A 114,001-nucleotide genomic window follows, 5' to 3' on the forward strand; every position below is an offset into this window, starting at 1 on the left:
TGTGGCGAGTCAGGCCTTCTTACGACTCGCCATCGCCGTCACCGCATAACCAATACACGCCGCCAGAATCGATCCCGTCAAAATCCCCATCCGGTCCTCACCGGCAAACTCACTGGCACCCGGCACAAATGCCAGCGAACCGACAAAAAGGCTCATGGTAAAGCCGATGCCACACAGGATCGCCACACCAAACACCTGCCCCCAGTTCGCGCCGCTGGGCAGGGCGGCAAGGCCGGTCTTGATCGCCAACCAGGTGAGGCCAAATACACCTACGGTCTTGCCGATCAGCAGGCCAGCGGCGATGCCCATGGGCACGTGGTGGGTGAAGCTTTCCAGGCTGACGCCGGTCAGGGACACGCCGGCATTGGCGAAGGCGAACAGCGGCAAGATGCCGTAGGCCACCCACGGGTGCAAGGCGTGTTCCAGCGTAAGCAGTGGCGAGGGTTCGGCGTTTTTGGTGCGCATCGGGATGCAGAAGGCCAACGTCACACCGGCCAGCGTCGCGTGGACACCACTCTTGAGTACGCACACCCACAGGATCAGCCCTATGATCAGGTACGGCCCGAGCTTGATGACGCCCAGGCGGTTCATGGCAATCAAGGCAATCAAGCAGGCACCCGCGCCCGCCAGGGCAGCACCGGACAGGTCTGCGGAATAGAACACGGCAATCACGATGATCGCCCCCAAGTCGTCAATGATTGCCAGGGTCATCAGGAACAGCTTCAGCGACACCGGCACACGCTTGCCCAGCAAGGCCAGCACGCCCAATGCGAAGGCGATGTCGGTGGCCATGGGGATCGCCCAGCCGGAGAGTGCGGCAGGGTAGTCCTTGTTGATCGCCCAGTAGATCAGCGCCGGCACGACCATGCCGCCGATAGCGGCTGCGCCTGGCAGGACCACTTGCGAGGGCTTGGACAGGTGGCCGTCGAGCAACTCGCGCTTGACCTCCAGGCCGATCAGCAGGAAGAACAGGGCCATCAGGCCGTCGTTGATCCACAGCAAGGCCGGCTTGGCGATTTTCAACGCGCCGATCTGCGCCACCACCGGTACGTCGAGAAACGCAGCGTACAGGTGCGACAAAGGTGAATTGTTGATGATCAACGCCAAGGCGGCAGCCGCGATCAACAACAGACCGCTGGCGGCTTCCAGCTGGAAGAAACGGGTAAAAGTGCTACGCAGAGGCAAGGGATGCTCTCCAATCCAGATTCAATAGGTGGGTACCCTAACCCGTACCGTTAGTTGTTAAAACAAAAGTTATATTCTTATTTGTTATAAGCAGCTGTTTGGCATGACGTTGCGCCTAAGCCTAGCAATTGTGTGTCCGATTGAGTCGGTACTGTATCTGTGTGACACGTAGGAAACCCCCTAAAATCAGGGCTTACACCTTTAGAGAAACTCTCCATGAGCGATCAACGTCCCTGGGCACGCGAAGCCATTCGTATCATTGAAGCAGACTTCCAGCGCAGCGCCGACACGCACCTGATCCCCTTGCCGCTGCCGGGGTTGCCGGGTATCGAGTTGTACTTCAAGGACGAGTCCAGCCACCCCACTGGCAGTCTCAAGCACCGACTTGCCCGCTCGCTGTTTCTCTATGCGCTGTGTAACGGTTGGCTCAAGCCGGGCGCGCCGGTGATCGAGGCCTCCAGCGGTTCGACGGCAATTTCCGAAGCCTACTTCGCGCGTTTGCTCGGTTTGCCGTTTATTGCGGTGATGCCGGCCACCACCTCCCAGGAAAAGATCGCGCAGATTGCCTTCTACGGGGGCAAGAGCCATCTGGTACAGGATCCCACGCAGATCTACGCCGAATCCGAACGCCTGGCGCGGGAAAGTGGCGGTCACTTCATGGACCAGTTCACCTACGCCGAACGCGCCACTGACTGGCGGGCGAACAACAATATCGCCGAGTCGATCTTCCAGCAGATGCGCTTCGAGCAGCATCCGGAACCGAGCTGGTTGATCTCCAGCCCCGGCACTGGCGGCACCACCGCGACCCTCGGTCGTTATGTGCGTTATCGCCAGCATTGCACCCGCGTGTTGTGTGCCGATGCCGAGCGTTCGGTGTTCTTTGATTTCTATCAGAGTGGCGACGCCAGCTTGCGCCTGGACTGCGGTTCACGCATCGAAGGCATTGGCCGGCCACGGGTCGAGGCGTCGTTTCTGCCCAAGGTGATCGATGCGATGGTCAAGGTGCCGGATGCGCTGTCGCTGGCGGCCATGCACTACCTGGCCGAGCGATTGGGGCGGCGGGTCGGTGGTTCCAGCGGGACCAACCTGATCGGCGCTTTGGTGGCAGCGCAGCAGATGAGAGCGGCGGGGGAGTCGGGCTCGATCGTGGCGATCTTGTGTGATGGCGGTGAACGCTACGCCACGACTTACTACGATCAGACGTGGTTGGCAGGGCAGGGGTATGTGTTGGACGACTTGATTGCGGCCGTTGCGGCCAGTGTCGAGCGGGGCGAACCCTTGCCGGACAGCATCCTGCGCGCGAATATCTGACACCCGGCAAAAACCAGTGTCGGAGCTGGCTTGCCTGCGATAGCGTCCTCAAGATCGCCATCGCCGGCAAGCCGGGCTCCTACAAGGGAACGTGTCAGGCCTCGATGCCCAACATGTCCCGTGCCAACGCCTCGGCAATCCGAATCCCATCCACGCCCGCCGACAGAATCCCACCGGCATAACCGGCACCTTCCCCGGCCGGGAACAGGCCTTTCACGTTCAGGCTCTGCATCGATTCGTTACGGGTGATCCGCAGCGGCGACGAGGTGCGCGTTTCAATACCGGTCAACACGGCGTCGTGCAGCGAATAACCCTTGATCTGCTTTTCGAACGCGGGCAGGGCTTCACGGATCGCTTCAACGGCAAAATCCGGCAAGGCCAGCGCCAAGTCGCCCAGGGACACGCCAGGCTTGTAAGACGGTTCCACACTGCCGATCGCCGTGGATGGCTTGCCCGCGATGAAGTCACCCACCAGTTGTGCTGGCGCCTCGTAGTTGCTGCCGCCGAGGACATAGGCGTGAGATTCCAGGCGTTCCTGTAGCTCGATACCCGCCAGCGGGCCACCTGGATAGTCCACTTCAGGCGTGATGCCGACCACGATGCCGGAGTTGGCATTGCGCTCGTTACGCGAGTACTGGCTCATGCCGTTGGTGACGACACGGCCTGGTTCGGAAGTCGCCGCGACCACGGTGCCGCCTGGGCACATGCAGAAGCTGTAGACCGAGCGGCCGTTCTTGGCGTGGTGCACCAGCTTGTAGTCGGCGGCGCCAAGTTTCGGGTGACCGGCGTATTTGCCCAGTCGCGCAGCGTCGATCAAGGATTGTGGGTGTTCGATACGGAAACCCACCGAGAACGGCTTGGCTTCCATGTACACACCACGACCGTGGAGCATGCGGAAGGTGTCGCGGGCGCTGTGGCCCAGGGCCAGGATCACGCGCTTGGACAGGATCTGCTCGCCGCCATCGACGACCACACCGTTCAACTGGCCGTCTTCGATCAGCACGTCGGTCACGCGCTGCTCGAAGCGCACTTCACCGCCGAGGGCGATGATCTGCTCGCGCATGTTCTCTACCACGCCGGTCAGGCGGAACGTACCGATGTGCGGCTTGCTGACGTAGAGGATCTCTTCCGGTGCACCGGCCTTGACGAATTCGTGGAGGACTTTGCGGCCGTGGAATTTCGGGTCCTTGATCTGGCTGTACAGCTTGCCGTCGGAAAAAGTCCCGGCGCCGCCTTCACCGAACTGCACATTGGACTCGGGGTTGAGCACGCTTTTGCGCCACAGGCCCCAGGTGTCCTTGGTGCGCTGGCGCACTTCCTTGCCGCGTTCGAGAATGATTGGCTTGAAGCCCATCTGCGCCAACAACAAGCCGGCGAAGATCCCGCACGGGCCGAAACCCACTACGATCGGCCGCTCCGTCAGGCCTTGCGGCGCCTGGCCCACGACTTTGTAGCTGACATCCGGCGCCGGGTTGACGTTGCGGTCATCGGCAAACTTGAGCAGCAGGGCGGCTTCACCCTTCACGTTCAAGTCGATGGTGTAGATGAAGCACAGCTCCGAGGATTTCTTGCGGGCGTCGTAGCTACGCTTGAACAGGGTGAAATCGAGCAAGTCATCACTGGCGATGCCCAGGCGCTGCACGATGGCGGGCCGCAGGTCTTCTTCGGGATGGTCGATGGGCAGCTTGAGTTCGGTGATTCGTAACATGACAGGATCCGGTAGGCGGCGGGCTCGGAGGCCGGCTGTTTTGCAAACCGGCGATTATAAGCCCCAATGGCGGTTTCCCGTCATGTTAAAACAGCACGACGTGACGTCAGTCGTCGCGCGAGCCGCCGAACGATGCGCAGCCGCGCTGCACCTGGCCGTTGACGCGCAGCTCGGCGGTCATGTGTTGCAGGCTGCCGCTGACCGGGTCGACGCAACGCTGCGGGGCGACCCACAATTCCACGTGCTGGTTGTTGGCTTCGGTCATCAGGTTGAAGCGGCCGTCGCCGATTTGTTCTTCCACATAGGGCACCGCCAATGGCGGCTGGCCTTCGCGTTCCAGCACCAGGCCCTTGGCGGTGACATTCATCACCCAGGTCGGCTTGTGGCCGTTGGCGCGCAGGATCATGCGCTTGAAGTCCGGGTCGTCGCAGGCCGAGGTCGAGCGCTCGACGCGGTAGAGTTGTTGCAGGTCGACGCTACCCTGAGTGCCGCTGGCAACCCCGGAAAACTTGCCGCGCAGGTCGGCAAACAACGCACCTTGCTGGCCGGCCAGGGAGGCTGCTTCCTGCAGGATGCTGGTGCCGCCGGTGTCATTGACCACGTAGTTGCGTTTGTCGCCACACGGCTGGAACAGCAGCTTGCCGCCGACCGCCGTGAGTTCGCCCTGCATGCGGGTCAGCCCGGCGATAGAAGGTTTGGCCGGATCGTTATCGAACATCTGGCAGGCGCCAAACAGGGGAAACAAGGCAAGTAGAGCAAGGGTATGGGCGGCACGCATGATCGGGTCTCCAGGCAAGTGCCGCCACGTTACGCAGGCCTGCGTCGCACCACAACCCCGCCCGCCAGCTTCAGGCGATTCTGACAGACAGCCTGATCACCCCACGATAAAAGTCTGACCGGTTTGCAGGCCTTCCACGCTTTTTGCGTAGGCCAATGCCACGTCGGCGCCCGGAGCCGGTTTGTAGCCACGGAAGTACGGCGCGTAGCTGTCCATGGCTTCAAGCAGGACCGTCGGGCTCACGGAGTTGATACGCAGTCCGCGCGGCAACTCGATCGCCGCGGCTTTGACGAAGGCATCGAGTGCGCCGTTGACCAGCGCCGCCGAGGCGCCGGTGCGGATCGGGTCGCGGTTCAGAATGCCACTGGTGAAGGTGAACGAGGCGCCATCATTGGCGTAATCGCGGCCGATCAGCAGCAGGTTGACCTGGCCCATCAGTTTGTCACGCAGGCCCAGTTCGAAATCGCTTTCAGTCATGTCGCCCAACGGTACGAAGTTCACGCTGCCCGCCGCACAGACCAGGGCATCGAACTTGCCCGTCTGTTCGAACAGCTTGCGGATCGACGCGCTGTCGCTGATATCCACCTGGAAGTCGCCGCTGTTGCGGCCGATGCTGACCACGTCGTGACGCTGAGCCAGTTCTGCCTTGACTGCCGAACCGACGGTGCCGCTGGCGCCAATCAATAGGATTTTCATGATGCTGTTCCTCCAGGGGTAAGTGAGGGTTCAGTCTAGAGTGGCTTTTTCTGTGAATAAACGCACTAATAGGCAACCTTTGGTTTTCAAATGGAAACAATCCATGAGCGAGATGGATGACCTGGCGGCCTTCGCCGTGCTGATCGAAGCCGGTAGTTTTACCGTGGCCGCTGAGCAACTGGGCTGCAGCAAAGGGCAGTTGTCCAAGCGGATCAGCCAGTTGGAAGCACAGTTTTCCGTGGTGCTGCTGCACCGCACCACGCGAAAGCTCAGCCTGACCGCGGCCGGCGCAGCGTTGCTGCCCCAAGCCCAGGCATTGGTGGTGCAGGTGGATCGGGCGCGACAGGCATTGGCCCGGCTCAAGGACGACCTGGCGGGGCCGGTGCGCATGACGGTGCCGGTGTCGTTGGGCGAGACCTTCTTCGACGGGTTGTTGCTGGAGTTTTCCAAGCAATACCCGCACGTGCAGATCGAGCTGGAGCTCAACAACAGCTACCGCGACCTGGCGCGGGATGGCTTTGACCTTGGCGTACGCTCAGGCGCGATCGAGAACGAGCGCCTGGTCGCCAAGCCATTGCTGGCCTGGCATGAGATGACCTGCGCCAGCCCGGCCTACCTTGAGCAGTATGGCGAGCCCCAAATGCCGGCTGATCTGGCCACTCACACCTGCCTGCTCAACAGCCATTACAGCGGTCGTGAAGAGTGGCTGTACCACCAGCAGCACGAATTGCTGCGGGTGCGGGTCAGCGGCACATTTGCCTCCAATCACTACAACCTGTTGAAAAAGGCCGCGCTGGTGGGTGCCGGTATCGCGCGGCTGCCGTCCTATGTGCTTCCTGCAGAATTGGCTGACGGCCGCTTGCGCTGGCTGCTGCGCGATTATCAGACGCGGAGCATGCCTATGTACCTGGTTCATCCTTATCAGGGCGGTTTACCGCGCCGCACCCAAGTGTTGGCCGACTACCTGGTGGATTGGTTCAAGCGCAGCGGCGAGGCGCTGGATCGGCTTTAAGCACAGCGACGGGCGATCAGATGATCGATGGACAGACGTCCCGGCCCTTTGGCCACAAGCAGTAATAGCAACGCGATCCAGGTGCCATGAGTCGGGTAGGCGTCCGGGTAGACGAACAGCTGGATCACCAGGGTCATACCGATCAGGGCCAAGGCCGAGAAACGTGTAGCAAAGCCCACCAGGATCAACACCGGGAAAAAGTGCTCGGCAAATGCCGCCATGTGCGCCGCGATTTCCGGTGACAGCAACGGCACGTGGTATTCGCTGCGAAACAGCGGCAATGTCGAGGCGGCTAATTTAGGCTCGCCGAGCTGGAAGGTGCCGCTGATCAAATCAATCGCGAAACCTTCGACTTTGGTTTGCCCGGATTTCCAAAACACAGCTGCAATGGAAAAACGCGCGAGAAACGCGATCAGGCTGTAAGGAACGTGTTCGAAAAGTGCGATGACCCGACTGATCAGGCACGACGGGCGAGTATTCATGGCGATACCTTTTGTTCTGGATGTAAATGAGTGATGGCGTTGTGGCTGATCAGCAGCGTCAGGCATTGGTGCAGGTCGAACTCGGCTGACGCTTCAAGCGCCTGTTCCACGGCTTTTTCCAAGGGCGTGCCATGGGCCAGGCTGTCGATAAACGCGACCGCGCCGTGGTCGATAGCAAAGACCTGAACCTCCAGGCCCTGACGCATGACCAGCGCACCCTGGGCGTGCCAGGGATTCAGCGTGGCCAGGCCACCTTCGATCTGATGCGCGGCCCAGATGGCCACCACCGCATAGGTGGAATTCAACGTGGCAAGGGAGGGATGCAGTTGCAGGCGCAACGTCCTCAGGTCAGTCTGGCCTTGCAGGGTCTGGAGAACCGCCTGCTGGTCCAAAGGCTGGGTATCCGCGGCGTGATAGGCACGCACACGCAAGCGTTCCAGCCGTGCGACATCGGCCAGGTAGGGCACGCTGGCGGCAGGCGCGAAGTCCTGGATAAACGCCGCGAACGCACTGCCATACTCGCTGATCAATGGGCTGGCGGGTGGGCAAGCCTGCACAAACAGGCCAGCCATGGCGCGAAAGAATTCGTCGCCGACCAGTTGCAGTGTCACGGGGTAGGCCGCCACCAATGCGTTGATCAACGAACTGTGCACATTGTTGCGATACACCACAAAGCGGCTGGCAGGGTCGGCGCCATTGCTGCTGAACAGGCCATCTGGGCAGGACAGGTCCGGCGCTAACAAGGCCTCGGCAAAATCGTCATGCAGGCTCATGGGGTCACCTGCGACAGATGCCAGTCGGCCTGTTGAGCCTCGGCCAGCAGTACGCCGAACGCTGGCACCTGGTTATCTCGCTCGATCAGGGTCGCCACTGAACCGACGTGCGCCAGTACTTTTTCGTACAACTGCCACACGGCGTTGTCGATAGGTGCGCCGTGATCATCGATCAGCAGGCGATCACCGAGACTGTCGGTGTCTTCGGCAAAACCGGCCAGATGCATCTCGCCCACCGCGTGCAACGGCAAGGCATCGATGTAGGCAAGTGGATCGCGCTGGTGGTTGATGCACGATACATAGACGTTGTTCACGTCCAGCAGCAAACCACAGCCGGTGCGGCGAATGATTTCGCTGATGAAGTCGGTCTCGTCCAGGGTTGAGCGCTGGAATTGCAGATAAGTCGACGGGTTTTCCAGCAGCATCGGGCGTTTGAGGGTGCTCTGCACTTGGTCAACGTGTTCGCATACCCGTTGCAGGGTCGCGCTGTCGTAAGCCAGGGGCAGCAGGTCATTGAGGAACACCGGGCCGTGGCTTGACCAGGCCAGGTGTTCGGAAAAAGAGTGGGGTTGATAGCGTTCGATCAGGGTGGCCAATCGTGCCAGATGGCCACGGTCCAGCGGGCCTTCGCCGCCGATGGACAGGCCTACGCCGTGCAAGGACAGCGGGTACTGTTCGCGGATCAACCCCAGGTAATGATGAAACGGGCCGCCGGCCACCATATAGTTCTCGGCGTGCACTTCAAAAAAACCGATGTCGGGCGAGGTCTCCAGCACTTCAAGGAAATGCTCATGCTTGAGCCCCAGCCCGGCCCGGCGTGGGAGGCCGGGCGCCTGAGCCTGGGAGACGGCTTGCAGGGATGAAAGAGTCATCATCAGTACTCAGGTTTTGCGAGGTTTCAGGACTTGGCGGTGAAGGCTGCTTCCTGGCCGAAACCGGTCGGCGAGGTGGAGCTTGGGGTCTTGAGGCAGGTGCCGGCCGGGACCAGTTTCCAGGCGTTGGCCTGATCTTTGGTTTTTGAGGTGCCGGCGCAGGAAGTACCAGCACCTGCGGCGCAATCGTTCTTGCCGGCTTCAGCGACGCCGAAGCATTTCTGCATGTCGTCGGCAGCGTGGGCGGTGGTAGCCAGGGTGGACAGGCTCAGGGCGGAACCGAGGGCCAGGACGAGGGTGGCGGCGGACAGTTTGGTAGTCATGGTGTATCTCCAGCAGTGGGTTGAGAGGGCGGGCTTGAATGCCTGCTTGTACCACTAGAGAGGGCGGGGGGGAATTTGTTACACGTCAGCCGGAAAAAATGAAAATTATCAATAACCCTGTAGGAGCCGGCTTGCCGGCGATGGCATTTTCTTGGACGCCATCGCCGGCAAGCCGGCTCCTACAATGGTTTGTTTCTTTAACCGCCCAGGTACGCCTCACGCACCTTCGGATCGGTCAGCAACTGCTCGCCAGTGCCTTGCATTACCACCCGGCCGTTTTCCAGCACATAGGCACGGTCAGCGATCTTCAAGGCCTGGTTGGCGTTCTGCTCCACCAGGAACACTGTCACACCGTCCTTGCGCAGTTGTTCGATGATGTCGAAGATCTGCTGGATGATGATCGGTGCCAGGCCCAGGGAGGGTTCGTCCAGCAGCAACAGCTTGGGTTTGCTCATCAGCGCGCGGCCGATGGCGAGCATTTGCTGCTCACCGCCGGACATGGTGCCGCCGCGCTGGCTGAAGCGCTCCTTGAGCCGGGGGAACAGGTGCAGCACCTTATCCATCTGCTCCTGGTAATCGCCCTTGTCGGTGAAGAACCCGCCCATGGCCAGGTTCTCCTCCACGGTCAGGCGTGAGAACACACGACGGCCTTCGGGCACCACCGCAATGCTCTTGCGCATGATCTGCGACGACTGCTGGCCCACCAGTTCTTCACCCATGTAGCGGATACTGCCACTGTAGGCCTGGGGCGAACCACACAGGGTCATCAACAGGGTCGATTTGCCGGCACCGTTGGCGCCGATCAGCGTGACGATCTCACCCTGGCGCACTTCGACGTTGACGCTGTGCAGGGCCTGGATCTTGCCGTAAAAAGTGGAAACGTTTTCGAATTGCAGCATTTTACGCTTCCCCCAAATAGGCTTTGATCACTTCAGGATTATCGCGGATCTGCTCCGGCGTCCCGTCGGCCAGAGGCGTGCCCTGGTTGATCACCACGATGTGGTCGGAAATGCTCATGACCAGTTTCATGTCGTGTTCGATCAACAACACGGTGGCGTTGTTTTCTTCACGCAACACGCTGATCAGCGCCTTGAGGTCTTCGGTTTCCTTGGGGTTCAGGCCGGCGGCTGGTTCGTCGAGCATGAGGATCCGCGGACGGGTCATCATGCAGCGGGCGATTTCCAGGCGACGTTGCTGACCGTAGGCCAGGGTGCCGGCCGGGCGGTTGGCGAACTCGGTCAGGTTGACCTTGTCCAGCCAGTACTCGGCGTATTCCATGGCCTCGCGTTCGCTCTTGCGGAACGCCGGGGTCTTGAACAGGCCCGCGAAGAAGTTGGTGTTCAGGTGACGGTGCTGGGCAATCAGCAGGTTTTCCACCGCCGTCATGTCCTTGAACAACCGCACGTTCTGGAAGGTCCGCACCACGCCCTTGCGGGCGATCTCGTGACCGGCCAGGCCTTGGATCGGCTGACCGTCCAGCAGGATGCTGCCACCGCTCGGCTTGTAGAAACCGGTGAGGCAGTTGAACACCGTGGTCTTGCCGGCACCGTTCGGGCCGATCAACGCTACGACTTGTTTCTCTTTCACGGTCAGGGCCACGCCGTTGACCGCCAGCAAGCCGCCGAAGCGCATGCTCAAGTTTTCGACTTTCAGGATCTCGCGGCTCATTTGCGCAGCTCCATGTGTGGACGTTGCATGGGCAGCAGGCCTTGAGGGCGCCAGATCATCATCAGCACCATCATGGCGCCGAACATCAACATGCGGTATTCGCTGAACTCACGCATCATTTCCGGCAGCAGGATCATCACGATCGCCGCCAGGATCACGCCCAGTTGCGAGCCCATGCCACCCAGTACCACGATGGCGAGGATGATCGCCGACTCGATGAAGGTGAACGACTCCGGCGTCACCAGGCCTTGGCGAGCGGCGAAGAAGCTGCCGGCGAAACCGGCGAAGGTTGCCCCGAGGGTGAAGGCCGAAAGCTTGATGACTGTCGGGTTCATGCCCAGAGCACGGCAGGCGATTTCATCTTCGCGCAGCGCTTCCCACGCACGGCCGATCGGCATGCGCAGCAGGCGGTTGATCACGAACAGGGCGGCCAATGCCAGCAACAGCGCCACCAGGTACAGGAACACCACTTTGCTCACCGGGTTGTAGTCGATCCCGAAGTATTCGTGGAACGTCTGCATGCCTTCTGCGGCGCTACGGTCGAACGTCAGGCCGAAGAACGTCGGCTTGGGGATGCTGCTGATACCGTTGGGGCCGCCGGTGATATCGGTGAGGTTACGCAGGAACAGACGGATGATTTCACCGAAGCCCAGGGTCACGATCGCCAGGTAGTCACCGCGCAAACGCAGCACCGGGAAGCCCAGCAGGAAGCCGAACGTGGCCGCCGCCATGCCCGCCAAGGGCAGGCAGATCCAGAAGCCCCAACCCAGGTAGTGCGAGAGCAGCGCGTAGGTGTACGCACCCACGGCGTAGAAACCCACGTAACCCAGGTCGAGCAAGCCGGCCAGGCCGACCACGATGTTCAGGCCAAGGCCCAGCAACACGTAGATCAGGATCAGGGTGGCGATATCGACCGCACCGCGCGAGCCGAAGAACGGCCAGATCAACGCGGCCACGATCAGGCCGATGATGATGTAGCGCTGGGTGCGCGGCAGGGTCAGGAATTGGCTGACCTTGGGCGATACCAACGGGCCACGGTTGCCCTTGAACAGGGCGCCGACCTGCTGGGTAAACAGCACGCGCAGGAACATCAGCACCGAGCACAGGGCGATGATGGTCAGGGTCACAGGACCGGTGCCATGCACTTCCAGGTTGATGCCGACAATGCTCAGCTTGAGGCCGAGCACGGGGAACGCAACCGCCCAAACCAACAGCGCGCTGAAAAACGCCGATTTAAGATATCTGCTCATACTTTCTCAACCTCCGGGCGGCCCAAAATGCCGGTCGGACGGAACAACAGCACCAGAACCAACAGGCCGAACGCCACGACGTCCTTGTACTGGTCGCCGAAGATATCGGCGCCAAAGGCTTCGGCCACACCCAGCACCAGGCCACCGAGCATCGCGCCCGGGATACTGCCGATGCCGCCCAAAACCGCCGCAGTAAAGGCCTTGAGGCCTACCAGGAAACCGGCGTTGGGGTTGATCACGCCGTACTGCATGCTCAGCAGCACCGCCGCAACGGCAGCCAGTGCGGCACCGATCACGAAGGTCAGGGCGATGATGTTGTTGGTGTTGATGCCCAGCAGGTTGGCCATCTTGATGTCTTCGGCGCAAGCCCGGCAGGCGCGCCCCAGACGGGAGCGGGAGATGAACAGGGTCAGGCCGAGCATCGCCACCAGGGTGACGACGAAGACCAGGATCTGCATGTACGAAATCAGCACTTCTTGTGCGCCGCCTGGGCCGAAGGAGATGCTCCCCGGGATCAGGTTGGGAATGGACTTGTCCTTGGAGTCCTGGGACAGCAATACAGTGTTCTGCAGGAAAATCGACATGCCGATGGCGGAAATCAGTGGGATCAAACGGTTGCTGCCACGCAAGGGACGGTAGGCAACACGCTCGATACTGTAGCCATAGGCACTGGTCACGACGATCGACGCCAGGAACGCGGCGGTCATCAACAGCGGCAGGGAGTGGATACCCATCATGGCCAACCCGGCAAGGGCGATAAAGGCCACGTAGGAGCCAATCATGTACACCTCGCCATGGGCGAAGTTGATCATTCCAATGATGCCGTAAACCATTGTGTAGCCAATGGCTATCAAGGCATAGGTGCTGCCAATGGTCAGGCCATTAACCAGCTGTTGGAAAAAATGATAGATCTCAGGCATTACAGCGCTCCTAAAAACCCGATACGCATTTCACTGGTGGAGTCATTTCCGGCCTGTGCCCTGTTCTGTGACCAGGTTGCACAAAGCGTTTGCCAGCGAACCGCTGGTGACGGTTTTAAGATTTTCAGGTGAGCCAGCGCCCGGATCGCGGGTGACAGGCCCATAAACCTCGTAAAACAAAGCCCACTGCTCTCACAGTGGGCTTGTTGGACCAGTAACGCCTGGCTTACTGAGGGGAAACTTCGGTTTTTGGTTTACCGAAGTGCCATTCGTAGACCACGAACTTGAAGTCCTTCAGGTCGCCCTTGGCGTCGAAGCTCAGGTCGCCGGTAGGGGTCTTGAAGGTGCCCGCGTGGATGGCTTCGGCCACTTTGGCGGTGTCTTCGCTTTTCGCTGCCTTGATGCCGCCGGCAATCACTTCGATGGCCGAGTAGGCTGGGAACACGAATGGACCGGTTGGGTCCTGTTTGTTCTTGGCGAACTCTTCAACGATGGCTTTGTTGGCCGGGTCAGTGTCGAAGGACTTAGGCAGGGTGACCAGCAGGCCTTCGGAAGCGCCCTGGGCGATTTGCGAGATGGAGTCGTTGCCGACGCCTTCCGGGCCCATGAACTTGGCGTTCAGGCCTTTTTCCTTGGCTTGGCGCAGGATCAGGCCCAGCTCAGGGTGGTAGCCGCCGTAGTAGACGAAGTCGACGTTGGCTTGCTTGAGCTTCTGGATGATCGAGGAGAAGTCTTTGTCGCCGGCGTTCAGGCCCTCGAAGACAGCAACCTTGGTGCCTTTCTTCTCGAGGGTCTGTTTAACGGCGGTGGCGATGCCTTCACCGTATTGCTGCTTGTCGTGCAGTACGGCAACGATCTTCGGCTTCACGTGGTCGGCGATGTAGTTGCCGGCGGCTGGGCCCTGGGCGCTGTCCAGGCCGATGGTGCGGAAGATCAGCTTGTAGCCACGGGCGGTGATTTCCGGGCTGGTGGCAGCCGGGGTAATCATGATCACGCCTTCGTCTTCATAGATGTCGGAGGCAGGTTGAGTGGAGCTGGAGCAGAGGTGACCGACCACGAACTTGACGCCGTCGTTGACCACTTTGTTGGCGACGGCAACGGCTTGTTTAGGATCGCAAGCGTCGTCGTATTCCTTGGCCTCAAGCATCTTGCCGTCTACGCCGCCCTTGGCGTTGATGTCGGCGATGGCTTGCTTGGCACCCATGAATTGCATGTCGCCGTATTGCGTCACTGGACCGGTCTTAGGCCCTGCGATACCGATCTTGATGGTGTCGGCTGCGAACGAATGGCCGGCAACCCCAGCCAGGACCATAGCGGCAAACAGTTTGGAAATCTGCTTAGTAGCCTTATTCATAGTGCTCCACTCTTACTGTTGTATTTTTTATAGTTCTAGCGGCCTTGTGAGCTGCAGAACCGGATCGGATATCTCGGATATCCCCCCGGCAGTGCCCTGGCAACTGTACCGGTACAGTGTAGAGCGCCGGTTGATCGCTTGAAAAGCTGGCTGCTGGGGGCAAAACCCGGGTATGTCGCTTAAATGAAAGAAAAAGACAGAATTGCGGCGGGGTGATGCCAGAGTTTCGGGCAATCCTTGGCTTTCCTGACACTTTCTCTCGGTGACTCATTTGCAACTGGGTTTTTCTACCCGGGCCACGACGTTATGATTGCGCCGTTTTTTTACTCAGGTGAATTCCCATGACGCAAGAACCTAGCACCCTCTATGCCAAGCTGCTCGGTGAAACCGCCGAAATATCCTGGAAAGAGCTTGAGCCGTTCTTTGCCAAGGGTGCCCTATTGTGGGTCGATGGCGGCCTGGATTTGATCGAAGCCGCCGAGGGAATGGCCGAGGACAACCGCGACAAAGTCGCTGCCTGGCTGGCCTCTGGCAGCCTGGGCGAAGTGTCTGCAACGCGGGCGCTGGACCTGGTGGAGCGTGATCCAAGCCTGTGGGCGGTGGTGGTTTCGCCGTGGATCCTGATCCAGGAAAGGGCAGCCTCTTCGAAGTAGGCACTGAAACGGTGCGTGAATTTCAGGTTTGAAAGTGTGTAGCGGGGTAACCGCTGACGCCGTGATGGCATCTTGCCGTGAAGAAAGGTCACAGCCCAGGGTGACGCGTACGTCATGGGAACAGTTTTTCCACCGTCCACAGGGTGGAAGAATTGTTTCTCAGTGTTTAAAAAGCCTGGCATTTGTCGGATCGGGACAGTAGGAAGCGCTGAAATTCCGGTAAAGTGCGCAGCCTGTCACCCGGAGCCCACCATGCCGTCAACGCTGCCCCCCTCAGCGAAGCCCTCGCACCAGCTGCTTTACCTTATCTACGGTAAACAAGATGTTTACCGGCGCGAAGCCAAATTCAGCATCCTCACTGCCTTGGCTCAGCTCAAGCCGGGTGAGTCGCTGTGCATCCGGGTCATGACCGATCGGCCCCAGGATTTCATCGGCTGGCCGGTAGAAACCACCGAGCTGGACGAGCAGACTCTGACCCAGTGGCAGGGCGACAACGGTTACCTCCACCGGCGCAAGGCCTGTGCAATCGCCCAAGGCTTGACGCTGGCGGACAAAACCCTGTTCGTCGATACGGATACGGTATTCCTCAAGTCCCCTCATCGCGTGTTCGATTTGATCGAGCCCGGCCAGTATGTGATGGACGAGTTCGAGTACGACTGGCGCTATGTCTGCCAGCGCCCGGACTACCTCAAGCTGGGCCAGCACCTGCACGCCCACGGCATTTCTGCCAGTAACAGCTTCAAGCTCTACAACAGTGGCCTGTGTGGTGTCCGTGATACGGATACGCCGCTGCTTGAAACCTCGATCCGCCTGATCGACGAGTGGACCCAGGGTTCATTCGACATCCACACCATCGAGCAAGTCGCAATTTCCTTCGCGATGCAGGGCAAGACGGTGCGCGAGGCCAGGAAGTTCGTTCATCACTATTACGCTGACAAGCGCTTCTTCCATGCCATGCAGGCGCATTTTTTCAGCCTTCATGGTGAAACCTTCGGCCCTGAGCTGGTGGCGCGTTGCCTTGACGTACCGCAGTTCAAACCTATGCCATCGGCGTGGCAGCGACTGAGCATCAAATGGAAGCTGCGTAATCAGCGCAAGCATGTAAAACGGGTCGGTCGCGACTTGCTCTACGGCAGCGCCGCGCCTGCGAATCCCTATTACGACGTGTGCCGACAAGGCTGGTGGGAATCGGCCTCGCGTGAAATTCGCGGTTGGGATGAGGCTGAGCAGAACACGTTCTTCGGAACGCAAGCCTCCAGCTGGCCGAAGCAATTGCCCCGGCCTGCCAAGTCTGCAGACGAGCAGGCCATCGTCGCCTACCTGCAGCAACGACGAGCCTCGTGAAACAGTGACGGCGCCAAACGGCGCCGTCGCTACGCGTCAGGCGGTCTTGCCCGTGTGGTTATTCAACGAAATAACTTTGGTCTTGCCGATGCGGTGACGGTAGATCTCACGCAGGTACTTGATCGACTTCTTCACGCAATCCCGTGACAGGCGAATGTCATTGATCGACACGAACTTGTCTTTGTCGTTGATCAGCTCGCGGTACTTCTTCTCATACATCGGCTTGATCGCGTACCAGTTGGTATCGAGGATCTTCGCCGGGTTTTCGAACTCGTTGAGCAGCTCGTCGATACGGTCCTCGTCGAAGTCCTCGTGGATGATGAAGTCCAGGATCGAGTTGTCCAGCGTGTCATCGAAGCGGTACGGGTTGCGCGCGAAGCAGCGCTTGATGAAGGCTACGATCAGCGTGAGGAAATCATCCGACAGGCACGGGCTTTTGGCGATCAAGGTGGTCAGCGACAAGTTGGCCGATGCGCCAATCACCAGCGCATAGCGCTTGAGCGTGGTGTTGGGGAACAGGCTGTTGAGGTGGGTCTTGAGCCGGTTCAGGTCCATGTAGGACAGCTTGTAGTCCTTGGGCAACGAGACAATCGACACCACCGACGAACAGTTCTTGAAGAAGTGCAGGTCGTGCAACGCGGCTGCGTCGTAGCCCGAATTCTTGTACTGCTCCAGCGAGGCCTTGTAGCGCTTGGATTCGATCGGCAGCAGGCTGATGCCTTCGATGGCCTGGGTGACCTTATTGAAGTGCGGCAGGTCGATGGAACGGAAGAACAGATCATCGATGTTCAAGCGTTGCGGCTCTTTGTCGAACACCTTGAACTTGTCACTCGACGGCGCTGGGGTCTCCGGCACGACGGACTCAGCGTAGGCAATCGCCACCGGGCCGGCCAGGCTCATGAAGAGGTCGTTGGCATCCAGGCGGATGGTTTCGCCGATGTCAATCCCGGCACGACGGAAGTAGTTCTGGTCGTAGTCGGTGGTCACGGCCTGGGCCGTGAGGATGTTGAAGATCTGCTGGGAAATGTACTGGTTGGCGTGTTTTTCCATGGCATTGACGTCAATGTTCTGGATATTGCCGTCATCGCTTTCTTCGGCATAACGCATGATGTCGTTGGAAATCAGCATCATTGCGTTCCACGGCCGGATACGCCCCTTCACGCTGGCTTCGCTGCTGTCTTCATTGGCAAAGTTGTACGAGAAGTCCCATTCTTCCGACAGGTATTTGCACAGCAGGCGCCCGGCGTTGATGTGCAGCGCCTCGGACATTTCGCTGCGGTGGTCGGAGATGTTCGGCAGCACGCAAATGCCGCTGGTGAAGATCGGTTCGAACACAAAGGCATGGCCGCTTTTGCTGTCGTGCTCGTCGGCGGGCTTGGTGTCGAACGTCTTGTTCATGTACGAGTGCTGCTGGGCCAGGCCGAACTCCGAGGCCATGCCCGAGCCGGTGCCGCCGCCGGCGCTGAAGATCGAGAAATACAGGCGCGACTGGTTCGCCTTGATGCCGCAAGAGTCGATCAGGTACGAATGGATCATCTTCCAGTCAGGGCTGGAAAAACGCTGGGTGTCTTTATTGAGGATGATCTTGGCCAGGTACTGGCCGAGGATCGGCGCGTTACCGGCGCCACCGGCATGGACTTCCGACAGGTCCATGATTTTCATCTTGCTATAGTCGCGCAAAAAGCCGCTTTTTTCACCCTTGCGCGAGAAACGGATGCGCCCGGCGATGTCTTTGTCCAGGTCGCCGAGCATCACCAGCGGTTCCACCAGGAACACCGGTTTGCTGGCCTTGCCGCCGCCCAGGCGCAGGTTGTTGCGGATCCACTGGGCGGGGCTATAGCCCTTGTCCTGCGATTTGTCTTCGTTGCTGAATTCGTTCAGGTAGAACTTGCGCGCGTTGTACACCAGCTCGGCCACGTCCAGCGCAATGTTGGAACCGCAGCGGCCCAGGCCGATCAGGCAGACCGAGGGAAATTCCTGCTCGTTGCGCGGGTCGTTGTCGCCTTCCAGGTGGGGCGGGCGCGGGAACACCATATCGCGCAGGCCGTCGAGGTTGTCGAGGATGCGGTCGGTATTGGTTTCGGTGAAGTACAGGTATTGCTGGGTGGCCAGCGGGCGGGCGCTGCTCAATGACTTTGAACCTGAGGGCTTGTCCGCAGGAGCTGGGAGCAACACGTCGGATACCACGGTGGCAGAGTTATTTTTAGAAGTCATTGTGCGCCATGTGCCTGGGCGGATGGCTGAAAAGTATCAAAGGGCCATCACGGAATGGGAGTTCGCGACTTTACAGTGCGTCCTTGTCCTGGGCGAGTGGGCTAAACCCTAGTGTTTTCGGGGGAAAACCTGGCCGGACTCTGATGAATCGGCCGTTCGTCGGCGTTCTTTAGGCAAATGATGGCTAAATGCCAAAGTTTCGGCGTCAGCGAATTGGCCTGACGATGGACGTGGAGCCGCCTCGGTTTGGAGAAGGCTCTTTCGGCGAGTTGCTGTCCTTGGTGACCACTCCGCTCGGTGAGTGGAGGGGGTTGCGCATGTTGATGCCTTGCATCACACCGATGATGTCACTGGCCGGCACCGCCGGGCTCAGCAGGTAACCCTGGACGAAATCACAGCCATGCTTGTGCAGCAGCTCAAACTGGGCCTGGGTTTCGACGCCTTCGGTCACCACTTGCAAATGCAGGGTGTGGGCCATGCCGATCACCGCCTGGACGATCTCGATATCCGCAGTGGACTTGGGAATATCCTGGATAAACGAGCGGTCGATCTTCAGCGTGTTGAGTGGCAAGCGCTTGAGGTAAGCAAGGGACGAGTAGCCGGTGCCGAAGTCGTCAATGGCCAGCGACACGCCCAGCGCGCGGATCTGCCGCAACAATGCCAAGGTGCTGCTGATGTTGCCCATCAGGGCGTTTTCGGTGACTTCCAGCTCTAGGCGGTTGGCGCCGATCCCGCTGAAGCGCAACGCGTCTTCGATTTCATCCGCCAGCTCATCGCGGGCCAGGTTCAGGGCCGAGCAGTTCACCGCCATGGTCAGGTCGGTATAACCCCGTTCCGACAACAGGCTCAGGTCATGACAGGCTTGGCGCAGTACCCAGTGGTCCAGTTCGGCAATCAGGCCGTTGCTTTCGGCGATGCCGATAAAGCGGTCCGGGGCCAGTAAGCCGTGCTGTGGATGTTGCCAGCGCACCAGGGCTTCCAGCCGCGTGACCTTGCCCAGTTTCATGTCGAAGATCGGTTGATAGAACAGCACCAGTTGGTTGCGGGTGCGCAGGGCGCCGCGCAGTTCCTCTTCCAGTTGCAGTTCGAGGAAGGCGCGGGTTTTCAGGTTGGAGCTGAAGAAGTTCAGGCTGTTGCGCCCGGCATCCTTGGATTGATACAGCGCCAGGTCGGCGGTTTTCAGCAGTTCTTCGCAGGTCAGGCCATCATCGGGGAACAGGCTGATGCCGATGCTGGTGGTCATCACCATGCGCCGGCCGGCCAGTTCGATGGGTTCTTTCATCTGTTGCATGATGCGCTGGGCCAGGTGCCGGGCTTCGTCACGGTGGTGGATGCTGATCAGAATGCAGAACTCATCGCCGCCAAACCGCGCGACCACATCGGCGTGGCTGCGCACCGAGCCTTTGATGTGCCCGGCCAGCACGGTGAGCAATTGGTCGCCAGCGTCATGCCCGAGGCTGTCGTTGATGCGTTTGAAGTGGTCGATATCGAGGAAAATCACCGCCATCATGCCGTGGGAGGCGGTTTTTTCGGCGAGCTTTTCCGCAAAGATCTGGTTGAAACCGCGGCGGTTGAGCAGGCTGGTCAAGGCGTCGTAGTGGGCCACCTGTTGCAGCGAGGCGCGGGCCTGGTCCAGTTCGCTGAGCAGCGCATTGACCCGGCGCAGGTCACGTTCCTTGTGCTGCAGCTTCTTGTCGGCCAGGGCGGCGCTGATGCTGCTACCGATTACCAGCAGCGTGATGACGGCGACCGACAGGCCCAGTTGAATCGGGTTGTTGTCCAGCGGCAGCGACAGGTCCGCCCCGGTCGGCACCATCAGGCGCATGGCGGCCATGCCGGTGAAATGCATACTCAGAATGCCGGCACCGAGCACCAGGCTGGCGGCATATTTGAGCAACTGGTGGAACACCCCGGCGCCGTTGCGCAGGTAACTCGACAGCAGCAATGCCGCCAAGCTGGCGCCGATGGCAATGCCGATCGAGGCTATGAACAGGCGCGTTTCGAAATACACCTGGGCCTGGGAGCGCATGGCCGACATGCCGACGTAATGCATCAAGGCGATGCCGATGCCCATCCAGACCGACGCCAGCAAATACTGGTGGAAGCGCAAGTGGGGGTGACTGAGGGTTTGCATGGCAATCAACGACGCGATCAGCGCGATCAGCAAGGACGCGAACGTCATGAACAGTTCGTAATGGATAGCGATCGGGGCCTGGAAGGCCAGCATGCTGATGAAATGGGTCGACCAGATCCCGCCTGCCAGGCAACCAGCACCGAGCCAGCGCCAATGGCGCTGCGCGGTAGGGTCTTCGACATGGCCGACGCGTTCGGCCATGTCCAGCGTGCCGAAACCCGCCGCGCACGCGACCAGATAGGCGAGCAGTACCAGGAAGGGGTTATGACTGCAATTGAGTAATAAGTGCCCGCTCTCTGGAAGCTCGGTAAAAAAATGCAGACCCAGCCATTCCATAGCATGTCCCGTCATAGAGTCACGTCACTGCCTACGGCGATGACCTATGGGGACGAGTGTAGACGTGTAGGAGAATTCGCCAAGGAGTAATGGCACTTTGCTTGTCTACGATTTTGTCATGCCACCCATAGCGTTTGATGCTAAGCGCTGATGGGCAGGTCAAGTTCGAACGGTGCTTCCAGCGGCGCCAGGCCAAACGCGGCGCGGGCTGCATCGCAATCGGCGTTGTGCACGCCCTCATACCAGGAGGACTCGAATTCGCGGCACACGCTGGAGCGCTGATCGTAGATCGTGCAGCGGGTGCCTTGGCCTACTTCTCCTTCAAGGCTGCAGCAGCGCGCCGGTTTCTGGTCGGTGCCGATCATCGCCACGCGGGTGGGGTTGATCTGTACCACCAGGTCATCGGGCACCGTGCCCCCCGACGAGGCGCACTCTCCCCAGAAGAAAGACACACGAAAGTGTGAACAGCAGGCACCGCAATTCAGACACGGACTGGCTTCGGACATGGGCGTCATCGATAAGAAAAGTAGGAGTGGGGTGTTACGGAAGGCTCGCCATTCTATCCGGGCCATGGCCGTTGGGAAGGGGGGCACGCACTTATATTTTTGTAGGCGAAGTCCCGTGCTGCCGGGCGAAATCATGCCCTATCAGCTTTACGAATCATTACAGACAACCGGGTGCCGTCTGACTATGTTGCAGGTACCGGGCAGGATGCATCGGGCATCGCAGCTCTCATAACAATAAAAGAGACGGACCCATGCAGAACTCGACCCAAGCGGCGAATGCCTGGCGCATTCTGTTCCTGCTGTTCCTGGCCAACCTGTTCAACTTCTTCGATCGCACGATTCCGGCGATCATCATTGAGCCAATCCGCATGGAATGGCACCTGAGCGACTTCCAGCTCGGCATCATCGGTACCGCGTTCACCATCGTCTACGCCATTGCCGGCTTGCCCCTCGGGCGCCTGGCCGACACCGGTTCACGCAGCAAACTGATGGGCTGGGGCCTGTTCGCCTGGAGCGGGCTGACGGCGGTCAATGGCATGGTCGGCAGTTTCTGGACATTTTTGCTGGTGCGCATGGGCATTGGCATTGGCGAAGCCAGTTATGCGCCGGCGGCCAACTCGCTGATTGGCGACCTGTTCCCGGCGCACCGTCGCGCGCGGGCCATGGGCATTTTCATGCTGGGCCTGCCGTTGGGGCTATTGCTGGCGTTCTTCACCATCGGCTGGATGGTCAAGGCGTTCGACAGTTGGCGCGCGCCGTTCTTTATCGCGGCGGTACCGGGGATGATCCTGGCGGTGTTCATGTTCTATATCAAGGAGCCCAAGCGCGGCGCCGCCGAAACCGTGCAAGTCTCCCAGGAGCGCGTCGACCGCCCGATCCGCCGCGTGCTGGCGGTGCCGACTTTCCTGTGGCTGGTGCTGGCCGGGCTGTGCTTCAACTTTGCGACTTATGCCTGCAACTCGTTCCTGGTGCCGATGCTGCAGCGTTATTTCCTGATGCCGTTGCAGGAAGCCGCCGTTGCCACGGGTGTGATCGTCGGGTTGACCGGCCTGGTAGGCCTGACGCTAGGCGGCTGGGTCGCCGACAAGATTCATCAGCGCGTTGCCAATGGTCGCCTGTTGTTCGCCGCGTTCAGCCTGATTATCTCCACCGTGACCACCGCCTGGGCGTTGCACGCCGGGCGCATCGAGATTGGCGTGTTCGTGGCGCTGTTCAGCGTGGGTTGGTTGTTTGCCTATAACTTCTACACCTGCGTGTATACGGCGATTCAGGACGTGGTCGAGCCGCGCCTGCGGGCCACGGCCATGGCGCTGTTTTTTGCCGGGCTGTATTTGCTGGGCGGTGGGATGGGGCCGATCGTGGTGGGCGGGCTTTCCGATCATTTCGCGCACTCGGCGATGTATGCGGCGGGGGCGGAACAGATGACCGAAGCTTATAAAGCGGTGGGGTTGCATGACGCCATGTACCTGATCCCGGTGGCGCTGTTCTTGACCATGTTGTTTCTGTTCCAGGCGTCGCGCAGCTTTGTGCGGGATGCCAAGAAGATGAAGGAGGGGTTGAGTGCAGTGGAGGTGCCGGCTGCGGCGGCGATAGCTTGAAACCGAGGTGACGCCATCGCCGGCAAGCCGGCTCCTACAAGAGATTGTGTATACCTGTAGGAGCCGGCTTGCCGGCGATGGGGCCTTTGATGACGGCGATTAGCCCGCGACCAACACCCGAATCGCTTCCAGTCGCAGCGCCGCCTTATCCAGCATGGCCAAGCCTTGCTCACGTTGGGTGCGCAGGGCGACCAGCTCACTGTCACGCACGGTCGGGTTGACCGCTTGCAACGCGGTCAGGCGCGCCAGTTCTTCGTCGGTGTCCGCCGCCAGGCGACGCTTGGCCTCGGCCACGCGCTCGGCATGTTGCGGGGTGATCTTCTCTTCACCGGCGTTGATCCGTGGCGTCAGCTGGTCGCGCTGGGCCTGGATGAACTTGTTGGCGCTGGCCCTCGGCACGCTTTCCAACTGGTCGTTGAGGGTCACGAATGACACGCGGCTCGACAGGTCGTTGCCATTGGCATCCAGCAAGCAGCGCAGGGCGGCCGGTGGCAGGTAGCGGCCCAGTTGCAGCGAGCGCGGGGCAACCACTTCACTCACGTACAGCAGTTCCAGCAACACGGTGCCCGGCTTGAGCGCCTTGTTCTTGATCAGCGCCACGGCGGTGTTGCCCATGGAGCCGGACAGCACCAGGTCCATGCCGCCCTGCACCATCGGGTGTTCCCAGGTGATGAACTGCATGTCTTCGCGCGACAGCGCCTGGTTGCGGTCGTAGGTGATGGTCACACCTTCGTCGTCACCCAGGGGGAAGCTGGCGTCGAGCATTTTTTCGCTGGGCTTGAGGATCAGCGCGTTTTCCGAGTGGTCTTCGCTGTCGATGCCAAAGGCGTCGAACAGGGTTTCCATGTAGATCGGCAGGGCGAACTGGTCGTCTTGCTCCAGGATGTCCTCGACCAGCGCATCGCCTTCGCCGGCGCCGCCGGAGTTGAGTTCCAGCAGGCGGTCGCGACCGGTGTGCAGCTCTTCTTCCAGACGCTCGCGCTCGGCACGGGCCTCGTCGATCAGGGCTTGCCACTCGCCGTCGTCAGCATTTTCCAGTAGCGGCAGCAGGCGTGGGCCGAACTGATGCTGCAAGGCGTTGCCGGTCGGGCAGGTGTTGAGGAAGGCGTTCAGCGCTTCGTGGTACCACTGGAACAGGCGCTCTTGCGGGCTGGTTTCCAGGTACGGCACGTGCAACTCGATCACGTGTTTCTGGCCGATCCGGTCCAGACGGCCGATGCGCTGTTCCAGCAAATCGGGGTGGGACGGCAGATCGAACAGCACCAAGTGGTGGGAGAACTGGAAGTTGCGGCCTTCACTGCCGATTTCCGAGCAGATCAGCACTTGGGCGCCGAATTCTTCATCGGCAAAGTAGGCAGCGGCGCGGTCACGTTCGAGGATGTTCATGCCCTCGTGGAACACCGTGGCCGGGATACCGGAGCGCACGCGCAGGGCGTCTTCCAGGTCCATGGCGGTTTCGGCGTGGGCGCAGATCACCAGGACCTTGGTGCGCTTGAGCATTTTCAGCTGGTCGATCAGCCACTCAACGCGCGGGTCGAAGCGCCACCAGCGGTTTTCTTCTTCAATGTCCGGCTGCGACTGGAAGCTGACTTCCGGGTACAGCTCGGCGTGCTCGCCCAGCGGCAACTCCAGGTATTCGTCCGGGTTCGGCAGCGGGTAAGCGTGCAGCTTGCGCTCGGGGAAACCTTGCACGGCGGCGCGGGTGTTGCGGAACAGCACGCGGCCAGTGCCGTGACGGTCGAGCAGCTCGCGCACCAGGCGTGCGCTGGCTTCGGTGTCGCCATCGTTGACGGCGGTCAGCAGGGCTTCACCTTCGTTGCCGAGGAAACCCTGGATGGTCTTATGTGCGGCAGGGGAGAGACGCCCCTTGTCCAGCAGCTCCTGCACGGCTTCGGCGACCGGGCGATAGTTCTCGCTTTCGGAGCGGAAGGCTTGCAGGTCGTGGAAACGGTTTGGGTCGAGCAGGCGCAGGCGTGCGAAGTGGCTGTCCTGGCCCAATTGCTCGGGGGTGGCGGTCAGCAGCAGTACGCCAGGAATCACTTCGGCCAGTTGTTCGACCAGTGCGTATTCCGGGCTGGCTTTTTCTTCGTGCCAGACCAAGTGGTGAGCTTCGTCGACCACCAAGAGGTCCCAGCCAGCGGCGAACAGCGCGTCCTGGGCCTTCTCGTCGTCCACCAGCCACTCCAGGGCCACCAGCGCAAGCTGGGTGTCTTCGAACGGGTTGGTGGCATCGCTTTCGATAAAGCGTTCTTCGTCGAACAGCGCCACCTGCAGGTTGAAGCGGCGGCGCATTTCCACCAGCCATTGGTGCTGCAGGTTTTCCGGCACCAGGATCAGCACGCGGTTGGCGCGGCCCGACAGCAGTTGGCGATGGATCACCAGACCGGCTTCGATGGTTTTACCCAGGCCCACTTCGTCGGCCAGCAAGACCCGTGGCGCGATACGGTCAGCGACTTCACGGGCAATGTGCAACTGGTGAGCAATAGGTTGCGCACGCACGCCGCCCAGGCCCCACAGCGAGGACTGCAATTGGCGGCTGGTGTGTTCCAGCGTGTGGTAGCGCAGCGAGAACCAGGCCAGCGGGTCGATCTGCCCGGCGAACAGGCGGTCGCTGGCCAGGCGGAACTGGATGAAATTGGACAGTTGGGTTTCCGGCAGGGTGACCTGCTCGTTCTGCCCATTGAGGCCGTGGTACACCAGCAGGCCATCGACGTCGTCGACTTCCTGTACGGTCATTTTCCAGCCTTCGAAGTGGGTGATGCTGTCACCCGGCGAAAACCTCACGCGAGTGAGGGGCGCATTCCGTAGCGCATACTGGCGGGTGTCGCCAGTGGCCGGATAGAGCACGGTCAACAAGCGCCCGTCCTGTGCCAGAACGGTGCCTAACCCCAGCTCTGCTTCGCTGTCACTAATCCAGCGTTGCCCCGGTTGATACTGCTGCGCCATGCTGCCTGACTCCCGCCGTGAAAAAGCCGACTATCTTAACGGAACAAGCCCCCACGCCCAAGGACTCTGACAAAAACTACTCCGTTTGCGCTGGAAGCCGGAAGCCGAATCGACGGGTGGCGGGCACTTGGGAGTGTCGACTGGGTCACAGGTTGGCAACCCTGTGCTCAAGTCGCCCTGTCACCCGCCGACAGCCTGTTGATCAGGAGAATAATCACTATGCTGCCACCCATGCTGCCCGTCAGCGTTGTGCCGGTGACGTCACAACTCGATCCGGTGCGACAGAAGCCGGATATCCCGCCCGTGGTGCCAGTTCAGCCGGGCTCCAACGAGAGCACCATCGACCTGAAAAAAGGCGACGCCGAGACGTCGGCCTTTTTGCTGCGCGAAGAACAGCGCCGCCAGCAGGAGCAACAGAAACGCCGGCGTGAAGCCGATGAAGACCCGGAGCAGCACCTGGCCATTCCGGGCGACATACTCAACGCCGACAACACCGTGCCGGTGGTGCCGCTGGTCGAAGATGCCCCGCGCCAGGGCTTGTGGGTGGACGTCGAGGTTTAGTCGCGCAACGCGCGCAGGGCGGCGATCAGCAACTCGATATCCTGTTCGGTATTGAGTGGGCTGACCGAGATCCGCGCCACGCTTTCCAGGCCCCGTGCCTGCATATCCAATGGCGTGTAGGCCACGCCGTTGGCGCCGATATTGATGCGTTTCAGGCTCAGGCGCCGCTTCAGTTCGAATGCATCCCAGCCTGCCAGGTTGAAGGCGATCAAGCCTGATTGCCGCGAGCCCAGGTCATGCAGGGTAATGCCCGCCATCCCACGCAGTTCGTCGCGGATTCGCCCGGCGGTTTGCGACACCCTTTCCCAGACGCGCTCGATGCCCAGGCGATTCATCTCCTGTAGCGCATTGCCTAGGCCTGCGAGCAAGGCGAAAGAGGCCTCGCTGGTCTCAAAGCGCCGAGCGTCATTGCGCAGGTCAAAACCCTGGGCGGTCCATGGTGCTGAAAACACGTCGCGCTGGGCCGGGTTCAAGCGCTCAAGAAAGTCCGGTCGCACATAGAGCAGCGCGGTGCCCCGTGGACCGCGTAGATGCTTGCGTCCAGCTGACTTGAGCACATCGCACTGCAACGCTTGCACGTCCACGGGCACCTGGCCGACGGCTTGGCCGGCGTCGATGAAGTAGGGGATGGCGTGCCGCCTGGCCACGTCGCCAATGGCGTGGGCAGGGTTGATCAGCCCGCCATTGGCCGGGAGCCAAGTGAGGTCGATCAGTTTGACCCGTGCATCGATCATCGACTCCAGCGCCAGCGGACAGACGGCGCCGGTTTCGTCGCAGGGGATAATTTCTACCCGTGCACCGGCGTGCACTGCCAGCTCCATGCTGGCCAGGTTGCCGCCCCATTCGTGGCGGCCCACCAGAATGCGATCGCCCGGTTGCCAAGGCGCCAAGGCCTGGAACGCCAGGCTCCAGGCCGTCGAGCCGCTGCTGGCAAAGGCAATCGAGGCAGCGGGGGCATTGAGCAGTTGCGCGGCGGCACGGCGGGCTTTTTCCACCAGCACCGCGCCATGTTCGCCGGCTTCCATCGGGCCGTCGCGAGCTTCGCGTTGCAGTTGCTCGATGATTGCGTCGAGGGTCGCCTGGCTGGGCAGGGATGCGCCGGCAGAGTTGAAGTGCACGATGCCGGATTGGCAGCCCGGCGTGTCGTCCCGCAGTTGCTGGACTTCGAGCGGGCTCACGGGCGTAACTCGAAAATGGCATCCACCTCCACGGCCACGCCGGCCGGCAGGCTGGAGACGCCCACGGCGGTGCGCACATGTCGGCCTTGTTCGCCAAGGGCGTTGACAAGCAGGTTGGAAGCGCCATTGGCGACCACGCTTTGTTGCTTGAAATCGGCGCTGCTGGCGATGAACACACCCAGGCGCACGGTGCGCACCAGGCGCGACAGGTCATCACTCAAGGCATTGCTCAATTGCCCCAGCAGGCCCAACGCCGCCAATTGCGCCGCCTGTGCGCCTTCCTCATCGCTGAGGGATTCTCCCAGGCGACCGATGTAGGCGGGGTTACCGTCGACCAGGGGAATTTGTCCCGAAACGAAGAGGTGGTTTTGGCTGATGACGTGGTTGATGTAGTTGGCAATGGGCTGGCTGGGGGTAGGCAGCGTGAGGCCAAGGGCTTGAACGCGCTGGCGGATGGAGTCGCTCATGGTGAATCCTCTGGGTTCAGGAGGTTTCAGCATGTTGTTTGCACCGAGGGGCGGCAAACGGATAGATCTCACGCGACGTATCGAAATAACTCACGCGTCGGCGCAAGCTTCCTTCAACCACTGGCTGAAGCACGTGGCGGCTTCGTTGGCGGGGCCTGGGGGCGCGATGAGCCAGTAGCCGATGTCGCTGTGATAGGGCGGCCAGTCGAACGCTTCCACCAGGCTGCCATCCTGTAATCGGCGCTCGATCAGGCGATGGCGGCCCATGGCGATGCCCTGTCCGGCCACGGCGGCTTCGACCACGATGTTGTAGTCGTGCAGCATTACGCGGGGATGGTGGGTGAGGTCGACCTGGTGGTGCGCGGACCAATCGGTCCATTCAAAGGGGCGGTGCGAAGTAGCCATCAGCAACGGGCTGTCCTGGCGTGCCTTGAACGACGGGCTGCACACCGGGGAGATGATCTCGGGCATGAGCCGCGTGGCCTGGACATCGGGCCAATCACCCTTGCCGTAGCGGATGGCCAGGTCGACCTCGGCGCCCGTGACATTCGCCAACTGGATCGCCGGCAACAACTCCACCTGGATATGCGGGTAGCGGTTTAGAAACCCAGCCAGGCGCGGTGCCAGCCACAGCGTGGCAAAGGACGCCAGTAAACCGATGCGTAATACGGTGGCGCTGGGGGCAACCCGCTGGGCGCGAGTGGCAGTGGCGATGGCATCGAGGGCGGGGCGGATTTCGTCGTAGTACTGTTGGCCGTCAACGGTCAGATCGATCGCGCGGGTGCGTCGGATAAACAGCGGTTTGCCTAGATGCTGCTCAAGTTTCTGCACCTGATGACTCAGGGCGCTTTGGGTTACTGACAACTCATTCGCCGCTTTGATAAAACTCAAATGCCGCGCCACGGCTTCGAAGGCACGCAGTGCCAGCAATGGCGGAAGGTCCTTGTGCAGTGCCACTTGAGAGCGTCTCCGGGTTCGGGAAAGGCCTCGATTTTGTGCGATGCCCTGCCTTTTGTCGCCCGCTGATTTGCCGTTGAGCGGGGGAGGCCGCATTATTGAGCCATTCCCTTCCACGACGTAAGCCAAGCCATGAGTGAAGACGACAAGCTGATCGACCTGAATGCCGAACGCGCCAAGCGTGTGCATGACCTCAATGACAAGCGCCTGAATGAAGTGCGCCAGGCATTTGAACACGCGATGCCACTCGGCAAAGTGAAGAAAAAGCCGAAGAACAAGCCGAAAAAGCGTTGAAACAACCTGCATCCCTTGATGCAGGTCAGTTATTGCCCTTCTTTACGCCCCGTCGCGGGCGACATTGATCCCCGTCAATTTTCCAATCCGCCTTCTCCATTAACTTAGCCCTATCGCAACAGGGCAAGCACAGGAGGCCGGTCATGTTTATCGATAATGTGGTGTTTGCCGGAGTGCTGACTGTAAGCCTCATGGTGCTGTTTTTTGTAGGGTTTGGAATTTTTATCTGGAAAGACGCGAACAAGCGTAAAAAACCATAGGTTTTTCCAGGTTACATGAGCACGCAAGGCATTTTGGGCGACTTCGGTCGCCCTTTTTTTTGCGTTTGAATTAATCCGATGACCTGTAGGAGCCGGCTTGCCGGCGATGGTCGTTAACGATTATTCGATATGTCTGGAAAAGTATGGCGCCTTGACGTTCTTCGCCGGCAAGCCAGCTAATACAGAAATACGGAGACAAAAAAAAGGTGCGACCCTCGCGGATCGCACCTTTTTCATTGCGGCAGGGTTATCAACTACCCAGCGCCTTCGACGCCAACCAGAACAACCCGGCCGACAAGCCTACCGTCGCCGGCAGGGTCAGCACCCAGGCCATCAGGATGGTTTTCACAGTGCCGCCTTGAAGGCCGCTTTTGTTCGCGACCATGGTGCCGGCCACGCCGGAAGACAGCACGTGGGTGGTCGACACTGGCAGCGCGAAGATGTTGGCAAAGCCAATCATGGTCGCGGTGGTGATCTGTGCCGACATGCCTTGGGCATAGGTCATGCCCTGCTTGCCGATCTTCTCGCCAATGGTCAATACCACACGCTTCCAGCCCACCATGGTGCCCAGGCCCAAGGCCAGTGCAACGGCGAGGATCACCCAGAACGGGGCGTACTCGGTGGTGGCGGTCAGGTCTTTGCGCAGCTTGTCGAGGTCGGACTTCTCACGCGCATCCAGGCCTGGCAACTTGCCGACCTTTTTCGCGGTGTCATCCAGGCAGAGCAAATAGCGACGCACTTCAATACGCTGGTCAGAAGTCAGCGAATGATAGTCGGACACGCCTTTCAAGGTGTCGACCAGCGCGTTGATGGTCGGCTCGGTCTGTTGCGGGTTGCACTGGAACTTGCCTGGCAGATCGTTCTTCACGCTCTTGCCCAGGGCCAGGAACTCGCCGAGCGTGGCGTTGTTACGCTGGTAGAACTGGCTCAAATGCACGGTTGCATCGCGGGTACGTTCGATCTGGTAAGTGGTGCTGCCCAGGTCGAGCACGAACTGCGCCGGCACGATACCGATCAGCACGAGCATGATCAGGCCGATGCCTTTCTGGCCGTCGTTGGAGCCGTGTACGAAACTCACGGCCATGGCGGAAATCACCAGCACCAGGCGGTTCCAGAACGGCGGGTGTTTCTTGTCGTCGAGTTTGCGGCGCTGGTCCGGGGTCTTGTGCATCTTCGACAGCGGGCGCCACCACTTCAGGCCGATCAGCACCAGGGCTGCGACCAGGAAGCCGGCCATCGGCGAGAACACCAGGGAGGCGCCGATATCGATCGCCTTCTGCCAGTTCACACCGTCAGCCAGGGGGATGTCGTTGATCAAGGCATTGGCCAGGCCGACACCGAGGATCGAGCCGATCAGGGTGTGGGAGCTGGAAGCCGGGATACCGAAGTACCAGGTGCCCAGGTTCCAGGTGATCGCCGCTGCCAATAAAGAGAAGACCATCGCCAAGCCATGGCCGGTGTTCACATTGATCAGCAACTCCACCGGCAGCAAGTGCACGATGGCGTAGGCGACACCGACACCACCGAGCAACACGCCGAGGAAGTTGAACACCCCGGAGAAGAACACGGCCAGGTGCGGCGGCATGGCTTTGGTATAGATGACTGTGGCCACCGCGTTAGCGGTGTCATGAAAGCCATTGATGAACTCGAAGGCGAGGACAAAGGCCAGGGCGAGCAACAGGCTCACGAGAACCCAAGCATCCAGTCCGCTGAATAAATCGATCATGAAGGTTTTCTGACCCGGTCGTAAGGGGGCGCGATTATGCCAGAAAACCTCAGTAATCGATGCACTAGCTGCTCATCGGTAACAATCTTCACCGAAAAAAATACCGGGAAAGGCGTGCATCCCAGGGTTTTCGGGGCTTTGGCAAGTCTTTGATTTATAAAGCAGAGGGGCCACAGAGCGGGGTTTTGTCACAAAAACGTCACGCCTGAAACATTTGTATGAAATTTTACTGGTGATGGTGGGATTCAAGGTTGCCGGCTGCTAGCGATGTGCCAGCAGTCGAGGCAAAACCTTGGGGTTCAAACCGGCTCGCTTATGGCTCTTCGGTTTTCAGCTCTTGTTCAATCTTTTGGATTTCCTGGGCAAATGCCTGGTCGAGCAGGCTGGCTCGCTTGCGCCATGGTTTGCGTTCAGGTTCAGGCTGGGCGGCGTAGGTGGTCACTTCCCCGCCGTAAACGTCCTTGTAACGTTGCTCCTGGCGCTCAAGTTCCGCGCGCAGTTCATCTTTCGTCACATCGTTACCTAATTGAGTTGAGTGTTAATACGTTGCAGCGTTATGCCGGAATGCGCCCTCGGCGTGTTCCAAGTTGAAGCGCAGAAACGTTCAAGTTTGGAACAGGCACGGGCGGCCACTTGTTAGTGGTGCATTCGAGGCAGATAGTTGCGATCGGCAATGCACGGTAGGTGCATCACCTGACGAGTTCCTGTCCTGCTGATCGAGCCGGGCGGACCTGCACATAGAATGCATTATAGCCGTGCCTCTGAATAACACTATCTGCATAAAGTTAAAAACCGTCAACTTTGTGTGAGCGTTTTGTTACACAGGCGTGTCGGTAATTGCACAAATTCCTGGCGTCATTAACTCAGTCCAACTTCAGGCGTTATTAAGCGTCACCTATTTTTACTCAGCGCTTCAGGTCGACTCGGCCCAGGTCGCTCGCAAATTGCGATAATCGAATGATCGTCCGATAATCGCACAATGTTCTCGGCGCTGCCTTGTGCATCCCGGCTGACGCGGCTTGTAATAGCAGCCGAACCTCCCTGCGGTCGACAATAAGAGAAAGGATCCCTGACATGAACGATCAATTGCGCAACTCTTTCGCGTCAGTGGCGCCGCCGATCGTTGCCTCTCCGGCCAAGCGTATCCAGGCGTTTACCGGTGATCCGGACTTCATGACGTCCCTGGCCCGTGGCCTGGCCGTGGTTCAGGCGTTCCAGGAACGCAAGCGCCACCTCACCATCGCCCAGATCAGCCACCGCACGGAAATCCCCCGCGCCGCCGTGCGCCGTTGCCTGCACACCTTGATCAAGCTCGGCTACGCCACCACCGACGGGCGCACCTATTCGCTGCTGCCCAAAGTGCTGACCCTGGGCCATGCCTATTTGTCGTCCACACCGTTGGCCGTGTCGGCCCAGCCCTATCTGGACCGCATGAGCGAGCAGCTCCATGAAGCCTGCAACATGGCCACTCTCGAAGGCGACGACATCCTCTACATCGCCCGTTCGGCCACCACCCAACGCCTGATTTCCGTGGACCTGTCGGTGGGCGGACGCTTGCCGGCCTATTGCACCTCCATGGGCCGCATCCTGCTTGCCGCACTGGACGACGCCTCGCTGCAGGACTACCTCGACCACGCCGACCTGCAGACCAAGACCAGCCGCACCCTGACCACCCCCGCAGCGCTGTTCGAATGCCTGCAACAAGTGCGTCAGCAGGGCTGGTGCATTGTCGACCAGGAGTTGGAGCAGGGCCTGCGTTCCATCGCGGTGCCGGTGTATGACGCCTCGGGCCAAGTGCTGGCCGCACTGAACGTCAGCACCCACGCTGGGCGCGTCAGCCGCAGTGAGTTGGAACAGCGCTTCCTGCCGAGCATGCTCAGCGCCAGCCGTGAGTTGAGCGCGCAACTGTTCGCCTAAGCTGTTCGGTCACCGCACAGATCCCGGTTTGCTCAATTGACGGTGTTTCCTCCGACTTATTACTGTGCGGCAGCGCTGTTGAAGCGCCCCAATAATAACGACGACCCCAGGTCGTCAGCCCGCCATCGGTGTGGAAATAAAAACAATGAATCAGCCTTCTGTCGGTTCCACGTTGGACGTCCAGTCCTTCATCAACGCCCAGCCACTGTCCCGTTATCAGTGGCGCGTGGTGATCCTGTGTTTCCTGATTGTTTTCCTCGACGGCCTCGACACTGCCGCCATGGGCTTTATCGCACCGGCGCTGTCCCAGGACTGGGGCATCGACCGCGCCAGCCTCGGCCCGGTGATGAGCGCCGCGTTGATCGGCATGGTCTTCGGCGCCCTGGGTTCCGGCCCGTTGGCTGACCGTTTCGGCCGCAAAGTGGTGCTGGTGGGCGCGGTGCTGGTGTTTGGCGCGTTCAGCTTGGCGTCCGCCTACAGCAGTAACGTCGATCAATTGCTGGTGCTGCGTTTTCTCACCGGGTTGGGCCTGGGCGCCGGCATGCCGAACGCCACGACGCTGCTGTCCGAATACACACCGGAACGCCACAAGTCATTGCTGGTGACCAGCATGTTCTGCGGCTTCAACCTGGGCATGGCCGGTGGTGGGTTTATCTCGGCCAAATTGATCCCGGCGTTCGGCTGGCATGCCTTATTGCTGATCGGCGGCATCCTGCCCTTGATTCTGGTAGTGGTGCTGATGCTATGGCTGCCGGAGTCGGCACGCTACCTGGTGGTGCGTAACCGGGGCACCGACAAAGTGCGCAAAACCCTCTCGCCCATCGAACCCAGCATTGTCGCCCAAGCCACCAGCTTCAGCGTGCCCGAGCAAAAAACCGTCAAGGCGCGCAACGTGTTTGCGGTGATCTTCTCCGGCACCTACAGCGCCGGTACCTTGCTGCTCTGGCTCACCTACTTCATGGGCCTGGTGATCGTCTACCTGCTCACCAGTTGGTTGCCGACCCTGATGCGCGACAGCGGCGCCAGCCTGGAGCAGGCCGCGTTTATCGGTGCGTTGTTCCAGTTTGGCGGCGTGTTGAGCGCGGTGGGCGTAGGCTGGGCGATGGACCGGTTCAATCCGCACAAGGTCATCGGTATTTTCTACCTGCTAGCCGGGGTGTTTGCCTACGCGGTAGGGCAGAGCCTGGGCAATATCACGCTGCTGGCAACCCTGGTGCTGGTTGCCGGGATGTGCGTCAACGGTGCGCAGTCGGCAATGCCGTCTCTGGCCGCGCGTTTCTACCCGACCCAAGGCCGCGCCACTGGCGTGTCGTGGATGCTCGGCATTGGCCGCTTCGGCGCGATCCTCGGTGCCTGGATGGGCGCGACCTTGCTGGGCCTGGGCTGGAACTTCGAACAAGTGCTCACCGCCCTGGTGATTCCGGCTGCATTGGCCACGGCTGCCGTGGTGATCAAGGGCATGGTCAGCCACGCCGACGCTACCTGACCCGCCCTTGTAGGAGCCGGCTTGCCGGCGATGGCATCACCTCGGTAAACCTGATTGGCCGAGGTGCCTGCATCGCCGGCAAGCCGGCTCCTACAGGGCGTCGTACCCCAGATAAATAGCAAGACAACAATCCGTTCGATAATCGAACACTGAGTCGATTATCGGATTGTTTGGCCCATTTCCCCGGCTTAATCTTCAAGCACTTCGGCGCCACCTCAGCGCCTTTTTCGATCCATACCGGGAGCCCGAACCCCATGGCTGAAATCCTCGCGCTGCGTGACGCGGTGAAGCAATTTGTGAACGACGGCGACACCGTCGCACTGGAAGGCTTCACCCATCTGATCCCTACGGCAGCGGGTCATGAAATCATTCGTCAGGGCAAGAAAGACCTGACGCTGGTGCGTATGACACCTGACCTGATCTACGACCAGTTGATCGGTGCCGGTTGCGCCCGCAAGCTGATTTTCTCCTGGGGCGGCAACCCGGGTGTGGGCTCCTTGCATCGCCTGCGCGACGCGGTCGAGAAGCAATGGCCGCAACCGCTGGAAATCGAAGAACACAGCCACGCCGACCTGGCCAATGCCTACGTCGCCGGTGCCTCAGGCCTGCCCTTCGCGGTGCTGCGTGCCTACGCCGGTTCCGACCTGCCCAAGGTCAACCCGCTGATCAAGACCGTGACCTGCCCATTCACTGGCGAAGTGCTGGCGGCGGTGCCGTCGGTGCGTCCGGACGTCACCGTGATCCATGCGCAAAAGGCTGATCGCAAGGGCAACGTTTTGTTGTGGGGCATCCTTGGCGTACAGAAGGAGGCGGCTCTGGCGGCCAAGCGTTGCATCGTCACCGTCGAAGAAATCGTCGATGACCTGAATGCGCCGATGAACAGTTGCGTGTTGCCGACCTGGGCACTGACGGCGGTGTGTCATGTGCCAGGTGGCGCACACCCGTCCTACGCCCATGGCTACAACGAGCGTGATAACCGCTTCTACCAGGCATGGGACCCGATCGCCCGCGACCGTGAGACCTTTACAGCCTGGATCAACGAATACATCCACGGCACTGCCGACTTCACCGAATTCCAGGCCAAACTGGCCACCGCGCAGGAGGCCAAGTAATGGCTTACTCGACCAATGAAATGATGACCGTCGCCGCCGCGCGCCGCCTCAAGAATGGCTCCGTGTGCTTCGTCGGCATCGGCCTGCCGTCCAAGGCGGCCAACCTGGCGCGCCTGACCTCTTCGCCAGATGTGGTGCTGATCTACGAATCCGGCCCGATTGGCGCCAAACCGTCGGTATTGCCGCTGTCCATCGGTGATGGCGAACTGGCGGAAACCGCCGACACCGTCGTGCCGACCGGTGAGATCTTTCGCTATTGGCTGCAAGGTGGGCGAATCGATGTGGGCTTTCTCGGCGCAGCCCAGGTCGACCGTTTCGGCAACATCAACACCACCGTGGTCGGTGATTACCACCAGCCTAAAGTGCGCCTGCCGGGTGCCGGTGGCGCGCCGGAAATTGCTGGTTCGGCCAAGAGCGTGCTGATCATCCTTAAACAGTCGGCGCGTTCGTTTGTCGACAAACTCGACTTCATCACCTCGGTCGGTCATGGCGAAGGCGGCGACTCGCGTCAACGCCTGGGGCTGCCGGGCGCGGGTCCTGTAGGGATTATTACTGACCTGTGCATCATGGAACCGGAAGCGGGCACCCATGAGTTCGTGGTCACCGCGCTACACCCTGGGGTGACCCGTGAGCAGGTAGTGGCCGCCACCGGCTGGGCAATTCGTTTTGCTGACCAGGTCGACACCACCGCCGAACCGACTGATGTGGAGCTGACCGCCCTGCGTGACCTTGAAGCACGTACCGCGGCCGCCCATGGCCAAGCGCCTGGAGAAGCCTGATGCGCGACGTATTTATCTGTGATGCCATCCGTACCCCCATCGGCCGTTTCGGCGGGGGCTTGTCCACCGTGCGTGCGGATGACCTGGCAGCGCTGCCGATCAAGGCGCTGATCGAGCGCAACCCTTCGGTGGATTGGACTGCCGTCGATGAAGTGTTCCTCGGCTGCGCCAACCAGGCCGGTGAAGACAACCGCAACGTGGCGCGCATGGCGTTGTTGCTGGCGGGCCTGCCAGAGAGCATTCCAGGCGTGACCCTCAACCGCTTGTGCGCCTCGGGCATGGACGCCATCGGCACCGCCTTCCGCGCGATTGCCAGTGGTGAAATGGAGCTGGCGATTGCCGGTGGCGTCGAGTCGATGTCCCGCGCGCCCTTCGTGATGGGCAAGGCCGACGCGGCGTTCTCGCGCAACATGAAGCTTGAAGACACCACCATCGGCTGGCGCTTTATCAACCCGTTGATGAAGGCCCAGTACGGCGTGGATGCAATGCCGCAGACGGCCGACAATGTGGCCGACGACTACAAGGTGTCCCGCGCCGACCAGGACGCTTTTGCCCTGCGCAGCCAGCAACGTACCGCTGCTGCCCAAGCCGCCGGGTACTTCGCTGAAGAAATCGTGCCCGTACGCGTCGCCCATAAAAAAGGCGAAACGCTGGTGGAACACGATGAACATCCACGGGACACCACGCTGGAAGCCCTGGCGAAGCTCAAGCCCGTGAACGGCCCGGACAAAACGGTCACTGCCGGCAACGCCTCCGGTGTTAACGACGGCGCCGCCGCGTTGATCCTGGCCTCAGCCGAAGCCGTCAAAAAGCATGGCCTGACCGCCCGCGCCCGTGTGTTGGGCATGGCCAGCGCCGGTGTCGCGCCGCGTGTGATGGGCATTGGCCCGGTGCCGGCCGTGCGCAAGCTGGTGGAGCGTCTTGGCCTGGCCGTGACCGATTTCGACGTGATCGAACTCAACGAGGCCTTCGCCAGCCAAGGCCTGGCCGTGCTGCGTGAGCTGGGCATTGCCGACGACGCGCCGCAGGTCAACCCGAACGGCGGCGCCATCGCCCTCGGCCACCCGCTGGGCATGAGCGGCGCGCGCCTGGTGTTGACGGCCCTGCACCAACTCGAAAAAACCGGCGGCAGCAAAGGCCTGGCGACCATGTGCGTGGGCGTCGGCCAAGGCTTGGCCCTGGCGATTGAACGCATCTAATAAGAGAGGACTGCACCATGAGTGACAAGCCTGGATACCGGCGCCCGCAAGCGGGCACTCAACCTGATTACCTGCACCCGGCGTACCAGTCGACGAACCTGCGTTCGCCGTCCCAGCCGTTGGTGTTCCTGCCCCATTCCTTGTCGGAAATCACCGGCCCGACCATCGGCGCTGAGCGCGTCAACGAGAAGGACAACGACCTCACGGCCCAGCATGAAGGCGAGCCGCAAGGCGAACGCATCATCATTCATGGTCGCGTGCTCGACGAAAACGGTTTGCCGGTGCCGGGGATTCTGGTGGAGATCTGGCAAGCCAACGCCGCCGGTCGCTACAACCACAAGCGCGACCTGCACGACGCGCCGCTGGACCCGAACTTCACCGGTACCGGCCGCACCGTCACCGACGCCGATGGTTGGTACCAGTTCCAGACCATCAAGCCCGGCGCCTACCCGTGGGGCAACCACCACAATGCGTGGCGCCCGGCGCATATCCACTTTTCGCTGTTCGGCCCGAGCGTGCTGACGCGGCTGGTCACGCAGATGTACTTCCCCGGCGACCCGCTGCTGGAATACGACCCGATCTACAACTGCGTGCCGGACACTTCGGCCAAGCAACGTTTGATCGCCCGCTTTGACCTGGAAAAAACCATTCCTTCCTATGCCCTCGGCTACCGCTGGGACATCGTCCTGCGCGGCCGCGACGCCACGCCGATGGAGAAATGAGATGACACTCAACGCGACCACGTCCCACACCGTCGGGCCGTATTACCACATCGGCCTGACCTGGCTGAACCGCGAAGACCTGACCGTGGCCACCACCCTCGGCGAACGCGTGGCGATCAGCGGGCAAGTGGTGGATGGCAATGGCGATGTCGTCAACGACGCCATGCTCGAAGTCTGGCAGGCCAATGCCGCCGGTAAATATGACCACCCGGAAGACGAGCAGGACAAAGCCGTCGACCCGAACTTCGAAGGTTTCGGCCGGGTGCCGGTGGATGCCGAAGGGCGGTTTCGCTTTACCACCATCAAGCCGGGTGCGGTTCCTGGCCTGAAAGGCACAACCCAGGCGCCACACCTGGTGGTGCTGGTGTTTGCCCGTGGTTTGGTGAAGCACTTGCTGACGCGGATTTATTTCGAGGGCGAGGCGCTGAATGGGGATGACCCGTTGCTGGCGTGTGTGCCTGCCGAGCGGCGCGAAACCTTGATTGCCAAGCAGGATGCAGAGGGTGTGCATCAGTGGAGTGTGATTTTGCAGGGCACAGATAAGGAAACGGTGTTCTTCGATTATTGAGGCTTCCTGTAGGAGCGAGCTTGCTCGCGAAAAGCCTGAGAGCGCCGCATTCATTCAGGCTGCCCGCGTCATCGTTGGCGATTTTCGCGAGCAAGCTCGCTCCTACAGGGATCAGGCTTCAGGCAACACCCATCCAAAAGTCTGCTTGCATGACATGGTTGTTGCAAAGTATGTCTAGGCTACACACGTTCCCACTGAGTGAAAAATCATGACAACAACAACCAGTCACTACACCGGAGAAGAACGCAGCAAACGGATTTTTGCGATCGTCGGGGCATCCTCCGGCAACCTCGTCGAATGGTTTGACTTCTACGTCTATGCCTTCTGCGCCATTTACTTTGCCCCGGCGTTCTTCCCGTCGGATGACCCCACGGTCCAACTGCTCAACACCGCCGGCGTTTTCGCTGCGGGCTTCCTGATGCGACCTATCGGCGGCTGGCTGTTTGGCCGGGTCGCCGACAAGCACGGGCGCAAGAACTCGATGATGATCTCGGTGCTGATGATGTGCGCCGGTTCCCTGGTCATCGCTTTCCTGCCCACCTACAAAGACATCGGCGCGTGGGCCCCGGCGTTGCTGTTGGTGGCGCGGCTGTTCCAGGGCTTGTCGGTGGGTGGCGAATACGGCACCACCGCGACCTACATGAGTGAAGTCGCGCTCAAGGGCCAGCGCGGTTTCTTCGCCTCGTTCCAGTACGTGACGCTGATCGGCGGGCAACTGCTGGCGGTGCTGGTGGTGGTGATCCTGCAACAGATCCTCACCGAAGAAGAATTACGCGCCTGGGGCTGGAGGATTCCGTTTGTGATCGGCGCCATTGCGGCGGTGATCTCCCTGCTGCTGCGTCGCACCCTCAAGGAAACCACCAGCAAGGAAATGCGCCAGGACAAGGACGCCGGCAGCGTGGCGGCGTTGTTCCGCAACCACAAAGCGGCATTTATCACCGTGCTTGGCTACACCGCCGGCGGCTCGCTGATTTTCTACACCTTTACCACCTACATGCAGAAATACCTGGTGAACACGGCCGGGATGCACGCCAAGACCGCCAGCTACATCATGACCGGCGCGCTGTTCGTCTATATGTGCATGCAGCCACTGTTCGGCATGCTCTCGGACAAGATCGGCCGTCGTAACTCGATGCTCTGGTTCGGCGCCCTCGGCACCCTGTGCACCGTGCCGATCCTGCTGACCCTGAAAACCGTGACCAACCCGTTCCTGGCCTTCGTGCTGATCTCGCTGGCCCTGGCCATCGTGAGTTTCTACACCTCCATCAGCGGCCTGGTGAAAGCGGAAATGTTCCCGCCTCACGTGCGTGCCCTGGGTGTGGGCCTGGCGTATGCGGTGGCCAACGCGATCTTCGGCGGTTCGGCGGAATACGTGGCCCTGGGCCTCAAATCCATGGGCATGGAAAACACTTTCTACTGGTACGTCACCGGCATGATGGCGGTGGCCTTCCTGTTCAGCTTGCGCCTGCCGAAACAGGCGGAGTACTTGCATCACGATCTATAAGGGACGCGTTATGACGATGCGCACGAGCAATCAATTGTTCGACGCTTACTTCACGGCGGGCAGCATGGCCGAGGTGTTCTGCGACAGGGGACGCTTGCAGGGCATGCTGGATTTTGAAGCGGGCTTGGCCCGGGCCCAGGCCCAGGTCGGCTTGATTCCCCAGGCCGCCGTCGCACCGATCGCCCAGGCCTGCCTGGCCTCGCTGTACGACGTGGATGCCCTCGGCGTGGCGATTGCCACGGCGGGGAATTCGGCGATTCCGCTGGTGAAGGCGCTGGGCAAGTTGATTGCCAGTGAAGATGCCGGAGCCGAGCGCTATGTGCATCTGGGCGCCACCAGCCAGGATGTGATGGACACCGGCCTGGTGCTGCAACTGCAGCGGGCAGTGGGGTTGATCGAGGCGGATTTGGTGCGTCTGGGCGACATTCTTGCCGCCCAGGCCCAGCGCTATGCCGGCGTGCCATTGGCCGGGCGTACCTGGTTGCAGCATGCGACGCCGGTCACCCTGGGAATGAAAATCGCCGGTTGGCTGGGCGCTGTCACCCGCAATCGCCAGCGTCTGGCGCAGTTGAAACCGCGTTTGCTGGTACTGCAATTCGGTGGTGCATCCGGAACCTTGGCAGCGCTTGGCGAACAGGCCATGCCCGTGGCCGAAGCGCTGGCGGCTGAGTTGCAACTGACCTTGCCCGAGCAACCCTGGCACACCCAACGGGATCGCCTGGTGGAGTTCGCCAGCGTGCTCGGCCTGATCGCCGGCAGCCTGGGCAAGCTGGGCCGTGATATCAGCTTGTTGATGCAGACCGAAGCAGCCGAGGTTTTTGAACCGTCCGCACCAGGCAAGGGTGGTTCGTCCACCATGCCGCACAAGCGCAACCCGGTGGGCGCGGCGGTGCTGATCAGTGCCGCTACGCGCGTGCCGGGCCTGGTCTCGACGATGTTCAGCGCCATGCCCCAGGAGCACGAACGCAGCCTGGGCCTGTGGCACGCCGAATGGGAAACCCTGCCGGAGATCTGCCGTTTGGTCTCCGGTGCGTTGCAACAGGCGTTGTTGGTGAGCGAAGGCTTGGAAGTCGACCCGCAGCGCATGGCGCAAAACCTCGACCTGACCCAAGGCCTGGTATTGGCCGAAGCCGTCAGCATCGTGCTTGCCCAGCGCCTGGGTCGCGAAACCGCGCACCATTTGCTGGAGCAATGCTGCAAGCGTGCCGTCGCAGAGGGCCGTCACCTGCGTGCGGTATTGGCGGATGAGCCACAGGTCACCGCCGAGTTGTCTGCAACTGAATTGGACCGTTTGCTTGATCCCGCCCACTACCTGGGCCAGGCCCACACCTGGGTCACCCGCGCCGTAGCCGAACACTTTGCTTGAGGAGACCACCGTGGCCTTTGTACAACTCGCCGAGGGCGAACTGCATTACCAATTGGATGGGCCCGAGGATGCGCCGGTGCTGGTGCTCTCCAACTCGTTGGGCACCGACCTGCACATGTGGGACATCCAGATCCCGGCTTTCACCCAACATTTTCGCGTACTGCGTTTTGACACCCGTGGCCATGGCAAATCCCTGGTGACTCCGGGCCCCTACAGCATCGGGCAACTCGGTCAGGATGTGATCGCACTACTGGATGCGTTGGATATACAACGCGCGCATTTCTGCGGGCTGTCCATGGGCGGCTTGATCGGCCAATGGTTGGGCATCCATGCAGGCCAACGTCTGCAACGCCTGGTGGTGTGCAACACCGCCGCCAAGATCGGCACGCCCGAGGTGTGGAACCCGCGCATTGAAATGGTGCTGCGTGATGGGGCGGCGGCGATGGTGGCGCTGCGCGATGCATCGATTGCACGCTGGTTCACCGCAGACTTTGCAGCGGCCAACCCGCACCAGGCCAAGCAGATTACCGACATGCTGGCGGTCACTTCACCCGAAGGTTATGCCGCCAACTGTGCGGCGGTGCGTGATGCGGATTTCCGTGAGCAACTGGCTTCAATCAAAGTCCCGACCCTGGTCATTGCCGGTACTGAAGATGCGGTCACACCGCCGGCCGGCGGTCACTTTATCCAAAACCATGTGCAGGGTGCCGAGTACGCTGAGTTCTATGCGGCGCACCTGTCCAATGTGCAGGCCGGTGCGGCGTTCAGCGACTGCGTCATTGAATTTTTGTTGGCCCGCTGAGGAGCTTTTTGTGGACGAGAAACAACGTTATGCCGAAGGCCTGCAAGTGCGCCGTGAAGTGCTGGGTGATGCCCATGTCGATCGCAGCCTCAATGCCCTGACCGAATTCAACAGTGAATTCCAGGAAATGATCACCCGGCACGCCTGGGGTGATATCTGGACCCGTCCCGGCCTGCCCCGACACACCCGCAGCCTGATCACCATTGCCATGCTGATCGGCATGAATCGCAGTGAAGAACTCAAGCTGCACCTGCGTGCCGCCGCCAGCAATGGCGTGACACGTGCCGAGATCAAGGAAGTGCTGATGCAGAGCGCGATCTACTGCGGGATCCCGGCGGCGAATGCCACGTTTCATTTGGCGGAATCGGTGTGGGATGAGCTGGGGGTTGAATCGCGGGAATAGGGGTCAGTGAGAGTCGGCGTCCCACACCCAATTCCACACGCCTGGCAGATGCACTTCTTCACTCACATCCTTGACCGTACGCGCCAGCGCCGCGCGCTGTAGCTGGGCGGTGCCGGTGTAGAAGGGCTCCGCGGCTGTCTTCATGCCGTTGACTCGGGCGCTGTCCAGCAGGATCTGCAAGTACTCCTGCATATGCCGCGCGGTGTATCGGTTGATGTCGTGGAAGGTCACCACCACCGGAATCACACCGTCCACCGTCGGCAACTCACCCAACGCAATGCGCTCACGCACCACCGACAGTTGCCGGTACAAATTGGCTCGGCGGCGCGGGCTGCCGTTGAAGCCCCATATCTTGCCGTCATTGGCGCTCAGGTCCGTCAGCAATACGTGCATGCCATGGCGCTGGTAGGCGGCGAAGGTGCGGCGGTCATAATTCCAGAACGGCGGGCGCACCAGCACCGGCGGCGCGCCTGTGATCGCAGCAATATCGGCGGCGCCTTGGCTGAGGGTGCGTTCCAGTTCGGCATCGTTCAGCCAGCGGTGGTTTGTGTGAAACCCCGTGGCCGTGTGGAAGGCCAGGACGTGACCGGCCGCATACTCGCGCTGCATGGTCTTGCGGCCCCTTGCGCTGCCGCCGGAACGGGCTGCTTCGGTCTGCAAGAAGAACACCGCCTTGATCCCCGGCAGCACCGGGTTCTGCGCCAGGTCGGCCATCACCGACCGGCTCGGGTTGTTGTAGCCCGAGGCACTGGGGCCGTCATCGAAGGTCAGCAGGAAGCGGATCGGCGCCTGGGCTTGCAGGCGCTGCTCGGTTTGCGGCGTAAGGGCAATGGGCGCGCCGATGCAGCCGCTGAGGCTCAAGGCCAGGGCCAGCAGGGCGGATGCGATGGCGAAGGATTTCATGGTGGGCGCAGGCTCGAATAAAGGCCGCTGCTGGGTGGATCAGCAGCGGCAGGCGCGCACCATACAGCAAGATCGGCTGTGTGAGGTTATAGGCTGACAAACGAGCGTCGCTAAAGGTCAGCCGACGTATTGGGTGCGCAAGGGATTGCCCATCTCTGCATGCAAGGCGTTTTCAGTGAAGGGTTTGGGGTTGGGTGGGGTCGCGGGCGTGGTGGGCAGCCCTACGGCCTGGCGTTCGCTGTTGGGAACATCGTGTTGCTCGCCCTCAAATGCTTCAGAGGTCGATCCCGATAAAGCGGTGCCGTTGCCAGCGTTATAGGCATGCACCATTTCGTGATAGAGCGTCGTGATTGGCGAATACGTTCTGCCGCCCAGTACGTTCAGGGCGGAGCGGTTGTAGGAGATTTCAGCTCGATCAGCTCGAGACCCCGGCACGCCGTCGACCATAAACCCCCACTTGGGATCATCGCCGACTACAGGTGGGCGTTCGTATTGCAGCAATGCCTTGAGTTCTTGGCTGCCATAAACGTAGCCGCTACCTATGTCGACCAGATCCTCCACAAGCGTCACCGGTGCGCCGTTACGTCGGGCAATCGCATTCATCTCGGCCAGCATCTGTTGGCCTTGGGGGGAACTGCGCAGCAAGGCCAGATCGTCTTCGACCCTTTGGATAAAATCGGCAGAGCCCTTTATGAGAAGACCTTTAAGCGACGACTGGTCGGTTGTGACGGGGGTCAACCTCGAGCCGTTGAGGCGCTTGATCGTATCGCCCGGCTGAGCGTAGATCAGGTCGCCAGGCCGATTGGCAATCACTGTGTCGCGGCCACTGCCGGTGTAAAACGTGCTGCGATCGTGGCCGATCAAGCGATCGTCACCGGCCCCCCCATGCAACACCGTGTGGCCGTTGCCCGCGTACAGTTGATCATTGCCGATACCGCCATCCAGGTAGCTGGTTTTGCTTTTTGGCCCGGCACCGGCGTAGAGGCGGTCGTTGCCGTTGTTGCCGTACATCACGTTGTCGCCTGTGCCGCCGATGAGCGTGTCGTCACCGTCGTTACCTTCGGCATAGCCAAGCCCACTGCCAAGGCGCAGCACATCATCGCCTTTGCCACCGAACAGACGGGTGTACCCACCGCCGGCCTGCACACGGTCATTGCCGTCCCCGGCTTCCACGATGATGGGTTGCATTACGTTCGCGTCGATGCGGATGTTGTCGTTACCTCGGTGGGGCTTGAGATGAAAGGCAAGTGCCTTACCCTCTTTATCCTGACTGTCAAAACGATATAACTGGCCGTTGACCCGAACATCCAGTTGGCCGGGGCATGTCTGGCTGATATGGACCTGATCGGCCTTGTCACCGGTTTCAAGAATCAGACTGTTGTTCTCGCTGAAGGAACCGTCATATTCCCATACCGACTGTCCGCACGCTTTCAAGTTGCCATCGTCCAGAAACGGGTGCTGGTGCGCTTGAATCGGATTGTCGGGCGTGAGTACCGGGCGGGGACGCACTTCAGGGTCATAGTGGCTGTTGTCGAAGACCGTAGGGCGCGCAGTTGTCGAACTGGGCGCCCAATCGGGAAGGTTGGGCTGAGCGTGTGCAATACGATTTGAAACGTCCATGTGTCATCCCTATCAGAGGGCCAAGTATTGACCCTGTCTTTAGGAATTGTCCGGATGCGTAAAATCGTTCCCGCAAAAATGTAATTGGGTCTTACAGCAAACTGATCGGGTAACTGACGATCAACCGGTTCTCATCAAACTCATTGTTGCTGTAGTCGCGGCGCATGCTGGAGTTACGCAGGCGCACATTGAGGTTTTTGGCCACGCCGCTTTGCACGGTATAGCCCACTTCGGTTTCGCGGCCCCATTCCTTGCCGTCGGTGATGGTGCCGGTGTGCACGTTACTGCCACTGATGTAGCGGTTCATCAGGGTCAGGCCGGGCACGCCGAGGGCGGCGAAGTTGTAGTCGTGGCGCACCTGCCAGGATTTCTCCTGGGCATTGTCGTAGCTGCTGTTGTAACTGTCGTTGGCCAGGGTGCCGCCGCTGGTGCCGTTGACGCGCATCCACGCGCTGTTGCCGGTGAGTTTTTGCAGGCCCACATAGAAGGTGTTGCCGCCGTATTTGGCGGAGAACAGGCCAGACCAGGTCTTGTTGTCCAGGTCGCCGGCGCGGGCGCTGCCGTCGTCCTTGCCGTAGAAGAAACCGAGGTTGGCGCCCAGAGTCCAGTCGCCGATAGGCTGGCTGTGGATCAGGTTGACGAACTGCTGGCTGTAGATGTCCTTGAGTTGGGCGTTCCACAGGCCGATCTGGGTGCGTTTGTCGTTGAACGCGTATTCGCCGCCCTGAAAGTTGAAGCGGTCGGAGGTGAACGCGGTTTTACCGAACATGGACATGTCCGTCATGCTGCTGTCATCGCGCGGGCTGTTGGCGCGGAACTGGCCGCCGTAGAGGGTCAGGCCGTCGATTTCTTTCGAGGTGATCTGCCCGCCACGCAGGGTTTGCGGCAGGGAGCGGCCATCGTCCGAGCGCAGGATCGGCAGCACCGGCATCCACTCGCCGACCTTCACTTCGGTCTTGGAAATGCGCGCCTTGAACGCCACGCCGAGACGTCCGAATTCATCCGCCGGGCGGCCATCACGGTCCAACGGCAACAGTTGAGTACCCCCGGTGCCGCGTCCGCCATCCAGTTTCAACGAATACAACCCCAGCACATCCACGCCAAACCCCACCGTGCCCTGGGTAAAGCCAGACTTGGCGTCGAGGATGAAACTCTGCGTCCACTCCTGCGCGCCGCCCTGGGCCTTGGTGGGGTTGGTGTAGTTGCGGTTGAAGAAGAAGTTGCGCAGGTTGAGGTTGGCGCTGGCGTCTTCGAGAAAGCCGTGTTCTTCAGCGACGACGGGCAGGGCGAGACTGGCGACAGCGGTTGCCAGCAAAAGCCGGCGCGGGTGGAAAGTGCTCATGGTGTTTGACCTGTTGTTATTGGGTTTATGCAGGTGGCGGCCATGGTGCGGGGCGGTGCGGGGGCGATGAAAGTGGGGGGGAGCGGGTTGTGGGCGATGATCGAACGCAAGTTGGCGAACCCCAGAAAACACAAAGCCCACCAAGAGGTGGGCTTTGTTGATGCAGGTGCTATCAGAACAACTTCAGCGCCGGTGCTTCTTCTTTCAACGGCTCGTTCTTCGCGGTCTGCTCGTTCCAGCCGCCGCCGAGGGCCTTGTACAGGTTGACCTCGCTGGTCAGCTGCGCCAGGCGATCGGTGATCAGCGATTGCTGGGCACTGAACAGTTGGCGCTGGGCATCGAGGAACGTCAGGTTGCTGTCGACACCAATGCGGTAGCGACGCTCGGCCAGTCGGTAGTAATCCTGGTTGGCCGCGACGAAGCCACGTTGGGCATCCAGTTGCTGCTTGTAGGTCTCACGTGCGGCGAGGCCGTCGGAGACTTCCTGGAAGCCGGTCTGGATGGCCTTCTCGTAGTTCGCCACGTTGATCTCTTTCTGGATCTTCGAGTAGTCCAGGCTGGCGCGCAGGCTGCCGGCGTTGAAGATCGGGATGTTGATCTGCGGGGCGAACGACCAGGTGCCCGAGCCGCCCTTGAACAAGCCGCCCAGGTTCGGGCTCGCGGTGCCGGCACTGGCGGTCAGGGTGATGCTCGGGAAGAACGCAGCACGGGCCGCGCCGATGTTGGCGTTGGCGGCCTTGAGGTTGTACTCGGCCTGGACAATGTCGGGACGACGTTGCAGCAGGTCGGACGGCAAGCCGGCCGGCACTTCGCTGAGCAGGTCATCCGACAGCGGCTTGCTGGCGATATTCGCCGGCAGGCCGGTGCCCAGCAGCAGGGTCAGGCTGTTTTCGTCCTGGGCCACCTGGCGGGTATAACGCGCCAGGGCGACCCGGGCGTTTTCCACCGAGGTGCGCGACTGGCTCAGGTCGAGGGCCGAGGCCACGCCGACTTCGTTGCTGCGCGAGGTGAGCTTGAAGCTCTGCTCGTAGGCATCCAGGGTGTCCTGGGTGAGCTTGAGCAGTTCCTTGTCGGCCTGCCAGGTCAGGTAGGCATTGGCCACGCTGGCCACCAGGCTGATCTGGGTACTGCGCCGTGCTTCTTCAGTGGCGAAGTACTTTTGCAGGGCTTCTTCACTCAGGCTGCGTACGCGACCAAACAGGTCCAGCTCATAGGAGCTGATCCCGAGACCGGCCGAGTATTGGCTGCTGATGGTCGATTCGCCGGTCTGCGACAGGCGGGCCGGTGTACGCGAACGGCTGCCGCTGCCCGTGGCCGACACGGCCGGGAACAGGTCGGCGCGCTGGATCTGGTACTGCGCGGCATAGGCGTCGATGTTCAGCGCCGCGACACGCAGGTCGCGGTTGTTCACCAGCGCGGTCTGGATCAGCTGTTGCAGGGCAGGGTCATGGAAAAACTGCTTCCAGCCCTGCTCGGCAGCGGCCTGGCTCGGCGCCTGGGCCGACGAATACGCCGGCCCCTGCGGGAACTGTGCGGCCACCGGCGCTTCGGGGCGCTGATAGTCAGGTATCAGCGAGCAGCCACTGAGCACGAATGCCGTGACGGCTAGGGAAAGTAGCGACTTGCTCATTGGCCAGCCTCTTTAGGGGTTTCAGTTGTGTCAGTCTTTTTACGTTCGCCAGCGGCGGATACGGTTGCGAAGAACAAAGGCACCCAGAATATCGCCAGCACAGTGGCCGTGATCATACCGCCGATTACACCGGTACCGATGGCGTGCTGGCTGCCTGAACCGGCGCCCGAGGAAATCGCCAGCGGCAGTACGCCGAGGATGAACGCCATGGAGGTCATGATGATCGGGCGCAGACGCATGCGGGACGCCTCGATGGCCGCCTCGACAATGCCTTTGCCCTGTTCGTGGAGCTCTTTGGCGAACTCCACGATCAGGATGGCGTTCTTCGCCGCCAGGCCCACCGTCACCAACAGGCCCACCTGGAAGAACACGTCGTTGGACAGCCCGCGCATGCTGGTGGCGATCAACGCACCCACCACACCCAGCGGTACTACCAGCACCACCGCGATCGGGATCGACCAGCTTTCGTACAGGGCCGCGAGGCACAGGAACACCACCAGCAGCGACAGGGCGTACAGCGCAGGTGCCTGGGAGCCGGACAGACGTTCTTCGTACGACAGGCCCGTCCAGGCATAACCTACGCCCGCCGGCAATTGCTTGGCGATACGCTCGACTTCGGCCATGGCGTCACCGGTACTGTAGCCCGGTGCCGGTGTACCTAGGATTTCCATCGCCGCTACACCGTTATACCGCGACAGCTTCGGCGAACCGTAGATCCACTTGCCCGAGGAAATGGCCGACATCGGCACCATCTTCCCGGAGTCGCTGCGCACGTACCATTTGTCCAGGTCTTCCGGTGACATCCGGCTAGCGGCTTCACCCTGCACGTACACCTTCTTCACCCGACCACGGTCGATGAAGTCGTTGACGTAGCTGCCACCCAAGGCGATCGCCAGGGTCTGGTTGATGCTCGACAGCGTAATGCCCTGGGCGCTGGCCTTCTCGTCGTCGACGGTGAGCTCGTACTGCGGCTCGTCGTTCACGCCGTTGGGGCGTACACCTGCGAGGATCTTGCTTTGTGCAGCCATCCCCAGGAACTGGTTACGCGCTTCCATCAGTTTTTCGTGGCCGACACCGCCCTGGTCTTGCAGGAACACGTCGAAACCAGTGGCGTTACCCAACTCCAGAACCGAAGGCGGCACGATGGCAAATACCATGGCGTCCTTGAAGGCCCCGAAGAAGTAACCCTGGGCACGCTTGGCCACTTCGAATACCGACTGGGAAGCGTCACGCTCATCCCATGGCTTGAGCATAACGAACGCCAAGCCCGAACTCTGGCCGCGGCCAGCGAAGTTGAAGCCGTTTACGGTAAACACCGATTTCACGGCCTTGCCTTCGCCTGGCTCGCCTTCCTTGTCGTTGAGCAAGAAAGCGCGCATGTCGTCGACGACTTTTTGCGTACGTTCAGCCGAAGAACCGACCGGGGTTTGGACCTGTGCAAAGATCACACCCTGGTCTTCTTCCGGCAGGAACGCGCTAGGAATGCGTGTGAATAGCCAGATCATGCCGAGGACGATGACCAGGTACACAAAAAACGCCGGGAATTTGTGCTTGATCATGTTGCCGACGCCGCGCTCGTAGCTCAGTACGCCACGGTCGAAGGTGCGGTTGAACCAGCCGAAGAAACCACGCTTGGGTTGGCCGTGTTTCTCTGGGTCGATCGGCTTGAGCATGGTGGCGCACAAGGCCGGGGTGAAGATCAGGGCAACCAGTACCGACAACGCCATGGCCGAAACGATGGTGATGGAGAACTGTTTGTAGATCACACCGGTGGAGCCGCCGAAGAACGCCATCGGCAACAGTACCGCCGACAGTACCAAGGCAATACCCACCAGGGCGCCCTGGATCTGGCCCATGGACTTGACCGTCGCTTCTTTAGGCGACAAGTGTTCCTCGGCCATTACCCGCTCGACGTTTTCCACCACCACGATGGCATCGTCCACCAGCAAACCGATGGCCAGGATCATGCCGAACATGGTCAGGGTGTTGATGGTGAAACCGAACGCCGCCAGGATCCCGAAGGTGCCCAGCAATACCACCGGTACCGTCATGGTGGTGATGATGGTGGCGCGGAAGTTCTGCAGGAACAGGAACATCACCAGGAATACCAGCACGATCGCTTCGACCAGGGTATGCACCACACCGGAGATCGATTCGGTCACCACAGGCGTGGTGTCATACGGCACCACCGCCTTCATGCCAGGCGGGAAGAACGGCTCCAGGGACGCCACGGTGGCACGGATGGCCTTGGCGGTGTCCAGAGCGTTGGCGCCCGACGCGAGCTTGATCGCCATACCGGAAGCCGGCTTGCCGTTGAACTGTGCACTGATGCTGTAGTTCTGGCCGCCGAGTTCAATACGCGCGACGTCACGCAGGCGAACCTGCGAGCCGTCGGTGTTCACCTTCATAAGGATCTTGCCGAACTCTTCGGCGGTCTGCAGGCGGGTCTTGCCGATGATGGTCGCGTTCAGCTGGGTGCCGGGCAGGGCAGGCAGGCCGCCCAATTGACCGGTGGCCACCTGGACGTTCTGGGCCGAGATGGCGGTACTGACGTCGACCGGGGTCAACTGGTAGTTGTTCAGCTTGGCCGGATCCAGCCAGATACGCATGGCGTACTGCGAACCGAACACCTGGAAGTCACCCACACCCGCAGTCCGCGAGATTGGATCCTGGATGTTGGACACGATGTAGTTGGACAAGTCGTCCTTGTTCATGCTGCCGTCTTCCGACACCAGCCCGATCACCATCAGGAAGTTCTTCACCGACTTGGTCACGCGGATACCCTGCTGCTGCACTTCTTGCGGCAGCAGTGGGGTCGCCAGGTTCAGCTTGTTCTGCACCTGAACCTGGGCGATGTCCGGGTTGGTACCCTGGTTGAACGTCGCGGTGATGGTCATGCTGCCGTCGGAGTTACTGTCCGAGGCCACATAACGCAGGTTGTCGATACCGTTGAGCTGTTGCTCGATGACCTGCACCACGGTGTCCTGCACGGTTTGTGCGGACGCGCCTGGGTAGGTCACCTGGATGTCGATGGCGGTGGGCGCGATGGCCGGGTATTGGTTGATGGGCAACTTCAGGATCGACAGTGCCCCGACCAGCATGATCACCAGGGCAATTACCCAGGCGAAAATGGGACGGTCGATAAAAAATTTCGACATGGGTTACTCCCCCTGGCCAGCAGCGGCAGCAGGAGCTGGAGCAGAACCGGCAGGCTTGGCGTTGTCGGCGTCCTTGACCTTGACTTCGATGCCCGGCTTGATGAATTGCAGGCCTTCGGTGATCACGCGGTCACCGGCATTCAAGCCTTTTTCCACCAGCCAGTAGGCGCCGGCCGTGCGGTTGGCCACCAGTTGACGCTGTTCGACCTTGTTGTCCTTGTTCACCACCATGGCGGTCGGGATACCTTTGATATCGCGGGTCACGCCTTGTTGGGGTGCCAGGATGGCTTTGCTGTTCACGCCGGCTTGCAGTTGGGCGTGTACGAACATGCCGGGCAGCAGGGTGTGGTCAGGGTTGGGGAACACGGCGCGCAGGGTTACGGAACCGGTGGTCTGGTCAACCGACACTTCGGAGAATTCCAGTTTGCCGTCCTGGCCGTAGGCGCTACCGTCTTCCAGGGTCAACTTGACCTTGGCGGCGTTGGCGCCGGCTTTTTCCAGTTGGCCGCTTTCCAGGTCGCGGCGCAGTTTCAGCATCTCAGCCGAAGACTGCGTGACGTCGACGTAGATCGGGTCCAGTTGCTGGATCACGGCCATGGCATCGGTCTGGCCATTGCTGACCAGCGCGCCTTCGGTCACCGAAGAACGGCCGATACGCCCGGAGATCGGCGCGAACACCTTGGTGTAACGCACGTTGATCTGGGCCGTTTGAACGTTTGCTTCCGCAGTCATGCGGTTGGCAACGGCGGTGTCGTATTCCTGGCGGCTGACGGCTTGTTCATCGACCAACTGCTTGTAGCGGTCGGAGATGGACTTGGTCTGGGTCAGGCTGGCCTGTGCGCTTTTCAGGGTGGCGTCATACACCGACGGGTCGATCTGGTAGAGCTGTTGCCCTTCCTTCACGTCGCCGCCTTCCTTGAACAGGCGCTTGAGAATGATGCCGTTGACCTGTGGGCGAACTTCCGCGATGCGGTAGGCGGTGGTGCGGCCTGGCAGCTCGGACGTCAGGGTATAGGCTTGCGGTTGAATGGTGACCACGCCGACCTGAGGGGTTTGAGCGGGCGGAGCCGCTTCTTCCTTTTTACATCCGCTGAGCAGCGATGCCAGGGCGACGGCAGTGACCAGAGCGGTAACAGCTGGCTTAAGTTGCATGAAGATCCTCGGGTCAGGCGCGCAGAGTGCGCACAAGAAGTGTGGAAGGGTAAAAAACAAGCACTGACTGGATAAGTAGCTTGCTACGCAATATACTTACGTTCATGGTTGTTTGTAAACTCTTGACAGGCTGCGCGGAATGTTGACAAAGCAACGCCCAAAGCCTCGATTTCACTACGTTCGGCACCCATGACGGTGTCGTCCCACAAATATTCGGATGATCGTTACCGACGGTTAATTCTGCGTTAACGATAGTCTCAGATGTCCTGATTGAGGTTGTACTGCCATGGTTCGTCGCACCAAAGAAGAAGCTCAGGAAACGCGCAGCCAGATTCTTCAAGCCGCCGAGCAAGCCTTCTATGAGCGCGGCGTCGCGCGGACCACGCTGGCGGACATCGCCGCGCTGGCCGGTGTGACGCGGGGTGCCATCTACTGGCATTTCAGTAACAAATCCGATTTGCTCCAGGCGTTGCTCGACACGCTGCATGAGCCGCTGGACGAGTTGGCCAGGGCGAGTGAAAGCGAGGATGAACTCGACCCGCTGGGCTGCATGCGCAAGCTGTTGATTCATTTGTTTCATCAAGTGGCCCTGGACCCGAAAACCCGGCGCATCAACGAGATCTTGTTCCATAAGTGCGAATTCACCGATGAAATGTGCGATATGCGTCGCCAACGTCAGACCCATAGCCTGGAGTGCAACCTGCGCATCGGCCTGACCTTGCGTAACGCGGTCCATCGCGGGCAACTGCCGGAAAACCTCGACACCACCCGTGGCGCGGTGTGCATCCACGCCTACATCAACGGGCTGATCGGCCAGTGGCTGCTGGTTCCCGACAGCTTCCAACTGCATCAGGAAGCCGAACGCTGGGTGGATGCCGGGCTGGACATGCTGCGCTGGAGCCCCAGCCTGCGCAATTGAGACAAAATGCGTAATTGCATCAGGTTGTGTCAACAGTAAAGCCCAAGGACAGTCAATCGTCCTTCCGCCTGATCGGTGGGGTGACTTTATATACGGGCTGGCGGGCGGTTGATAGGTAGCCGCCTAAGTATTTTGTAGCGATTTTGTTGCAGGGCTGTGAAGGAATGTTACCCAGCGTCCATGAAAAAGCCCCGGTTCCTGCGAACCGGGGCTTTTTCGTTTCAGCTTTTTACATCACAGCGCCAGGGTCGGGTAGTCGATGTAGCCGACTGGGCCTTTGCTATAGAACGTATCCGGGCGTGCTTCATTCAACGGCGCGTCAGCCTTCAAGCGAGCCGGCAGGTCCGGGTTGGCAATGAACGGCACACCCCAGGCCACGGCATCGGCTTTGCCTTCGGCCAGCCAGGCGTTGGCGCTGTCCTTGGTGAAGCGTTCGTTGGCGATGTACACGCCGCCGAAAGCCTTCTTGAGTTGTGGACCGAGGCTGTCGCCAGCTTCTTTCTCACGGGAGCAGATGAAGGCGATACCACGCTTGCCCAGTTCGCTGGCGACGTAGGTGAAGGTTTCCGCCAGGTTGTCGTCGCCCATGTCATGGGAGTCGGCGCGTGGTGCCAGGTGCACACCCACACGGCCAGCGCCCCAGACTTCGATGGCTGCGTCAGTCACTTCCAGCAGCAGGCGTGCACGATTTTCCAGGGAGCCGCCGTACTGGTCGGTGCGCTTGTTGGTGCTGCTCTGCAGGAACTGGTCGAGCAGGTAACCGTTGGCGCCGTGGATCTCCACGCCGTCGAAACCGGCGGCCTTGGCATTCTCGGCACCGGTGCGGTAGGCGTCGACGATGTCGGCGATTTCAGCGGTTTCCAGGGCGCGCGGCGTCGGATAGTCGGCCAATGGGCGCACCAGGCTGACGTGGCCTTTAGGCTGGATCGCACTCGGGGCGACCGGGCTTTCGCCATTCAGGTACGACTCATGGGAAATACGCCCCACGTGCCACAGTTGCAGGAAGATCTTGCCGCCCGCGCCGTGGATCGCCTTGGTGACGTTGGCCCAGCCGCGCACCTGGTCGTTGGACCAGATGCCCGGCGTGTCCGGGTAGCCCACGCCCAGTGGCGTCACGGACGTGGCTTCGCTGAGGATCAGCCCGGCGGAGGCACGTTGCACGTAGTACTCGGCCATCAGCGCGTTGGGCACGCGACCGGCGTCGGCACGGCAGCGGGTCAGCGGCGCCATGATGATGCGGTTCGACAGTTCCAGGTCGCCCAGTTTGATTGGATCGAAAATAGTCGTCATGGGGAAAGCACCTTTGTCTTTTAAGTGGATCAGTGTCTTTGAAGTGGGTCAGTTGGTCGCGGGGGCCAGGTCGGCATTGCCGCTCTGACGGAAAGTAATCAGGGTCACCAACAGCGCGAGGATCGCCAGGGCTGCTGCGGCCAAGGGCACGCTGGTCAGGCCGAAACCGTGGGCAATCACACTGCCGCCCACCCACGCGCCGAGGGCGTTGCCGATGTTGAACGCGCCGATGTTCAGGGTGGACACCAGGTTCGGTGCGGCCTTGCCGAAGGTCACCACGTTGATCTGCAAGGCAGGCACGGCGGCGAACGACGCGGTGGCCCACAGGAACAGGGTGATTTCGGTCGGGATCACGGCGACGCTGGTCCAGGTCAGTGCCGTGGAGACCACCGCCATGCTGATGAACACGCCGATCAGGGTGGCCGCCAGGCGTTTGTCGGCCAGCTTGCCGCCAATGATGTTGCCCACGGTGAGGCCCAGGCCGATCAGCAACAGCGTCCAGGTCACGCCTTTGGGCGACACGCCGGTGACATCGCCCAGCAGCGGCGCGACGTAGGTGAAGAGGGTGAACATGGACGCGGCAAACAGTGCGGTCATGCTCAACGACAGCCAGATGCCGGCGCCCTTGAGGGCGGCCAGTTCGGCACGCATGTCGAGTTTCTCTTCATCACGCTTGGCCGGCAGGAAGCGGATCAGGCCGATCAACGCCACCACACCAATCACTGTCACCGCCCAGAAGGTCGAGCGCCAGCCGGCTTCCTGGCCCAGTGCCGTACCCAGCGGCACGCCGAGCACATTGGCCAGGGTCAGACCGGTGAACATCAAGGCCACGGCCGAAGCCCGTTTGTTGGCCGGCACCAGGTTGGCCGCTACCACTGAACCAATCCCGAAGAATGCCCCGTGGCACAGCGCGGTGACGACACGGGCAAACATCAGCACGTTGTAGTCACTGGCCAGGGCGCAGAGCAGGTTGCCGATAATGAAGATGCCCATCAACGCTACCAGCGCCGCTTTGCGTGGCAGCTTGGCGGTGGCCAGTGCCATGAACGGCGCACCGATAGCCACGCCCAGGGCGTAGCCGGTCACCAGCCAACCGGCGCCGGGAATCGACACGCCCAGGTCCGTCGCCACATCGGGCAACAAGCCCATGATGACGAACTCGGTGGTGCCGATGGCGAAGGCGCTGAGGGCCAGTATGAGTAGCGAGAGGGGCATTAGGGTTTCCTTGTTACAACGCGGCGCTGTCGTGCGCGCTGAGTTCGGTGGTGAGCGCCGCGAGGAAGGCCTGGATGGTGTCCTCGTTGCGTTTGAAAAAGTGCCACTGGCCCGCCTTCTGGCTGCTGATCAACCCGGCGCGTTGCAGGGTGGCCAGGTGGGCCGACACGGTCGACTGGGACAAGCCGCAGCGCTGGTCGATCTGCCCGGCGCAGATGCCGTATTCGTGGTTGTGCAGTTGTTCGGGGAATTGCACTTTCGGGTCTTTCAGCCAGGTGAGGATGTCTCGTCGTACTGGGTGCGCCAGGGCTTTTATTATTTCGTCGAGGTCGATGGACATGGCAGGTGCTCGGTGTCGTACAGCGTTATATCGCGATGAGGCGAACTTTATATCGGTCTATCCCGATAGACCAATATGATTTTGGTCTGAGCCTAGGCTCATTCGGTATATCGGGTTATAACGATACGTTGAGGGCAGTGGTAGACTGCGCACCATGAATTATCTCGCACATCTGCACCTGGGCGGCCAACTTCCTGCGCAACTGCTGGGCAGCCTCTATGGCGACTTCGTCAAAGGCCGCCTGCAGGGCCAGTTCAGCCCACAAATCGAATCGGCGATCCAGTTGCATCGTTCCATCGACCGCTTCACCGACAGCCACCCGCTGGTGGGGGAGGCGTTGTCACGCTTCAGCCTGACCCGCAGGCGCTATGCCGGGATCGTCCTCGATGTGTTTTTCGACCACTGCCTGGCGCGGGACTGGGCTCTGTATGCCGACCAGCCCCTGGAGCGTTTCACGTCGCAGGTGTACCGCGTGCTGGCGGCCGAGCCGCAATTGCCGGGGCGGTTGGCGCAGATTGCGCCGTACATGGCGGCGGATGATTGGTTGGGCTCGTACCGTGAGTTTGCGGTGATGGAGCAGGTGTTGCGGGGGATCTCCCGAAGGTTGACACAGCCGCAGGAGTTGGGTTTTGCGATGCAGGAGTTGCGGGTGTTGTACGAGCCGTTGAGTGAAGACTTCAGCGTTTTCTACCCGCTGTTGCAAGACTTCTGTAGGAGCGAGCTTGCTCGCGAAGATCGTCAACGATAACGCAGCGCTATCAGCCAGCCCGTGGCGCCTATTCGTTTTTCGCGAGCAAGCTCGCTCCTACAGTGAATCGGGTTCAGGCGGCAATCAGCGCGCCGCGGGGTTCGGCCGGCTGCACCACTTCACCAAACAACGCCTTCTGCACTGCCTGCTGCGCCTGATAGGCCAGTGCTGCACGTTCTTGCCCGGCGCAGGCGATCGGCTTGAGCACATGGATTTCCACATCGCCCTGGTCGTTGGCAAACAAGCGCATCAGGTGCGAGAGCAAATCATCGTCGCCAATAAAAGGCGCCAGCGGGTCGACTTGGCCGTCACGCAGATAACGGATCGCCACCGGTTGTAGTGACACATCCGCATCGATCGCACTGGCCAGCAAGCGCCCGTGGAAGGTGCGCAGGCTGCGACCGTCGGTGGTGGTGCCTTCCGGGAACATCAATAGCGGGTGCTGTTGCTCCAAGTGGCGCGTCATCTGCTTGCGGATCAACTGGCTGTCGCCCGAACCCCGGCGAATAAACAAGCTGCCAGCCTTGGCCGCCAACCAACCTGCCACCGGCCAGGTGCGCACTTCGGCCTTGGACAGGAATGACATCGGCGCCACGGCGCCCAGCAGCGGAATATCGGTCCAGGACACGTGATTGCTCACCCACAGCATCGGCTGCGTTGGCAATTCGCCGTGCACCGTCACGCGAAAGGGCAGGGCGTTGGTCAGTCGCGCCATGAAAAACCGCGACCAACGCTGGCGCCGCACCATCGAATTGGCGATGCCCATGCGCTCGAATACCCCAAACACGCTGGCCATGCTCAAGCCCAGCGCCACCACCACCAGCACGCGGGCAATGCGCCCGTAAACCCGCAGGCGGCTCATCACATTGCAGCCTTGAAGTGGCGGGCGTAACGCGGGCACAGCTCATCGCGCTTGAGCAGGATGAACACGTCGGCCACCTGGAAATCTTCATCCCAGCACGGCTCGCCGCAGATCTTCGCACCCAGGCGCATGTACGCCTTGAGCAATGGCGGCATCTCGGCGATCACGTTGGACGGCAGGTCCAGCGCCGGCAGTGGTTTCTTCGGTTCGGCGCGCAGGTGTTCATTGCACAGATAGCGTTCGCGCAGGCGCTGCATGATTGCGTGGGCCTGGATGCCGCCATCGTGCATCGGGATGCTCGCGCAACCCATCAGATAGCTATAGCCGCCCTGGTTGAGCACTTCGGCCAATTCGCCCCACAACACGGCGATGGTGCCGCCGTTGCGGTAGGCCGGGTCGACGCAGGTGCGTCCGATTTCCAGGATCGGGCCTTGCAGATGGAGCAAGCCATGCAGGCTGAATTCTTCTTCGCTGTAGAACCGGCCCAGGGTGCTGGCAGCCTGATGGTCGAGCAAGCGGGTGGTGGCGACGAGTCGACCGCTGTTCAAGTCCCGCACGCCAATGTGGCTGCAGTGAACATCATAGTCATCCATGTCCAGGCCCAGTTCCGCGCCTTTCAGCTTGGCGTTGAATTCGCCGCTGAACACGTTGAACCGCAGGGCCTGGGCTTCCTGCAACGCCTGCGCGCCAACCAGGCGTTCGGCTTGCAGACGGCGTTCATTGCCGGTGTCGCTGATGCGGGCGATCTGAGTCATGGCGAGTCTCCGAGTGCCGGCCACGATTTCGGCCGGTCGACTTTGTTGTCCAAACTCAGGCTATGTAGGCTCGGTGTCATCTCCATGAAGTTATGGTGACGCTTGGATGACAGCCCTCGCTGTCGCAAATCTGTCATCAGCCTCGGCTAGGCTCGCGGGCTTGAATGCCCCCTTGAGTCTGCGTCCATGGTCAGAGGCCTGTTGTGTGTTGCCCTGCTGTTCGTCACTGTTGCCGCTCACGCTGAAACCTTGCCCGATAAAGACTGGGCCAAGGGCATACCGCTTTCTGGTCCCGATGTTGATGCCCTGGAGGCCTACGCCTTCCCGGCACGAGATGACGCCACTCGCCAAGGCATTCGCACCGACGCGCTGTTGGTAATCCGCGATGGCGTCGTTGTCTATGAGCGTTACGCCGCGCCGACCACCGCCAGCACCCCGCACCTCACCTGGTCTGTCAGCAAAAGCATCATGGCGACCGTATTGGGCGTGGCCTACGGCGAAAACCGCTTCAAACTGACCGACCCCGCCGCGCGTTTTTATCCTCCGATGAAACAGCACCCAACCGTGACCATGGCCGACCTGCTGCACTGGGCCTCGGGCCTCGACTGGCAGGAAAATTACGAATACGCGCCGCTGAAATCCTCGGTAGTGGCGATGCTCTACACCCGAGGCCGTGGCGACATGGCCGACTTTGCCGCCGACACCGAGGCCGCCGCTGCACCGGGCCAGGTGTTCCGTTATTCCAGCGGCGACACCAATATCCTGTCCGCCACCCTCAAAGGCATGCTTGGGCACAAGGCCTATATGAGTTACCCGTGGGATGCGCTGTTCAAACCCTTGGGCATTCGTAATGCCACCTGGGAAACCGACGCCGATGAAACCTTCGTCGCGTCCTCTTACGTCTACCTCACGGCTCGCGACCTGGCGCGTGTTGGCCTGCTGATGGCGCGGGAGGGTCGCTGGGGCGATCAACAACTCCTGCCGAAAGACTGGGTCGCCTTTAATCGACAGCCTTTCGACAAGTACAAAGCCGGCCAGGACGAAGCCGTCCCCGGTGGTCATTGGTGGCTCAATAAAGGCGCGTCAAGACCCTGGCCCGACGCCCCCGCCGACACCTTCGCCGCCCTCGGTCATTGGGGGCAGGCGTTGTACGTGATGCCCGACGAACACTTGGTTATCGTGCGTTATGGCGATGATCGCGACGGCAGCTATCGCCATAACGAACTGCTCAAGCGCGTACTCGCGGCGGTGCAACCATGATCCGTCGTCGGCCGTTTACCAGTGTGTTTCTGCTGTTATTGCTCGCCTTGCTGGGCTGGCTCTGGCACGAACGCGTCAACCTGCAAGCCTTCCCCGACATCATTGCGGCCTACACCGCCAAGGAGTACTGCTCGTGCCGGTATGTGGCGAACAATCCGGCGGAGTATTGCCGGGGGTACGTGAAGCAGTACGTGCCGACGAGTGCGTTCGGGGATAACCCGGAGCGTAGTGAGGTGACGGTCAGCGGTTTGGGGCGTACGCACACGGCGAGGTGGTTGGGCGACCGACAGGGGTGTCGCCTATTACCCTGAGGTTCCACAGGGTGGAACCACCTTTGATTGTCCTCGCGCCCACATCGCGGTTAGCTGGCGATGTGCAGCAAACAAGAACGGGAACACCCGCCTGTGAGGAGAATCACCATGCGCCCACACCAGCACATCCTGGATTGGCTCAGCGACGTTGCCGGCGATTTGCACGCCGTGCGCCAGGACATCCACGCCCATCCTGAACTGGGCTTTGAAGAAAACCGCACCAGCGCGCTCGTTGCCAAATCGTTGCAGGAGTGGGGCTATGAGGTGCACACCGGCATCGGCAAGACCGGCGTGGTGGGCGTGCTGCGCAATGGCAGCAGTTCGCGCACCCTGGGCATCCGTGCCGACATGGACGCCTTGCCCATCATCGAAAACACCGGCGCGTCCTACACCAGCCAATACGCCGGTTGCATGCACGCCTGTGGGCATGACGGCCACACCACGATGTTGCTCGGCGCCGCGCGCTACCTGGCGGCCACGCAGCAATTTGATGGCACTTTGAACCTGATCTTCCAACCCGCCGAAGAGGGCCAGGGTGGCGCCGAAGCCATGCTGGCTGACGGTTTGCTGGAACGTTTTCCCTGTGATGGCTTGTTTGGCATGCACAACATGCCGGGGCTGCCGGCGGGGCATCTGGGCTTGCGCGTCGGACCGATGATGGCTTCGCAGGACTTGCTCACCGTGACCCTCGAAGGCGTTGGCGGCCATGGCTCCATGCCGCATCTGACGGTGGATCCGTTGGTGGCGGCGGCGAGCATGGTCATGGCGTTGCAGACAGTGGTGGCGCGCAATATCGACACCCAGGAAGCTGCCGTGGTTACCGTCGGAGCTCTGCAGGCGGGCCAGGCCGCCAACGTTATTCCCCAGCAGGCGCTGTTGCGTCTGAGCCTGCGCGCGCTCAATCCCAAGGTGCGTGAGCAGATGCTGGAGCGGGTGTTCGCGATCATCCACACCCAGGCCGCCAGCTTTGGCTGCACGGTGCAGATCGAGCACCGCCCGGCCTATCCGGTGTTGGTCAATCACGCCGAAGAAACCGAATTCGCCCGCCAGGTCGGCGTCGCCTTGCTCGGTGCCGACGCGGTGGACGGTAACACCCGCACGCTGATGGGCAGCGAAGACTTCGCCTGGATGCTGCAACGCTGCCCCGGCAGCTACCTGTTCATCGGCAACGGCGTGTCGCGGCCGATGGTGCATAACCCCGCCTATGACTTCAACGACGACATCCTGCTGACGGGCGCCGCCTATTGGGGCGCGCTGGCCGAGAGCTGGCTCAAGCCTGCCTGACGACCTTCTTTTTCTGCCGCTGGACCCTTTCCCTCGATCGGTTGAATGGAGTGTTCCTCATGCAGACTGCAAAACCAGGTGTGTCCCGCACCCGCCAAGTGGTGGCGGCCGTGATCGGCAATGCGCTGGAATGGTATGACTTCATTGTCTACGGCTTTCTCGCGAGCATCATCGCCCGACAGTTTTTTCCTTCAGATGACGAGTACGCCTCGCTGCTGATGGCCTTGGCCACTTTCGGCGTGGGCTTTTTCATGCGCCCGGTGGGCGGCATCCTGCTGGGGATGTATTCCGACCGTAAAGGCCGCAAGGCTGCTATGCAGTTGATTATCCGGCTGATGACCGTGTCCATCGCGTTGATCGCCTTTGCGCCCAACTACGCCGCCATCGGCATGGGCGCGCCGTTGTTGATCGTGGTAGCGCGCATGCTTCAAGGCTTTGCCACCGGCGGTGAGTACGCGAGTGCTACTGCGTTCCTGGTGGAAAGCGCGCCGGCCCATCGCAAGGGCTTATATGGCTCCTGGCAATTGGTGGGGCAATGCCTGGCCGTGTTCGGCGGCGCGGCGATGGTGGCGGCGGTCACGCACTTCTTTTCGCCGCAAACCCTCGACCTGTGGGGCTGGCGCTTGCCGTTCGTGTTCGGCTTGCTGATTGGCCCGGTGGGCCTGTGGATTCGTCGGCACATGGAAGACCCGGAAGAATTCATCGAGGCACGCAAACAGGCGACCGGCCCGGCACCGAGTCTGATGCAAGTGGTCCGTGAGCATCGGCGCAGCATCCTGGTGTCCATGGGCCTGGCCTGTGGCGCGACGGTGTCGTTCTATGTGGTGCTGGTGAACATGCCGACCTTTGCCCACAAAAGCCTTGGTCTGCCGCTGGACCAGGTGTTGATGGTGCAGATGTTCGCGGTGGCGCTGATGACCGTGGTGATTCCGCTGTCTGGTTTGCTGTCGGACCGCCTGGGGCGGCGGCCGGTGTTGATGGCATTCACCCTGGCGTTTTTTGTGATGGTCTATCCGCTGTATGTGTGGGTGGCGGCCGCGCTGTCCATTGAGCGTCTGCTGGTGATGCAAGTGATGCTGTGCACCGCCATCGGTGGGTTCTTCGGCCCGGCGCCGACCGCGCTGGCCGAGCAGTTTCCCATCGAAGTTCGCTCGACCGGTGTATCGGTCGCCTATAACGTGGCGGTCATGGTGTTCGGCGGTTTTGCGCCGCTGATCGTCACGTGGCTGACCAAAGTGCTGGGCACGCCCGTCGCGCCCTCCTTCTATGTATTGTTCGCTTGCGTGCTGACGCTGCTGGGCACTTACTGCATGCATGAGGCGCCGCGGGCGCAGAAACCGCTGCCGTTTTCCAAAGAGGTGAAGCCTTGAGTATTGTTGATTGGGATGCCACCGAACTGTCGCGGGCGATTCACGCACGGCAGGTGTCGTGCGAAGAGGTGATGCAGGCGTACCTGGCGCAGATCCAGCGCTTCAATCCGACGGTGAATGCGCTGGTGTCGCTGCGCGATGCCGATGACGTGTTGGCCGAGGCGCGGGAACGTGATCGCGAGTTGGACCAAGGCCAGTCACGCGGCTGGATGCACGGCATGCCCCAGGCGATCAAGGATCTCGCGGCGACCCAAGGCTTGCGCACCACCCTGGGTTCGCCGCTGTTCGCCGAGCACGTGCCCAGCGAAGACGCCATCAGCGTGGCGCGGGTGCGGGCCAGTGGCGCGATCATCATCGGCAAGAGCAACGTGCCGGAGTTCGGCCTCGGTTCGCAGACCTACAACACGCTGTTCGGCACCACTGGCAATGCCTACGACCCCAGCCTCGTCGCAGGCGGCAGCAGCGGCGGGGCGGCGGTGGCCCTGGCACTGCGCATGCTGCCGGTGGCTGACGGCAGCGACATGATGGGTTCGCTGCGCAACCCGGCGGCGTTCAACAACGTGTTTGGCTTGCGCCCGTCCCAAGGCCGAGTGCCTTACGGACCGACCCCGGAACTGTTCGTGCAGCAACTGGGCACCGAAGGCCCGATGGGCCGCAGCGTGACGGATGTGGCGCGGCTGTTGAGCATCCAGGCCGGTTACGACCCGCGGGTACCGTTGTCGTCCAAGGAGGATCCGGCAGTGTTCGGCCAGCCTTTGCAGCGTGATTTCAAGGGCGCACGCCTGGGCTGGCTGGGGGATTACAACGGCTATCTGCCGATGGAAGAAGGCGTGCTGAGCTTGTGCGAATCGGCCCTGGGCGATTTCACTGCGTTGGGCTGCATGGTGGAAAGCTGCCAGCCGGACTTTTCCATGGCACGGCTGTGGCGCAGTTGGTTGGTGCATCGCCACTGGCTGGTGCACGGCAACCTCGGCGCGGCCTACGCCAATCCGCAGAAACGCGCACTGCTCAAACCCGAAGCGCAATGGGAAGTGGAGGGCGGCCTGGGGTTGACGGCCCAGCAGGTGTACCAGGCGTCGGTGGATCGCAGCGAGTGGTATCGCGCCATCGCCAGGCTGTTTGAACGTTACGATTTTCTGCTGCTGCCGACCGCCCAAGTGTTCCCTTTCGATGCACAGCAGCCCTGGCCGCGCCTCGTTGGCGGGCGTGAAATGGACACCTATCACCGCTGGATGGAAGTGGTCATCGGCCCGACCCTGGCCGGGCTGCCGAGCATGAGCGTGCCGGTGGGTTTCAACCCCCAGGGCCTGCCCATGGGCGTGCAGATCATAGGCCCGGCCCAGGCGGATCGGGCGGTGCTGCAATTGGCCTATGCTCATGAACAGCTGACGCAATGGGTGCAGCGTCGGCCGCCGACGTGCTTGGCATCGACGGGTTGAGCCAAGACCGGGCCTGTATCTTGCTGTGAACAATGATCATCCATCGGCAACAGGGAGATCGAACATGGAGACAGGCACCGTACGCTCGGTCGAGCGCGCACTGGCAATCGTCGAGTTGCTGGGCGCGCACCAGGCCCTGGGGCTGGAGGAGTTGCACTACCTCACACGCCTGCCCAAGGCCACGGTGTCGCGCATGTTGCTGACGTTGCAGGAGCAGGGCTGGGTCTATCGCGGCTTGAGCGATCGTCGTTACCGCCTGCGCGCCCAGCGCCTGTTCGGAGACACCCAGCAACGCTTCAAGCGCCAAGTCGTGGAAAGCGCGGCGCCGTGGCTGCTGGAACTTAGCGAGCGCACGGGGTTGGTGGTGGATTTGTCCTGTTTTGATGGCGAGCGCCTGGAAGTCATGGAAAGCGCGATCCCCAGCGTGTTGCGCAAGCTGTACCCCAACAATTGCCAGATCGTCGGCCAGCACGCCAGCCTGTTTCATTCGGCAATGGGCAAGGCCTGCCTGACCCAGTTACCGGCTGAAGAAGTGCAGCGCCTGGCCGGTCGCGATCAGGTGGCGGCGGACGAGCAATACCAGGCCTGCGAGCAAACCCAGCACCAGGGCTTCGGCCAGCGTACCGAGGGTTATTGGGAGTATCCAGTGCGTTTGCCGTTCCTGATTCGCGCCGTCGCCCTGCCGGTGCGCGTCAATGGTCGCCTGGTTGGGAGCATGGCGCTGCATTGGCCGATGCATCAGGCACCGGTGGAGCGGGTGCTGAACCTGCACATGGCCAGCCTGGAAGAGACGGTGCGCGAAGTGCAGCGCGCATTGGCGTAACCCTCGCGATCCGGTTAAGGTTCGTTCAGGTTTTTCGCCCCACGAGTCTTCAATGTTCAACGCTTCTGTGATCAAGCCCCTGGCCTTCGCCCTGTTGGCCGCCGCTGCTGTGCCTGCCCATGCCGACTGGTATCTGGATAACGAATCGTCGCGTCTGTCGTTCGTCACCACCAAGAACACCGAAATCGCCGAAGTGCAGCGCTTCCTGGTGTTGCATGGCAAGGTCGACAGCAAGGGCGCGGCGCAACTGGAGGTGGAGCTGGAGTCCGTCAACAGCGGTATCCCGCTGCGCGACGAGCGCATGCGCAATCAATTGTTTGAGATCAAGACCTTTCCCGATGCGCTGATCAACGCGCAGATCAACCTGCAGCCGATCAACGATTTGGCTCCCGGCGCACAATTGGAGTTGCGCCTGCCGTTGTCCGTGACCCTGCACGGCAAGACCCAGACCTACAGCGCCGAGTTGCTGGCCACGCGATTGGACGACCGACGCTTCCAGGTAGTGACTCTGGAACCGCTGGTGATGCATGCCGAGGACTTTGACCTGGCGCCGGGCGTGGCAGCGTTGCGTAAGGCGGCGGGGCTCAAGTCGATCAGTCTGTCGGTGCCGGTGGGTGCGGTGCTGATTTTCACGGCGCGCTGATATGAGCGGCGCGGTGTTCCCCTGGCGCAGCGCCAACCGTTTCGAATTGCTGATCGACGGGCCGAATTTCTTCCCGCAGATGCTGGTGGGCATTGCTCGCGCCGAGCGGCAAGTCGAGCTGGAGTTGTACCTGGTGGAAGCCGGCGCTTGCGCCGAAGCCATGGTGCAGGCGCTGGTGCTCGCCGCCGAACGCGGCGTGCAGGTGCGCTGCCTGTTCGATGATTACGGCAGCCTGGCGTTTACCCTCGGGCTGCGCAAACGCCTGACCTACGCCGGTGTGCAACTGCGTTTCTACAATCGCCTGAGCTGGCGCCGCTGGATGCGTAACCTGTACCGCGACCATCGCAAACTGTTGTTGATCGACCAGCGTGTCGCCTTCGTCGGCGGCACCGGCGTGACCGATGAATTCTGGACGCCGGGCAATGACAGCGCCGACTGGCATGAAGTCATGGTGCAGATCAGCGGCCCGTTGGTGCAGGATTGGCAGGCACTGTTCGACCGCCAATGGCACGCCAACAACGCGCGCCGCGCGTGGAAACCTGCCACCCACTTCGGTTTGCCGCGTTTGCCCAGGGTGCCCGCCACCGGGCCGGGGCTTGGCCGTGTCGCGTATGCCGATGCCCGTCAGCACCGGGACATCCTGCAATCACTGATCCGTGCGTTGAACAGCGGCAAACAACGGATCTGGCTGGCGACCCCGTATTTCCTTCCCACCTGGGGCGTGCGCCGCGCGTTGCGTCGGGCCGCAGGGCGGGGGGTCGATGTGCGTTTGCTACTCACCGGCCCGCGCACCGATCACCCGTCCGTGCGTTACGCCGGGCACCGTTATTACCCGCGCTTGCTGCGTTCGGGCGTGCAGATCTTTGAATACCAGCCGTGCTTCCTGCACCTGAAAATGGTGCTGGTGGATGACTGGGTCAGCGTGGGCTCGTGCAATTTCGACCACTGGAACCTGCGTTTCAACCTGGACGCCAACCTGGAGGCGTTGGACCCTGAATTGACGCGGGCGGTGGCGGGCAGTTTCGAGCGGGATTTCGCGCAGAGCCAGGCAGTGAGCCTGGAGGCGTGGAAGTCGCGGCCGTTGTGGCGGCGGGTGAAGCAGCGGGTGTGGGGGTGGATTGATCGGTTGGTGGTTAACCTGCTCGACCGACGCGGCTGACACGTCCCTAACTTTGTAGGAGCCGGCTTGCCGGCGATGGCGATTTCGCGGACGCCATCGCCGGCAAGCCGGCTCCTACAAGGGAGATCGCATTACAGTAGCTCGAAGGTCTGTTGCTGCACATCCTGGGAATCCAACCCGATCTGCACATTGAACTCACCCGGTTCCGCCGCGAACTTCAGCTGGGTGTTGTAGAACTTCAAGTCTTCCTCGGTGATGGTGAAGTGCAACGTGCGCTCTTCACCCGCCTTGAGCATGACCTTCTGGAAGTTCTTCAGCTCCTTGATCGGGCGGATCATCGAGCCGGCCACGTCCTGGATATACAACTGCACCACGGTTTCGCCGTCCACCTTGCCGGTGTTGGTCACGGTGACACTGGCGTCAAGCTTGCCGGTCTTGTTCAGGGTAGTGGACGAAAGTGCCATGTCCGACAGACTGAACGTGGTGTAGCTCAAGCCGTAGCCGAACGGGAACAGGGGGCCTGTGGTGTCATCGAAGTACTGCGAGGTGTAGTTGCCCGGCTTGCCTGGGGTGAACGGCCGGCCGATGGTCAGGTGGTTGTAGTAGGTCGGAATCTGCCCCACCGAACGTGGGAAGGTGATCGGCAGTTTGCCCGACGGGTTGTAGTCACCAAACAGTACGTCGGCAATCGCGTTGCCGCCTTCGGTGCCGGCGAACCAGGTTTCCAGGATCGCGTCAGCCTGTTGGTTCTCTTCGAGAATCGACAGGGGGCGGCCGTTCATCAGCACCAGCACCAGCGGCTTGCCGGTGGCCTTCAGGGCTTTGATCAGGTCGCGCTGGCTTTGCGGGATGTTGAGGTCGGTGCGGCTGGAGGATTCGTGGGACATGCCACGGGACTCGCCCACGGCAGCCACCACCACATCGGCATCCTTGGCGGCTTTGACGGCCTCGTCGATCATCACCTGGGCTGGGCGGGTGTCATCCACCACTTCCGGTGCATCGAAGTTGAGGAAGTTCAGGTAGTCGACCACGGCCTTGTCGTTGGTGATGTTGGCGCCACGGGCATAGATGATCTTGCCTTTCTCGCCGATCACCGCGTTCAAACCGTCGAGCAGGGTGACCGACTGTTCCGGTTTACCGGCGGCGGCCCAACTGCCCATCATGTCGATCGGCGCCTTGGCCAGCGGGCCGACCAGGGCGATGGTCGCGGACTTTTTCAGCGGCAGGGTGTTGTTCTGGTTTTTCAGCAAGACCAGGCTGCGGCGGGCGATGTCGCGGGCTTCGGCGCGGTGCAGGCGACTTTCGGCGTAGGTGTCGGCCGGGTCATCCTCGGCCTTGCCGATGCGCAGGTACGGGTCCCTGAACAGGCCCATGTCGTACTTGGCGCCGAGCACTTCGCGCACGGCGTTGTCGATGTCGCTCTGTTCGATCTCGCCGGACTTGAGCAGGCCGGGCAATTCCTTGCCGTAGAGCGAGTCGTTCATGCTCATGTCGATGCCGGCCTTGATCGCCAGCTTGGCGGCTTCACGTCCGTCCTTGGCCACGCCGTGCTTGATCAGCTCGAAGATCGCACCATGGTCGCTCACGGCCAGGCCCTTGAAGCCCCAGTCCTTGCGCAGCAGGTCGTTCATCAGCCAGGTGTTGGCGGTGGCGGGCACGCCGTTGATCGAGTTCAGCGCCACCATCACGCCGCCTGAACCGGCCTTGATCGCCGCGTGGTAGGGCGGCAGGTAGTCCTGGTACATCTTGACCGGGCTCATGTCGACCACGTTGTAGTCGCGGCCGCCTTCCACTGCGCCATACAGGGCGAAGTGCTTGACGCTGGCCATGATGCTGTCGGCATTCGCGGGGCTTACACCCTGAAACGCCTTGACCATCACTTCGGCAATGCGCGAGACCAGGTAGGTGTCTTCACCGAAGCCTTCGGACGTGCGGCCCCAGCGTGGGTCGCGGGAGATGTCGACCATCGGCGCAAAGGTGATGTCGAGGCTGTCGGCGGCGGCTTCCTGGGCGGCGATGCGCCCGGAGCGGCCGATGGCGTCCATATCCCAGCTGGAGGCCAGGGCCAGGCTGATCGGGAAAATCGTGCGGTGGCCGTGGATCACGTCGTAGGCGAAGAACATCGGGATCTTCAGGCGGCTGCGCATGGCCGCGTCCTGCATCGGACGGTTTTCCGGGCGGGTGATGGAGTTGAACGTGCCGCCGATGCGGCCGGCGGCGATTTCCTTGCGGATCAGCTCGCGGGGCATTTCGGGGCCGATGCTGATCAGGCGCAATTGGCCGATCTTTTCATCGAGGGTCATCTGCTTGAGCAGGTCGCTGACAAAGGCGTCCTTGTCTTTAAGCGCAGCAGGCTTTGTTTCTGCCCATACGGGGTGGGTGGCCAGAGTGGCAACAAGGCCGAGCAAACACAGCTTCTTCATGAATATCCTTTTTCGGCTCACTGCACAGCGATAACGCTGATCGGCCAAAATGTGGGGAGCGTCTATTGTTGTTCGGGTGTTGTTCAGATAAATGCAGCACACTCTGAACTCTTTTTCGCGCTGGGCATCTTTGTAGCTGATTGGCTCGATGCAATCCAGTGGTGGCGGATTATGCCCCAAGCGCGCGGTGTATAGGGTTAGTCGTAACATTCCATCAAGATTGGGCAGGAGAAACACCATGCAAGCAGCACAGGGTTACCGCTGGGGCTTGAAAGCCGCAGCTTTGCTATTGATCAGCACGGTGCTGAGCGGTTGCGGCATCAACAACATTCCCACACTGGATGAACAGGCCAAGGCCGCCTGGGGCCAGGTGCAGAACCAGTACCAACGCCGCGCCGACCTGATCCCCAACCTGGTGGAAGTGGTCAAGGGCTACGCTGCCCATGAGCAAGACACCCTCACCGCCGTGATTGAAGCGCGGGCCAAGGCCACCTCGATCCAGGTGGATGCCAGCACCCTCGACAACCCGGAAAAACTCAAGCAGTTCCAGCAGGCCCAGGATGGCTTGAGCGGCGCACTCAGCCGCTTGATGGTGGTGTCCGAGCGTTACCCGGACCTGAAGGCCAACCAGAACTTCCTGGCCCTGCAATCCCAGCTTGAAGGCACCGAAAACCGTATCGCCGTGGCGCGTCGCGACTTTATCCAGGCGGTGCAGGCCTACAACACCGAGATCCGCACGTTCCCTGGCCGCCTGTGGCACAGCGTGATGTACAGCGACTTGCCGATCCGCGCCACGTTTGAAGCCACCAGTGCCGATGCCGATAAAGCGCCGCAAGTGAAGTTCAAATAAGGCTGCACTGAGGTGTCGATGCGTTTATTACGGATAGGCCTGGCGCTGTGGCTGTTGGCCTGCGTCGGTGCGGCCCAGGCGGCGCTGACCTTCCCGGCGCTGACCGGGCGAGTGGTGGACAACGCCCAGATGATCGACCCGGCCACGCGCCAGCAACTGACCCAGCAGTTGCAGGCGCTGGAGCAGACGTCCGGCGACCAGATCGTGGTGGTCACCGTGCCTGACCTGCAAGGCGTGCCCATTGAAGACTTCGGTTACCAATTGGGCCGCGAGTGGGGTATCGGCCAGAAGGGCAAGGACAACGGCGCGCTGTTGATCGTCGCCCGCGATGAGCGCAAATTGCGCATCGAAGTCGGCTATGGCCTGGAAGGTGTACTCACCGATGCGCAGTCGTGGGTGATCATCAACCAGGTGATCGCGCCGGCGTTCAAGGCCGGCAACTTCAGCAAAGGCATCAGCGACGGCGTGGCTGCGATGGTGCAGGTGGTGGGCGGCGAGCCACTGGCCGTGCCGGCGCATGTGGCGGATGCCAACTTTGCCAAGGATAATCCCGGGTTTTCCATCGGCTTGTTTATCCTGCTGATCGGCGTGTTGTGGCTGTGCAATCGCATGGGGCTGCCGGTGGGCGCTATTTTGCTGGCGATTCTCAGCAGCAGCGGCCGTGGCGGCGGCGGTGGGGGAGGCGGCGGTGGTTTCCGGGGCGGCGGTGGCGGCTTTGGCGGCGGCGGGGCTTCAGGCGGCTGGTGATGATAATAATGAGAGAGCAAGCACAACCATGGCATTACTGACTGAACACGAGCAGCGCCAAGTCGCGGAAGCGATCGCCCGCGTCGAGAAAACCACCGACGCTGAGCTGGTGACCGTACTGGCCGCCCGCGCCGATGACTACGCCTACATCCCGCTGTTGTGGGCCAGCCTGATCGCGTTGGTGGTACCCGGCGTGGTGCATTACCTGTCGGGCTACCTGACCATGTACACCTTGTTGCTGGCGCAATGGGCGACGTTCATCGTGTTGTGCCTGGTGTTCCGCCTGCCCAAGGTCACCACGCGGTTGATCCCTCGTTCGGTGCGCCACTGGCGCGCGTCCAACCTGGCGCGGCGGCAGTTCCTGGAGCAGAACCTGCATCACACCCTGGGCAGCACCGGCGTGCTGATTTTTGTCAGCGAGGCGGAGCGGTATGTGGAAATTCTGGTGGATGACGGCATTTCCAAACGCCTGGATGACGGCAGTTGGGATGTGATCGTCAAGGCGTTTACCCAGCAGGTGAAACAGGGGCAGACGTTGGCGGGGTTCATTGCGTGTATCGAGGCCTGTGGCGAGTTATTGAAGGTGCATGTGCCGGTCACCCAAACCCGTAACGAACTGCCCAATCGCCTGGTGGTATTGGAATAGATTCTGTAAGAGCCCGGCTTGCCGGCGATGGGGCCTTAAGACCGCCATCGCCGGCAAGCCGGACTCCTACAATAATGACCGCTGATCAAATAACCCCGTGCCCTCCCGGCCCATCCCCCCTAAAATGCCCGGCATTCCCTGCCCGAGGCGTTTTTGTTCATGTCTGTCACCGCTCAACCTGCCCGCCCTGCGCCGGACCATCACGCCCAGTTCATCGAACTGCTCAGCGCAAGCCTCGCGCAGAACGCCTTTATCAAGCTGGTGCTGGCCAAGTATGTCGGTGAGGAAGCCGAGTTGCAGCGGCTGATCATCAAGCCGGTCACGGTCAAGGAGCAGGCTTGCCTGTCGTTCGTCTACCGCTACAAGACCCGTGACATCACCAAGAATTTCCCGCAGGCCGAAGGTGTGGCAGTGATTGCCGCGTTGCTGCCGGCGCAGTTCAAGAACGCGCACCTGCTGTCGCTGACTGACGAAGCCCAGCTGGAATACAGCAAGAAGAACAAAAGCTCACTGTTCAAAAGCAAGCCGCAGCAACTGCGTGAAGCGCCATCGGCTGAACATAACCGTGAGAAAAATCGCTTCCTCGACCTGAGCCGGCCATTCCTCGCCGACCTGGGGGTGACGGACGCCAAGCAGGCGCTGATCCCATCGATGTCGCGCAAGTGGAAGCAGATCAACAAGTTCATCGAAGTGTTCAGCCACGCGCTCACCTCGTCACCCTTGAAGCTGGACCAGCCGGTGCGTGTCGCTGACTTCGGCTCGGGCAAGGGCTACCTGACCTTTGCCATCCACGACTACCTGCGCAACACCCTCAAGGCCGAAGGCGAAGTGACCGGCGTCGAGCTGCGCGAAGACATGGTGACCTTGTGCAACACCGCCGCCGCGCGCCTGGAGCATACGGGGCTGGTGTTCAAATGCGGTGACGTGCGCAGCGTGGCGCCCAGCGCGCTGGACGTGATGATCGCCCTGCATGCGTGCGACATTGCCACCGACTACGCGATCCACACCGGTATCCGTTCCGGCGCGTCGATCATCATGTGCTCGCCGTGCTGCCACAAGCAGATCCGCCTGCAGATCCAGAGCCCGGTGCTGCTCAAGCCGATGTTGCAATACGGCCTGCACCTGGGCCAACAGGCGGAAATGGTCACCGACAGCTTGCGTGCGCTGTTCCTCGAAGCCTGTGGCTACGAGACCAAGGTGTTCGAATTCATCTCGTTGGAACACACTAACAAGAACAAGATGATTCTTGCCGTGAAGCGCACCGAGCCGTTGGACAACGCGCAGTTGCTGGAGAAAATCCAGGCGCTTAAAGCGTTCTACCACATCACCGAACACTGCCTGGAAACCCTGCTGCGCGCGGATGGCTACCTGGTCTGAACACGCTCCCTCGTAGGAGCGAGCTTGCTCGCGAAAAATCTGAGAGCGCAGTGGGCTTTCAGGTTTTTCGCGTCATCGTTAACGATTTTCGCGAGCGAGCTCGCTCCTACAGGAGTCCGGTGCTGGCTGCACCGCTGTCTTGCGCCCCAGCATCACCGTCACGATCACCCCACACGCAAACAGCCAAGTGATCGGCTCGATGTGTTCGCCAAAGAACAGCGCCGAAAACGCAATGGTGAAGAAGATCTGCAACAGTTGGATCTGGCTGACCCGCGCAATTCCGCCCATGGCCAACCCGGCGTACCAGGCGAAGAACCCCAGGAACTGCGAGAACAGCGACACGTAGCCAAACGCCCACCAGGCGCGCATGGAAATTGCCCCTTGGTGTTGCGCCGCCAGGTACCCCACCGGCCCGATCAGCACGGGCGTCGACAGCACCAGCGCCCAGCAGATCACCTGCCAGCCACCCATCTCCTTGGCCAGTCGGCCGCCTTCAGCGTAACCCAGGCCGCCCACGGCAATCGCACCGAGCATCAGCAGGTCGCCCGCCTGGATACTGCCGGCCCCAGTAATCAGCGCATAACTCAACACCAACGCACTGCCCAGCGCCGCACAAGCCCAGAAGGCTTTCGACGGCCGTTCATGGGACAGCCACGCCGCGTACAGCGCCACGCACAGCGGTTGCAGGCCGTTGACCAGCGCGCCATGGGACGCCGGCAAGGTCTGCATGGCCCATGCCGACAGTACCGGGAAACCCAGGATCACGCCCGCGATCACCAGGCACAGCCCGCGCACCTGGCGCCAGGTTGGCCAGCGTTCGCGACGCCACAGCAGCAGCGCCGCCGCCGGGATCGCCGCGAACAACGCACGGCCCAGGCCGTTGAGCAACGGGTGGATTTCCTGCACCACGATGCGGGTGAAGGGCAGGGTCAGGCTGAAGATGATGACGCCCAGCAGGCCGAGGGCCATGCCGGTGTTTTCGCGCGAGCTCATGGGGAAGAACCGAAATCTAGAGGGCTTCAAGGGAAGCCCATCTAGCCACATCCCCCGCCGATTGCGGGCTTACAGCTGCGTGCGGATTTATCCGTACAGTTTGTAGGAGCGAGCTTGCTCGCGAAAAACGCATGGGCACCTCGGTGTGTCAGGTTTTCAGCTTTAGCGTTGACGGTTTTCGCGAGCAAGCTCGCTCCTACAGGGGCAGGCGTTAGAAGAAACGCGTGACGCTGATCTTGGCATCACGGCCCTTGGTGTAGGCACGGTCGCCGCTCAGGGCCGGACGGAAGTTCTCGTTGAACAGGTTGTCCACGGTGAAGTTCACTTCGGTGCCTTTCAGGTAGGCCTGTTGTGGTTTCCATTTGGCGAACAGGCCCTGGGTGTTGTAGCGCTTGTTGCCGTACTGGTCATAGAACAGGTCGCCCACGCTGCTGCCTGGGCCGCCGGAGTATTTGTCGCTGGGCAAACGCGAGGTCGCGCCGATGAACTGACCGGTCCAGCCCACCTGGGCGTCCCACGCCGGAATGTTGGTGCCGAGCACCAGTACCCATTTGGTCGGCGGGATATCCCGAGCCGCCACATCCGGGCCCCAGGGGTTGGTGTAGGCACCTTCATGGTCGCCCTTGGCATAGGCGAACGACACCGAACCGAACAGGTAAGTGGAGTTGTAGAACGAATCGAGCTCGAAGCCCTTGATAGTCAGGCCACCGATGTTGCGATAGTTGGACATGGCCCCCGGCGGGCAAGCGGTAGAAATGGTGCCGCCGTTGATGGCTTGGTTTTGGCAACCGACGCCGGTGGCCTTGAAGATTTCATCTTCGACTTTGTTGTGGAAGAAGGTGGTGCGCAGTTGCAGGTTGTCCTCGTGGGTGATCAGGTTGTCGAAGCTACTGACGCTGCCCACGCTGATCGAGGTGATGCGCTCCGGGTCGAGGTCGACGCTGGTGGCGGTGCGGCTGCCCAGGCCCTGGACCTCGTACTGTTCGTCGATCACCGGCGCGCGCCAGGTCTTGCTCCAGTTGGCGAACAGCCCGAGGTTCGGGTTGACGGTCCAGAACACTGCCAGGCGCGGCGACCAGCCGGTGTAGGTGCGGTCGCTGTAATCGTGGCCGAAGGACGGATCGGGGTTGCTGTAGTACTGCGCATCGTTGGCTTCGCCGCGGTTGCGCACGTGGTCGTAGCGCATCGATGGGGTGATGGTGACATCACCCAGGGTCACCGCATCCTGCACGAAGAAACTGTTGGTATCGACTTTGCCATGGGGCATGAAGCCCGGTTGGAAATGCCCGTAGTTGTAACGCGCGGTGTTGTAGGTGGTGCCCGGCATCCACATTTCGGTCTCGCGGATGTGCTTGCGGATTTGCCCGCCCACGGTGACGGCATGCTGCAACGGGCCGGTGTCAAACAGGCTGACGTTGCGCACGTCGAGATTCTTGTCGGTGTAGGCGGTGTCCATTTTGCGTCCGCCGGTGGCCAGTTGGAAAAACGCCGTGGCGTCGCGTTCGTCGGTCTGGTCGGTGTTGGACTGGGAGTATTTGACAGTCAGGTCCACCAGCGGGTTGTCCAGCGGTGTGTATTCGTATTTGCCCGACCAGGTGGTGTCGACGGTGTCGCGATGGGCCAGGAAACGCTTCAACGCCGCTTCGTAGCCATAGCGGTCAATGTTGGCCTGGGTGGGCGGCGTCGGGTAGCTGGCCGCCGAGAACGGTGTCCAGCGGTCGCTGTGTGAACGAGAGTAGGACAAGCCAACAGCGTGCTCTTCGGTGAAGTGGGCGTTGACCTTGAACAGCTTGCCGTCGACATTCTGCGCGGAGTTCGGCAGACGCTGGGGGTTGATCGGGTACTGATTGTTCTCGTTGGGCAGTTTGGCGGCGACCTTCATGTCGTCGCCATCGCGTTGAGTCAAATAGGCCAGTGCATCGAAACGGCCATCGTCGGTACGCCCGTACACGGCGCTGCTGTAGACCTGCTCATGGTCGTTGCTGGAGTAACCGTATTTGAGCATCGCACCACTGTTGCGGCCGTCCTTGAGCAGGTCGGGGGCATCCTTGGTGGTCATGTTGACCGTACCGCCAAACCCGCCGTTGCCGGTGAAAGGCGAGTTGGGGCCTTTCTCCACCTCGATGCTTTTGATCAGTTCGGGCTCAATGAACACCGTGCCTTGCTGATAGCGTTCAAAGCCGCTCTTGGTGGCGCCATCGACGGTCAGCGGGACGTCTTCGGCATCGCCGAACCCACGGATATTGATGGTCTGGCCGCCAGGTTTCAGCGAGCCGCCTTGGCTGACGCCGGGCAGGGTCTGCAACAGGCTGGGGATGTTATTGGACTGGTAACGGTCGATGTCTTCCTGGCTCAGGGTGGAACGGCCGACGGTGCTGGAGTTGACCTCGGTACCGGTGCCGATCACGCTCAGGGCGTCCAATTGGATCACGCCGCTATGGGTGGTCTTGCCTTCATCGGGGCGCACGACGTAGGTGCTGCCGACCTTGATCAAGGTGAACTCGCCAGTTTTCAGCAGGGTACGAATCGCCACTTCCGGTGTGAAATCGCCGTTGAGTGCTGGCGCCTGCACGTTCTTGAGCAGTTCCTCATCGAACAGCAGCTGGATTTTCGCCTGCTGCGCCACCTGGCTCAGTGACGTGGCCAGCGACTGCGCAGGCAGTTGCAGCATGAGCGAATCGGCCTGTGCATTGAGGCTGAATACCAGGCAGCTGGCGATGAGTGTCGGTCGAAGAAACAGGTGCGAAGCGTGGCAAGGCGCGCGAAACATGAAATCCCCCGGTGTGGCCAAACGGCCGAAAAGGTGTGCGTATCAAACGCAGACCGGGGGAAGACGGGGCTGCTCGAAAAAACCACACCTGCGAATGCAAAATATTCTCAAATAAGAATTTTGCAGGCTTATTTACTGGGTTCGATGCGCACAATGCCATCGGCCGACGCCACGGTTTTTACCGGTAACAGGGCGGGCAGGGCGTTGAGCAGGGCGTCGGGGTCATTCACATCCAGATTGCCCGAAACCTTCAGGTGCGCCACGGCGTTGCTGACGTGCAGCGGTGCCTGTGAGCGATACAGGCTCAGCTCATCGATCAGGCTGGCCAACTCGCGATTGCGAAACGACAGATGGCCGCTGCGCCAGTCGGCAACCTCTTCGGCGGTGAGAGTCTGCTGCTGCAATGTGCCCTTGGCGTAGCTGAAGATCGCACGCTGCTGGGCGCCCAACAGGGTGACGGGGCTTTTGGCATCGGGCTCGAATGCGACCTGGCCATGGGCGACGCTGACCACCAGTTGCTGCTGGCTGCGCCGCACATCGAAGCCGGTGCCGACCACGCGCACATTGGCCTCGCCGGCTTGCACGAACAGCGGGCGTTCCTTGTCGGCGGCCACTTCGAGGTACAGTTGGCCTTTGTCCAGGTGCACGATGCGCTGGTACGCGGTGAACTCCACCCGCACGCGGGTGTTGGCATTCACATACAAGATGCTGCCATCGGGCAGATTGAGGGTGCGCATGCCTTTGGCGTGGGCTGCGACCTGGCTGTGATACAGCTCGCGGGGCGCGCCGATAGGCGTGGCCATGATTGCGCACAGCAAGGCGGCCGCCACGGCCAGGGCCGGGCGCCATACGGAAGGCTTGCGCTTGGGCAGCGCCACGGGTTTGTTCAGTTGCTGCAACTGGGCGAGGTCTGCCCACAGTTGCTCGAATTCGGCATAGGCGCGGGCATGGGCGGGCTCAGCTTGCCAGGCGGCAAAGGCCTTGCGGTCGGCACGCCCCGCGTCATTATTGCGGTTGCGGGCAAACCAGCTGGCGGCTTGGGCATCGATGGCGTCGCTGTCTTCGATGTCGAGCACGTCGGTGTCGCTCAGGCGGTTCATTCTGGCTGCTCCGTGCCGGGTTCGTGTTGAAGGCGTCGCTTGCAATGCAGCAGGGCAAAAGCGATGTGCTTTTCCACCATGCTGGTCGAAATACCCATGCGCTCGGCGATCTGCGCCTGGCTCAAGCCTTCGAAGCGGTGCAGCATAAGGGCTTCTCGCCTGCGGGGCGAGAGTTCGGCAAGGACTTCTTTCAACTGTTCCAGGCGTTGCAAGCGCTGCACGGCGGCCATGGGATCGTTTTGCTCGTCGGTGACAGGCTCGGCGTCCATTTCGGCCTGATCAGAGTGGACGGTGTGTCGTACCTTCTGTTTGCGCCAGTGATCACGCAGCAGATTGCGCGCCATCTGGAACAGAAACGCCCGTGGCTGCTCGACCTTGGCCCGGTCGCGGTAGTCCAGCCACTGAGTGAAGACATCTTGGGTCATGTCCGCGGCGTCGCTGGCGTTGTCTGTGCGCTTGCGCAGGAAATACAGAATATCTGTATAGAACCCGCGAAAGGCATCGGCCGACAGCGGGTCGGGCTTGGGACGAGACATGGATATCCTTCTTGACGAAGCACGACGTGGAGAAAGTCGCGAATGGTATCGAGAACCATTGTCATTTGTCTCGTTTATTTTGTCGGAGCCGGATATCCGGCTCCTGCCGCCTTTTTCAGACGGTTGTCAGCAGTTTTCTCAACTGTTCAATCCCGGTTTCACTCAGTGGGAACACCGGCAGACGCGGGTCACCCGCTTCCAAGCCGGTCAACCGCAGCCCGGCCTTGATCGTCGCCGGCAACCCACCCTTGAGGATGAAGTCCAGTAACGGCAACTGGCGGTAAAACAGCTCCCGCGCCTCGGTCAGGTCATTCGCCAACACCGCCTCATACAACGCCAGGTTGAGCTGTGGGATCAGGTTCGGCGCCGCCGTGCACCAACCCTTGGCACCCGCCGCGAAGGCTTCCAGCGCCAGCGGGTTGCAACCGTTGTAGAACGGCACGTCGCTGTGGCGATGCAACTGATGCATGCGCTGGATGTCCCCGGTGCTCTCCTTGACCATGGTCACGTTGGCCACCTGCTTGATGATGCGCAGGATCAGGTCCACCGACATGTCCGTGCCGCTGGTGGCCGGGTTGTTGTAGAGCATGATCGGCACGCCGATGCTGTCGCCGATCGCGGCGTAGTGGGCGATGATTTCCGCTTCGCTGAGTTTCCAGTAGGAGGTCGGCAGCACCATCACCACATCGGCGCCATTGGCCTCGGCGTAGCGGGCGCGGCGTACGGCTTTGGCGGTGGTGAGGTCGGACACGCTGACGATGGTCGGCACGCGCCGGGCGATTTTGGCCAGGCTGTAGGCGCTGACTTCGTCCCACTCGGCGTCGCTCAAGTACGCACCTTCACCGGTGCTGCCCAGTGGCGCGATGGCGTGTACGCCGCCTTCGATCAGGCGGTCGATGGAGCGGCCGAGGGCGTCGAGGTCAATGCGTTGGCCGTCGGCGCTGAACGGGGTGATGGTGTAGCCGATGATGCCGTGAAGGGTTGGGCTAGACATGGAAGGTCTCCGGTCGAAAAAGGGCAAGTCAGTTCAGGCAATCGGCGTGTTGACGCAGGTTCTGCCGGGCGTAGTAGTTGAACGCGGCACCGTGACGCTTGGGCCGGGAGATCCAGTCATGGGCCTCGCGCCCCAGCTCCGGCAGGATCGGCTTGATGGTGCCGGCCGCCATCGCCAGCAACTGCAATTTGGCCGCGCGCTCGATCAACTGCGCGATCACGCAGGCTTCCTCGACGCTCGCCCCGGTGGACAACTGGCCATGGTGTGAGAGCAGGATCGCGCGTTTGTCACCCAGTGCCGTGGTGATGATTTCCCCTTCTTCATTGCCCACCGGCACACCCGGCCAGGCCTCCAGGAAGGCACAGTCTTCGTACAGCGGGCAGAGGTCCATATGGGACACCTGCAGCGGCACTTCCAGCATCGACAGCGCGGCGATGTGGGTCGGATGGGTGTGGATGATGCAGTTCACATCCGGCCGCCCACGGTACACCCAACTGTGAAAACGGTTGGCCGGGTTGGGGATGCCGTGGCCTTCCAGTACTTCAAGGTCCTCGTTCACCAGCAACAGGTTGCTGGCGGTGATCTCATCAAAACCCAGGCCCAATTGCTGAGTGTAATAGGTGCCCTGTTCCGGCCCGCGCGCAGTGATCTGCCCGGCCAGGCCGGAGTCGTGGCCGTTTTCGAACAGGATGCGACACGTGAGCGCCAGCTTTTGCCGGACGGTCCACGTATTATCCGCCAGGGTGTTTTGCATCTGGACCAGCGCTTGCTTGACCAGTTGGTCTTTTGGGAGTGCTAATGTCTTGGCCATATCGGGTGCCCTCGGTGGCTGCAAATGACACTAACGATGCTATATGACACTTTGTGTCATTGGCAAGCACAGCTCATCGCTTACTGCATGGATTAATCGCAGCGCATGTCTATCCGTTTGAAATTATTGAGAAAAAAACTTGGTGTGACGTTGGATGTCCTGGCCGAAAAGTCCGGGATGACCAAGAGTTACCTGTCCAAGGTCGAGCGCGGGCTGAACACGCCGTCGATTGCCGCCGCGTTGAAGCTGGCCAAGGCGTTGAACGTGAAGGTCGAAGAACTGTTCAGCGAAGACAGCGTCAGCCTCGACAACTACAGCCTGGTGCGCAGCCATGAACGGCCGGACACCTCACCGGGTTATGCGGTGCTGGCCCATCAGGTCAGCGAGCGCAGCCTGCTGCCGTTCATCATCTACCCGCCGGCGGAGTTCACCGACAAGACCTTCAAGGAGCATGTGGGGGAGGAGTTTTTGTTTGTGCATGAAGGTCAGGTCGAGGTGGATTTCATGAACGAACGGGTGATCCTGGAGCGCGGCGATGCGCTGCACTTCAATGCGCAGAAACCCCATCGGTTGCGCTCGGTGGGGCCGGTGCAGGCACAGTTGCTGGTCGTGGTGCACAGCGCGGAAGATTGACGCAATCCTCTGTAGGAGCCCGGCTTGCCGGCGATGGCGTCCGCAGAAACGCTATCGCCGGCAAGCCGGGCTCCTACAGGTAATGGGTTATTCGGGGGATCAGCGTTCGACAGGAACTGACAACGCCGGATTGCCCAATGGATGCGTGCGCGCCGCAAAGAACTTCAGTTCTACACCCGTCCCATCGAACAACTCCGAATACCGCCGCTTCTGCTGACGAATAAAACCATCACTGCGCCCCGACACCGAGATCGCCAGCGTGGTCAGCCTGGCTTGGCGAATCGCATCCACCAGGTGTTTATCCTGCGCTCCCAGGTCATGGCCAAAGATGCACAGTGCACCTTCGTGGCTGAGCAACTGCTCATAGCAGAACGACAGGTAATCCGAACTGCGGATGGTCTTGAGCTTCTCCTCAACCTTGCCCTCGCTGACAAACAGCGGCACATCATCGAGGGTCTTGATCGTGTTGTTGATCGCAAAGCTGCTGAGCAAGGTGCTGTCGGTGGTCGGCAGTTTGCGCGCGGTACCATCCAGGTTGCGCACCAGGTGCAGGCCGCCGTGCAGGTAGAGGATGCGCGTGGCGTCGGTGCGGGTATTGCGCAGGTCGAAGCTGGCGTCGGCGCTGCGGAACAGGTCATCGATGCCTGGCGTGTGCAGGATCGCCCAATAGTTGAGCAGGTCGTAGTTGCTGGTGAATACCGTCGAGTAATGCTTCAGCTCAGCGTTGATCGTCGCCAGCGTCGACGGTTGCACCAGGCGCCACGGGATATGCACAGCGTGGATGGTATTGATCAAGGCTTCCTTGATCGCGTAATAGCGATTGCGCGGCGCCGCCGAGCTGACCGCCAGGGCCTTGTTGACCCGGCTGGTGGTCTTCAACGCGCCCAGGGCTTGCTCGAAACTGCGGGTTTGCAGGGCGTCGAATACGCTGAGCTCGGACTGGCTCAGGGGCTTTTCCTCAACGGTACGGGCGTTTTCGAACAGCGAGTCGTAGGCAAAGTCTTCCCAAATGGCACGGCTCGCGCCATTGCCGATCAGAATCCCGCTGAAGTCCGTACTGCTGCGCAGGGCGCTCCAGTCTTCAAGGTGGGCGTCAATATCCTGGAAATCCTTCATTGCGGCGGGTCTACTCGAAATCGGCTGGACGGAGACTTTATCACGGGTCGGTGTTGATCCTGATCAAGATGCGGCGGGTAGCGCAGGTTGATGCTGTAGGCATAAAGCCTCTGAGGATTGACCATGAGCAGCACCTTCTTTATCCCCGCCGTGAACATCATGGGCACCGACTGCCTCGACGAAGCCATGACCGCCATTCGCAACTATGGTTTTCACAAGGCGCTGATCGTCACCGACGCCGGCCTGGCCAAGGCCGGCATCGCGAGCATGATCGCCGAGAAACTGGCGATGCAGGACATCGACTCGGTGATCTACGACGGCGCCAAGCCCAACCCGAATGTGGAAAACGTCGAGAAAGGCCTGGCGCTGTTGCAGGAAAGCGCCTGTGATTTCGTGGTGTCCCTGGGCGGCGGTTCACCCCATGACTGTGCCAAGGGCATCGCCCTGTGCGCCACGAACGGTGGGCATATTGGCGACTACGAAGGCGTCGACCAGTCCGGCAAACCGCAACTGCCCCTGGTGGCCATCAACACCACCGCCGGCACCGCCAGCGAGATGACACGTTTCTGCATCATCACCGACGAAACCCGCCATGTGAAAATGGCCATCGTCGACCGCAACGTCACGCCGCTGCTGTCGGTCAACGACCCGGCGCTGATGGTCGGCATGCCCAAGGGGCTTACCGCCGCGACTGGCATGGACGCGTTGACCCACGCCATCGAAGCCTACGTGTCCACCGCCGCCAACCCGATCACCGACGCCTGCGCCATCAAAGCCATCGAACTGATCAGCGCCAATCTGCGCCTGGCGGTGCGCGACGGCAGCGACAAGGCCGCCCGCAAAAACATGGCCTATGCGCAATTCCTCGCCGGCATGGCCTTCAACAATGCATCCCTGGGTTTTGTGCACGCCATGGCGCACCAATTGGGAGGTTTCTACGACCTGCCCCACGGCGTATGCAACGCGGTGTTGCTGCCCCATGTGCAAAGCTTCAACGCCAGCGTTAGCGCCAAACGCCTGAGCGACGTGGGCCGTGCGTTGGGGGCCGACGTCAAGGGCATCACCGATGAAGAGGGCGCCCAGGCCGCCATCGCCGCGATTCGCAGCCTCGCCCATGATGTCGAGATCCCTGCCGGATTGCGCGAGCTGGGCGCCAAGTTGCAGGACATTCCCTTGCTGGCGACTAACGCGCTGAAGGATGCGTGTGGGCTGACCAACCCACGGCGGGCGGATCAGCGTCAGATTGAGGAGATCTTTCGCAGCGCGTTTTGATAGGGGCAGCCTTTAGCCGCAAGCGTTAAGCTACAAGCCGAATGCGTTCAACTTGAGCTTGAAGCTTGCGGCTTGCCGCTGAGGTCCCCCTATGAGAGTTCTGTTATTCGGCGCCACCGGCATGGTCGGCCAGGGCGTGCTGCGTGAGTGCCTGTTGGCCGCCGACGTGCAGGAAGTCGTCGCCGTCGGCCGCACGGCCCTGACCCAGGAACACGGCAAGCTGCATCAGGTGTTGCACAGCGACATGCTGGATTTCCAGCCGTTGGAAAACCTGCTGCAAGGCTTTGATGCGTGTTTCTTCTGCCTCGGCGTTTCGTCGGCGGGGATGAATGAAGTCAAGTACACCCACCTCACCTACGACCTCACCCTGGTCGCCGCCAGCACCTTGGCGCGGCTCAATCCGCAGATGACGTTTATCTATGTGTCCGGCGCCGGTACCGACAGTTCCGAAGCGGGTAAGTCGATGTGGGCGCGGGTCAAGGGCAAGACCGAGAACGCTTTGCTGCGCCTGCCCTTCAAGGCGGTGTACCTGTTCCGTCCTGGCGTCATCCAACCCTTGCATGGCGTGCGTTCGAAGACGCCGCTTTACCAATCCTTCTACTCGGTGCTTGGCCCCCTGTTGACGTTTGTGCGCCGGCTGAAACCGGGTTGGGTGGTGAGCACCGAGACGGTGGGCCGGGCGATGTTGCAGGCGGCCAGCCAAGGCGCGCCGCAGCCGGTGGTGGAGCAGGCCGAGATCAATCGGCTGGCCAGCGAGCGTCGCTGATGTTGCACAAGAGCCTGGTGCGGCGGCTGGACCTGATCACGCTGCAGCTGTTCGTCGCGGTATTTGAGGAAGGCACGCTGACCCGCGCCGCCAACCGCGAAGCCATTGCCGTGTCGGCCGCCAGCAAGCGCTTGATGGAGTTGGAGCAGGTGCTGGGCGTCAGCCTGTTCGTGCGGCGGGCCAAGGGCATGGACCTGACGGCCGCTGGCGAAACCCTGTTGCACCATGCACGGCAGATGCTGTTCAACGTCGAGAAGATGGGCCTGGAGTTGGGCGAGCACAGCCACGGCGTACGGGGCTACGTGCGGATGCTGGCCAATCTGTCGGCAATCATTCAGTTTCTTCCGGAAGACCTGCGGGACTTTTCCGAACTGCACCCCGAAGTGAAAACCGACCTGGAAGAACGTCCCAGCAAGGGTGTGGTGCAAGGCGTGCTGGATGGCGTGGCGGACCTGGGCATTTGCTCCAGCGACACCGATACCAAAGGCCTGCCCAGCGTGACTTATCGCCACGATAAGCTGGTGGTGCTGATGCCTGCGGATCACCCATTGGCGGCGCGCAAAACCTTGGCCTTTGTCGACACCCTGGACAGCGACTACGTCGGCCTGCACGCCGCCAGCTCCATCAACATGCGCACCCACGCCGCCGCGCGCGAGGCGGGCAGGATGCTGCGCCTGCGCATTCATGTGCCAGGGTTCGATGCAATGTGCCGGATGGTCCAGGCGAACATGGGCATCGGCATCCTGCCGCAGAAAGCCTATGAACTGTTTGGTCGTGCATTGGGTTTGCATGCCGTGCCGCTGACGGATGACTGGTCGGATCGCAGCCTGATCCTGGTGGTGCGCGATGAGGCGCAGTTGTCGCCGGTCAGCCGCCTGCTGTTTGACTACCTCCACACACCCTTGTAGGAGCCCGGCTTGCCGGCGATGGCCATTTCAAGGCATACACCGGTTTCGAGGACGCCATCGCCGGCAAGCCGGGCTCCTACAGGGGCGTTCGCGTTTAGCGAACGCTCCTTGCCAACTGACGGTTGGATTTCTTCTGCCCCTGGCCTCTAGTCTTGGCGTCACATTCCAAGAATAAGAGGTACACCCCATGACGGCTCCCCTGAGCGGTATCAAGGTGATCGAGATCGGTACCCTGATTGCCGCGCCGTTCGCCGCCCGGCTGATGGCCGAGTTTGGCGCCGAGGTGATCAAGATCGAAGCCATGGGCCAGGGCGACCCGCTTCGCAAATGGCGAAAGCTGCATGAAGGCACGTCGCTGTGGTGGTACCTGCAATCGCGCAACAAGAAATCCCTGGCGCTGGACCTCAAGTCGCCGGAAGGCTTGGACCTGATCAAGCAATTGCTCGGGGACGCCGATGTGCTGATCGAAAACCTGCGGCCCGGTGGCCTGGAGAAACTCGGCCTCGGCTGGGACGTGCTACACGCCCTCAACCCCAAGCTGACCCTGGTGCGCATCTCCGGCTATGGCCAGACCGGCCCTTACCGCGACCGTCCGGGTTTCGGAGCCATCGGCGAGGCCATGGGCGGTATCCGTTACACCACCGGCAATCCGGATTCACCGCCGGCACGCGTGGGTGTCAGCCTGGGCGATTCCCTGGCATCGTTGCACGGCGTGATCGGCGCGCTGATGTCGCTGCTGCGGGTCAAGACGGGGCAGGGCGATGGGCAGATTGTCGATGTGTCGCTGGCCGAAAGTGTGTTCAACCTGATGGAAAGCCTGGTGCCGGAATACGACATGCTTGGCCATGTGCGCGAACGCAGCGGCGGCGCCTTGCCGGGCATTGCGCCGTCCAACACCTACCTGACGGCCGACGGTGCCTACGTGGTGATCGCCGGCAACAGCGACCCGATCTACAAGCGCCTGATGCACACCATCGGCCGCGCCGACCTGGCCGAAGCACCTGAATTCGCCCACAACGATGGTCGCGCCGCCAAGAGTGGATTGCTCGACGCCGCGATCACCCACTGGACCAGCAGCCTGCCCATCGAGCAGGTACTCAGCGCCCTGGAAGCCGCCGAAGTACCGGCCGGGCGCATCTACTCCGTGGCCGATATCGTCAGCGACCCGCACTACCAGGCGCGTGACATGTTGCTTACTGCCCAACTGCCCGGCGGCGTATCGGTGAAGATGCCCGGCATTGTGCCCAAACTCTCGGAAACCCCTGGCGGCGTGAACTGGCAGGGCCCGACGTTGGGCCAGCACACCGACGCGATCCTTGGCGATCTGGGCCTGACGGTTGCCGATATCCATCGCCTGAAAACATCGGGAGTGGTGCAATGATTTCTGACTATTCCGACGCGCTGATTGTGCAGGAAGTGTCGCCGCGCGACGGCCTGCAGATCGAGCCGACCTGGGTCGAGACGGCCGACAAGATCGCCCTGGTCGACCAGCTTTCTCTCGCGGGTTTTTCGCGGATCGAAGCCGGTTCGTTCGTCTCGCCCAAGGCCATCCCCGCATTGCGCGATGGCGAGCAAGTGTTCCAGGGCATTGAGCGCAAGCCGGGTGTGATCTACGTGGCGCTGATCCCCAATCTCAAAGGCGCGCAGCGTGCCATCGCGTCCCGCGCCGATGAACTGAACCTGGTGATGTCCGCCAGCCAGACCCATAACCTGGCGAATATGCGCATGCGCTGCGAGGCGTCGTTGGCGGCGTTTGATGACATCGTCAGTTTTGCCCGTGATTACCCGGTAAGGCTCAACGGCAGCATCGCCACGACCTTCGGTTGCCCGTTCGAAGGCAAAATTGATGAAGACCGCGTGTTGCAGATTGTCGAGGCGTATCAAGCGCTGGGCATCCAGGGTATCAGTCTGGCGGACACCACTGGCATGGCCAATCCGCGTCAGGTGGCACGCCTGGTCAAACGCGTGCTGGAACGTGTGTCCGCCAGCGATCTGACCCTGCATTTCCACAACACGCGAGGCCTGGGCTTGTGCAACGTGCTGGCCGCCTATGAGGCCGGCGCTCGTCGTTTTGACGCAGCGCTGGGGGGCTTGGGCGGTTGTCCGTTTGCGCCAGGGGCGTCGGGCAATATCTGCACCGAAGACCTGGTGAACCTGTGTGATGAAGTCGGGATTCATACCGGTATCGACCTGCCGCACCTGCTGCATATGTCCCGCCGTCTTCCCGCTTTGCTTGGACATGAGTTGCCCGGCCAGGTCGCCAAGGCCGGACGCAACTGCGATCTGCATCCACCGCCTGCCTACATCGCCACGCTGTAACACTGCACCAGACAACAAAAACAATCGGGCGCCTGTGAGCAGCCCGCTGGAGAGAAACCATGAGCACTAATACGTTGGAGGCCGGCGCGCGCCCGGCCGCTGAAATCGATGCTGAAAAAGCCCTGGTCAGCAAGGTCGCCTGGCGCCTGATGCCGCTGATCATGGTGTGCTATCTGTTCGCGTTTTTTGACCGGATCAACATCAGCTTCGCCAAGTTCCAGTTGCAGGCTGACCTGAGCCTGAGCGACACCGCCTACGGCCTCGGTGCCGGGCTGTTCGTGGTGGGTTATGTGATCTTCGAAGTGCCGAGCAACATGATGCTGTACAAGGTCGGCGCGCGGCGCTGGATTGCGCGGATCATGATGTCGTGGGGGCTGGCAACGGCGGCCATGGTGTTTGTCACCGCCGAATGGCAGTTCTACGGCCTGCGCTTCATCATCGGCGCGATGGAGGCGGGTTTTGCCCCAGGCGTGCTGTATTACCTGACCTTATGGTTCCCCCAGCATTTCCGTGGGCGCATCACCTCGATGCTGTTCCTGGCTTCGGCCTTTGCGGGTCTGGTGGGCGCACCGTTTTCCGGCCTGGTGCTGGAACACCTCGACGGTGTCTTCCAGATGCGCGGCTGGCACTGGTTGTTCCTGCTCGGCGGCTTGCCGTGCATCGGCCTGGGTTTCCTGGTGCTGACCTTGCTCAAGGATCGCATCGAAGACGCCCACTGGTTGACGGCGGCGGAGAAGGCCTTACTGTCGAGCCGCATCGCCAAGCATGAGCCGAACCAGCACGGTGGTTCTCTGTTGTCGGCGATCCGTATTCCAGGGTTCCTGATGCTCGGTTTCATCTACTTTCTGATCCAGGTGGCGTCCTACGGCCTCAACTTCTGGGCGCCGCAGTTGATCCGCAGCGCGGGCACCCAGAGCCCGGTGATGATCGGCCTGCTCACGGCGATTCCCTATGTGTGTGGCGCCATCAGCATGGTGGTGATCGGGCGGCTGTCGGATGCCACGGGTGAACGTCGCAAGTTCGTCTGTGGCCTGGTGGTGCTCGGTGCAGTGGGCTTTTTCAGTGCCGGCATTTTTGCCGATCACACCACCTTCCTGATCATTGCCCTGGGCATGTTGGGCGCGGGCATCATCGCGTCGATCCCGACCTTTTGGACGCTGCCACCCAAGCTACTGGCCGGTGCTGGAGCCGGCGCGGCGGGCGGGATTGCGGTGATCAATACCCTCGGCCAGTTTGGTGGCATTGTCAGCCCGGTGATGGTGGGGCGGATCAAGGACCTCACCGGCAGCACCACGCCAGCGCTTTACGTAATTGGCGTGTGTGCGTTGCTGGCGGCGGCGTTGCTGCTGTGGGGCCTGCCGCAAAAACTGCGCACCCTCGACAAGGGCTGATCAGCCAGTGGTTGCCAAGGCGCGAGTGGGCGTGGCGCTGAACTGAATCAACACCACGCCGCCGATCAACAACAACGCCCCCAGCACACGGGGCGTTGTCAGTTGGCGCTCTACCAGGCCGAACAGGCCGAAGTGATCCAGCACCAGCGACGCCAGAATCTGCCCAGCCAGGGCCAGCGCGATAAACCCCGAGGCGCCGAGCTTGGGCAACAGCATCAACGCCAGGGAAATAAAACACACGCCAAACGCGCCACCGGCCCACATCCACAGCGGCCCCTTGCTGATAAACGCCAGGCTCGGCAACGGCAGGCGCAGCGCCAGAATTACCGGCAGCAACACGATGATGCTCACCAGCAACGACGCCAGCGTAGCCCACAACGGGTGGCCAAGGCCGCGTCCGAGGTTGGCGTTGATCGCACTTTGAAACGGCACCACTGCACCGGCGATGACCGCCAGCGCCAATAAACCGACCCAATGCAACGTTGTCATGGCGAATCTCCCAGAGGTTTTGCTGGACTCTAGGCTATTCGTCGCGCAAATTTAAATTCCAAGTTCTTATGCTGAGTATGCAGCTGATGAATGATCTGCGCCGCATCGACCTCAACCTGCTGGTGATCCTCGACGCCTTGCTCAGCGAACAGCACGTCACCCGTGCGGCTGAGCGTCTACACCTGAGCCAACCGGCAGTGAGTCATGCGTTGGCGCGTCTGCGTGACCTGCTCGGTGATCCGCTGCTGGTGCGCCAGGGCGGCAGCCTGGTGCCGACCGTCCGCGCGCTGGAGTTGGCCGCGCCACTGGCCGAGGCGCTGGCCCAGGTGCAGGCCTTGCTGGCGCCGAATCGCTTTGACCCGGCGTCGGCCAAGCGCAGGTTTCGCGTGGCGATGTCTGACTACAGCGCGGCGATTTTCTTACCCGACCTGGTGCGAACGCTGCGCAGTGAAGCGCCAGGTATCGATCTGCAAATCATCCAGGCCAGCCGTGAAGGCATGGTGGATGGCGTGCTCAATGGCGACCTCGACCTGGCGGCGGGAGTGTTCCCTGACATACCGGCCGAACTGCGGACTACGCCGTTGTTCGAAGAGCACTATATCTGCCTGGTGGACCGCAACAGCCTGCCGGCAAGCGGCTTATTGGATCTGCCCACCTACCTGTCGCGTCCCCATGTTTTGTTGGAAATGCGTGGCAGCGGCGCGCCGGAAATCGAGCGGGCGCTGACGGCGATTCGCGAGCGTCGGCATGTGGCGATCAGCCTGCCGCACTGGGGCGTGGCGCCGCAGTTGATCCGGGGCACGGACTTGATCCTGACCGTGTCTTCCCGAGGCGTGCTAGCTGTTGATCAAGAGCATTTGCTGGCGGTGCCGCCGCCCTTTCATATTCCGTCGTTTGCGTTCGAGCTGGCGTGGCATGCACGGCGGGGTGGGGATTCGGGGTTGCAGTGGTTGATTGGGCAGGTGCAGGGGGTGTTACAAATCTGAGCCATTCATCACCAGGATGCGGGTGGCTGGCGCCGGGTATGGAAGATCCGCATGACTTGCAATCGGCCCTCTCGGATGCGATACGGGACAATGTAGGGCCATCTAGGCACGACCCATTCGCGAGTCCCTGGCACGCGTCCCTCTTTTCCCATCGCTGGAAATTCAGCAATCCGTTGGAGCCCAGTCAAGATCGCCTGGACAAATTCATGGGCAGCTTTTGGATTTTCTTCGGCAATGTAAGCCGCTTCGTCGTCAAGGTTCCTCAGGGCTACCCTCAGCCACTCAACCTGCATTGGTGCGCCATTTGTCAGCGACAGCTTTTACCTCGGCAGCGGTAGCGAAATCACCCGCATCCGCTTCTTTCAGGGCTTTTTGAATTTCCTCAATTTGCCAGGCTTCGCGCGTGAGGTATTCGCGCAATGCGTCAACCGCCAGAAAAGATTTGCTGCGCCCGGTGGCCTTGGCGAGACTGGCAAGCGTATCGGCGATATCTTCCGGTATACGTAGGGACATGACAGACATGACGACCTCGTTGTAGTGACATGTAGTGCAACATACTACATTGTCACCGCGTCCCTGGTTTCCCCCGTTCGTCAGGGGGCGCTCCGATTGTGAAAGGAGTATCCATGCTCTCTGGCTTCAACCACATGACGCTGGCCGTCACCGACTTGCCGCTCAGCATCCGTTTCTACCATGAGCTGCTGCAACTTCACCTCGACGCCACCTGGGACGCCGGCGCCTATCTCTCACTGCCGGGCCTTTGGTTGTGCTTATCGCTTGATCCGCTGCGCGACTCGAAGCCGGCCGCCGATTACACCCATTACGCGTTTACAGTGGCAGCGGCTGATTTCACCGCGTTGGTAGAACGCCTGCGAGCAGCGCTGGTAGAGGAGTGGCGCGACAACCGCAGTGAAGGTGCCTCGTTCTATTTTCTCGACCCCGATGGCCACAAGCTCGAAGCCCATGTCGGCGACCTGGCCTCGCGGCTGCAAGCCTGTCGCGCCAAGCCCTACGCCGGAATGAAGTTTTACCCGTAGCACGGGAACGTGCAGAATCCGTTCACCTCTTAACCCTCCGTTTGAGTCGCGCCCATGACCCCTTCCTTGCTACTCGCCGTGCTTGCCTCAGGTTTCATCTACGGTATTACCCCGGGGCCGGGGGTGTTGGCCGTGTTTGGCATCGGCGCTGCCCGTGGTCGCAGGGCTGGGGCGGGTTTCTTGTGCGGGCATCTGCTGGGAGATGTGGTGTGGTGCTCTACGGCGCTGATCGCCATCGTGGGCGCGCGGGAAGTCGGCAGCGGTGCGTTCGATGTGCTCGGTGTACTCAGCGGCCTGTATCTGTTCTGGCTCGGCTGGCGCGCGATCCGCACCCAGCGTCGCAGCAGTGACGCGCCCCAGGGGGCGGCGCGGCATCCGTTCTGGCACGGCATTCTGTTCGGCCTGACCAACCCCAAGGCGTATCCGGTGGCCGTGGCGACGTTTACGGCGTTGTTGTCGAGCCGTGCCGAGTTGCTGACCTGGTCGATGCTACCGTCGTTGATCTTCCTCAGCTTCGTCGGCGGCCTGCTGGCCTATGCGATCCTGATCGGCGTGGTCGGTGCCCAACGGGTACGCACGGTGTATCAACGCCATGAAATCCTGATCACCAAGCTCTGTGGTGTGATGTTTATCGGCTTCGCCATCAATGCTCTGGCGCACGCGTTGCCGGGCCTGTTTGGCAGCAAACCCGCTTGATTTAACGATGACCGTTCGTCGCACTGGCGAGTTTTTTCTAAACCTTTGCCGCCCTGAAAATTCGAATTGAGGGCGGGGTGTGTTCCCCCGCCCTTATTTTCAGCCTGGAGGAACCCATCATGAGCCGCATGGCTATCCGGTTACGCACCGCCAGTTTCGCGATGCTGCTGGGCCTCGGCGCCAGCAATGCTTTCGCCCAGTCGCCTGCTGAATTCATCGAGCAGGCTTCGGCCAAGGGCATGGCCGATATCGAAACCAGTCGCATGGCCCACGCCAAGACCTCGTCCCAAGAGATCAAGGACTACACCATCGAGGTGATCAACGAGCGTACCTTGGCCAACCAGCACCTGGCGGCCATCGCCAAGAAGCTTGATCTGCCGGTGGCGCCGCGGGAAAAAATCGTCGACAAAGCCGAAACCCTGATGCCCGAACTCAAGGACGGCGACTCGTTTGATGCGGCCTATACCGCACAGCAGGTGAAGGAAAACGAAGACGCCATCGCGCTGTTCAAACAGGAAGGCGCGGCGTCGGACGTGCCGGAAATAAAAGCGCTGGTCGATGAGACGCTGCCCAAGCTGGAAGAGCGTTTGCAGAAGGCTCGCGCCTTGGCGTCGACCTACGGTAAAGGTCATCAAGGCGACGGTTAAGTGCGTCACTTGAAATAAAACAACGGCGGTTGGAGCAGATCCAACCGCCGTTTTTTATGCCTGGTTCAAATCGGTCTTGGTCGGTGCCGCATCGTCGGCAGCATGACCGCAACTGCTATTCAGGCTCACCGTACCCGTGTTGCCGATGCTGCGGTATTCCTGGCGCAGTTTCTCCAGCTCTTTGCGGTCCAGGCCGTCGAGGCTGAGCACGGCATTTTGTGCATCCTTGGACACACGCAGCAGTTCATCGATCTTGATATGCAGGATGTCATTGTCGCGGTTCTGCGTGTTCTGGATCAGGAACACCATCAGGAACGTGATGATGGTGGTTGAGGTATTGATGATCAGTTGCCACGTATCGTTGTAGTGGAAATACGGCCCGCTCAGGCTCCACGCCAGGATCAACGCCACTGCCGCGTAGAACGTGCGCGGGCTGCCGGCCCAACGGGACAGGGATTGGGAGACTGCGGAGAATTTCATGACCGTTTTCCTTGGAAGGGGGTGATGAAATAGTGGACCGCAGGGATTCTTTGAAATTTCTTTTTACATTTGCTAAGGGCCTTCAGAACGCCAATTCAGCCTGACCTGTACCTTCCAGCGCCAGCAAATACTGTTTGGCCTCCAACCCTCCTGCAAAGCCGGTGAGCCCACCCGACGCACCAATCACCCGATGGCACGGCGCAATGATCGAGATGGGGTTACGCCCATTGGCGGCACCCACTGCGCGCACCGCTTTCGGGTTGCCGATCTGCTGGGCGATCTGACTGTAGCTGCGGGTTTCGCCGAAGGGAATCGTTAGCAGCGCCTGCCAGACTTGTTTCTGGAAGTCAGTGCCGGCGAAGTCCAGTTCCAGCTCGAAATGGTTGCGGGTGCCGGCGAAATACTCTTGCAACTGGCGTTGGGTTTCCACCAGCACCGGGCTTTCAGGCGCTTCGTACAATTCACCCAGGCGTACACGGTTGGCGCGCTCGGTTTCCCACAGGATGGCGCTGAGTTTGCCGTCGCGTGCCACCAGGGTAAGTTGGCCGACCGGGGAGGGCATGAGTTTGTATTCGTAGGTCATGAGCGGGCTCCTGAAGGTGGGTGTAGTGGGAGTCTAGAGTGGAGCGCTGATCGGCAAACTACGTTTCTTGCGATCAAATTCAGCGCCGCCAGTAGAGCCACTCCGAGAACGCCGGATAAGCGAACAACCACGCGATGTAACCGAGGGCCATCAACACCGAGGGCGTCGATAGCAACACCGTTGAGAGGATATTGAGCAACGTGACCAGCACCGCCGTCACCTTTAGCCCTTTTTTGGCGTACCGAACCGCGAACCAGACGCCATAGGCTGAAGTCGCAAGGGCTAATAGCACACCCGTCCCCCCCAGCCTCATCAACGAGATCATCAACGGCAGGATCAGTACCAGGCCGATCACTTTGTAGGTGGGGTGTCTGGAGTAGCTGGGCTTGAGTAGGAGCATCGTTATCCTTCCTGTTGCAGCACTTTAAGCGCCGCCGACGCCAGAAACCCCGAGCGGCTTTTTTCTTCCGGATGATGCAGTACATAGTCATCGATGCGGTTCAGCAGGTACCCCGGCAGCGTGATGTTGAGCTTCTGCGCCTTGCCCAGATAGTTGGTGACATCAATGTCCACCACGCCCCAGGCGTGGTCCTCGTCGCCGCTTGAAATTGCAATCGGGTAAAGCATCATTGAACCCTCAAAAGGGTACTGACTATAACCACCAAAGCTTTGTAATCAACGCGACCGCATCCCTTCTATTGAACGAATTTTCCGAAAGGAACGTACGAGGGCTCTTTCAAAACCCTTGATACGCTATCTAGGCTATATCACTCTATTTATTACGTTCATAAAGGCTTGGATCAATAAGTTGTGTTCTTGTTTTCGGGTAAGAACTAACAGTTGCGCACACGCATCCACTTCCGCCAGCGGCCGGTACGTCACACCTTTATTCATCAGGCTCTGCGTACATGCCGGCACCAACGCCACACCTTGCCCGGCGGCTACCAGCGCAATGATCGACGTGATCTGCCGCCCGGTCGGGCCCGGGCGCAGAGGCTGGCCGTGATGCCGATAAAGCTGCTCGATGGACTGGTTGAGCCCCGATCCATAATCCGCCGGAAACAGGATCAACGGGTAGGTACTGAGCTGCGCCAGGTTGACGCTTGCCTGGCGAGCCAACGGGCTCTCACTGGACACGGCGGCCACCAGCCTTTCTTCGCCCAGGGACAGCGCTTGCACCGCTTCGCCTTGCGGCAACAGGCGACTCAAGCCGATATCGAGCCGCCCATCCGCCACCTGCGCGCCGAGGCTGCCGGAGGCGCATTCCACCAGGGTCAACTGCACATCGGGGAAGCGCTGGGCAAATGCTTGAATCGCCTGACTGAACAGGTCCGACAGCGCGATCGAACTCACATACCCCAACGTCAGTTGCCCCGCAGTGCCCGCCGCCAGTTTGCCGGCGATCACTTGCGCCAACTCCACCTGCTCCAGCACACCGCGCGCGTAGGGCAGGAACGACCGGCCTTGTGCGGTGAGGGTGACGGTGCGGCTGGTGCGATCGAACAGCTTGAAGCCCAACTCGGTCTCCAGCGCCGAGATCTGCCGGGTCAGCGGCGGCTGCGCCAGGTGCAGGCGAATGGCCGCGCGGCCGAAGTGCAATTCTTCGGCGACCGTCAGAAAGTAACGCAGCTTGCGTAGGTCGAGCATCCTGGTCCTTGGGTATCGATCGGTCCGAAATCGGTATTGGTTCTAGACCTGCCGGCCATTCTATAAAGACCTCACAAAATAAAACGAGAGGTTTCATGAAACCGCGCCTGCATTGTGCCCGTCTTGCCCTGTTCCTGTGTGGCTGCGCGGCGTTTCTCAACCTGTATGCCACCCAGAGCATTCTCCAGACGTTCGCCGCGCAGTTTCACATCAGCGCCAAGGCGGCGGGGTGGAGTATCACCGTGACGACCTTGGCGGTGGCGATCACGGCGCCTTTCGTCAGCCGGCTGACCGGGCGCTTTGAGCAACGCACGGTGATCAGCGCTGCGGCGTTGTTGCTGGCGGTGCCTGCGTTGATGACAGCCTATGCCGGCAGCTTTGCCGAGGTGCTGGTGTGGCGGTGTGTGGAGGGCATGCTGATTCCGGTGGTGTTCGCTACCAGCGTGGCGTACATCGGCGACCGCTGGCGTGGCGGCACGGTCACGGAGGTCACCAGTCTTTACGTGGCCGGGACGGTGTTGGGTGGGTTTGCCGGGCGCTTCGTCACGGGTGTAATGACGGAGTACGTGGGCTGGCGCGAAGCCTTTGAATTGATGGCGGTGCTAAGCCTGATGGTGGGTGGGTTTATCCAGTTCCTTTTGCCGGTAAGCCGTGCGCGATCCGTGAGGGTTGAAACTGCGTTCTCGACGGTTTTTCGCAAGCCTTTATTGGCCGCCTATGCGGTAGGTTTTTGCGTGCTGTTTTCCCAGGTAGCGGCGTTTACCTACGCAGGTTTGTATCTCGGATTACCGCCTTTCAACCTGGGGCCAGCGGCGCTGGGCACGCTGTACATGGTGTTCCTGCTGGCGCTGATCGTGATCCCCATCGCTGGCCGCCTCAGCAAGGCCCGGCCACATGCTGAACTGCTGAGCGTAGCTGCGGTGCTGGGTATTACCGGTTCCGCGCTGACGCTGTTGCCCTCTTTTTGGAGCATCGTTGCAGGCCTGGCGCTCAGCTCCACCGGCGTGTTCCTGGCCCAGGCGGCGGCCAACGCATTCACCACTGCGAGCGCAGGTGAAAACAAAGCAGGCGCCGTGGGCGTGTACCTCACCTGTTACTACCTGGGCGGCAGTTGTGGTGCGATTGTGCCGGCGTTGATCTGGGAGCGTTGGGGATGGGCCGGGTGCGTGGCGCTGATTATTACTTTCCAGGTGCTGACCTTGTTGATCGCGCTCACTGGCTGGAAACCCGTTAAACCTCAACGGGTCCCGACGTCATGAAGGACACCTCAACCCGCCGCCGTACCTTGATCGCCGGCTGCAGCGCCCATGCCGTGCATGATGGCCTTACCGATGTCATCTACGTGCTATTGCCGATCTGGCAGGCGCAGTTCGCGCTGTCCTACGCCCAGATCGGACTGTTACGCGGTGCCTATTCCGGGATGATGGCAGTGTTCCAACTCATGGCCAGTCGCGCCGCGAAACGCTGGGGCCGTGTATCGATGCTGGTGGGCGGCACAGCACTTGCCGGTGCGGCTTATCTAATGGTGGGCCAAGCCACTGGATTGATGATGTTGCTGCTGGCACTTCTATTAGGTGGCTTGGGCGCCAGCACCCAACACCCGCTGGCCTCTTCGATGATCAGCGACGCCTACGAGGACGGTGGCGGAATCAAGCAGGCGCTGTCCCAGTACAACTTTTCCGGCGATATCGGCAAAACGCTGATTCCGGGCTTGATTGGGTTGCTGCTCACCGTCATCAGCTGGCGTGCCAGCGCGACGTTGCTGGGGTTGCTCGGCTTGGCGGCGGCGGGGCTGCTGTGGTGGCTGGTTCCTGCAAAAGCATCCGAATCCATCTCAACAAAACACACCAAATCCTTCAGCGGAAGTGGCTCTGTCACCGGCCTGCGCGCCTTGATTCTCACCGGCACCCTCGACAGCGCCGTACGCATGGGCTTTCTCACCTTCCTGCCCTTTCTGCTGCAAGCGAAAGGCGCGGGAACTGCCGGTATTGGCTTGGCCCTGACGCTGCTGTTTATCGGGGGCGCATTCGGCAAATTGCTCTGCGGCTATCTAGGGGCGCGCATCGGCATGATGAAAACCGTGTGGCTGACGGAAACCAGCACCGCGTTGCTGATCGTTGCCGCCGTGTATGTGCCGCTGGCCGGGTTGATGGCGATGCTGCCGTTGCTGGGCCTGGTGCTCAATGGCACGTCATCCGTGCTGTATGGCGCCGTGCCAGATCTGGCGGGCGCGGGGAAGCGGGAGCAGGCGTTTGCGGTGTTCTACACCGGCACCATTGGTGGTGGTGCGCTGGCGCCGGTGGTGTTCGGCGGTGTGGGGGATGCGCTGGGCGTGTCGGTGGCGGTGATGGTATTGGCGGGGGTGTTGTTGGTGACGTTGCCGTTGGCGTGGGTGGTGCGGCGGGGCTTCGAGCTCAAATAATCGAGCGGTCGACCGGATGTCCAGCCCGCGCAAATAGATCGATACCGAGGGAGTGAAGTACTTTGAGTACAGTTTCGAAGCGAGGTTTTGCGCCAGGGGCGAATGCCTTGTAAAGGCTCTCACGACCCATGCCCGCTTCGGCAGCGATCTTTGTCATTCCTCGGGCTTTAGCCACGTAGCCGATGGCGCGAAGAAATTCTTGATTGTCGCCGTCGGCCAGAACCTGAGAGAGGTATTCACTGATGGCCTCGTCGCTGTCGAGCAGTTCGGCCATATCAAATGTCGTCAGCGTTTGTTTCATGATCAAACCTCTTTTGCCAATTTTTTTGCTCTACGGATATCAGTGTCCTGGGAAGACTTGTCACCGCCTACCAGCAAGATGACGATCACCTTACCTCGCAAAGTGAAATAAATTCGATAACCCGAACCAACGTCTATCCGCATTTCTGAGATGCCGTTACCTAGTGTCTTGATATCGCCCAGGTTACCCATGCTGGCTCTTTCGATACGTCGACCTATTGCGATCTTTGCTCGTAGGTCGCGTACTTCTGAACGCCAGTTAATGAAGGTTTGGGTTTGCTGGATCAGATAGCTCACAGGACCTCGCAAGGCCTAACTGTATCCAAGTGGATACTTGCTGGCAATAGGAATGGCAGATGGCAAAGGCTGGGGAGGATGCGTGGGGAGCGCTTCGGTTTCAAACGTTCTTGAAGGTTTTCCTGTTGCCAAAATTTGCAGTGGCAGTTCGGGGAGAGAGGCTGTATTCGAACCTTGCGGTATTGCCTACACAACGATCAGAATCGTCCGAGTTGTGCGTCTTGGGCGACCTCTTTAAGGTTCGTCTGCCGCTGCCTATCAGCGGTCGGGTTTAGTAGCCCGATAAAAAATTTCCTCGGCGTATGGCTGTCCTTGCAGTCAGGCATTTCAGTGCCTGAATCTATTGGTAGCTGTGCGCAGGGCGTCTTCGGGCGCGCCGGTTTTCGAGGAAATTTCCGGTCTACTAACCTGCGTACAGCTGCCACCCTAACCCTGTGGGTGGTGGTCCTTACCGAGGATCAACAGATGTGTAATGACTCATGTAATCCATCCGTAAAACTGTTCAGCGTCCGTCCCGAAGCCAACACCGAAGCACTGCTCGCCAACGCCTACGAAACCATCGCCGGCGCGGGAGCCATGACCAATGAGTTCGCCGAAACCCTGCCTTCCCAACAGCGCTACCTGGCCCTTGCGATCCAGCAAATGATCGAGTTGGGGCTGATGCTGGTGGAAGCGGCGCAGGACCGCGTGGATCAAGTCGCCTAGGCGCACCGCATAGGCTTGCCTTCCCAGGCCGCCCATACCACGGGGGAGGGGAGCCATGAATACTGCTCTTGCGGCGCGGCCCACATCACTTTTGGAGCCTGCGGGTTATGCACCCCGATCGACTCATCAAATGCCAGGCATAAAAAAACCGGCCATCTAGGACCGGTTTTTTATGCATTCCCCGTCAAACACAACCTGACGCGAAACGAGAATTTGAGTGGAGCGGGTAGAGGGAATCGAACCCTCGTCGGAAGCTTGGGAAGCTACTGTTCTACCATTAAACTATACCCGCTCAGAGCGGCTGACTTTGTACCAGAAGTTCGCGGGGATTTGAAGTTTTTCTTCAAAAATGTGTGGGTTATAAGTGCCATATATGACGAACTGACCCCGTGTAGGAGCGAGCTTGCTCGCGAAAGACTCAAGAGCGCCGCGTTCCTCCAGGAAGCGAGCGTTATCGTTGACGTTCTTCGCGAGCAAGCTCACTCCTACAAGGGAGCGTATTTCAGAGTGCAAAGGCATGCTGTGCCTGGCCCTGGTGATAGCGCAGCCGGCTGACCTGGCGCTCCGGTTTCAAGAAGCCCACCACCGCCTCCCGGCTGTCTCGGCACGCCGCCTTGTGCTCCATGTCCAGGAAATGCCCCGTTGCCTGAATCGTACTGAAGCTGCTGTTGGCCACATGCTGGCCGAACAGCTTGGCGTCCTGGGCGCTGGTGTATTCGTCCCATTCACCGTTGAGAAACAACACCGGAATATCAATTTGCTTGGCCGCCTTCAGGTAACACAGGCGATCACTGTTCAGCACATGACTGATGTGAAAGTGCATCTGCCCATACTCATGCTCGGCCAGGCTGCTCACGTGCTTGTAGTTGAAGCGCTTGAACAGTGACGGCAGGTGTTTGCCGATGGTGCTGTTGACGAGGTGGCCGACGCGGTCGCGGTCGAGGTTGCCGAGGTAGTCGACGCCGCGTTCCAGGTAGTCGCGCATCGGGGCGTTGATCACCGGGGAGAACGAACTGATCACGGCCTTCTCCACGCGGCGCGGGCGATGGGCGAGGGCAACCAGGGTGGCAGCGCCGCCCCAGGAAAAGGACAGAACGTGTTCGGCGGCGAAGTGATCGATGAGTTCCAGCAGGAGCTGGCCTTCGACTTCTTTCGTCAGCATGTGCTCGTGGCGGTTATGGATTTTGGAGCGGCCAGCGTAGGGCTGGTCGTACAAAACCACATTGAATTGCGGGTACAGGCTTTTCACGGTTTGGGCGAAGGATGCCGTGGTGGCCATGGAGCCGTTGACCAGGATAATGGTCTTTGCAGCAGCGTCCGCGCGATAGAACTCCGTGTAAACCCGATACTGACCCTGTATATCCAGCACAGCGATTTCTGGCCTCATGTCGTAAGACTCCTGGCAAGCGGGTAGAGCGCGCAGATCACTCTGCACGAGCTTTGTGACAGGTAGGCATACGCCTGGAAAAGGAGGGCCCATGTCGATCCGATGACGGCTGGCCGACGGCTGTTGTTAGGGCGGGCTGTTTGCCTGAGAGGCCCGTAAATCAATCGCGGGCGGGGCAAGGTGTTTCTTGGAGGTTATAGGCGACTCGCCAGTCATATTTAAACTGGTGAGCCTGATTCAAGCAGCAGCGGTGCGACCCTGCAAGGCGTTGAGGCGGTTTTTTGCCATCACCGGCTGAACGGTCATCAGACCTGTCGGATTTCGTCGTCAGTCAGCGCCCGATACTGGCCCGGCGCGAGGGCCACATCCAGCACCAAAGGGCCCATCCGCTCGCGATGCAGGCCGATCACCTTGTTATCAAAGTGTCCGAACATGCGTTTCACTTGGTGGTAGCGGCCTTCGACAATGCTCAGCCGTGCGGTGGTCGGCCCCAGCAATTCCAACTCGGCGGGTTGGGTGGTGAGGTCTTCGAATGCGAAGTACAGACCCTCGGCAAAGGTACTTGCATACTCAGGGCCGATAGCCTGCTCGGTCGCCACGAGGTAGACCTTGGGCAGCTTGGTCTGTGGTTGCGTCAGTCGCCGCGACCATTGGCCGTCGTTGGTGATCAGCATCAGACCGGTGGTGTTGAAATCCAGACGACCGGCAATGTGCAGCTCACCTTTGTCCGGCTCATCAAGTAAATCCAGCACGGTTGGGTGCTGCGGGTCTGCGGTGGCACTCACGCAACCCTGGGGCTTGTGCAGCATGAAGTAGCGCGCTGGTTTTCCGGCCTGCAGCACTTCATCGTCAACGCACACACGGCTGAACTCGCGAACCTCATGATGAGGATCGCTGACGGCAACGCCATCAACCGACACACGCCGTTCAACCAGCAATACGCGCACTTGCTGGCGATTGAAACGCGGCAGGTTACTGAGGAAGCGATCAACCCGCATTACGTCGGCTCAGCCTCGCGCAATTGCTCATCCACCTGGGCGCAGCTTGGACACAGACAGGCCTGGTTGCGTAGCTCCATCGGCAGGGCTTCGAGCACCGCTGGATCGATGGTGATGCTGAAGCACCAGCAGGCTTGGTCGGCTGTGCGCGGATCGGCCAGGGTGCAGTCGTTGCGCGCGCCGCAGGCGGGGCAGTGAGTGGGCGTAGTCATGGTGGGTTCAGGCAATATCGCGGAAGTCCTGGCACGATACCAGATCGTCGGAAACAGATGTTTCAGCCTATGTCCAAAACGCACCAGATTCAGTTTTTGATGTCAGATATTTCGTCATTCGGTGAAAGCCGAATGCCGCCCTCCAGCGTCGCTGGAGGTGCTCTTCCGCGGTCCAGGAGGCCGCCATGTATCGACGACTGCTGCTCAGCGCTTTACTCGGTCTGACCCTTACCGCTTGCGTGCCCTATTACGATGGCGGCCAGAGCTACTACCGTTCCGAGGTCTACACCTCACCGGCACCGGTGTATTACTACGGCGGCGGGACGGCGTATCAGTACCGCCGTGATTACTACCCCGCACCGCGCTACTACGCGCCACAACCGCGCTATTACTCGGCCCCGCGTTATTACCAGCCGGCCCCGCGTTATTACCAGCCGGCCCCGCGTTATTACGGGCCGCGTGCCGGTTACCGGCCGTATCCGAACCAGGGCTGGGGCGGTGATCGTTGGGGAAATGGGGGGCATGGACGCGGTTCCGACCATGGAGGCGGCCGCGGCGGTCACCGTTGACAGGCCAGTGATGCAAGCGGCGCATGAAGCGCCGCTTTTTTATGGGCGCCAATAATCAGTAATCCGACAAGTCGGCCAACGGATGGCGGCCTTCCCAAGCCTTGTTGAAATGCGCCTGCACCACCGCCTCCGGAATCGTATTGATATCCGGCCAATGCCAATGCGGCGTCTGGTCCTTATCGATCAACCGCGCGCGCACCCCTTCGCTGAATTCCGGATGGCGGCAGCAATTGAGGCTCATCGTGTATTCCATCTGGAACACCTGCGCCAGGGACAGGTGCCGGGCACGCTGGATCTGTTCCCACACCAGATGGGCCGTCAGCGGGCAGCCTTCGCTCAGCGTCTTGCCGGCACGGCTGAACAGCGGATCGGCGTGATTGCGTAATTGGTTGAGGTTGCGCCAGGCACACCGCACATCGCCCACATCCAGCCATTCGTCGATCTGTGCCCGGCGCGGCAGCCATTGTGCTTCAGGTTGCTGGCCGACGGCTTCCTGAGCCAGTGCCTTGAGCAGGCTATTGAGCTGCATCGAGGTCTGTTCCTGCCAGTTCAGTTGCAGCAAACCATCAAGCAACTCGTCTTGCTGATCATCGCGCAGGAAACGGTCGGCCAAGCCCAAGTCAAGAGCGTCGCGGCCGTTGATATGGGCGCCGGTAAGGCCCAGGAACAACCCCAGCTTGCCCGGCAGGCGCGACAGGAACCAACTGGCGCCGACGTCCGGGTACAGGCCGATGCTGATTTCCGGCATGGCCAGCCGGCTGCTTGGCGTGACGATGCGCACTGTCGCACTTTGCAACAGGCCCATGCCGCCCCCCAGCACATAGCCGTGGCCCCAACAAATCACCGGTTTTGGGTAAGTGTGCAGGCAGTAATCCAAACGGTATTCCGCCGCAAAAAATTGCGCCGCCGGAGCTGGCACTACGCCAGGCTGTTCCCGACAGGCCTGCGCGAGGCTGCGCACTTCACCCCCGGCGCAAAATGCCCTGGGGCCGTTGCCGCGCAGCAGTACGCAGTGGATGTTCGGATCCTTCGCCCAAGCGTCAAGGCGTTCACGCAGGGCCAGGATCATCGGCAGGGAAAGGGCATTGAGGGTTTTTTCAGCGTCGAGGCTGGCGATGCCGATGCGGGCACCGTCGCTGCCGGTCAGCTCTTCGAAGTGCAGGTTCATCGTGACCTCAATCGAGAAGGTGAAGGCTCAGTATGATCGCATCAGAGCAAAGTGCCGCTGGTGCGACAGATCAATTGACAAGCGGGGTCGGCTTTCCTAGGGTTCGCCTCATTCTTTTTTACAAGACTATTCAACCATGACCGAAGACGACCGTATCAAACTCGAACCCAGCTGGAAACACGCTCTGCGGGATCAGTTCGAGCAGCCGTACATGGCCCAGCTGCGCGAGTTCCTGCGCCAGGAACATGCCGCCGGCAAAGAGATCTACCCGCCGGGCCCGCTGATTTTCAACGCGCTCAATTCCACCCCGTTGGACAAGGTCAAAGTGGTGATCCTCGGCCAGGACCCGTACCACGGCCCCGGCCAGGCCCACGGCCTGTGCTTCTCGGTGCAACCGGGCGTGCCGGCGCCGCCGTCGTTGGTCAATATCTACAAAGAGCTCAAGCGCGACCTGAACATCGACATCCCCAACCACGGCTACCTGCAAAGCTGGGCCGACCAGGGCGTGCTGATGCTCAACACCACCATGACTGTCGAGCGCGCCAATGCCAACGCCCATGCGGGCAAGGGCTGGCAGTTTTTTACCGACCGTATTATCGAGGTGGTCAGCGAGCACCAGCCGCATCTGGTGTTTCTGCTGTGGGGCGCCCATGCCCAGGGCAAGCAGAAGCTGATCGATGCGACCAAGCATCTGGTATTGACCTCGGTGCACCCGTCGCCGTTGTCGGCGTACCGCGGGTTTTTGGGGTGCGGGCATTTCAGCCGGACCAACAAGTTTCTTGAGCAAAATGGCGAGACGCCGATTGATTGGGTTTTGCCACCTGTCTGAACTGCAGAAGTGCTGGACTCCCGCCTTATGGCATAAAAGCCCCGGTTTACTGGGGCCTTACATTGGTCGTGACGGCTGTGCAACGCGCTGGCGCTGGCCCTACCTGTTATTTCTGACAGTATCCGACTGTGCGTTTTGCCCCTTAACTGTTCTCCCGGCCTTTTTGCTCTGCTGTTTATCAGCAGGCAGTCGGTGGCCGGTCACTGAACATAGTGTTGAGGAGAGTGGAAATGCCAAAGAACGCACTGTCGGACACGAATCATTACAAGAGTGACCCTCCGACTCCGAAAATGGCGGCTGAACCCGTGGTACCGCAGCCCTTTGCGTTGCCTTTACTGAATGATGAGACAGCGTACACCATACCGCTCTCCGCTCAGGCGGCGGACTTACCGGTAGAGGTGCAGACCTTATGGGGCGGTTCAGATGGCTTGGATCCCGGTGAGGTCACTCGGATCCACTTCTATTGGGACAATGAGCCGACGCCATTCGATAGCCAGTCCATTACCGCCCCTTACGATGCTTCGGACCTGCCCGTGATCGGTCATGTGCCGCAGATAAAACTGAATGCGCCTGGCTTGCATCTGTTGCGTTACACGGTTGTGTTGGTGCCAGGCGATACTGCCGGGCCATCCAGTCCGATTCTGATCAATATCGATAAGACGGCTCCTAACCAGAACAATCGGGGGGATGCATTGATCTTTCCGCCAGAGATAGATTCTCTTGGGGTGACGGATGCGTATCTGGCCGCCAATGGTGACCAGGTCGTCGCAGAGGTTCGGCGCTGGCCGGACATTCGCCTTGAGGATCAAGTGAGTTGTGATTTGGTGCTTCTACCCTTGAGCAAACTCAAGTCCAAGCGCCGGGTACTTGCGGAAGGGGTTGCTCATACCTCGATCACTCAGGCGCATCTGGATGGCGATCCCATTGAACTGGTCCTTACAGGCGACGTGCTCCGGGCCCATGCCAATGGCGAATACAACGCCCGATATTTTCTGAATGACAGGGCGGGAAATGAAGGTCCGCCTTCACGTACTTCAGTCCTGCTGATAGACCTTACCCCCACACCGAGCCTTCTCAGAGCGGTGGAAGTTCCTCAGTTATTGATCGACGGCCTGATCGACCTGGAGGATGCTCGGGACCCGGGCCCTCCGGGTGGGGTCTACATGCTTATCCTAGAGATAGTGGGGGCTGCGCCAGGCGACGTCGTGGTGCCGTTGTGGGACGGTATCCGCTTGCCTTCGATTGTCATTGGCTCAGGTCAAGCGTGGCCGATCGTTGTGCGGATCGACTACCCGACCCTGGCCTCTGGTGGGTTTGAGTTTGGTCCTGGCACGATTCGGGCGGACTACACTTGGCAGCGCGGGACCGGCGCACCCAGGCGCTCAGCCCCCAGGTTTGTGCCTGTCAACCTGACCGTCGCAGGCCCGGTGAGTCCGACGAATCCGGACCCGGTGAACCGGTTGCTGGAAAGGGTCACTGTCAAGGGCCGGGACGGCGATAACCTGCTGACTATCAATGACCGCGACCAACCTGCCCGCGTTATCGTGCCGCTGTATGTCGGCCCCGTCGAGGGCGAGGTTCTGGAATTGATGTGGGGCAGTCCTCCTGTGCTTGCCGACACCTATACCGTGCGGCGCGAAGACAGGGCTGGTGACGAAATTGAATTTTTCGTCCAGTGGTCACTGATCGAGCAGACCCCAGGCGGCATTGTACGCACGTTTTGTTGGACATTTAACGGGGTTAACCGGCAGCGCTCACCCGATACCGACGTGACGATCAATATCGTACCGATCATCGGGTTGCTTGACCCAGAGTTTCCAGATGTCACCTATGGCCCGGGCCCCGGAGCGGGTTTTATTAACTGTGATCTGCGACCCTGGGAACGAGGTGCGCGTGTGCGAGTTCTGGGTGATGTCAGCCGGTTATCGGGGGGCGATGAGCTGGTGTTGTCCTGGAAGGGTTACCGTAATACCAACGGCCACCCCAGCGGGGTCATCCCGGAAACCATCGAAACGTTCCGCCATACATTGTCGCAACAAGAGGCTGAGGAGGGGTATGACTTCTGGTTGCCGTTTGACCCTTGTATCCTGGCGCCGGGGCTGGTGAAACCGGCTGACGGCCAGACTAATCCGCGCCATGGATCGGCGGTTGTACAGTACCGGGTGATCAAGAGCGGGGGCGGCGGCATGGGGGACTCCAACAAGAGGCTGGTATTTATTTCTTTGCACCAACCTAACAGCCCACCTTGTATCGGTGATTAATCAAGGCTTGGCGTACGTAAAAAATCGGGGAGGGCGTAATACCCTCCCGATTTTATTTCTCCCGATCTCAACAGCCGTCAACCGAATGCAGGGTTTTGAGTGTTCACACCTGTCAATGTTGACAGTTATGCCTGTTGTCGAAAGCTTGTTTAATGAATTCCCCGTCATTGGTTGATAGCCGAGTTGTAGTCTGCCAGTGCTCGCGAATAGCAGTCCGTCTCTATTCGGCAGCCCTGGGTAGTGCCCCTGTTGGGCAACTCTTGAAGCTGCCTCTACCGCAAGGAGTGTGTGAGCATGTCAAACCCAAAGCAATTTTCGTCCCTACAGCCAGCCCAGCACAAAGAAGAGCCACCGGTCCCCGATCCGGCCTTACCACCGGTGATTGGCACGCTCCCGGATGTTGCAGGTGACGATCAACAAAAAGTCGTCAGTGCTGCACAGCAGTTGAACGGGCTACCGGTTACTCTCCCTATTTGGCCAAATGCAGCTGAGTTCCCAGGGGAGTTTGATCTGGTAGAAGCCTATATAGATAACAATCGGGCCTTCTCCGAAGAGTTTGAAGGTCCCCTCACTGATGATATCGATATCCTGATTAAGTCGCCTCGCCTCAGAAGTCATGGGCCCAAAGTGTTCACCTACAGTGTCACGATCTTTGGTGGTCCCAACGGCGCGACGTCTGATCCTATTACCGTGTTTGTCGACGCAATTGACCCCAACGGTAACAACAGACCCGGTGCAATTCTGTTGCCCGCCAACTTGCCGAGCGAAGGTGTAACCCCCGCCTATCTGGCCGCTAATGGTGGTGTGACATTGACGCTTTCGCGGCCGGTAGACTCCAGGCCGGGGGATACTTTCATTGTGTTCTATGGCGTAGATGATCTGGTGGGTACGACGGGTGTGGTGCCTTTTCCAGCCACGGCCCCCATTACGATCACTTACACCACGGCACAGATCATGGGGTTCGGGCCGGGCGATCATTTGGTCACGTTCCAGTTCATCGACAGGGCAGGCAATGCTACCCAGATTTCTACCGCCAGGACGCTTTCGGTCAAATTGAGTGACCCTCCTGTCATGCCCGCTCCGCAGATTCCAGAAGCCGCCCCCTTGGTGGTCAAGGAAGAGGCGCGTGGGGGGTACTGGTAACGGTGGGGCCAATCACTAACTTCCAGCCGAATGATCATTTGCACATATTCTGGAACGGTATTGAATTTGGAGACCGACGCATTGGCCCGACGCCAATCTTCGACTTTGAGTTCATGGCGGATTACCCCACCATTGCGGCAGGTGGGACGCTTTATACCGCGACTGTAAACTATGAAATTCGTCGTGGCAGTGACACCTACAATTCGCCGGACACCACGGTGAACGTTGATCTTGTCGAACCAGGTACGGGCATTATTGGCCCAGGGCCCGTCGATACCGCTTTGGTATTGCCATTGGTCAGGGGCGACTCCGCGACTGACAACTCGCTGGTTCCGAGTGATCTGGACGGAACCATTCATGCCACCTTTACCATCTACGCGGGGCACGCAGCCGCAGAATTTATTGATCTCTACTATGGCACAGGTGAGGGTGATATAGCCGATACGTACCCGGTGACGGGATTGGAAGCCCCCACGTTTGTAGTGCCGATGACGATTCCTAGAGCGCTGGTTGAGAAATACGGCAATGGCTCGATTCCTTGCTGGTACAGGGTTCGCAATGCCAATAACTATAAACAATCACGACCACAAGCTGTACGCGTCGAAGTGTTTATGCTGGATGGTTTGGCTGATCCCGAACTTACAAATCTGTATCGCGGGCCGTTTGCGGCTCCGGCCCCTTTCGATGTGCCTCACATCACTTGCTCGCAAGCACCCTGGCTGGGTGTGCCGATCAGGATCTTTGACCCGGTGACGCTCAAAGATGGAGACGTGGTAACCATTCATGCAGTGCGGTATGAGTATACGGGGGCTGTTCGGCCGACTCTGCCCGTAGTGGGCAGTGCAATCGACAGTCCTCCGATCGGGATCGGGCCCAATGAGCGGGTCAGTGGGTTTACCCACAACTTCGTCTTGCCCTACTTTGATGGTGAAATTTCAAGACGACGGGGTTGGCTAGAAGTGACCTGGTCCATTAGTCGCACGGTCCCAGTGCCTGAAAAAGGTACTTCCGATCCAGTGCTGCATGTTTGGACTATTCGCAGCAGCGCGGCGGGAGGTACCTGTTCACCAGGCCCGATCAGGCGTCGTGGCTCGTTAACTTGATAGCGGGTTGATGGGCCACCGGAAACAGCCTTCGCTTTTCCGGTCAATAAGCCCCCTCGCAATGAGGGGGCTTTTATATGTGAGTTACGGATTAGTCCTACATAGCATTACCGCCTCAGTCTCTAGTCTCTGCGTCCGGAGAAAACGGAAACCTATTTGATACGGGGTTCCGATTTCGAATTGGTCCTTTTGACGAGACGCATGACATGACTCCTACCAACGTTCCCTGCTTCAAATACTCACGCTTATCTGCTGCAATCAAATTTATGATGGTCGCTCCCATGTATCTGGCGGGCGAGTCCGCCTTTGCTGTGACCACCGTCGATGGTACCGGTGAGTTCGGCCGTCCGGTCGTCAATGTGACTTCCCCGGTGAACCCCGATAATTTTGTGCTGCAGCGAGGCGGCACGTTGAATGTGCTGGCCGGTGGTCTGACCCGCGACATACGCGCTTCGGGCGGTTCCACCTTGAACATGGATGGCGGTCGTGTTTCTTCAACCTCTTCCTCGGCTACGGCAGTAGCGCTGAATCAAAGCAATGCGTCCATCAAGGACTCGGTGATTACCAGTACTGTCGCTGGGGGCTTGGACCTTGCTCGCAACCCTACGGGGTCTACCGGCTCCGAGGCAGTGGTGAGCAACAGTCACATCAAGGGGGCAACCTACGGCGCGACAGTCACGTCGCTCAGCCACTTGCAGTTGCTCAATGGCTCCACGCTGACGGGCGATAGCCAGGAAGGTCTGCGGCTTCAAGGCGGTAACGCTACGGCGGTGGGCAGCACTATCAAAGGTGCCACCAATGGCGTTTGGATGAGCCGCGATCGCACTGCGCCGGACGCGTCTCCTGCATTGGTTCTGGAAGGGGCGCGTGTTGAAGGTGGAAGCGGCGCTGCGATTCTGGTTGATCGGCTGATCACCGCTGAAATCGATATCAATAACGGCTCCTCCCTGATCGGCGGCAACGGCAACATGCTGGAGCTGATCAACGGCGGCAACGCCAACATGCGTGTCAACAATAGCGCCCTGACCGGTAACATCCAGGTCGGTGCCGGCAGCGCCCTGGACCTGAACCTGGACGGCGCGTTCATGAACGGTGACGTGATCAACACCGGCGGCTCGGCCAGTGTTGGGCTCAACAACGGCTCGGTCCTCACCGGCCGCCTGGAGAACGTCGACAAGCTGGCGATCAACAGCGACGCCATGTGGGTGATGGTCGACGACCAGCGCGTGGGCGACCTGTCCCTGGCGGGCGGTAACGTCAAGTTCGGTGACCCGGGCGTGTTCTACCAACTGGACGTGGAAAACCTGTCGGGTAACGGCACCTTCATCATGACGGCGGACTTTTCCACCTTGACCGGCGATTTCCTCAACGTCACCGGCACGTCTTCGGGTGACCATAAACTGCTGATCGCCAGCAGCGGCGCCGACCCGTTGAGCGATGACCGCCTGCACGTGGTACACACCGAAGACGGTGTTGCCCAGTTCAGCCTGGTCGGCGACCGCGTGGATGTGGGCACCTACTCCTACAGCCTGATCAATGACAACGAGGGCCAGGACTGGCTGCTCGACCCAAGCAACAAAGTGATCAGCCCAAGCACCAACTCGGTCCTGGCGTTGTTCAACGCAGCGCCAAGCGTATTGCTGGGTGAAATGACCACCCTGCGTACCCGCATGGGCGAGTTGCGCTTCAGCGAAGGCCAGTCGGCCGGGCTGTGGACGCGTGCGTATGGCAACAAGTATGAAGTGGGTAATGACAAGACCGGCCTGGGTTACAACCAGTCGCAACGCGGCTTCACCCTCGGTGCTGATGCCCCGATAGACGGCGGCGACGGCCAGTGGTTGATCGGTGCGATGGTCGGTCACAGCACCTCGGACCTGGACCTCAACCGTGGCAGCAGCGCCACCATCAACAGCTACTACGTGGGTGGTTACGCCACCTGGCTGGATGCCGAGAGCGGCTTCTACTTCGACGGCGTGCTCAAGTTCAACCGCTTGCACAACGAGTCCGATGTGGCCATGAGCGACGGCAAGAAAGCCAAGGGCAACTACACGCAAAACGCGGTAACCGCGTCGGCTGAAGTGGGCCGCCATATCACGCTGGACGATGGTTTCTTCGTCGAGCCTTACGGCCAAGTCTCTGCCGCCATCACCCAGGCTCAGAGCTACACGCTGGACAACGGTCTGGATGCGAAGGGCGATCGTTCAAGTTCGGTAATCGGTGAAATCGGTACCACCGTAGGGCGTAATATCCAGCTGGAAAGCGGCGAAGTATTGCAGCCGTACTTGAAGGCGGCTGTAGCGCATGAGTTCGACCAGAGCAACAAGGTGTTCGTCAACGACAACTCGTTCAACAATGATATGTCGGGTTCGCGCCTGAAGTTTGGCGCGGGTATGGCGATGTCGGTGTCGCAGAATTTGAAGCTGCATGCGGATCTGGAGCACAGCGTGGGTAAGAATATCAAGCAGCCGTATGGGGTTAACCTGGGCTTGCGGTATGATTTTTAAACGAGTGAGTGTATAGCTCGGATATCGTTAACGCGCAAATAACGAAAAATACCCCGTATCGAAAGGCACGGGGTATTTTTTTTCAGACTTACAGTGGTGTACGCTCTTTATCGCACTTCTTTTAAATACTCACCACGGCTACGGTTTTGTTGCCTGAATTGCAGACCAACAAAAGTTGGCCATTAGGGGTGATAGCTATCCCGTGCGGCAGGTCGAAACCTTGAATAATAGCAATGACTTCCTCTTTGTCCGTATCAATAACCCTGACAGAGTTATTTGCACGTTCCGTGACGTAAGCCAAAGGTAAAAAGGGGTGGAAGACAATTGCGATAGGTTCAAAGAGCCCGGTGAGGGTTTTGAGGACAGCAAGGTTGTTGTTGGCGGTGTCAAAAATGATGACCTTGTTCGCGGATGACACGGCCACATAGAGTCGCTCATTGCGGGCATTAAGTGGGCTGTGAGCAAGCCCTAGAGCGTTGCCACCGTTTGACTGTGCATGGGTACGGGTTTGATTGCTGTACAAAAACCGTTCTGTGGAGTTGCCTGTTGAAAACACGGCTGTTCCTTTGGGGTTTACTAGCGCATCGTTAGGTGAGTGTGTTCCTTTGAAAGTGCTAATGTAGCCGATGTTGCTAATGGTGTCGTACACGTAAAGTGCATCAGAGTTTGCGTAATTACGCGCTCCGATTATCAATCGCGAGCCCGTAGGATTTAGACAGATTGCCTTCGCATCGACACCAAAGGTAAACGGATAACTCCAGCTGAAACTGGTGAGGTCGAGGATCGGGAGAGTGAATGTTTGACCCGACGCGAGAGCTGTGAAATAGAGCTTTGGTAATGTTGGGTGAACGGCCAATTTTTCAAGAGTAGTTCTGTGGGTGAATGTGCTGACGGCGTTGTTATCGAGGGTAATAACTGAAACAGATCCACCTCGGGAGTTCACTGTATAGGCAGAGTTTCCGTTTGGACTGATCGCAATGGCAGTAGGGCCATTCCCAACGTTTATGTGATCAATGATCTCTCCCGATCCCTTCCTGACCCCATAAGTTATCCATGTGAAATGCACCATCGTCGCCTCGTCGCCCGTACCATCGAGCGAAACGCTAGCTTTCACTGTCAGCGAGCCACCATTGTTGAGTTGACGCAGATACTCTGGCGGAATCTGATCCAGCGTTCGACCGGCATTGAACTCGGCGAGCGTCACCGGTCCAGCAGCGCGTAGCTGAAGGTCCACGACGCAATCCAGAAAAATCCAGACCAACTGGCCTGGACGGAAAAATGGCCAAGCTTTAATTTCCACACGATTGGCCGAATCAGCATCGATCACCCCACCCGATGCCTCAGGAATACTGACCAAGTCCAGCAGTTGCGGGGGCAGCGCCTCGACCTCCAGCGTCAAGCGATCGGACACGCGACTCTGGCCAAACTCAATGAGGTTGTAGAATACCGAGCATTGCTCGCCCAGGTAGGCCGCGACAAAGATGTTCGAAGCCACAAACGTGACGTAATTGGTGCCGGGTTCAGGCCGCGCCGGTTTTGCCGGAATATCTGGCATGCCGACGCCGGATTTACCGGTGATGAACAGCTTGATGTCCGCACCCGCTGGGAAACCATCAACGACCACGCGTATATTCACGACAGGGGGACGAGGCGGCAGCACGTGCTGAGGGTTGAGGCTGGCGCGGTTGTGACCGATCACCGTGGCTTCCAATACGGTGGGCGCCGGCAGTGCCAGCCGCGAGCCGACCTTCATGTTCACTGCAATGGACAAACGTGCCGGTGCGCTCGCCGGCCTGTGCTCATAGTAGATACGCATACTCTGGTTCAGGTTCGGCGTGATGTAGCGACGCTCCAGCGTGAAGGGCAGATCCCGCCCAACCCAGAAGTCTTGAATCGGAAAGTGGATCGCCGGTTGGGTACCACCGGGGGCGGTCCCTTCACAGTGCAGAATGACAGTATCACCGGGCCTGAACCCTGCGTTGCTCGGCACAATAATAGTGGCGTCGTCGAGGGACACTTCAGGGTCGAACTGATACGCGGGCGCGGGCGCTTCCAGCACTTGCGGTTCTGGCAGCGTGGCAGAGGGACTGCCCACCTGCACCGTCTCATCTCGCGATAGACGAATACCGTCGGCATTGGTCACCCGATAGAGGAACCTGAGTGTGCCACCTTCCAGCTTGGCGATGTCGCCGTCGGGACCATTGGCGAGCCGGAACCGAATGCTGCCGGTTCCGGCAGTCCTGTCGATTTCTTTGTAGTAGCGTTTGCCGTTGGCATAGGTGCCGTCGAGGATTAAGGTCACCAGGTCAAATGGATCTCGACCGTCATAGACCGGCAC

General features: G+C 60.5%; 109 protein-coding genes and 1 tRNA gene (1 of these 110 cut by a window edge). 53 read left to right on the forward strand and 57 right to left on the reverse strand.

The genetic code is table 11. The features are described 5' to 3' along the window. Nucleotides 1–9: 9 nt before the first annotated feature. Complete coding sequence (nhaA, locus tag HX868_RS14515; RefSeq protein WP_177003341.1) at nt 10–1,185, reverse strand: Na+/H+ antiporter NhaA; 1,176 nt, start codon at nt 1,183–1,185, stop codon at nt 10–12. Between the two features lie 216 nt (nt 1,186–1,401). On the opposite strand from nhaA, the gene HX868_RS14520 reads away from it, so the two are divergent. Continuing rightward, nucleotides 1,402–2,496, forward strand: coding sequence for a PLP-dependent cysteine synthase family protein (locus HX868_RS14520; RefSeq protein WP_177003342.1), 1,095 nt, complete (start codon nt 1,402–1,404; stop codon nt 2,494–2,496). A gap of 94 nt (nt 2,497–2,590) precedes the next feature. Here the strand turns inward: HX868_RS14520 and HX868_RS14525 are convergent, their stop codons facing one another. The 3 genes from HX868_RS14525 to HX868_RS14535 all read right to left on the reverse strand — a co-directional run bounded on the left by HX868_RS14525 (nt 2,591) and on the right by HX868_RS14535 (nt 5,678). Then, nucleotides 2,591–4,204, reverse strand: a complete 1,614-nt coding sequence (locus tag HX868_RS14525) for an NAD(P)/FAD-dependent oxidoreductase (RefSeq protein ID WP_177003343.1) — start codon at nt 4,202–4,204, stop codon at nt 2,591–2,593. A gap of 106 nt (nt 4,205–4,310) precedes the next feature. Further along, nucleotides 4,311–4,982 carry a COG3650 family protein gene (locus tag HX868_RS14530; RefSeq protein WP_016975060.1) on the reverse strand — a complete coding sequence of 224 codons (672 nt, stop codon included), beginning with the start codon at nt 4,980–4,982 and terminating at the stop codon, nt 4,311–4,313. A 96-nt stretch (nt 4,983–5,078) separates the two neighbouring features. After that, complete coding sequence (locus HX868_RS14535) at nt 5,079–5,678, reverse strand: short chain dehydrogenase (protein ID WP_095014997.1); 600 nt, start codon at nt 5,676–5,678, stop codon at nt 5,079–5,081. 103 nt (nt 5,679–5,781) lie between these two features. Here HX868_RS14535 and HX868_RS14540 point away from each other — a divergent pair, with 103 nt between their 5' ends. Then, nucleotides 5,782–6,690: a LysR family transcriptional regulator gene (locus HX868_RS14540; protein ID WP_177003344.1), complete on the forward strand. Its 909-nt coding sequence runs from the start codon at nt 5,782–5,784 to the stop codon at nt 6,688–6,690. Here HX868_RS14540 and HX868_RS14545 read toward each other — a convergent pair. The 9 genes from HX868_RS14545 to HX868_RS14585 form a co-directional block, all read right to left on the reverse strand. Next, a complete protein-coding gene (locus HX868_RS14545; protein WP_177003345.1) occupies nt 6,687–7,172 on the reverse strand; it encodes a DoxX family protein in 486 nt (161 codons plus the stop codon). The two genes, HX868_RS14540 and HX868_RS14545, sit on opposite strands and share 4 nt — an antisense overlap. After that, on the reverse strand, nt 7,169–7,945 hold the full coding sequence (locus HX868_RS14550) for an HvfC/BufC N-terminal domain-containing protein (RefSeq protein ID WP_177003346.1): 777 nt from the start codon (nt 7,943–7,945) through the stop codon (nt 7,169–7,171). The genes HX868_RS14545 and HX868_RS14550 overlap by 4 nt, the downstream gene beginning before the upstream one ends. Continuing rightward, nucleotides 7,942–8,820 (reverse strand): MNIO family bufferin maturase, encoded by an 879-nt coding sequence (gene bufB / locus HX868_RS14555; protein ID WP_177003347.1) that lies wholly within the window; start codon nt 8,818–8,820, stop codon nt 7,942–7,944. The genes HX868_RS14550 and bufB overlap by 4 nt, the downstream gene beginning before the upstream one ends. A 23-nt stretch (nt 8,821–8,843) precedes the next feature. Continuing rightward, nucleotides 8,844–9,140 carry a BufA1 family periplasmic bufferin-type metallophore gene (locus HX868_RS14560; RefSeq protein WP_010212367.1) on the reverse strand — a complete coding sequence of 99 codons (297 nt, stop codon included), beginning with the start codon at nt 9,138–9,140 and terminating at the stop codon, nt 8,844–8,846. A gap of 197 nt (nt 9,141–9,337) precedes the next feature. Further along, a complete protein-coding gene (locus tag HX868_RS31085; protein ID WP_095015002.1) occupies nt 9,338–10,039 on the reverse strand; it encodes an ABC transporter ATP-binding protein in 702 nt (233 codons plus the stop codon). A gap of 1 nt (nt 10,040) precedes the next feature. Continuing rightward, the gene (gene livG / locus HX868_RS14570) at nt 10,041–10,808 is read right to left on the reverse strand and encodes a high-affinity branched-chain amino acid ABC transporter ATP-binding protein LivG (protein WP_016975067.1); all 768 of its coding nucleotides are present in this window, start codon (nt 10,806–10,808) and stop codon (nt 10,041–10,043) included. Continuing rightward, the gene (locus HX868_RS14575; protein ID WP_016975068.1) at nt 10,805–12,058 is read right to left on the reverse strand and encodes a high-affinity branched-chain amino acid ABC transporter permease LivM; all 1,254 of its coding nucleotides are present in this window, start codon (nt 12,056–12,058) and stop codon (nt 10,805–10,807) included. The genes livG and HX868_RS14575 overlap by 4 nt, the downstream gene beginning before the upstream one ends. Further along, nucleotides 12,055–12,978, reverse strand: a complete 924-nt coding sequence (livH, locus tag HX868_RS14580) for a high-affinity branched-chain amino acid ABC transporter permease LivH (protein ID WP_028619257.1) — start codon at nt 12,976–12,978, stop codon at nt 12,055–12,057. Before livH ends, HX868_RS14575 begins: the two co-directional genes overlap by 4 nt. Before the next feature lie 226 nt (nt 12,979–13,204). Beyond that, nucleotides 13,205–14,332, reverse strand: coding sequence for a branched-chain amino acid ABC transporter substrate-binding protein (locus HX868_RS14585; RefSeq protein WP_010212361.1), 1,128 nt, complete (start codon nt 14,330–14,332; stop codon nt 13,205–13,207). Between the two features lie 341 nt (nt 14,333–14,673). Between HX868_RS14585 and HX868_RS14590 the strand changes: the two genes are divergently transcribed. Both HX868_RS14590 and HX868_RS14595 read left to right on the forward strand, forming a co-directional pair. After that, complete coding sequence (locus tag HX868_RS14590) at nt 14,674–14,985, forward strand: DUF2288 domain-containing protein (RefSeq protein WP_177003348.1); 312 nt, start codon at nt 14,674–14,676, stop codon at nt 14,983–14,985. Nucleotides 14,986–15,237: 252 nt separating this feature from the next. Next, on the forward strand, nt 15,238–16,329 hold the full coding sequence (locus HX868_RS14595; protein WP_177003349.1) for a hypothetical protein: 1,092 nt from the start codon (nt 15,238–15,240) through the stop codon (nt 16,327–16,329). 36 nt (nt 16,330–16,365) lie between these two features. Here HX868_RS14595 and HX868_RS14600 read toward each other — a convergent pair whose 3' ends face one another. The 3 genes from HX868_RS14600 to HX868_RS14610 all read right to left on the reverse strand — a co-directional run bounded on the left by HX868_RS14600 (nt 16,366) and on the right by HX868_RS14610 (nt 21,519). Then, entirely contained in the window at nt 16,366–18,543 is a 2,178-nt protein-coding gene (locus HX868_RS14600) for a hypothetical protein (RefSeq protein ID WP_016975072.1), read from the reverse strand. A gap of 205 nt (nt 18,544–18,748) precedes the next feature. Then, a complete protein-coding gene (locus tag HX868_RS14605) occupies nt 18,749–21,013 on the reverse strand; it encodes a putative bifunctional diguanylate cyclase/phosphodiesterase (protein WP_177003350.1) in 2,265 nt (754 codons plus the stop codon). 140 nt (nt 21,014–21,153) lie between these two features. Then, on the reverse strand, nt 21,154–21,519 hold the full coding sequence (locus tag HX868_RS14610) for a YkgJ family cysteine cluster protein (RefSeq protein WP_038849758.1): 366 nt from the start codon (nt 21,517–21,519) through the stop codon (nt 21,154–21,156). Nucleotides 21,520–21,770: 251 nt separating this feature from the next. Here HX868_RS14610 and HX868_RS14615 point away from each other — a divergent pair, with 251 nt between their 5' ends. Further along, nucleotides 21,771–23,117, forward strand: a complete 1,347-nt coding sequence (locus tag HX868_RS14615) for a spinster family MFS transporter (RefSeq protein WP_177003351.1) — start codon at nt 21,771–21,773, stop codon at nt 23,115–23,117. A gap of 99 nt (nt 23,118–23,216) precedes the next feature. On the opposite strand, the gene rapA is transcribed toward HX868_RS14615, so the two are convergent. Continuing rightward, a complete protein-coding gene (rapA, locus tag HX868_RS14620; protein ID WP_177003352.1) occupies nt 23,217–26,063 on the reverse strand; it encodes an RNA polymerase-associated protein RapA in 2,847 nt (948 codons plus the stop codon). 219 nt (nt 26,064–26,282) lie between these two features. On the opposite strand from rapA, the gene HX868_RS14625 reads away from it, so the two are divergent. Continuing rightward, on the forward strand, nt 26,283–26,624 hold the full coding sequence (locus HX868_RS14625) for an aspartate-semialdehyde dehydrogenase (RefSeq protein WP_177003353.1): 342 nt from the start codon (nt 26,283–26,285) through the stop codon (nt 26,622–26,624). Here HX868_RS14625 and HX868_RS14630 read toward each other — a convergent pair. The 3 genes from HX868_RS14630 to HX868_RS14640 form a co-directional block, all read right to left on the reverse strand. After that, a complete protein-coding gene (locus tag HX868_RS14630) occupies nt 26,621–27,802 on the reverse strand; it encodes an aminotransferase class V-fold PLP-dependent enzyme (RefSeq protein ID WP_177003354.1) in 1,182 nt (393 codons plus the stop codon). The genes HX868_RS14625 and HX868_RS14630 overlap by 4 nt on opposite strands. After that, on the reverse strand, nt 27,799–28,269 hold the full coding sequence (locus tag HX868_RS14635; RefSeq protein WP_177003355.1) for a RidA family protein: 471 nt from the start codon (nt 28,267–28,269) through the stop codon (nt 27,799–27,801). Before HX868_RS14635 ends, HX868_RS14630 begins: the two co-directional genes overlap by 4 nt. Before the next feature lie 90 nt (nt 28,270–28,359). Then, nucleotides 28,360–29,226: a LysR substrate-binding domain-containing protein gene (locus HX868_RS14640; protein ID WP_177003356.1), complete on the reverse strand. Its 867-nt coding sequence runs from the start codon at nt 29,224–29,226 to the stop codon at nt 28,360–28,362. Nucleotides 29,227–29,358: 132 nt separating this feature from the next. Here HX868_RS14640 and HX868_RS14645 point away from each other — a divergent pair, with 132 nt between their 5' ends. Continuing rightward, a complete protein-coding gene (locus HX868_RS14645; protein WP_095015015.1) occupies nt 29,359–29,520 on the forward strand; it encodes a hypothetical protein in 162 nt (53 codons plus the stop codon). 143 nt (nt 29,521–29,663) lie between these two features. Next, nucleotides 29,664–29,780 carry a cytochrome c oxidase subunit CcoM gene (ccoM, locus tag HX868_RS31020; RefSeq protein ID WP_003172387.1) on the forward strand — a complete coding sequence of 39 codons (117 nt, stop codon included), beginning with the start codon at nt 29,664–29,666 and terminating at the stop codon, nt 29,778–29,780. Between the two features lie 250 nt (nt 29,781–30,030). Here ccoM and HX868_RS14650 read toward each other — a convergent pair whose 3' ends face one another. Together HX868_RS14650 and HX868_RS14655 are read right to left on the reverse strand one after the other, a co-directional pair. Continuing rightward, entirely contained in the window at nt 30,031–31,506 is a 1,476-nt protein-coding gene (locus HX868_RS14650; protein WP_028619266.1) for an inorganic phosphate transporter, read from the reverse strand. 313 nt (nt 31,507–31,819) lie between these two features. Further along, nucleotides 31,820–32,020: a hypothetical protein gene (locus tag HX868_RS14655; RefSeq protein WP_003189295.1), complete on the reverse strand. Its 201-nt coding sequence runs from the start codon at nt 32,018–32,020 to the stop codon at nt 31,820–31,822. 560 nt (nt 32,021–32,580) lie between these two features. Here HX868_RS14655 and pcaR point away from each other — a divergent pair. From pcaR to pcaC, 11 genes are all read left to right on the forward strand, one after another. Next, a complete protein-coding gene (gene pcaR / locus HX868_RS14660) occupies nt 32,581–33,423 on the forward strand; it encodes a pca regulon transcriptional regulator PcaR (protein ID WP_028619267.1) in 843 nt (280 codons plus the stop codon). Between the two features lie 145 nt (nt 33,424–33,568). Further along, complete coding sequence (gene pcaK, locus HX868_RS14665) at nt 33,569–34,909, forward strand: 4-hydroxybenzoate transporter PcaK (RefSeq protein WP_177003357.1); 1,341 nt, start codon at nt 33,569–33,571, stop codon at nt 34,907–34,909. 254 nt (nt 34,910–35,163) lie between these two features. Beyond that, complete coding sequence (locus tag HX868_RS14670) at nt 35,164–36,021, forward strand: CoA transferase subunit A (protein ID WP_177003358.1); 858 nt, start codon at nt 35,164–35,166, stop codon at nt 36,019–36,021. After that, nucleotides 36,021–36,800, forward strand: coding sequence for a CoA-transferase subunit beta (locus HX868_RS14675; protein WP_095015017.1), 780 nt, complete (start codon nt 36,021–36,023; stop codon nt 36,798–36,800). Before HX868_RS14670 ends, HX868_RS14675 begins: the two co-directional genes overlap by 1 nt. Further along, on the forward strand, nt 36,797–37,999 hold the full coding sequence (gene pcaF / locus HX868_RS14680) for a 3-oxoadipyl-CoA thiolase (protein ID WP_177003547.1): 1,203 nt from the start codon (nt 36,797–36,799) through the stop codon (nt 37,997–37,999). Before HX868_RS14675 ends, pcaF begins: the two co-directional genes overlap by 4 nt. A 17-nt stretch (nt 38,000–38,016) precedes the next feature. Continuing rightward, on the forward strand, nt 38,017–38,721 hold the full coding sequence (pcaH, locus tag HX868_RS14685) for a protocatechuate 3,4-dioxygenase subunit beta (protein WP_159954736.1): 705 nt from the start codon (nt 38,017–38,019) through the stop codon (nt 38,719–38,721). A 1-nt stretch (nt 38,722) separates the two neighbouring features. Continuing rightward, nucleotides 38,723–39,289 (forward strand): protocatechuate 3,4-dioxygenase subunit alpha, encoded by a 567-nt coding sequence (gene pcaG, locus HX868_RS14690; RefSeq protein ID WP_177003359.1) that lies wholly within the window; start codon nt 38,723–38,725, stop codon nt 39,287–39,289. A gap of 208 nt (nt 39,290–39,497) precedes the next feature. After that, the gene (locus HX868_RS14695; protein WP_016975088.1) at nt 39,498–40,793 is read left to right on the forward strand and encodes an MFS family transporter; all 1,296 of its coding nucleotides are present in this window, start codon (nt 39,498–39,500) and stop codon (nt 40,791–40,793) included. A 10-nt stretch (nt 40,794–40,803) separates the two neighbouring features. After that, complete coding sequence (locus HX868_RS14700; RefSeq protein ID WP_177003360.1) at nt 40,804–42,159, forward strand: 3-carboxy-cis,cis-muconate cycloisomerase; 1,356 nt, start codon at nt 40,804–40,806, stop codon at nt 42,157–42,159. A 10-nt stretch (nt 42,160–42,169) separates the two neighbouring features. Then, the gene (pcaD, locus tag HX868_RS14705; RefSeq protein WP_177003361.1) at nt 42,170–42,961 is read left to right on the forward strand and encodes a 3-oxoadipate enol-lactonase; all 792 of its coding nucleotides are present in this window, start codon (nt 42,170–42,172) and stop codon (nt 42,959–42,961) included. Nucleotides 42,962–42,971: 10 nt separating this feature from the next. Beyond that, on the forward strand, nt 42,972–43,364 hold the full coding sequence (gene pcaC, locus HX868_RS14710) for a 4-carboxymuconolactone decarboxylase (RefSeq protein WP_028619276.1): 393 nt from the start codon (nt 42,972–42,974) through the stop codon (nt 43,362–43,364). 3 nt (nt 43,365–43,367) lie between these two features. Here the strand turns inward: pcaC and HX868_RS14715 are convergent, their stop codons facing one another. From HX868_RS14715 to HX868_RS14740, 6 genes are all read right to left on the reverse strand, one after another. Beyond that, a complete protein-coding gene (locus HX868_RS14715; RefSeq protein WP_177003362.1) occupies nt 43,368–44,267 on the reverse strand; it encodes a polysaccharide deacetylase family protein in 900 nt (299 codons plus the stop codon). Between the two features lie 117 nt (nt 44,268–44,384). Then, on the reverse strand, nt 44,385–45,887 hold the full coding sequence (locus tag HX868_RS14720; RefSeq protein ID WP_177003363.1) for a M91 family zinc metallopeptidase: 1,503 nt from the start codon (nt 45,885–45,887) through the stop codon (nt 44,385–44,387). 91 nt (nt 45,888–45,978) lie between these two features. After that, nucleotides 45,979–47,229, reverse strand: coding sequence for an OprD family porin (locus HX868_RS14725; RefSeq protein ID WP_028619278.1), 1,251 nt, complete (start codon nt 47,227–47,229; stop codon nt 45,979–45,981). A 172-nt stretch (nt 47,230–47,401) separates the two neighbouring features. Further along, nucleotides 47,402–48,859 carry an AdeC/AdeK/OprM family multidrug efflux complex outer membrane factor gene (gene adeC, locus HX868_RS14730; protein WP_016975095.1) on the reverse strand — a complete coding sequence of 486 codons (1,458 nt, stop codon included), beginning with the start codon at nt 48,857–48,859 and terminating at the stop codon, nt 47,402–47,404. Next, the gene (locus HX868_RS14735; protein ID WP_122724771.1) at nt 48,856–52,017 is read right to left on the reverse strand and encodes an efflux RND transporter permease subunit; all 3,162 of its coding nucleotides are present in this window, start codon (nt 52,015–52,017) and stop codon (nt 48,856–48,858) included. The genes adeC and HX868_RS14735 overlap by 4 nt, the downstream gene beginning before the upstream one ends. Before the next feature lie 3 nt (nt 52,018–52,020). Then, a complete protein-coding gene (locus HX868_RS14740) occupies nt 52,021–53,169 on the reverse strand; it encodes an efflux RND transporter periplasmic adaptor subunit (protein WP_033902717.1) in 1,149 nt (382 codons plus the stop codon). A gap of 286 nt (nt 53,170–53,455) precedes the next feature. Between HX868_RS14740 and HX868_RS14745 the strand changes: the two genes are divergently transcribed. Next, the gene (locus HX868_RS14745; RefSeq protein ID WP_010212311.1) at nt 53,456–54,088 is read left to right on the forward strand and encodes a TetR family transcriptional regulator; all 633 of its coding nucleotides are present in this window, start codon (nt 53,456–53,458) and stop codon (nt 54,086–54,088) included. Between the two features lie 234 nt (nt 54,089–54,322). Here the strand turns inward: HX868_RS14745 and HX868_RS14750 are convergent, their stop codons facing one another. The 3 genes from HX868_RS14750 to HX868_RS14760 are packed head-to-tail and all read right to left on the reverse strand — an operon-like array spanning nt 54,323 to nt 56,933. Next, nucleotides 54,323–55,378, reverse strand: a complete 1,056-nt coding sequence (locus tag HX868_RS14750; protein WP_028619281.1) for an alkene reductase — start codon at nt 55,376–55,378, stop codon at nt 54,323–54,325. Nucleotides 55,379–55,426: 48 nt separating this feature from the next. Further along, complete coding sequence (locus HX868_RS14755; RefSeq protein WP_177003364.1) at nt 55,427–56,593, reverse strand: MFS transporter; 1,167 nt, start codon at nt 56,591–56,593, stop codon at nt 55,427–55,429. 13 nt (nt 56,594–56,606) lie between these two features. Then, nucleotides 56,607–56,933, reverse strand: coding sequence for an ArsR/SmtB family transcription factor (locus HX868_RS14760; protein ID WP_016975101.1), 327 nt, complete (start codon nt 56,931–56,933; stop codon nt 56,607–56,609). A 154-nt stretch (nt 56,934–57,087) separates the two neighbouring features. Here HX868_RS14760 and HX868_RS14765 point away from each other — a divergent pair, with 154 nt between their 5' ends. Then, nucleotides 57,088–57,681: an acyl carrier protein phosphodiesterase gene (locus tag HX868_RS14765; RefSeq protein ID WP_177003365.1), complete on the forward strand. Its 594-nt coding sequence runs from the start codon at nt 57,088–57,090 to the stop codon at nt 57,679–57,681. Nucleotides 57,682–57,754: 73 nt separating this feature from the next. On the opposite strand, the gene HX868_RS14770 is transcribed toward HX868_RS14765, so the two are convergent. Both HX868_RS14770 and olsB read right to left on the reverse strand, forming a co-directional pair. Then, nucleotides 57,755–58,543, reverse strand: a complete 789-nt coding sequence (locus HX868_RS14770) for a lysophospholipid acyltransferase family protein (RefSeq protein ID WP_095015031.1) — start codon at nt 58,541–58,543, stop codon at nt 57,755–57,757. Next, on the reverse strand, nt 58,543–59,298 hold the full coding sequence (gene olsB / locus HX868_RS14775) for an L-ornithine N(alpha)-acyltransferase (RefSeq protein WP_003172415.1): 756 nt from the start codon (nt 59,296–59,298) through the stop codon (nt 58,543–58,545). Before olsB ends, HX868_RS14770 begins: the two co-directional genes overlap by 1 nt. Before the next feature lie 186 nt (nt 59,299–59,484). On the opposite strand from olsB, the gene HX868_RS14780 reads away from it, so the two are divergent. The 8 genes from HX868_RS14780 to HX868_RS14815 all read left to right on the forward strand — a co-directional run bounded on the left by HX868_RS14780 (nt 59,485) and on the right by HX868_RS14815 (nt 67,587). Further along, the gene (locus HX868_RS14780; protein WP_177003366.1) at nt 59,485–60,558 is read left to right on the forward strand and encodes a serine hydrolase domain-containing protein; all 1,074 of its coding nucleotides are present in this window, start codon (nt 59,485–59,487) and stop codon (nt 60,556–60,558) included. Further along, nucleotides 60,555–60,869, forward strand: coding sequence for an amidase (locus HX868_RS14785; RefSeq protein ID WP_177003367.1), 315 nt, complete (start codon nt 60,555–60,557; stop codon nt 60,867–60,869). The genes HX868_RS14780 and HX868_RS14785 overlap by 4 nt, the downstream gene beginning before the upstream one ends. Nucleotides 60,870–60,977: 108 nt before the next feature. After that, nucleotides 60,978–62,153, forward strand: coding sequence for a M20 aminoacylase family protein (locus HX868_RS14790; RefSeq protein WP_177003368.1), 1,176 nt, complete (start codon nt 60,978–60,980; stop codon nt 62,151–62,153). Nucleotides 62,154–62,212: 59 nt separating this feature from the next. After that, the gene (locus HX868_RS14795; protein WP_177003369.1) at nt 62,213–63,523 is read left to right on the forward strand and encodes a citrate-proton symporter; all 1,311 of its coding nucleotides are present in this window, start codon (nt 62,213–62,215) and stop codon (nt 63,521–63,523) included. Then, a complete protein-coding gene (locus HX868_RS14800; RefSeq protein ID WP_177003370.1) occupies nt 63,520–64,962 on the forward strand; it encodes an amidase in 1,443 nt (480 codons plus the stop codon). Before HX868_RS14795 ends, HX868_RS14800 begins: the two co-directional genes overlap by 4 nt. 64 nt (nt 64,963–65,026) lie before the next feature. Next, nucleotides 65,027–65,785, forward strand: coding sequence for an IclR family transcriptional regulator (locus tag HX868_RS14805; protein ID WP_177003371.1), 759 nt, complete (start codon nt 65,027–65,029; stop codon nt 65,783–65,785). Between the two features lie 52 nt (nt 65,786–65,837). Further along, on the forward strand, nt 65,838–66,428 hold the full coding sequence (locus tag HX868_RS14810) for a YceI family protein (RefSeq protein WP_016975110.1): 591 nt from the start codon (nt 65,838–65,840) through the stop codon (nt 66,426–66,428). A 1-nt stretch (nt 66,429) separates the two neighbouring features. Beyond that, complete coding sequence (locus HX868_RS14815; RefSeq protein WP_177003372.1) at nt 66,430–67,587, forward strand: phospholipase D-like domain-containing protein; 1,158 nt, start codon at nt 66,430–66,432, stop codon at nt 67,585–67,587. A gap of 92 nt (nt 67,588–67,679) precedes the next feature. On the opposite strand, the gene bglX is transcribed toward HX868_RS14815, so the two are convergent. Next, entirely contained in the window at nt 67,680–69,971 is a 2,292-nt protein-coding gene (gene bglX, locus HX868_RS14820; protein ID WP_177003373.1) for a beta-glucosidase BglX, read from the reverse strand. 238 nt (nt 69,972–70,209) lie between these two features. Here bglX and HX868_RS14825 point away from each other — a divergent pair, with 238 nt between their 5' ends. The 4 genes from HX868_RS14825 to HX868_RS14840 all read left to right on the forward strand — a co-directional run bounded on the left by HX868_RS14825 (nt 70,210) and on the right by HX868_RS14840 (nt 73,591). Next, nucleotides 70,210–70,821, forward strand: a complete 612-nt coding sequence (locus HX868_RS14825) for a LemA family protein (protein WP_010212287.1) — start codon at nt 70,210–70,212, stop codon at nt 70,819–70,821. An 18-nt stretch (nt 70,822–70,839) separates the two neighbouring features. Next, nucleotides 70,840–71,568 (forward strand): TPM domain-containing protein, encoded by a 729-nt coding sequence (locus tag HX868_RS31025; RefSeq protein WP_095015042.1) that lies wholly within the window; start codon nt 70,840–70,842, stop codon nt 71,566–71,568. Between the two features lie 28 nt (nt 71,569–71,596). Further along, nucleotides 71,597–72,214, forward strand: coding sequence for a TPM domain-containing protein (locus tag HX868_RS14835; RefSeq protein ID WP_122724794.1), 618 nt, complete (start codon nt 71,597–71,599; stop codon nt 72,212–72,214). A gap of 159 nt (nt 72,215–72,373) precedes the next feature. After that, nucleotides 72,374–73,591, forward strand: a complete 1,218-nt coding sequence (locus HX868_RS14840) for a class I SAM-dependent methyltransferase (protein WP_177003374.1) — start codon at nt 72,374–72,376, stop codon at nt 73,589–73,591. Between the two features lie 78 nt (nt 73,592–73,669). Here HX868_RS14840 and HX868_RS14845 read toward each other — a convergent pair whose 3' ends face one another. The 6 genes from HX868_RS14845 to HX868_RS14870 form a co-directional block, all read right to left on the reverse strand. Further along, nucleotides 73,670–74,584: a DMT family transporter gene (locus HX868_RS14845; RefSeq protein ID WP_177003375.1), complete on the reverse strand. Its 915-nt coding sequence runs from the start codon at nt 74,582–74,584 to the stop codon at nt 73,670–73,672. Between the two features lie 211 nt (nt 74,585–74,795). After that, entirely contained in the window at nt 74,796–77,354 is a 2,559-nt protein-coding gene (locus tag HX868_RS14850) for a TonB-dependent receptor (RefSeq protein ID WP_177003376.1), read from the reverse strand. Between the two features lie 128 nt (nt 77,355–77,482). Next, the gene (locus HX868_RS14855) at nt 77,483–78,454 is read right to left on the reverse strand and encodes a FecR family protein (protein ID WP_177003377.1); all 972 of its coding nucleotides are present in this window, start codon (nt 78,452–78,454) and stop codon (nt 77,483–77,485) included. Then, nucleotides 78,451–78,990, reverse strand: a complete 540-nt coding sequence (locus tag HX868_RS14860) for an RNA polymerase sigma factor (protein WP_016975119.1) — start codon at nt 78,988–78,990, stop codon at nt 78,451–78,453. Before HX868_RS14860 ends, HX868_RS14855 begins: the two co-directional genes overlap by 4 nt. A 115-nt stretch (nt 78,991–79,105) precedes the next feature. After that, the gene (locus tag HX868_RS14865) at nt 79,106–79,984 is read right to left on the reverse strand and encodes a dihydrodipicolinate synthase family protein (protein ID WP_177003378.1); all 879 of its coding nucleotides are present in this window, start codon (nt 79,982–79,984) and stop codon (nt 79,106–79,108) included. 28 nt (nt 79,985–80,012) lie between these two features. Further along, entirely contained in the window at nt 80,013–80,795 is a 783-nt protein-coding gene (locus tag HX868_RS14870; RefSeq protein ID WP_033902694.1) for an aldolase, read from the reverse strand. A 105-nt stretch (nt 80,796–80,900) separates the two neighbouring features. Between HX868_RS14870 and HX868_RS14875 the strand changes: the two genes are divergently transcribed. Further along, a complete protein-coding gene (locus HX868_RS14875) occupies nt 80,901–81,428 on the forward strand; it encodes a helix-turn-helix domain-containing protein (protein ID WP_177003379.1) in 528 nt (175 codons plus the stop codon). A 99-nt stretch (nt 81,429–81,527) separates the two neighbouring features. Here HX868_RS14875 and HX868_RS14880 read toward each other — a convergent pair whose 3' ends face one another. Continuing rightward, on the reverse strand, nt 81,528–82,544 hold the full coding sequence (locus HX868_RS14880; protein WP_177003380.1) for a DUF4917 family protein: 1,017 nt from the start codon (nt 82,542–82,544) through the stop codon (nt 81,528–81,530). Nucleotides 82,545–82,667: 123 nt separating this feature from the next. Between HX868_RS14880 and yiaY the strand changes: the two genes are divergently transcribed. The 6 genes from yiaY to HX868_RS14910 all read left to right on the forward strand — a co-directional run bounded on the left by yiaY (nt 82,668) and on the right by HX868_RS14910 (nt 89,200). After that, nucleotides 82,668–83,816 carry an L-threonine dehydrogenase gene (yiaY, locus tag HX868_RS14885; protein WP_177003381.1) on the forward strand — a complete coding sequence of 383 codons (1,149 nt, stop codon included), beginning with the start codon at nt 82,668–82,670 and terminating at the stop codon, nt 83,814–83,816. 91 nt (nt 83,817–83,907) lie between these two features. Beyond that, nucleotides 83,908–84,582: an NAD(P)H-binding protein gene (locus tag HX868_RS14890; protein WP_033902689.1), complete on the forward strand. Its 675-nt coding sequence runs from the start codon at nt 83,908–83,910 to the stop codon at nt 84,580–84,582. Continuing rightward, complete coding sequence (locus HX868_RS14895; protein WP_177003382.1) at nt 84,582–85,490, forward strand: LysR family transcriptional regulator; 909 nt, start codon at nt 84,582–84,584, stop codon at nt 85,488–85,490. The genes HX868_RS14890 and HX868_RS14895 overlap by 1 nt, the downstream gene beginning before the upstream one ends. 187 nt (nt 85,491–85,677) lie before the next feature. Beyond that, on the forward strand, nt 85,678–86,871 hold the full coding sequence (locus tag HX868_RS14900; RefSeq protein WP_177003383.1) for a CaiB/BaiF CoA transferase family protein: 1,194 nt from the start codon (nt 85,678–85,680) through the stop codon (nt 86,869–86,871). Beyond that, a complete protein-coding gene (locus tag HX868_RS14905) occupies nt 86,868–87,809 on the forward strand; it encodes a hydroxymethylglutaryl-CoA lyase (RefSeq protein ID WP_177003384.1) in 942 nt (313 codons plus the stop codon). Before HX868_RS14900 ends, HX868_RS14905 begins: the two co-directional genes overlap by 4 nt. Nucleotides 87,810–87,868: 59 nt before the next feature. Beyond that, complete coding sequence (locus tag HX868_RS14910; RefSeq protein ID WP_016975128.1) at nt 87,869–89,200, forward strand: MFS transporter; 1,332 nt, start codon at nt 87,869–87,871, stop codon at nt 89,198–89,200. Here the strand turns inward: HX868_RS14910 and HX868_RS14915 are convergent, their stop codons facing one another. After that, on the reverse strand, nt 89,201–89,689 hold the full coding sequence (locus HX868_RS14915; RefSeq protein WP_177003385.1) for a DMT family transporter: 489 nt from the start codon (nt 89,687–89,689) through the stop codon (nt 89,201–89,203). 77 nt (nt 89,690–89,766) lie between these two features. On the opposite strand from HX868_RS14915, the gene HX868_RS14920 reads away from it, so the two are divergent. Then, the gene (locus tag HX868_RS14920) at nt 89,767–90,675 is read left to right on the forward strand and encodes a LysR family transcriptional regulator (RefSeq protein WP_246355532.1); all 909 of its coding nucleotides are present in this window, start codon (nt 89,767–89,769) and stop codon (nt 90,673–90,675) included. 8 nt (nt 90,676–90,683) lie between these two features. Here the strand turns inward: HX868_RS14920 and HX868_RS14925 are convergent, their stop codons facing one another. Further along, on the reverse strand, nt 90,684–90,968 hold the full coding sequence (locus HX868_RS14925) for a type II toxin-antitoxin system RelE/ParE family toxin (RefSeq protein ID WP_177003387.1): 285 nt from the start codon (nt 90,966–90,968) through the stop codon (nt 90,684–90,686). After that, nucleotides 90,958–91,197 carry a CopG family ribbon-helix-helix protein gene (locus HX868_RS14930; protein ID WP_016975132.1) on the reverse strand — a complete coding sequence of 80 codons (240 nt, stop codon included), beginning with the start codon at nt 91,195–91,197 and terminating at the stop codon, nt 90,958–90,960. The genes HX868_RS14925 and HX868_RS14930 overlap by 11 nt, the downstream gene beginning before the upstream one ends. Before the next feature lie 104 nt (nt 91,198–91,301). Between HX868_RS14930 and fos the strand changes: the two genes are divergently transcribed. From fos to HX868_RS14945, 3 genes are all read left to right on the forward strand, one after another. Next, on the forward strand, nt 91,302–91,712 hold the full coding sequence (fos, locus tag HX868_RS14935; RefSeq protein ID WP_177003388.1) for a fosfomycin resistance glutathione transferase: 411 nt from the start codon (nt 91,302–91,304) through the stop codon (nt 91,710–91,712). Nucleotides 91,713–91,766: 54 nt separating this feature from the next. Then, a complete protein-coding gene (locus tag HX868_RS14940; protein ID WP_016975134.1) occupies nt 91,767–92,408 on the forward strand; it encodes a LysE family translocator in 642 nt (213 codons plus the stop codon). Between the two features lie 119 nt (nt 92,409–92,527). Next, on the forward strand, nt 92,528–93,055 hold the full coding sequence (locus HX868_RS14945) for a DUF4142 domain-containing protein (RefSeq protein ID WP_016975135.1): 528 nt from the start codon (nt 92,528–92,530) through the stop codon (nt 93,053–93,055). A 54-nt stretch (nt 93,056–93,109) separates the two neighbouring features. On the opposite strand, the gene HX868_RS14950 is transcribed toward HX868_RS14945, so the two are convergent. From HX868_RS14950 to HX868_RS14970, 5 genes are all read right to left on the reverse strand, one after another. Next, nucleotides 93,110–93,535: a low affinity iron permease family protein gene (locus HX868_RS14950; RefSeq protein ID WP_038842343.1), complete on the reverse strand. Its 426-nt coding sequence runs from the start codon at nt 93,533–93,535 to the stop codon at nt 93,110–93,112. An 82-nt stretch (nt 93,536–93,617) separates the two neighbouring features. Then, nucleotides 93,618–94,118 carry a methylated-DNA--[protein]-cysteine S-methyltransferase gene (locus HX868_RS14955; RefSeq protein WP_028619316.1) on the reverse strand — a complete coding sequence of 167 codons (501 nt, stop codon included), beginning with the start codon at nt 94,116–94,118 and terminating at the stop codon, nt 93,618–93,620. A gap of 79 nt (nt 94,119–94,197) precedes the next feature. Then, a complete protein-coding gene (locus HX868_RS14960) occupies nt 94,198–94,518 on the reverse strand; it encodes a hypothetical protein (protein WP_177003389.1) in 321 nt (106 codons plus the stop codon). Nucleotides 94,519–94,520: 2 nt separating this feature from the next. Beyond that, nucleotides 94,521–94,745, reverse strand: coding sequence for a type II toxin-antitoxin system HicB family antitoxin (locus HX868_RS14965; protein ID WP_177003390.1), 225 nt, complete (start codon nt 94,743–94,745; stop codon nt 94,521–94,523). Nucleotides 94,746–94,880: 135 nt separating this feature from the next. Next, a complete protein-coding gene (locus tag HX868_RS14970; RefSeq protein WP_177003391.1) occupies nt 94,881–95,765 on the reverse strand; it encodes a LysR family transcriptional regulator in 885 nt (294 codons plus the stop codon). A 95-nt stretch (nt 95,766–95,860) separates the two neighbouring features. Here HX868_RS14970 and HX868_RS14975 point away from each other — a divergent pair, with 95 nt between their 5' ends. Together HX868_RS14975 and HX868_RS14980 are read left to right on the forward strand one after the other, a co-directional pair. Then, on the forward strand, nt 95,861–97,024 hold the full coding sequence (locus HX868_RS14975) for an MFS transporter (RefSeq protein WP_177003392.1): 1,164 nt from the start codon (nt 95,861–95,863) through the stop codon (nt 97,022–97,024). Further along, on the forward strand, nt 97,021–98,187 hold the full coding sequence (locus tag HX868_RS14980) for an MFS transporter (protein ID WP_177003393.1): 1,167 nt from the start codon (nt 97,021–97,023) through the stop codon (nt 98,185–98,187). Before HX868_RS14975 ends, HX868_RS14980 begins: the two co-directional genes overlap by 4 nt. Here HX868_RS14980 and HX868_RS14985 read toward each other — a convergent pair. Together HX868_RS14985 and HX868_RS14990 are read right to left on the reverse strand one after the other, a co-directional pair. Further along, complete coding sequence (locus tag HX868_RS14985; RefSeq protein ID WP_016975142.1) at nt 98,180–98,488, reverse strand: addiction module antidote protein; 309 nt, start codon at nt 98,486–98,488, stop codon at nt 98,180–98,182. The two genes, HX868_RS14980 and HX868_RS14985, sit on opposite strands and share 8 nt — an antisense overlap. 2 nt (nt 98,489–98,490) lie before the next feature. After that, nucleotides 98,491–98,784 (reverse strand): type II toxin-antitoxin system RelE/ParE family toxin, encoded by a 294-nt coding sequence (locus HX868_RS14990; protein ID WP_177003394.1) that lies wholly within the window; start codon nt 98,782–98,784, stop codon nt 98,491–98,493. 465 nt (nt 98,785–99,249) lie between these two features. Between HX868_RS14990 and HX868_RS14995 the strand changes: the two genes are divergently transcribed. Then, entirely contained in the window at nt 99,250–99,489 is a 240-nt protein-coding gene (locus HX868_RS14995) for a DUF6124 family protein (RefSeq protein ID WP_095015065.1), read from the forward strand. A gap of 218 nt (nt 99,490–99,707) precedes the next feature. On the opposite strand, the gene HX868_RS15000 is transcribed toward HX868_RS14995, so the two are convergent. The 4 genes from HX868_RS15000 to HX868_RS15015 form a co-directional block, all read right to left on the reverse strand. Then, nucleotides 99,708–99,781, reverse strand: a tRNA-Gly gene (locus HX868_RS15000). Nucleotides 99,782–99,991: 210 nt separating this feature from the next. Then, a complete protein-coding gene (locus HX868_RS15005; protein WP_177003395.1) occupies nt 99,992–100,876 on the reverse strand; it encodes an alpha/beta fold hydrolase in 885 nt (294 codons plus the stop codon). 305 nt (nt 100,877–101,181) lie between these two features. Next, a complete protein-coding gene (locus HX868_RS15010; RefSeq protein ID WP_177003396.1) occupies nt 101,182–101,874 on the reverse strand; it encodes a 16S rRNA pseudouridine(516) synthase in 693 nt (230 codons plus the stop codon). Further along, on the reverse strand, nt 101,874–102,086 hold the full coding sequence (locus tag HX868_RS15015; RefSeq protein WP_177003397.1) for a cysteine-rich CWC family protein: 213 nt from the start codon (nt 102,084–102,086) through the stop codon (nt 101,874–101,876). Before HX868_RS15015 ends, HX868_RS15010 begins: the two co-directional genes overlap by 1 nt. A 185-nt stretch (nt 102,087–102,271) precedes the next feature. On the opposite strand from HX868_RS15015, the gene HX868_RS15020 reads away from it, so the two are divergent. Continuing rightward, the gene (locus HX868_RS15020; protein WP_177003398.1) at nt 102,272–102,655 is read left to right on the forward strand and encodes a hypothetical protein; all 384 of its coding nucleotides are present in this window, start codon (nt 102,272–102,274) and stop codon (nt 102,653–102,655) included. 55 nt (nt 102,656–102,710) lie between these two features. Here HX868_RS15020 and HX868_RS15025 read toward each other — a convergent pair whose 3' ends face one another. After that, nucleotides 102,711–103,823: an enoyl-CoA hydratase/isomerase family protein gene (locus HX868_RS15025; protein WP_177003399.1), complete on the reverse strand. Its 1,113-nt coding sequence runs from the start codon at nt 103,821–103,823 to the stop codon at nt 102,711–102,713. A gap of 136 nt (nt 103,824–103,959) precedes the next feature. Between HX868_RS15025 and ung the strand changes: the two genes are divergently transcribed. The 5 genes from ung to HX868_RS15050 all read left to right on the forward strand — a co-directional run bounded on the left by ung (nt 103,960) and on the right by HX868_RS15050 (nt 111,663). Beyond that, nucleotides 103,960–104,652 (forward strand): uracil-DNA glycosylase, encoded by a 693-nt coding sequence (gene ung / locus HX868_RS15030; protein ID WP_095015069.1) that lies wholly within the window; start codon nt 103,960–103,962, stop codon nt 104,650–104,652. Nucleotides 104,653–104,882: 230 nt separating this feature from the next. Beyond that, entirely contained in the window at nt 104,883–106,913 is a 2,031-nt protein-coding gene (locus HX868_RS15035) for a hypothetical protein (protein WP_177003400.1), read from the forward strand. Between the two features lie 294 nt (nt 106,914–107,207). Next, complete coding sequence (locus HX868_RS15040) at nt 107,208–108,056, forward strand: hypothetical protein (protein ID WP_177003401.1); 849 nt, start codon at nt 107,208–107,210, stop codon at nt 108,054–108,056. Between the two features lie 2 nt (nt 108,057–108,058). Next, the gene (locus HX868_RS15045; protein ID WP_177003402.1) at nt 108,059–109,159 is read left to right on the forward strand and encodes a hypothetical protein; all 1,101 of its coding nucleotides are present in this window, start codon (nt 108,059–108,061) and stop codon (nt 109,157–109,159) included. 266 nt (nt 109,160–109,425) lie between these two features. After that, nucleotides 109,426–111,663, forward strand: a complete 2,238-nt coding sequence (locus tag HX868_RS15050) for an autotransporter outer membrane beta-barrel domain-containing protein (protein ID WP_246355529.1) — start codon at nt 109,426–109,428, stop codon at nt 111,661–111,663. A 121-nt stretch (nt 111,664–111,784) separates the two neighbouring features. Here HX868_RS15050 and HX868_RS15055 read toward each other — a convergent pair whose 3' ends face one another. After that, on the reverse strand, nt 111,785–114,001 hold the 3' portion of the coding sequence (locus HX868_RS15055) for a YncE family protein (protein WP_177003404.1). The gene runs 1,404 nt beyond the window's last position; the window shows 2,217 of its 3,621 coding nt (coding positions 1,405–3,621); its start codon lies off the right edge, out of view; the stop codon is at nt 111,785–111,787.

Source organism: Pseudomonas reactans, assembly GCF_013385825.1.
Taxonomy (GTDB): Bacteria; Pseudomonadota; Gammaproteobacteria; order Pseudomonadales; family Pseudomonadaceae; genus Aquipseudomonas; species Aquipseudomonas reactans.

Coding starts and splice junctions, on each gene's coding strand:
- rapA (WP_177003352.1), bottom strand. CDS start 26,063: ATGGCGCAGCAGTATCAACCGGGGCAACGCTGGATTAGTGACAGCGAA.
- HX868_RS14535 (WP_095014997.1), bottom strand. CDS start 5,678: ATGAAAATCCTATTGATTGGCGCCAGCGGCACCGTCGGTTCGGCAGTC.
- HX868_RS14765 (WP_177003365.1), top strand. CDS start 57,088: ATGAATTATCTCGCACATCTGCACCTGGGCGGCCAACTTCCTGCGCAA.
- HX868_RS14610 (WP_038849758.1), bottom strand. CDS start 21,519: ATGTCCGAAGCCAGTCCGTGTCTGAATTGCGGTGCCTGCTGTTCACAC.
- HX868_RS14970 (WP_177003391.1), bottom strand. CDS start 95,765: ATGCTCGACCTACGCAAGCTGCGTTACTTTCTGACGGTCGCCGAAGAA.
- HX868_RS14735 (WP_122724771.1), bottom strand. CDS start 52,017: ATGTCGAAATTTTTTATCGACCGTCCCATTTTCGCCTGGGTAATTGCC.
- HX868_RS14880 (WP_177003380.1), bottom strand. CDS start 82,544: ATGAAGGATTTCCAGGATATTGACGCCCACCTTGAAGACTGGAGCGCC.
- HX868_RS14930 (WP_016975132.1), bottom strand. CDS start 91,197: ATGTCTGTCATGTCCCTACGTATACCGGAAGATATCGCCGATACGCTT.
- HX868_RS14895 (WP_177003382.1), top strand. CDS start 84,582: ATGTTGCACAAGAGCCTGGTGCGGCGGCTGGACCTGATCACGCTGCAG.
- HX868_RS14980 (WP_177003393.1), top strand. CDS start 97,021: ATGAAGGACACCTCAACCCGCCGCCGTACCTTGATCGCCGGCTGCAGC.
- HX868_RS14675 (WP_095015017.1), top strand. CDS start 36,021: ATGGCTTACTCGACCAATGAAATGATGACCGTCGCCGCCGCGCGCCGC.
- HX868_RS14795 (WP_177003369.1), top strand. CDS start 62,213: ATGCAGACTGCAAAACCAGGTGTGTCCCGCACCCGCCAAGTGGTGGCG.
- bglX (WP_177003373.1), bottom strand. CDS start 69,971: ATGAAGAAGCTGTGTTTGCTCGGCCTTGTTGCCACTCTGGCCACCCAC.
- livH (WP_028619257.1), bottom strand. CDS start 12,978: ATGCCTGAGATCTATCATTTTTTCCAACAGCTGGTTAATGGCCTGACC.
- HX868_RS14725 (WP_028619278.1), bottom strand. CDS start 47,229: ATGAGCACTTTCCACCCGCGCCGGCTTTTGCTGGCAACCGCTGTCGCC.
- livG (WP_016975067.1), bottom strand. CDS start 10,808: ATGAGCCGCGAGATCCTGAAAGTCGAAAACTTGAGCATGCGCTTCGGC.
- HX868_RS15035 (WP_177003400.1), top strand. CDS start 104,883: ATGCCAAAGAACGCACTGTCGGACACGAATCATTACAAGAGTGACCCT.
- HX868_RS14520 (WP_177003342.1), top strand. CDS start 1,402: ATGAGCGATCAACGTCCCTGGGCACGCGAAGCCATTCGTATCATTGAA.
- HX868_RS14915 (WP_177003385.1), bottom strand. CDS start 89,689: ATGACAACGTTGCATTGGGTCGGTTTATTGGCGCTGGCGGTCATCGCC.
- pcaG (WP_177003359.1), top strand. CDS start 38,723: ATGACACTCAACGCGACCACGTCCCACACCGTCGGGCCGTATTACCAC.
- HX868_RS14845 (WP_177003375.1), bottom strand. CDS start 74,584: ATGAGCTCGCGCGAAAACACCGGCATGGCCCTCGGCCTGCTGGGCGTC.
- HX868_RS14825 (WP_010212287.1), top strand. CDS start 70,210: ATGCAAGCAGCACAGGGTTACCGCTGGGGCTTGAAAGCCGCAGCTTTG.
- HX868_RS14925 (WP_177003387.1), bottom strand. CDS start 90,968: ATGCAGGTTGAGTGGCTGAGGGTAGCCCTGAGGAACCTTGACGACGAA.
- pcaH (WP_159954736.1), top strand. CDS start 38,017: ATGAGTGACAAGCCTGGATACCGGCGCCCGCAAGCGGGCACTCAACCT.
- pcaR (WP_028619267.1), top strand. CDS start 32,581: ATGAACGATCAATTGCGCAACTCTTTCGCGTCAGTGGCGCCGCCGATC.
- HX868_RS14670 (WP_177003358.1), top strand. CDS start 35,164: ATGGCTGAAATCCTCGCGCTGCGTGACGCGGTGAAGCAATTTGTGAAC.
- HX868_RS14955 (WP_028619316.1), bottom strand. CDS start 94,118: ATGACCTACGAATACAAACTCATGCCCTCCCCGGTCGGCCAACTTACC.
- HX868_RS14960 (WP_177003389.1), bottom strand. CDS start 94,518: ATGCTCCTACTCAAGCCCAGCTACTCCAGACACCCCACCTACAAAGTG.
- HX868_RS14720 (WP_177003363.1), bottom strand. CDS start 45,887: ATGGACGTTTCAAATCGTATTGCACACGCTCAGCCCAACCTTCCCGAT.
- HX868_RS15005 (WP_177003395.1), bottom strand. CDS start 100,876: ATGAGGCCAGAAATCGCTGTGCTGGATATACAGGGTCAGTATCGGGTT.
- HX868_RS14575 (WP_016975068.1), bottom strand. CDS start 12,058: ATGAGCAGATATCTTAAATCGGCGTTTTTCAGCGCGCTGTTGGTTTGG.
- HX868_RS14625 (WP_177003353.1), top strand. CDS start 26,283: ATGCTGCCACCCATGCTGCCCGTCAGCGTTGTGCCGGTGACGTCACAA.
- HX868_RS14700 (WP_177003360.1), top strand. CDS start 40,804: ATGACGATGCGCACGAGCAATCAATTGTTCGACGCTTACTTCACGGCG.
- HX868_RS14545 (WP_177003345.1), bottom strand. CDS start 7,172: ATGAATACTCGCCCGTCGTGCCTGATCAGTCGGGTCATCGCACTTTTC.
- HX868_RS14875 (WP_177003379.1), top strand. CDS start 80,901: ATGTCTATCCGTTTGAAATTATTGAGAAAAAAACTTGGTGTGACGTTG.
- HX868_RS14985 (WP_016975142.1), bottom strand. CDS start 98,488: ATGAAACAAACGCTGACGACATTTGATATGGCCGAACTGCTCGACAGC.
- HX868_RS15015 (WP_177003397.1), bottom strand. CDS start 102,086: ATGACTACGCCCACTCACTGCCCCGCCTGCGGCGCGCGCAACGACTGC.
- HX868_RS15020 (WP_177003398.1), top strand. CDS start 102,272: ATGTATCGACGACTGCTGCTCAGCGCTTTACTCGGTCTGACCCTTACC.
- HX868_RS14870 (WP_033902694.1), bottom strand. CDS start 80,795: ATGGCCAAGACATTAGCACTCCCAAAAGACCAACTGGTCAAGCAAGCG.
- HX868_RS14860 (WP_016975119.1), bottom strand. CDS start 78,990: ATGTCTCGTCCCAAGCCCGACCCGCTGTCGGCCGATGCCTTTCGCGGG.
- HX868_RS14965 (WP_177003390.1), bottom strand. CDS start 94,745: ATGCTTTACCCGATTGCAATTTCAAGCGGCGACGAGGACCACGCCTGG.
- adeC (WP_016975095.1), bottom strand. CDS start 48,859: ATGAGCAAGTCGCTACTTTCCCTAGCCGTCACGGCATTCGTGCTCAGT.
- HX868_RS14810 (WP_016975110.1), top strand. CDS start 65,838: ATGTTCAACGCTTCTGTGATCAAGCCCCTGGCCTTCGCCCTGTTGGCC.
- HX868_RS14755 (WP_177003364.1), bottom strand. CDS start 56,593: ATGCCCCTCTCGCTACTCATACTGGCCCTCAGCGCCTTCGCCATCGGC.
- HX868_RS14840 (WP_177003374.1), top strand. CDS start 72,374: ATGTCTGTCACCGCTCAACCTGCCCGCCCTGCGCCGGACCATCACGCC.
- HX868_RS14635 (WP_177003355.1), bottom strand. CDS start 28,269: ATGAGCGACTCCATCCGCCAGCGCGTTCAAGCCCTTGGCCTCACGCTG.
- pcaK (WP_177003357.1), top strand. CDS start 33,569: ATGAATCAGCCTTCTGTCGGTTCCACGTTGGACGTCCAGTCCTTCATC.
- HX868_RS14900 (WP_177003383.1), top strand. CDS start 85,678: ATGACGGCTCCCCTGAGCGGTATCAAGGTGATCGAGATCGGTACCCTG.
- HX868_RS14760 (WP_016975101.1), bottom strand. CDS start 56,933: ATGTCCATCGACCTCGACGAAATAATAAAAGCCCTGGCGCACCCAGTA.
- HX868_RS14750 (WP_028619281.1), bottom strand. CDS start 55,378: ATGACGACTATTTTCGATCCAATCAAACTGGGCGACCTGGAACTGTCG.
- HX868_RS14645 (WP_095015015.1), top strand. CDS start 29,359: ATGAGTGAAGACGACAAGCTGATCGACCTGAATGCCGAACGCGCCAAG.
- ccoM (WP_003172387.1), top strand. CDS start 29,664: ATGTTTATCGATAATGTGGTGTTTGCCGGAGTGCTGACTGTAAGCCTC.
- HX868_RS14975 (WP_177003392.1), top strand. CDS start 95,861: ATGAAACCGCGCCTGCATTGTGCCCGTCTTGCCCTGTTCCTGTGTGGC.
- HX868_RS14855 (WP_177003377.1), bottom strand. CDS start 78,454: ATGAACCGCCTGAGCGACACCGACGTGCTCGACATCGAAGACAGCGAC.
- HX868_RS14550 (WP_177003346.1), bottom strand. CDS start 7,945: ATGAGCCTGCATGACGATTTTGCCGAGGCCTTGTTAGCGCCGGACCTG.
- HX868_RS14740 (WP_033902717.1), bottom strand. CDS start 53,169: ATGCAACTTAAGCCAGCTGTTACCGCTCTGGTCACTGCCGTCGCCCTG.
- HX868_RS14605 (WP_177003350.1), bottom strand. CDS start 21,013: ATGGAATGGCTGGGTCTGCATTTTTTTACCGAGCTTCCAGAGAGCGGG.
- HX868_RS14815 (WP_177003372.1), top strand. CDS start 66,430: ATGAGCGGCGCGGTGTTCCCCTGGCGCAGCGCCAACCGTTTCGAATTG.
- ung (WP_095015069.1), top strand. CDS start 103,960: ATGACCGAAGACGACCGTATCAAACTCGAACCCAGCTGGAAACACGCT.
- HX868_RS14615 (WP_177003351.1), top strand. CDS start 21,771: ATGCAGAACTCGACCCAAGCGGCGAATGCCTGGCGCATTCTGTTCCTG.
- HX868_RS14540 (WP_177003344.1), top strand. CDS start 5,782: ATGAGCGAGATGGATGACCTGGCGGCCTTCGCCGTGCTGATCGAAGCC.
- HX868_RS14905 (WP_177003384.1), top strand. CDS start 86,868: ATGATTTCTGACTATTCCGACGCGCTGATTGTGCAGGAAGTGTCGCCG.
- HX868_RS15040 (WP_177003401.1), top strand. CDS start 107,208: ATGTCAAACCCAAAGCAATTTTCGTCCCTACAGCCAGCCCAGCACAAA.
- HX868_RS31085 (WP_095015002.1), bottom strand. CDS start 10,039: ATGCTGCAATTCGAAAACGTTTCCACTTTTTACGGCAAGATCCAGGCC.
- HX868_RS15010 (WP_177003396.1), bottom strand. CDS start 101,874: ATGCGGGTTGATCGCTTCCTCAGTAACCTGCCGCGTTTCAATCGCCAG.
- HX868_RS14995 (WP_095015065.1), top strand. CDS start 99,250: ATGTGTAATGACTCATGTAATCCATCCGTAAAACTGTTCAGCGTCCGT.
- HX868_RS14770 (WP_095015031.1), bottom strand. CDS start 58,543: ATGAGCCGCCTGCGGGTTTACGGGCGCATTGCCCGCGTGCTGGTGGTG.
- HX868_RS14945 (WP_016975135.1), top strand. CDS start 92,528: ATGAGCCGCATGGCTATCCGGTTACGCACCGCCAGTTTCGCGATGCTG.
- HX868_RS14865 (WP_177003378.1), bottom strand. CDS start 79,984: ATGTCTAGCCCAACCCTTCACGGCATCATCGGCTACACCATCACCCCG.
- HX868_RS14950 (WP_038842343.1), bottom strand. CDS start 93,535: ATGAAATTCTCCGCAGTCTCCCAATCCCTGTCCCGTTGGGCCGGCAGC.
- HX868_RS14790 (WP_177003368.1), top strand. CDS start 60,978: ATGCGCCCACACCAGCACATCCTGGATTGGCTCAGCGACGTTGCCGGC.
- HX868_RS14695 (WP_016975088.1), top strand. CDS start 39,498: ATGACAACAACAACCAGTCACTACACCGGAGAAGAACGCAGCAAACGG.
- HX868_RS14780 (WP_177003366.1), top strand. CDS start 59,485: ATGGTCAGAGGCCTGTTGTGTGTTGCCCTGCTGTTCGTCACTGTTGCC.
- HX868_RS14600 (WP_016975072.1), bottom strand. CDS start 18,543: ATGACTTCTAAAAATAACTCTGCCACCGTGGTATCCGACGTGTTGCTC.
- HX868_RS14590 (WP_177003348.1), top strand. CDS start 14,674: ATGACGCAAGAACCTAGCACCCTCTATGCCAAGCTGCTCGGTGAAACC.
- HX868_RS14595 (WP_177003349.1), top strand. CDS start 15,238: ATGCCGTCAACGCTGCCCCCCTCAGCGAAGCCCTCGCACCAGCTGCTT.
- HX868_RS14835 (WP_122724794.1), top strand. CDS start 71,597: ATGGCATTACTGACTGAACACGAGCAGCGCCAAGTCGCGGAAGCGATC.
- HX868_RS14745 (WP_010212311.1), top strand. CDS start 53,456: ATGGTTCGTCGCACCAAAGAAGAAGCTCAGGAAACGCGCAGCCAGATT.
- olsB (WP_003172415.1), bottom strand. CDS start 59,298: ATGACTCAGATCGCCCGCATCAGCGACACCGGCAATGAACGCCGTCTG.
- HX868_RS15025 (WP_177003399.1), bottom strand. CDS start 103,823: ATGAACCTGCACTTCGAAGAGCTGACCGGCAGCGACGGTGCCCGCATC.
- HX868_RS14525 (WP_177003343.1), bottom strand. CDS start 4,204: ATGTTACGAATCACCGAACTCAAGCTGCCCATCGACCATCCCGAAGAA.
- fos (WP_177003388.1), top strand. CDS start 91,302: ATGCTCTCTGGCTTCAACCACATGACGCTGGCCGTCACCGACTTGCCG.
- HX868_RS14650 (WP_028619266.1), bottom strand. CDS start 31,506: ATGATCGATTTATTCAGCGGACTGGATGCTTGGGTTCTCGTGAGCCTG.
- HX868_RS14805 (WP_177003371.1), top strand. CDS start 65,027: ATGGAGACAGGCACCGTACGCTCGGTCGAGCGCGCACTGGCAATCGTC.
- HX868_RS14785 (WP_177003367.1), top strand. CDS start 60,555: ATGATCCGTCGTCGGCCGTTTACCAGTGTGTTTCTGCTGTTATTGCTC.
- bufB (WP_177003347.1), bottom strand. CDS start 8,820: ATGATGACTCTTTCATCCCTGCAAGCCGTCTCCCAGGCTCAGGCGCCC.
- HX868_RS15050 (WP_246355529.1), top strand. CDS start 109,426: ATGATGGTCGCTCCCATGTATCTGGCGGGCGAGTCCGCCTTTGCTGTG.
- HX868_RS14585 (WP_010212361.1), bottom strand. CDS start 14,332: ATGAATAAGGCTACTAAGCAGATTTCCAAACTGTTTGCCGCTATGGTC.
- HX868_RS14890 (WP_033902689.1), top strand. CDS start 83,908: ATGAGAGTTCTGTTATTCGGCGCCACCGGCATGGTCGGCCAGGGCGTG.
- HX868_RS14530 (WP_016975060.1), bottom strand. CDS start 4,982: ATGCGTGCCGCCCATACCCTTGCTCTACTTGCCTTGTTTCCCCTGTTT.
- HX868_RS14560 (WP_010212367.1), bottom strand. CDS start 9,140: ATGACTACCAAACTGTCCGCCGCCACCCTCGTCCTGGCCCTCGGTTCC.
- HX868_RS31025 (WP_095015042.1), top strand. CDS start 70,840: ATGCGTTTATTACGGATAGGCCTGGCGCTGTGGCTGTTGGCCTGCGTC.
- HX868_RS14940 (WP_016975134.1), top strand. CDS start 91,767: ATGACCCCTTCCTTGCTACTCGCCGTGCTTGCCTCAGGTTTCATCTAC.
- HX868_RS14910 (WP_016975128.1), top strand. CDS start 87,869: ATGAGCACTAATACGTTGGAGGCCGGCGCGCGCCCGGCCGCTGAAATC.
- HX868_RS14715 (WP_177003362.1), bottom strand. CDS start 44,267: ATGAAATCCTTCGCCATCGCATCCGCCCTGCTGGCCCTGGCCTTGAGC.
- HX868_RS14920 (WP_246355532.1), top strand. CDS start 89,767: ATGCAGCTGATGAATGATCTGCGCCGCATCGACCTCAACCTGCTGGTG.
- HX868_RS14850 (WP_177003376.1), bottom strand. CDS start 77,354: ATGTTTCGCGCGCCTTGCCACGCTTCGCACCTGTTTCTTCGACCGACA.
- yiaY (WP_177003381.1), top strand. CDS start 82,668: ATGAGCAGCACCTTCTTTATCCCCGCCGTGAACATCATGGGCACCGAC.